Raw genomic sequence first — 115,343 nt, 5'->3', positions numbered from 1 at the left:
CCCGTGCGCGAGGTCGACGTCCTCGTGGTCCCCGGCTTCGAACTGCGCCCGGACACGGACCTCGACGCGCGGCTCGCCCGGCTCGCCCCCGAGATCGCGGCGATCCGCGCGCAGGCCGCCGCCGGCACCGCCGTCGTCTCCCTCTGCGTCGGCGCGTTCCTGCTCGCCGAGGCTGGGCTCCTCGACCGGCGCCGGGCCACCACCTCCTGGCTGCACGCCGGCGAACTGGCCAGGCGCTGCCCGAACGCCGACGTGCGGCCCGAGCACCTGGTCGTCACAGACACGGGGGTGACGACCACGGCCGCCTTCAGCGCCATGTACGACTTCGCGCTGGACCTGATCCGCCGACACAACGGCGCTCGGGTGGCCCGCAACACCGCACGATTGGCGCTGGTCGACGACGCGCGAACTTCCCAGACCCCGTACGTCGACCCGCGACTCCTCCCGCAGCCCGGCGGGGAGTTCTCCCAGCGCGTCATGCGGCGGCTCGACCAGAACCTCGCCGAGCGGTACGACCTCGCCACGCTCGCGGACGCCTTCCGGGTCAGCACCCGCACGCTGCTGCGCCGCTTCTCCGAAGAGGCCGGACGCAGCCCGCTGGCCCATCTGCAGGCTTCCCGGGTCCGCCGCGCCCGCCATCTGCTGGAGACCACCGACCGCACCGTCGCCGCCGTCGCCGCGGCCGTCGGCTACCAGGACCCTGGTACCTTCGCTGCCCTCTTCGCCCGCCACACCGGCCACCGCCCGAGCGCGTACCGCGCCGCCTTCCGCCGCACGGCCCAGGCGTCCGCCCAAGACGGCGGCGCCTAGGTTCTGCCTCTTGGTCAGCGTTGTGCCCAGATGAGGATGCGGCCTCGCCGGAGTCGGTGTCCGATCTGGTCGGACGGCTGCGGGATGACCGCGTGGATTCCCCGGCGCCGAAGATGCGCCCGGATGGCACGCGAGGAGTAGGCACGGTCGGCCAGAACAGCGTTGGGCCTGGTCCGAGGCCTGCCCAGGCCCGCTCGGGGCACGCGGATGCGGGCCATCACCGTCTCGAAGGCCGGCGCGTCACCAGCCTGGCCTGCGGTGGCGGTGAAGGCCAGAGGCCGGGCCCGGCCGTCGGCTGCCAGGTGGACCTTGGTGCTCAGGCCTCCGCGGGAGCGTCCGAGCGCGTGATCAGCCGGCTCGTCTCGTCCTGCTGCCCCCTTTTGAGCGCCCCGGCGGGGTGCTGGTGGGCCGGACGACGGTGGAGTCCACCGACACGGTCCAGTCGATGTCGTCGTCGGCGTCCGCCGCTGCCAGGACAGAAGCCAAGACCCGTTCCCAGGTGCCGTCGACGGTCCATCTGACCAGCCGCTTGTGAGCGGTCTGGAATGGACCGAGCTCGTCGGGCCAGGTCTCTCCAGGGCGAGTTCGTGCGGTACTTGATCACTAATCGGACAGACACACCCGATCAACTGACCACCACTTCAAAGAGACACGCTCTATAGTCGTCGCCTCAGTGTCCGTCGCGGACCACCGCTAACCCGCCGACCCGGGTCGTGATGCCCGCCGGCCCGCGTCGGGCCGAAGCGAGCACGCTGGCCGGTCGACCGAGGGTGTCGCCCTGCTCCACGTCGATCGCGACCGTCTGCGCCCCTGTCCTGTCGAGCAGGTGGGCGGCCAGGCAGCCCGTGCTGTTGGCGTTGGCGACGTCCTCGTCGACACCGATCGCCGGCGCGAACATCCGCGCCGCACCCGGTCGGTCGCCCACCGGCGGTGCGTACACGAAACAGCCGAGGAGCCCGTACCGCTGGCACGCCGCTGTCAGCCTGCCGAGGTGTGGGCAGACTCGGAGCAGCGCCGACCGGTCGTGGACCGGTACCAGCATGCGTGGTGCGCCGGGCGCGGCGATCCGTGGCGCGTCGGACGGATGCGGATCGTCCGCGGTGAGCCCGAGCGCGGCGACGATCGCGGCGCGCTCGTCCGGTGCCGGGTGACGCAGCGCGACGAGGCCCTGGTCGAACCACACCTCGATGCCGGCGGGGCGGCGGATCGCGACGGTGTCGAACGTGCGCCCGCCGGTGTGTTGGCGGTCGTTCAGCTCGCCCAGCGCGGTGCGGGTCAACCGGACGGCCTGCGCGGCAACGGTGCCGTGACCGCAGCCGGACAGTTCTGCGGTGGCGGTGAAGAACCGGACCGGCAAGCCACCGTCCGGCGTCCGCCCCGGGCCGAGGAACGCCGCGTGCGAGGTGCCAGCCGCAGCAGCGACCGCACGCCGGTCCGCGTCCGTCGCCGCCGGGTCGCCGACGGTGACGGCCGTGGGGCTACCGCCCCGGCCGTCGCGCCGCACGCACGCATCAACCACCGTGACATCCGGCCAGGACATCGGCCCACCTTTGACGCTCAACGAACCGGCAACCGCGAACGGCGTCCTCCGACAGCCGGACCTGGCCGCAACGGCCGACCGAACGCGTCCCTGAGCGTACCGGCCTGCCTCAGCCGGTGCCGTCCTGCACCGGATAGTGGATGATGACCGCACCGCCGGTGGCGTAGTTGGCGACATCGGCGGCTATCCGCTGGCCTTGCGGCGACGCCCGCGCCGCGGCGATGGCGGCGGCGTCAGGGAAGTCGCCTTCGAAGACCGCGAAATACGGGGCTTCTCCCTTGGAGCTCGTAACACGATCTTGTTGAAGTGTCCTGGTCGGGCGTGACCGATGTGACGATTCGGCCGTTCGGAAGGTTGTGAGTACTCGGCCGTGGATCGTGGACGACGAGTTGTGGGCGGTGATCGAGCCGCTGCTGCCGCCCTGGCCCGAGAAGGCGCCGGGGCCGCAACCAGTGGCGGACCGGCTGTGTCTGCAGGGCATCCTGTACGTACTCCACAACGACACAGCCTGGCAACTGCTGCCTCTGGAGCTGGGGTTCGGCTCCGGACAGACCTGCTGGCGACGCCTGGATCGTTGGCAGCAGGCCGGCGTCTTCGACCAGCTGCACCGCATCTTGCTCGCCGAACTCAACGCGGTCGGCGAACTCGACTGGACGCGCGCGTGCGTCGACGGCTCTCACGTCCGCGCGAAAAAGGGGGAGCCGACACCGGTCCGTCGCCGGTCGACCGGCGCAAGACAGGCAGCAAACATCACCTGATCTGCGACGGACGCGGCACCCCGCTCAAGGTCATCACAACTGCCGCCAACGTCAACGACATCACCCAAACCCTCAACCTGGTCGACGGCATCCCGCCCCTCGCCGGACGGATCGGACGCCCACGAAGACGACCCGACTCCGTCCTGGGCGGCAAGGCGTACGACTCATGCGCTGTGCGCCGTGAACTTCGGCGCCGCCGGATCCTGCCGGTGATCTCCCGCAGAGGGGCCCCGAACATCAAGGGCCTGGGCGAGCTCCGCTTCGTTGCCGAGCAGACCTTCGCCTTGCTGCACCAGTTCAAGCGCCTGGCCGTGCGGTGGGAGCGACGCCTCGACCTCCACAATGCCTTCGTCTCCCTGGGCTGCGGCCTCATCTGCTGGCGACGGCTCAAGAAGGCTGCCGGACCATGATCGCAGAAGCCTCCGTGGCGGCAAGTTCCCTTGTAGAGGGCGGCGAGTACGCCGGGGCACCCTCCACGCGCTCGCTACTCACCTGTCTCCTGCTCCGAACGATCCATGGCCGGTGGCTCGTTGTAGGTGATCACCACCGGCGCGTTCGCCTCCGCCCGTGCTCGGTCCGACGCCGTCGCGATCTCCTGGTAGGTCCATTCCCTGTGCGGGCGCTCCCCGTGGGCATCGGTGATGTCGATGACCACGCCGGTCCACTCCTCGGCGGGCTGTTCGGGGACGAGTCCCAGCGCGTACGTAGCGTCCTGGAGGAGGGATTCGGTGACGCGTATGCCGGTGAGTCTCTCGGCCAGAGCGAGGACCGCCGCCTTCCGGTCGACGTCCGGGGCGCTCTCGTCGTGCTCTCCCTCGGAGGTCAGAGGGAAGCCGACTTCCCGCAGCAGGGGGACCAGTTCATCGGGAGTGTTGCCGTCGCGCGACGAGGGGCCCTCGAACGTCGTACGGAGCTCACCGTCCTCGAACCAGTGGAAGAGGTGGATGGGCTTGCCGCCGTTGGTCGAGTGCGCCACGACCCGGCCGCCTTTCGACAGCGTCTCCACGCACGGCGCCGCTATCCCCAGGCCACTGTCGAAGCCGAGGACGAGTGTCCAGTCGCCGGCCTCGCCCGGAGTACTGAAGGCGCCCGCCACGTAGGACTCGTCCCAGTAGTCGTAATCCACCTCGGCGCGGTGAGCGTCGTCCGCCTCGATCAGCCCGGCCGTTCCCTCCCCGGTGCCGCGCGGTTCCGCCTCCATCGCGCGCAGCACCTCGCGCGGGGTCCGCCCCCGTATCAGTGTCAGGGTGTATCCGCTCGCCATCATGTGGCGGAAGAGCGGCGAGGTGCGGATCCAGGCGTAGTCGTGCGCGGTCACCAAGTTCATACGGCGCAGTGTGCCTGATGTCTCTGACAACGCCCGGTGCGAGCCGGTTCTTACAGCTGGAGCTGTCGCGCCGCCGAGTCCATGTCAGCAAGGTGATCGTGTTACGAGCTCTATGGGGACCGCTGTCCGAGAACTTCGGGGCGCCTTAAACACTTCGATACGAGGGCCTCTTGATTCTCGCTGGACTCGACATCCGCGGGCTACCAAGAGGCCCTTCCTCCATGTCACAACACCGATCAACTCACCCGATCCGGGACCCCGTTCGAAGCGAGCCGAGCACGTGGGCGGATAGAGGTCAGCCAGTCAGACGATCTCGAGGTTGGCCATCATGCCCATGTCCTCGTGTTCCGCGTTGTGGCAGTGGAACAGGTAGCGGCCGCGGTAGCCGTCGAAGCGGGTGATGATCTCCGCCGATTCCCCCGGCCGCAGCGAGATGGTGTCCTTCAGTCCGGCATCGTGCGGCAGGGGCGCGCGCCCGCCGCGGGCCAGCACCCGGAATCCGACCAGGTGGAGGTGGACGGGGTGGTGGACGTCGGCGACCAACCGCCATACCTCTACGGCCCCGAGCCGGGTGCGGACGTCGGTGCGTGAGGGGTCGAAGGCTCGTCCGCTGATGACCCAGCCGCGGCCGTGCTGCATCTGGCCGGCGCGGAAGGAGAAGTCCCGGATCGTGGTTGCCTCGGAGCGCTGCCAGGAAGGAAGGTCGACGGCGAGCAGTGCGGGGATGTGGGTTTCTTCCCGGACGCGGCGTGCGATGCGGAAGGCCATGACCTCGCGGGTGCGTCCGGTGCCGAGCCGGTTGATCAGGCGCACCCGGCTGCCGACCGGCAGGCCCGCGAAGTCGACTGTGACGTCGTAGCGTTCCGCCGGTGCGATCGGCAGGGCGGCGTGGGTGACGGGGGCGGCGAGCAGGCCCTGGTCGGCGCCGATCTGCACCAGGTCCAGGCGGCGTCCGTCGTCGGTGACGGCCTGGAGCTCGTAGTGGCGGGCGTTGGAGGCGTTGAGCAGCCGCAGCCGGTATCGGGATGCGTCGACCTCGTGGATCGGCCACGGTACGCCGTTGACCAGGATCACGTCGCCGAGCACGCCGGCCTCGTACGGCGCCCTCACGCCGGGCCGGTCGCGCAGTGCGGGGTCGAGGGACGGGTAGGTGAGGGAGCCGTCGGAGCCGAACGACCTGTCGGCGATCATCAGCGGCAGTTCGCGTTCTCCGCGGGGCAGGTCGAGGGCATCCTCGGTGTCGTCGCGGACGATGTGCATCCCGGCCAGGCCGCGCCAGATCGCCGGGGCGGTGAAGTCCATGCGGTGGTCGTGGTACCAGAGCATCGCCGCGCGCTGGTCCATCGGGAAGGTGTATTCACGCGTGGTCCGGCTGGTGACCGCGCGAGGGTCGGGCATGGTGTGGGCGCCGGTGGGGTGTTGGTGGTGGTGCGCTGCGGGGTCGGGCCAGCCGTGCGGGAGGACGAGGTCGGTGGGGTAGCCGTCGGAGGCGGCGGGAGTGCGCCCGCCGTGGAGATGCACCACGGTCGGCACGGGCAGCTCGTTGCGGTGCGCCACGGTGATCGGCCGTCCGCGGCGGGACTCGATGGTCGGGCCGGGGAAGCTGCCGTTGTACGTCCACAGCCCCGTTCGGATCCCAGGCAGGATCTCCGCGGACACCTGGCGCTGGGTGATCTCGTACCGGTCGGCGCCCCCGGAGGTGGCGACCGGTTTGAGGACGGGCGGGATCGGCAGCGGCACGGTGTACGGCTTGGGCAGAGGAACGGCGCTGCGCAGCTGGTTGCCGGTGCTCGCCGGACGGTGGGCCATCGCGCCCGACAGTGTCAGCCCGCCCGCCGTGGCGAGCCCCAGCGCGCCGCCGAGCCCGAGTACGTGGCGGCGGTTCCACTCGGTGCTGCTCCAGCCGTTGTGACGGACGGGTCCAGGTCGCTCAGACATGGGTCTCGTCCCGCCACGGCTCGCCCGCGTCTGCGGCCCGGTCCGCCACGGCGCGGTTCGGCAGCGGCCGTACCCAGACCGCGGCGGACAGCACGGCCAGCGCGGCGATGATCATCACGCCCAAGGGGAGATGCACCCACAACAGGCCGGACAACCCTGCCATGTACTGCCCCGCCTCGGCCGCCACGATCAGCACCGACACGGCTATCGGCCACACGCTGCGCATCCGCGCCGAGGCCGCGGCGCCGGCGACGGCTTGCAGCAGCCCCAAGGAGAACACGATGTCGGCGCCGCGGGCGTGCCAGTCGAGGCCGCCGATCTCGCCGGTGAGGTAGACGCCCGCGAAGACCGGCTGACCGAATGCCGCAACGGTGTGCGCTGTCACCGCCGCCCGGAGCAGCCGACCGGCAGTGCCCGTGGGCCGCAGGGTTGTTGATGGTCGTTCATATGTGGTGGCCATGCCCTCCACAGTCATGCTCATTGCAGCATCACGTCAAAGATCAATATGGCTATCCTGCTATACCTTCGGTGCTATGAGAGGGGAAGGTGACGATGGATCTGCATGCGCTCGAGCAGTTCCTTGTGGTCGCACGGCTGGAGCACCTCAGTCGGGCGGCCGGGGAACTGCGTGTCGCTCAGCCGTCGTTGAGCCGAACCATCGCAAGGCTGGAGTCCGAAGTCGGCGCACCGCTGTTCGATCGGGCCGGTCGCCTGCGGCTCAACGAATCGGGGCGGCTCTTCCGAGATCACGTCGAGCGCTCCCTCGGGGAGCTGGCGGCGGGACGCCGCGCTGCGGCGGAGGCGGCCCGCGAGGGCGTCGGCGGTGTACGGCTGGCCTCGGAGACGTTCCTGACCATCACTGGCCCTCTGGCCGCCTACAAAAACACCCACCCCGATGTCGACGTCGAACTCCACCAGATGCCGGCCGCGGCCATGCACCGCGCCCTGCGCGCACGCGAGGTCGACCTGTGCGTCGCCTCCCAGCCGATCCTGAGCGACGGACTGGACAGCGTCCACCTGCACGACGAGCCTGTCTGGCTGGCCGCGCCGCCCGGCCACCGGCTCGCATCCCGCGCCTCCGTCAGTGTCGCGGAGCTGCGCGAGGAGCCGTTTGTCATCTCACGGCGCGGCCACTGGCAGCGCCGCCTGCTCGATCGGCTCTTCGCCGGCCACGATCTGACCCCGCGTATCGTCTGCGAGGGCGACGAGCCGGCCGCCCTCGCCGGCCTCGTCAGCGCCGGCATCGGCCTCACCCTCATCCCGGCCATGGCCCGCGGTGCCGACATCAGCGCACCGGGCGCCTGGATCGGCATCGACGACCCCGCCTGCCGCCGCACCCTCACCCTGCACCGGGCCACCGACAGCCGACTCTCGACCGCCGCCCGGCTGATGCACACAACCCTCACCACCTGGCCATGGAACACCACCGGCAACCAGCAGCCAGGCAACCAGCAGCAGCGATGACGCACCGGCCGCCCGGCCCAGGCCTCGGCCGCGGCCGCCGAACCGGCCGACCAGCACCGCCAGGAGCACGAGCAGCAGCCCGACACCGGACCTGCCCCAGGAGTGCGCCCGTGATGGCAGGCTGCGGCAACCGCAATGCGCGCCAGAGGTCCGCCGCGGAAGCGCGGAGGCTTCTGGGAGTGCTCGCTCCAGCTCAGTTGGGACGCGCTCGTCTCAGCATGACCGATAGGTCCGTTTGTCTCGGCGGTGCTGGGACATCGGCCCTCTGTTTTCCCTGGTGGAAGGAATCGGCTGGGACGTTGAGAGGCTGGGACATGCATGGTCAGGGCTTCGGCGATGCCGAAGAATTTCCCGACGCCGTGATGTGGCCGAGTGGACCGCCGGCGCCGGCATCTTAAAATGCGACGTGGCTATCGAACTCCCTGACGATCTGATCGAACTGGAACGCGCTGCCTGGACGGAGATCCAGGAGGGGCGGCTGACGGTGGCCACGGCGTTTGCCGTCCAGCGGGCCATCGGCCGGTTCCAGGAAGACTCGGGGGAGTCGCGGTTCGACGTCGAGATGGCGTTGAAGCGCGCGGTACGTCACCCCGAGCCTGACACTGCGGCGGCCTGACGAGCGCGGGGGGGCCGCTACGCCTCGCCGTCTGGCCAAGCCTTCAACTCGGTCCATGTGGAGTCCGCGGCCTGCTCCGCCAGTGCGATGCGGGCGCTCGGCACGGCGCTGTAGCTGCCGATCCACGATCGGAACTCACGCTCCGCCGTTGTGAGGGGATCGCTGCCGAGGAACGCCGCGAGACAGAACGCCAACGTGGCATGCAGGCCCAGGCGCCGGCCCCGGACTCGCTGATCGCGATGGGCCTGGGCGGTCGTGACCCCGTGCACGTCCTTCTCCGAACTACGCAACGCCCTCGCCTCACTGTTTCCTTGAGTCGAAGGCAAAGGAAGCTGGGGTTGGCTTCGTCCACGAGAACGGACAGCGCTTCGGGAGGCGTTTGGCCGCCTCCGCCTGGGGAGAGGTTCACGAGTTCAACAGCGCTGGGCTCCGTCCTAGCAGTGCTGTGTGCGTGTGTCTCAACCTCTTTCCGTAGGTGGCAGGGCTGCCCCTGGGCGTTCGGGAGCTGTGTCGCGGAGCGTTGAAGCGGGCCCCGTGCGTCGGTCGCCGTTGCGGCGAGGGACGCACGAGGCCCGCTTCTGGTGATCGTTGATCAGGTGTTGCAGCCGGGTCCGGTGGTGGGGTTGGTGCAGCTGTTGTGGCCGGTTCCACCGTCGTTGGTGTTGGTGCCGGAACCGCCGTTGAGAGCGTCGTTGCCGGGTCCGCCATCGTTGGCGTCGTTGCCGACGCCGCCGGACAGGGCATCGTTGCCGTTGGCGCCCTCGACGCGATCGTTGCCGTCACCGCCGGTGAGGGAGTCGTTGCCGTCACCACTGCAGATCAGGTCGTTGCCGCCGCGGCCGTCGACCACGTCGTTCCCGGCGAGAGCGAAGATCACGTCGTCGCCGGGGGTGCCGGTCAGGACGTCGTTGCGGTTGGTGCCAGTGATGGTGGCCGTGGCGGTCGCGCAGGTGGGGGGCGCCGGGTCGTAGGTGATGGTGACCTCGGCCGCTCCCGCTGCAGGTCCGGAGGTAGCTCCTGACGGGACGAGGTTCGACCCACCGCCGCCACCGCCGGGGCCTTGCGTGCCATTGTTGCCAATGCCGTTGCAGCGTCTCTGATCAGCTAAGCGATCCTGAGTCGGATTGAGTTTCCGGGATCGCTTCCCATCGTGGTGGGGTGGCATGGGCGTGGAGATGGAATCCCGCGCCCAGTGCTGCCCCTCTCGGCCGGTGGCCAGTGGTGGGTGTGCTGGTCGTCGTCACGTCCTGGTGCCGGTGGGCCGCTCGGAGCAGCCGAGTCCGGTCCGTTGGTGCGTGTCCCTCCGGACGCTTGCCAGCAGGACCGCACGGGCGGGCTGCTGGGGAGGGTGCCCTGCGTCGCCTGGGCGCGGGGCGTGAGGTGTGGCGCCGGGTGGGTCCGCTCTTCGACCGGTCTTTCCGGCTGGACTCGGTGGTCGGGGTGACCACTGCTTTGGTTTCGAGCTTGTCGACTACCGTGCGGATCGCCATGGTTCCGCTGGATTTGTCGATGACAGTCTTGGACTGGTGGACCAGGCCGTGTGCTGCGATGCGGCGCCAGGCGCCCTGGTCGCGGTCTCCCTGCCAGCCACAGGACTGGCTGGGGCAGATGGCCCACTTCCAGCCCGCAGTGGTGGGCCGGTCGGGGGCTTTGCGGTGCCTGAGTGGGGTGAGGCACCGCGGGCAGTGTCTGGACGTGTTGCGGGCTGGGACAGTGACCACGGCGATGCCGGCCTCCGCGGCAAGGTGCCGCATGTGGTCGGCGATCTGCCCGCGGACGGCTTGGGAGAGGCGCGTGTTCATGGTGCGGCCCATGCCCTTGGCTTCCATCGAGCGCAGGTCTTCAACGTAGATCACGCTCGCCCCGGCGGCGGTGGCCTGGTCGACGGTCCACCGTGCGGCAGCCCACGCCAGGGCGTCGTTCAGGTTCGAGCGGCGTGCGGACACGAAGCGGATCTCGTCGCGCAGCGCCTGGTGCCTGTCGGCCAGCGGGTGCTGTTCGTTCTCGCCTATGAGCCGCTGATAGTGGTCGGCCTTGGTGTGCAGGTGCTCGGACAGACGACGGAGCCGGTGCTGCTTGGCCAGCACTCCGGCGGTCCGGAACTGGGCGCCATGCCCGAGGGCGGTGATACGCCCATCGTCGTGGACACGGGCCGTACCAGCGGACAGGAGGGTGTTCAGGCCCCAGTCCACGCCGAGCGCGACCGTGTGCCCGGTGCGCCGAGCCTTGGGCACGGCGTGGGTGTAGGCCGCATCAGCACGTACCTTCCCGCCCGCGATGCGCAGGGTGGGAAGGTGCAACACCGCCCAGGCGGGCACCGTCGGGGGCAGCGACATGGTGCACTCCACCCACGTCCAGTCCGCATACGCCTGCGGATCGGGTCGGGTGGGCAGCTGCATCCGCAGCAGAGCCCGCTGCGGATCGCTCTCGCCGCGTGAGACGACGGCCTGCTGCCCATCGCACGCCGACAGCAACAGCATCCGCGCCGCCCCGGGCGCGCCTTCGGCCTCGAACACATCAACTGGTAAACGACCGTTGGCCTGCCAGTACTTGGTGATCTGCCGGGTACGGCCCTTGATGATGCTGGACGGCAAGTGCCGGCCGCCTGGCACGGCATCGCGTACGGCGTCCCACTCTGCTGGAGTGCGCTTTTGCGGGTCGTCCGGCCAGGTCGCGATCACCCCGGCGGTCAGGTCAGCGCGCCACTTCGCCGAGCGCAGAGTGCGCCCGGCCTGCTCCTGGGCCATGCGTACGATCCGGTCGTTGACCTTCACGCCCTCGGCCGGAGCGACGGTCCAGCCGAGACGTCGCGAAGCCATCCACGCGTTCGACGGCAGCTTCCGGCCCCCAGCGTCCTCACCAGAAGCGAGAACATCAACATCGGTGGCGTTCCAGTGCTCGCCGAGCAGCGTGGAGACCAGGCCCGCCGCCAAGTCGGCACACCAGCCGATGCGTTCGGCCAGCACGGACTGGGACAGCAGTTCGCCGGTCTTCTCGTCCACGCCTGCGCGCACAAGGGCGCGGGCACACGCGGTGCGGGAGGTCTCACCGTCGGCGAGCGGCACCTTCCGGCTCATTGGCTATCACCGGCTTTGCACTGGCCGGACTCGGCCAGCAGGCGACGCCGGTTCTCAGCCGACCGCATCCCGTACAGACGCCCGGCGAACGTGGTGACCAGCGACACGAAGTCTTCGAGGAGTTCATCCCGGCCGCCGAGCTTCTTCGGATGCAGCACATCGAGGGTGGCGCCATGCACACCGAGCAGATGCTTGAGCCATCCGACACCAAACCGTGCAAGCCGATCCTCATGAGTGACACGCACGACCGTCACCGATCCGTCAGCGACGGCTCGCAGCAACCGGTTGAGGCCGGGACGGTCCTCCCGCAGGCCCGAGGCCCTGTCACGGAAAACCTTCACGATCTGGCCAGCGGAAGTGGCCCGCAGCTCGCTCTCCTGGGCTTCCAACGAAGATTCTTGTCCACTGGAGCCGGAGACACGCACATACAGGCCCTCCAGGCGAACACGCTCTCCGCCGGTCGAGACCTTCATCGCCTCGACGTCGGTCGAGGAGAACCTACGCTCACGGCCAACCCAAGTCACAGGAATCTTCCCCGAGTCAGCCCAAAGACGAAGCGTCACGGGGTGAACTCCAAGACGCTTAGCGGCCTTTGAGAGTCGAAGAAGCTCCATGAAAACCACTCTACGATCACTGAGGATTTTTAATCAAATTAGTGAGCCTCCTCCGCCGCCTCCACCGAACCAGCCGCCGCCTCCGCCGCCTCCCCCGAAGCCCTCCCCGCCGGTGCCGCCGGTGCCGGCCGCACCGTCGGTGCCGGCGGTGGTTGGGCTCAGCGGGCAGGTGGCTCCGCCGGTGCCGCCGGCGGTCTGAGTACCTCCGCCACCGCCGACGGCGCCTAGCGGTCTGTCGCCGCCGGGCTGGCCGGTGTCTCCGGCGTCTCCGCCGGTGAACTCAGGATTGAGAAACGCACCTCTGCCGCCGCCTCCGCCACCGCCCGCGACGATGAGGCGGGGGGCGGTGCCGGGGACGCCAGTCAGGACACAGCTGACGTTGGCCGAGCTGCAGGTGCGGACGTCGCTGGAACCGCCGCCGGTGCCGCCCGGGAGGACAGCACCGCCGCCTCCGCCGCCGGTGTTGACGTTCACGTACAGGGTGTTGCCCGGGGTGGCGGGGACGGTGCCGGTGACGGTGGCGCCGTTGCCGCCTGCGCCGCCGTTGGTCCCGTTCTGGCCCGCGGCGCCGGTGGCGGTGACGGTCAGTTGGGTGACGCCGGTGGAGGAGATCCTCGGGTTCGGGGGGCCGGTTTCCTCTGCGGCCGGGGGCCGGCGCCCGGACGGGGGCCGGACGCGATCGATGGGAGGGCGGGCGTGATGGCGGGCAAGCGCAAGGCGAATGAGGCGGGATCGTCGAACGGGCTGCGCGGCGATGTGCTGTGCGTGCTGGGGGTGCTCAAGGTCGCGCCCGCCGACCAGATACAGCGGCTGGCCTCGCCACACCTGACCTACCGGCACACCCTGAAGAAGACTGCGGCCCCGGGGGAAGGAAGCCCGCACCGCCTCCCACCGTGGTGCGGCGAACGACGTGCGCAGGCATGGCCTGGCCGTCGACGGCGGCCGGACCCGGGGCGGTGAAGAGGTCCGTCTGCTCACCAAGGACGGGCTGGCCGCCGCCGCGATCGACCTGGACCGCGAGCCGGAGGAGGTGGGCGGCATGCCCAAGAGCGCGGGCCGTTCCGGTGCCTCTCACCCCCATGACGGTGAATGAGACGGTTATCGCGCTGATCCGCCCGAAGCCCGACCTCGATCTGGTCGCGGGGGAGCCGGCCGAAGCGGTCGCCGCCGCGCAGGCCGCCGTCGACGCCCCCAAGGGGATCGGCAGCATCACCTCCTACGCCACCGAGGTCGCGCTCCCGGTGAAGGGCACCTGGAAGAACCCCGCGATCGGTAGCGCCCGCGCCGATGTCGTCGTGATTGCTCCGGACGACGAGATGCCGCTGCTGCTCATCGAGGTCGACAACTGCACCGAGGAAGCCGTCCTCATCGCCGCGAAGTTCGACAAGTACGCCCGGTTCTTTAAGCGGAAGGAGAAGGACACCGACGGCATCGAGAAACCGATGTGGCGCACCCGCTGGTCCGCACCCGCCTGGGAAGGGTACGAGCGGGTGCACCCGCCGGTCCTGCTCGTCTTCCACCAGGTCGGCACGCGCTCCGCGAAGAGCCAGATGGAGAGGGTCGCCGAGCTCACCGTCCACCACTGGCAGGGCCGGTGGCATCGCGAGGGCGGCTTCCACTCCTACGACGGCTGCATCCCGATCGTGGCGACCACGCTGGAACTGCTGCGTGAGCACGGGCCGGCCGGGCCCGCGTTCTGGCGTTTTGGCCGTAAGGAGCGACAGCCGCTGCGGCGCGCTTCGGGCTGTTGCGGCAGTTCACCCTCGCCGACTCCAGCCACCGCAACCACACCGCGCAGATCCGTGTCCTGCACGTCTGCCTGCGCCAGCGGAACGCGGATGCTCGTCATTCCGATGTTCTTGGGGCCCAGCGCAGGGAATGTGAACGTCCGCAGCGAGAAGGGCCTGCGCTGGGGCGGCAGGCCACCTGTCTTGGCTTCTGGCTAGGCCATCGTGATCACGTCGTGGACCAGTTGGTCCGCGTAGTCCCGGTCGGCGGCCAGGCCGAAGACCACGTGGTGATACATCGGTGCGATCACGTGATCGAGGACCTGCTGCTCGGTCGGCGCCTGCTCCCCGCGCGCCCTTGCCCGGTCCAGCATTACTTTGGCCTGCGTGCGGCGCTGCTCCCAGCACGGGCAGGTGAGCACCTCGTCCCGGGCGGACGTCATGGCGCGCAGGTAACGGGTCCGGCGGGGTTGGGTGATGTCGTCGATCACGATCCGGGCCCATGCCGACAGGTCACCGCGCAGTGACCCGGTGTCGGGCAGGTCGTCGCCGTCCTTGGTGAGCGCGGCGACAGCGACCTCCTCCAGCAGCGTGTCCAGGTCGCCCCAGCGGCGGTAGATGCTGGTCGGGTTGACGCCTGCCCGGTTGGCCAGCAGGGGGATGGTGATGCGGTCCGCCTTGCCCTCGCCCATGAGCTGGCCGACGGCGGTGTAGACGGCGTCCCGGACCTTCGCGCTGCGCCCGCCCGGGCGCCGGGCTGGTGTGGTCGACATACGACCATTATTGCAGAAGTCTTTGCTTTAAGCTCCGCTCCGTGTACCGTCAGCTAAAGCGGCAGTCTTTGCTTTAAGTGATGTGGGGGTACTCCATGCTGATGGCTCCGGCCACCCGGCGCATGTCGTCCGGGCTGGCCACCGTCCTGCCCGCGGCGACCATGCTGACGTTCCTCGCGGCGTCCAGCGCGCCGACCCCGCTCTACCGCGTCTACCAGGCGCGCTGGGTGTTCTCCTCGGGCATGCTGACGGTGATCTTCGGTGTCTACGCGGTGTGCCTGTTGCTGGCGCTGCTGACCGTCGGGTCGCTGTCCGACCACGTGGGACGCCGCCCGGTCATCCTCGGCGCCATCGCGCTCGACGCGGTGGCCATGCTGGTGTTCACCGCCGCGGACGGCGTTCCGTTGCTGATCGCGGCGCGCATGGTGCAGGGCATTGCGACCGGCGCGGCAACTGGTGCGCTGGCCGCCGCGATCCTGGATGCGGAGCGACCACACGGGCCGATCGTGAACAGCATTGCTCCGGTGGCGGGTCTCGCCGTCGGCGGACTTGGTTCCGCGGCGCTCGTCCAGTTCCTGCCGTGGCCGCGCCAGGCCGTGTACCTGGTGCTGATCGTGTTGCTCGCCCTCGAGGCGATCGGCACGATCGTGGGGAGCGAGACCTCGCCGATGATGCCCGGCGCGCGGCAGGCGATCCGGCCGAAGGTCGGCGTCCCGGCCGCGGCGGGGTCCGCGTTCGCCGCCATCGCGCTGCTGGACATCGCGGCGTGGGCGCTGGGCGGCTTCTACCTCTCGCTCGGCCCGAGCCTGGTCCGTGTGGTCACCGGCTCGGACTCGATCCTGCTCGGCGGGTTGCTGGTGTTCACACTGGCCGGGGCGGGTGCGGCGACGATCTGGCTGCTGCGCACGGTCGCGGCCAGCCGGGTGATGCGCTTCGGCGCCGCCGCGCTGGCGATCGGGGTCGCGGTGACCATCGCGGCCACCCACACCGGGTCGCAGGCGCTGCTGTTCGTGGGCACGGTGATCGCCGGGACTGGCTTCGGTGCGAGCTTTCAGGGCGTTACCCGCACCGTCTTCCCGCTCGCACCGGCCACCGAACGCGGCAAGCTCGTCGCCGCGTTCTACGTGCTCAGCTACCTCGCGTTCTGCATCCCGGCCGTCGCGGCGGGCGTCATCGCGACCAGCGTCGGCCTGCTGACCACCGCGACCGGCTACGGCGTCGTGCTGATCGTGCTCGCGCTCACGGCGCTGATTCCCCGGCGGTCACGGTGATGAAGGCGAGGGCCTGCGGCCAGGACACCGCGTACGCGCGGGCTTTCACCTCGATGCCCCGCCGGGCGACCGAGGGTCAGGTGGCAGTCCAGTCGCGCAGTTGCCGGGCGATCCGGGCGACGCCGAGCGCTCCCACGGCCGTGTCGCGTACCAGCGCAACGGCTGCCTTGGGTGGGTAGTCGAGGGCGTGTGCGTTGAGGGCCAGGTAGGCCTCGGTCGCGTGCCAGGCGAAGGCCTCGTTCGAGTGTTCCAGGCACGGCAGCTTCGCCAGGGTGTGCAGCAGGGTGGCGGCCTTGAGGTACAGCGATCCGTAGATGTCCCGCTCCATCGCCCGGGCGTTGACCCGGGCGACGGCCGCATACAGCGGCCCGTAGTCGTCGACCTGCGGATCACCGTCAAGTAGCTCGGCGGCGTGCAGCAGGAACGTGACATTGAGGGGGTGGAGAGGTTCCTGCTCGCTCACGCGGCGTGGCCCCGCTCCTGCTGCTCAAGCTCCCGCAGCGCCTCCTGCTCGATCGCCCGCTGCTCCGCGCTGACGTCGATGCCGCTGGGCTCGGCTGCGAAAGCTGCGCCGCTGCGGGCCATGGACGCCTTGAAGCCCTCCAGGAACCGCTGCTCCACCGCGGTCGCCCGGTCGTAGGCTGCCGAGACGATGTACTCCTGCATGCTGACCCCCGCCTGCTTGGCGGCCGCCGCGATGGCCGCCCGCTGCGCGGGGTCGGGGAAGCGTAGATTCATCGCTTTGGGATCCGACATGGTACCCACGGTACCAGCGGTACCATCCGGACGCCATCACAGGGAACTCCCGTCCTGATGGACGCATGAATCCTGGCTATGACAGGTGACGCGTCCCGTTCCCGGAAGGTCCAGGAGACTGCGCCGCTGTACCTACTGGGCGACCGCCCCGGAAGTGCGCTGTGAGAAGCCGGCAGGGTTCACGTCCCGGCGCGGGTGATGAGTCCGGTCTCGGGACAGCCGTAGGTCTGCAGGAGTTCGTCGGCGAGGGCGGCGGTGGCTTGTAGGAGGCCCCGCTCTCCGTCGGCAAGGTCGTCCAGGAGGACGCCGGCCCGGACGCCCGGACGTGATGCGTTCGCCGTCATGACCATCCTTCACAAGCCGGAACCCGACGTGTTTCATGTCAACGTCGCGGCCCGGGACCGACACGCTCGTAGGTGCAGCGCTTGGTGACCGGGTTCAAGCCGGCGACTTTCAGCGAGGTATGGGGTGCCGTCTTGATACGGGAGAGCCAGGCCTGGCCGGGGACGAGGATCGTCAGGTCAGCAGGCCACCGGGTGAGCGCTGAGGGAGCAGGGCACACCACACCGGCCAGTTGAAACGCGCTCTCTTTGTGCGGCCGGCTGTAGAGGAGCAGTCCGTTGCCGTGGGCGGGGCTCTGAGCCCCGCACTCGACGGCTTTGCCGGAGGTGGAGCGGACCATGTGCATTAACACGGGCCACAGTGCGGCGTCCATGCCCGCGTGCTCGAAGAAGGCCGTCAGCCGTTCCTGCTCCGCCCGCTGGTCCCGCCCCTGTTGCTCAGCAGCCAGCCTGCGGTCCTCGGCGGCCAGCCTGCGCTGTTCGGCGGCAGCGGCCCGCTGCTGGGCGCCAGGCGGTCATTCCCAGAGGCGAGGGCTGGAGCGATCGCCGGACTTGCGCCGGCGGCCAGGGAGCACCGGATCCCCTCCTGCTTGTACGCCCACCGGTGCTGATGGGCTGCTGGCCGGGGACGGAGTGCGCCGACTGGAAGCACGTGACGAACGCAAACTCACCAAAACTGCTTCCGCGCCCTCGAAGCGGCGAAAATTATGTTCCTATTCTTGTCGTTATATTGCTAAATGGCCGATTTGGGAGAGGTGTCATGGACGACAGGCAGGCGGGTGACGGGGAACCTCGTGACGACGGAGCATCCGAGCCGCACCATAGGGCCGAACCGCTCGACGCCTCCGACCAACCCGGCACAGCCCGTCCGGCGCCATCAAAAGTCACTCACCCGGTCGGTACCCAGCCGGCTTCCGACCCGAGCAGTTCGCCGCTGAAGCAGCCAGCAAAACGCAAGCCTGCGCTCTCAGACCTTCTGCGGGACGGGCCGCCAGTGGGTCCGACCCGCCGGGGCTTCTGGCGCAGTCCGCTGCGCGGGCCCTGGCTGACGTCCGTGCTCGGGGCGGTACTGCTGGCGGGCATCGTCCTGATGTTCGTGACGGGACTGCTCTCGTACGCCGCGTACAACCCGGATCTCGGCGCTAACGACAAGACCCCGGACCGGGGCTGGCTTGGCTTCTATCTGTTCTCCTGGCCCACGCACCCCTATTGGCTGTACCGGCTCACCCAAGGCGTCCACGTCACGCTCGGCATCGTCCTGATCCCGGTACTGCTGGCGAAGCTGTGGTCGGTGATCCCCAAGCTGTTCTCATGGCCCCCGGTCAAGTCGGCCAGCCACGCACTCGAACGGATCTCGGTGCTGCTGCTCGTGGGCGGCGTGCTCTTCGAGTTCGCGACCGGCGTGCTCAACATCCAGTTGGATTACATCTTCCCCGGCTCGTTCTACCCCCTGCACTTCTACGGTGCCTGGATCTTCATCGGTGCCTTCGTCGTCCACGTTGCCTTCCGCATCCCGCTCATGGTCCGGATGCTGCGCAGCGGCGCTCTTCGCGAGGAACTGCGTAGGCCATCCAGAGCCGCGCAAAGGGATCCGTCCGACCCCACGGACCTGGTCACCTCACGCCCTGCCGCCCCGACCATCTCGCGCCGAGGCGCGCTGGGCATGGTGGGGGCAGGCTCCCTCGTCCTGCTCGGCGTGACAGCGGGACAGAGCATCGGGGGATGGATGCGACCCACCGCGCTACTCGCGCCGCGCGGGCAGGATCCCGGGCCGGGCCCCAACGGATTCCAGATCAACAAAACCGCTGCCGGTGTGGGCATCAGGGCGCGAGATGTGGGGCCGGCCTGGCGTCTCGCCGTCCGGGGACCCGGTCGGGAGAGGATCTTCACTCGTGATCAGGTTCTGGCGCTGCCGCAGCACCGGGCCGCGTTGCCGATCGCCTGCGTGGAGGGGTGGTCCACCGAGGACCAGGAGTGGAGCGGGGTACGCCTCGCGGACCTGGCGACCCTGGTCGGATTCACGGGAGCGGCGCCGGGTGTGTTCGTCCAGTCCGCCCAGCGGGCGGGGTCGTTCCGTTCGACGACGTTGCGTGACAACCAGGTCAGCGACCCGCGCTCCTTGCTGGCGCTGCGGGTCAACGGGGCCGATCTGTCCCCGGACCACGGCTACCCCGCGCGAATCATCGTCCCGGCCAACCCGGGTGTCCACAACACCAAGTGGGTCACGCAGCTGACCTTCGGGGAGAACGCGTGAACCGCTTCCGCACTGTCTACGGGGCCTCGCCGCTGCATCTGCTGCTGGTGCTCTGCTCGTTCGCCCTGACCGGCTACGCCGGCGTGCGGCTGCTGAGCGGTGGGGAGCCCTGGAGAATCGTCATTTGGTTCGTCGGCGCCGCGCTCCTGCACGACCTGGTGCTGCTTCCCCTTTACACGGTGACCGATCGTGCAGCCCAGACCGTCCTCGGTGAACGTCGGGAACCTGTCGGCACCGACGGAGCCGAAACCACCCAGCCGAGCCAGGGATGGATCAACTACATCAGGGTTCCGGTCTTCCTCTCCGGCGTGCTGCTCCTGACGTACTTTCCGCTGATCCTGGGGCGGGTCAGCCACCGCTTCACTCTATACACCACGCTCTCCGCCGACGTGTTCCTCGGGCGCTGGCTGCTCATCACCGCCATCTTCTTCGCCCTTTCCGCCGTGGCCCTGCTGATCCGCATGCGTCGGTCCCGCTCTCGGCAGCAGCCCCCGCCCGCGCCCCGCCCGCGCGTAGATCTGCGTAAGCCGGACAAGAGCGGACCGGACCCCGAGCCCTCGCCGTGAGGGGCGGTGAGGAGCCCGTGGCCGTTCGGAGGACTTCGGCCCCGGCCCGGCGTGGCAGGCGGATCGGGCGGCTGTGACTACGCGACCGATCGGCGACTACGCCCTGTTGTCGGACTGCCGTTCGGCGGGCCTGGTCTCCACCGAAGGCTCACTGGACTGGCTCTGCCTTCCCCGATTCGACAGTCCTGCCGTCTTCGGCCGCCTGCTCGACGAGCAGGCGGGGCACTGGTCGATCCGCCCCTGCGCGCCGAGTGAGGCCGTCCGCCGCTACGTTCCGGGAACGCTGGTCCTGGAGACCACCTTCCGGACGCCCTCCGGCACGGCCGTGCTCCTCGACGCCCTGGTGATGGGGCACCGCGTACGCGGCCACGCACTCGGAAAGTCCTCACCCGGTGTCGTATTGCGTCAGATCACCTGCACCAGCGGCTCGGTGGCCGTGGAGACCACCTTCGCGCCGCGGCCCGAATACGGCCTCATCCACCCGGTGCTGTCTGCTGTGCGGGGCGGGCTCAGCGCGAGCGGGGGCAGTCAACGCCTCATCCTGTCGGCACCGCTGCCTCTGCGGTTCGATGGCTCGACCGCACACGGCGCGACGGAGCTACAGGCCGGCCAGCGGCTCGACTTCGCCCTGTCGTCCATCGCCGTGGGGGGCGAGGCAGCACCGGAATCCTGGCCAGGCAGGCGCATCCGTCGCCGACTGAACGACACGATCAAGGGGTGGCGCTCGTGGACACAGATCCACCAGGGCTACCGCGGCCCGTGGCAGGATGAGGTCAGCCACAGCGGACGTGTGCTGCAGGCATTGACCTTCACTCCCACCGGGGCCATCGTCGCAGCGGCCACCACGTCCCTGCCCGAGAGCGTCGGGGCTGACCGCAACTGGGACTACCGCTACACCTGGGTACGTGACGCCAGCTTCACCCTCCAGGCCCTGTCCACCTCGGCCTGCGAGAAGGAGGAAGCCGCCTACTTCGGATTCCTCGCCCAGGCCGCGGCGACCCAGCTCGACTGCGGCATCGACCTCCAGGTCATGTTCGGTATCGGCGGTGAAAGGGACCTCAGCGAGCGCACCCTCACCCACCTCTCGGGCTGGCGCGGCAGCACACCGGTCCGCACCGGCAACAACGCGTGGCGCCAGCGTCAGCTCGACGTCTACGGCGAGCTGCTCGACGCCGCCCACCGGACCCACCCACGCGACCAATGGTTCGAACGGCCCGTCCGCACGTTCCTCCTCCAGGCGGCCGAGACCGCCGCCCGCCGCTGGAACGAACCCGACCAGGGCATCTGGGAAGTACGAGGCCCCAGCCGCCACTTCCTCCACTCCAAGCTCATGTGCTGGGTCGCGCTCGACCGCGCCATCGACCTCGCACCAGCCCTCGGGGCAACCGCCGGGCATGTCACCTCCTGGCGCGAGACCCGTCAGGCGATCCGCAGCGCCATCGAAACCCACGGGTGGAACCCACGGCTGGAGGCTTTCACCCAATCATTCGGATCAGACGAACTCGACGCCTCAGCCCTCATGCTGCCGCTCGTCGGCTTCCTGCCCGGCGACGACCCCCGCATCCGGTCCACCGTGACCGCGATCGCGACCCGGCTGACGGACGCACGAGGACAGGTACGCCGCTACCTGGGCGACGACTTCGCCTCCGACGAGGGCGCGTTCCTGCTGTGCACCTTCTGGCTCGCCCAGGCCCTCGCGCTGACCGGCGAACCCACACGCGCCCGTGACGTATTCGAAACCGCACTCGCCTGCGCCAACGACGTCGGTCTCCTCGCCGAGGAAGTGGACTCCGCCACAGGAGAAGCTCTGGGCAACTACCCACAGGCGTTCAGCCACATCGGCCTCATCAACGCGGCACGCGCTATCCACCAAGCCGAAAACGCCCGCCCCGATGGCCTCGCCCCGCACCAGTGAGCCTCTCGTACGGCCCAAGATCGACGATCAATGCCTTCACCTGGGCGGATGATTTGTCGGCTAGCTGTCCCTAGCGCGCCCCAACCTCGTCAGCACCTAGATCCATAAGAAAGGCCCTAGTAGAGTGTCGTTGCTTAGTTCTGGGTTGTTTCGAGAAGCCCTACCAGCTCCTCGACCATGCCCGCGCCCCGCTCCCGGCCCGCCCTGGCCACGACACCTGCCAGGACAGTGAGTACATCCGCTGCGGCACGTGCTCAATCTTCGTGTGGGTCGAACCCCTGCGCGGGTGGCGTCGAGTTCAGGCACTGTCCCAGCGGACCCGGATCGACTGGGCCGGCCAGATCAAACAGCTGCTGAGCGTGGATTACCCCGACGCCGAGGCCGTGGTGCTGGTGATGGACAACCTCAACACCCACACCATCGCCTCACTGTACGAGGCCTTCGAACCAGAAGAGGCCTTCGCGCTGGCCCAACGCCTCGAGATCCACCACACGCCCAAACACGGGTCATGGCTCAACATCGCCGAGATCGAACTCTCCGCGCTGACCCGCCAATGCCTCGACCGCCGGATCAACGACCTCGACATCCTCAACACCGAACTCACAGCCTGGCAGAACGCCACCAACACCGACCAACGCCAAGTGAACTGGCAGTTCACCACCCACGACGCACGCACCAAACTACGTCACCTTTATCCCAAAAATTAGCTACGACGGTCTACTATAACCATCGACGTCACCGCGATGGTGTTCGTGATGAACGGCGGCGGCCGGTTCCACCGCCGCCACCTGCTGAAGCGCGCCGACATCTCGCACTGGTCCTGCGCGGCCGGCGCCGCGAGCCCGGCCTGGACGAGCTGATCGTGCAGGCGGCCCTCGCCACGTACTGCACGGACAGCCGGGCGGCGCGCTCCTCAATCTTGGTCGGTCACACAACTGCCGCCGCACACGCCGCAGTTGCGGTGAGTCAGCCACGGATTGTTCACCGTTTGGGTCTACCCGCATAGACCCGGGTGGTGGTGTCATGCCGTCAGGCGCCCGGAACTCCGCCCCGGGCCAACACTTGCGGGAGCCCCCCTCATGCGACCGATGCGCCGCCTCACCGCCACTTTTACTGCCGTCGGGATGACCGCCGCCGGCCTGATCCTGGCCACTGGTACAGCAGCCCACGCATCCACCTGCTCGCAGTCCTATCTGCCGCTGTCCGACCCGTCGTGCACGCCGGGTGCTTACAACCCGGATGTCACGCAGTCGACGATCGGCTCCACGATCTGCGTCTCGGGGTGGACCGCGACGGTCCGCCCGCCCACCTCCTACACCAACCCCTTGAAAGCCCAGGGGATCATCGACTACGGGTACGCCGACACCGCCATGACGTCTTACGAGGAGGACCACCTGGTGCCGCTCGAGCTCGGCGGCGCCCCGCGCGACCCGAAGAACCTGTGGCCGGAGCCGTACTCGGGCGGGCAGACCGCACACACCAAGGACGGCACCGAGACCAAGCTGAAGAACGCGGTGTGCAACGGCACGATCACCCTCTCCGCCGCACGCAGCGCCATCAAGAACAACTGGACAACAGCGCTGCAGGTCACCGGAATCGGCTGACCGGACCCGGCACTGCCGACCAGCGAGGCCACCCCCGCCAGGGGTGGCCTTTCATGGTCATCCTCCAGGCCGCCAGCCTCTTATGCGGGTACGAGCCGGGTGGATGTGGCGCGCGCAAGCGGCCTTCGGGCGCGGTGACCGTCTCTGGCTGTGTTGTGGCAGGGGCCTGACAAATATTTGGCCAAATCTCGTACGCGGGACCGGACTTGCGCCAGTGACCGTGATCAGGTCTATCCCGATCGGCTAGACAGGACCGTTCGGGAGGGAACACGGTGGCATCATCTGCCCGTAAGAGACGATGGTTCACGATCTGTGCCATCACTGCATGCGCCGCACTCGTCGCCGTACCGGCAGGCGCAGTGTCCGGTGGCACGCCGAACCCGTTCGGCGTCCGCACGATGGACCGGCTCGCTCATCAGCGCGAGTCGGCTCATGCCCACTTGACCGCCAGCCTGTCGGATGACGACGACGGTAACGAGTCCGATGAGATCGCCGAGGGCGCGGACCAGTTTGCCGAGGCGCGTACCTCCCCGGGCGTGGTCGCGCCAGGCGCGTACGGGGCTGCGTGGAGCAGCTTGGACGGCCTGCGCCGCGCCGGTAGCAGGTGGAAGAACATCACTGATCTGCCGTACAACTCCGACGATTCGCGTTACCGCGACTATGACTCCAACTCAAGCGGTGGCTCCGGTATGGTCACCGGCCGGATGGCCGCGATGGCCGCCGACAATGATGGCTATGCGTACGCTGGCAGCGCGGGAGGCGGCGTCTGGCGCTCGAGTACCGGCGGCGGCCACTGGACGCCCATCAGCGACAAGCTCCCGACGCAGGCCACCGGCGCCCTTACCCTGGACACGGCTGGCCGGCTGTGGCTCGGCACTGGCGAGGCGACCACCAACGCGGACGCCTATCTCGGCAGCGGCGTCTACGTGCTGTCTAGCCCGCACCACGGTTCGTACTCGACGCGCAGCCGGGTCGGCGGCGACGAGCTGGAGAGCACCACCATCCATCAGCTGCGGTTCGGCGCCGGCAAGGTGTGGGCGGCCACCAGCGAAGGTGTGTGGAGTCACTCCACGATGCGCCTGTCCGGTTCCTGGAAGCTGGAGTACGCCCCGAACCCGGACTACCTGCCGGGCCACTCCAAGGCCAACGACCCCGACGCCCCGTACAAGAACATCACCAACGACATCGCCGTCGACCCCAAGGACCCCTCCAAGGTCCTACTCGCGGTCGGCTGGCGCAGCGGTGACGAATACAACGGCTTCTTCGCTCAGCACAACGGCAGCTGGCAGAGGGTGACGACCGGCCTGGGCGACCTGCCGTCGGACTCGGCCACCGTAGGCGAGGTCACCTTCGCCGCGTCCGGCGACGGCTCTCGTTACTACGCGATCGACCAGTCGCCGAAGCAGCTCGCGAACAATCCGGACAGCTCGCTGGAGGGCATCTACGTCTCCAAGTCCGGCTCACCGTTCGGCCCTTGGACGAAGACTGCCGACTACCATCAGCTCGCGGCCTCCGGCTCGGCGCTCACCACCGCGGGCTACATGCCCGGCGTGCAGGCCTGGTACAACCAGTTCCTGTCCGTGGACCCGGCGAACGCCGACCACGTGTACGCGGGTCTCGAGGAGGTCTACGAGAGCCAGAACGGCGGTACCCAGTGGTCTACCGTCGGCCCGTACTGGAACTTCAACTTCCCCTGCTGGAACATCGATCCGAGCAAGCAGACCGGTGACTGCAACCCGACCACGCACTCCGACCAGCACGGCATCGCGATCGGCCGTTACCACGGGAAGCCGTACGTCTACGTCGGCAACGACGGCGGCGCGTACAAGCGCCCCGTCCACGGCTCCCAGGACGCGGACGGCCACGCTACCGACTGGACCTCACTGAACGACGGCACCATCGACACCCTGCAGTACTTCTCGGTGGGCATCGGCAAGGACCTCGACCACGGCGGCGTCTCGGTCACCGGCGGACTGCAGGACAACGGCCAGTCGGAACTGCGCAGCAACGACAAGGTGATGGGCTCCAACTTCGGCGGTGACGGTACCGACACGATCACCGACACCGCCAACGGCTGCAACATAGCGCAGGCATACGTCTACCTGCAGATCCAGGTCACCCAGGACTGCGCCGTCAACGATGGCTCCTGGGAGAGCGACCCGTCCAAGGCCACCTCGTACTCCGTCGCCCCGCCAGACAACGCGACCGGCGAGGCCCGCTTCGTCGCTCCCATGTCGGCGGACGCGAAGGACAGCTCGACCTGGGTCGCGGGCGGCCGGCATGTGTGGGTGCAGACCCACGGATACGCCATCCGCAGCAGCACCGAGTGGACGAACGCGTTCGACCTCGGCGAGGGCCACACCGCCACCGCGGTCGCGTCCTCGGGCGGCAAGGTGTACGCGGCGTGGTGCGGCCCCTGCAACAACCAGGGCTTCACCCGCGGCATCGCGGTCGGCAACGCGGACGGCACCGGCTGGCACCAGATCAGCCTGCCGGTGGAGGGCAAGGTACCCAACCGCTATCTGAGCGGCTTCGCCATCGACCCGCAGAACGCCGATCACGTCTACGTCACGGTCAGCGGCTTCTCCCGGCAGTGGACCGAAGGCCCCGGCGCGGGAGTCGGCCATGTCTTCGAGACCAAGGACGGCGGCACCACCTGGAGGGACGTCTCCGGCAACTTCCCGGACGTACCGGCCGACTCCGCGGTCGTCCTGCCGGGCGGCGGGCTCGCGGTCGCGACCGACCTGGGAGTCGTCTACCGCGGCCCGCACACCGCCAAGTGGGAACGGGTCGGCTCACTGCCGGCGGTGGCCGTGCTCCAGCTCAAGATCGGCCCCGACAACAAGCTGTACGCGGCCACCCACGGGCGCGGCATCTACACCATGCCGGTGCGCGAACTGCAATGACCAGCAACCGGTGATCACCGCTCGTCCGGTCGAGGCACCACGCTCAGCCGAAGAGTGAACGCGACAGGCGCCGGACCAACCAGGTCCGGCGCCTTCGCCGACACCAAGACGTCGAACCTCCCGGCACGGACGCAGGCAGGCGTCTTGCGAGAAGGGTTGTCAGGGCAAGGGGGCCGTTACCACATGCGGCCCCGAGGCAGACGCAGGAACAACTTGTGAACAGATGCGGACTGGCGAAGCCGCGAGCCCCTCCACGCCGGCCCGGCCCTCCCCGAACTGGTCGCTGAGAGCAGACCTATGGCTGCGTCAGGACGTCACGGTCGCCGATGCCGTCCTCGACCACTAGGCGCCGAACTTGTCGGCCTGGGCCCGCATGAACCGTTCCGGGTTCGGTAGGGACTCGATCGTTTGAGAGGATCGAGTCATGGCACGTCCCTAAGAATGTGAGGCGGTCCGGGAGGACCGGGTATGGCTGATGGCGCGTTGCCCTCGAGGGCTCGGAAGGAATGGCCGCCCGGTCCTCCGGGACGCTCCGACCACTGATTGAGAACTGCGGTCATCGCTGGTTAGGGACCTGTCGGCGGGGTGTCCTTCGGACCATGTAGTGCTGGTCACGAGGGATACGGAGCGACGGGCTTGAGTACGTCTCACGAGCGGATATGGGTCGGCATCGATGCCGGCAAGGGGCATCACTGGGCTGTGGCCGTCGATGCCGACGGCGAGACGCTGTTCTCGACGAAGGTGATCAACGACGAAGCGCAGATCCTCACGCTCATTGACACCGCCCGCGAACGGGCAGGTGAAGTGAGGTGGGCGGTCGACATCTCGGGCCGGGCTTCCACCCTGCTGCTGGCGCTGCTGATCGCGCACGGCCAGGAGGTGGTTTACGTACCTGGACGGACGGTCAACCGCATGTCGGGCGCCTACCGGGGCGAGGGCAAGACCGACGCGAAGGATGCCCGTGTCATCGCCGACCAGGCACGTATGCGCCGGGACTTCGTCCCGTTGGCCACGCCCCCGGAGCTGGTCACCTCTCTGCAGGCGCTGACGCACTACCGGGCCGATCTGATAGCCGACCGGGTCCGTCTGATCAACCGGCTCCGCGACCTGCTGGTGGGCATCTGCCCCGCCTTGGAGCGGGCCTTCGACTACTCCGCAGCCAAGGGGCCGGTCGCGATGCTGACCGAGTACCAGACTCCGGCCGCCCTGCGACGGATCGGCGTCAAGCGGCTGACGACCTGGCTGGAACGCCGCAAGGTCCGCGGCGCTGAGGCCGTAGCGGCGAAGGCAGTGGAGGCAGCCCAGTCGCAGATGACCGCGCTGCCGGGCGAGAAGCGTGCCGCGAAGCTGGTCTGCGATCTCGCCCACCAGCTTCTGACTCTGGACGAGCGGATCAAGGACAACGACCGGGAGATCCGCGAGACCTTCCGCGCCGACGAACGCGCCCAGATCATCGAGTCGATGCCCGGCATGGGCCCCGTCCTGGGCGCCGAGTTCGTCGCCATCGTCGGCGACCTGTCCGGCTACAAGGACGCCGGCCGCCTCGCCTCGCACGCGGGCCGGGCCCCGGTCCCGCGGGACTCCGGCCGCCGCAGCGGCAACTACCACCGGCCCAAGCGCTACAACCGGCGTCTGCGACACATCTTCTACCTGGCCGCGCAGACCGCGATGATGCGGCCTGGCCCCTCCCGGGACTACTACCTCAAGAAACGAGGCGAAGGGCTGTTGCACACCCAGGCCCTGCTCGCGCTGGCCAGGCGACGGGTCGATGTTCTGTGGGCGATGCTGCGTGACAAGAGGCTGTTCACCTCCGCCCCGTCGGTCACGCAGACGGCTTGACACGATCATTGAGATTCCTTCCCAGTACCCGCTTGAGCTGCGCCGTCGTGCGGTTCGGATGGTCGCCGAGGTGCGGCCCGACTACGACACCGAGTGGGCGGCGATGAAAGCGGTCGCCGCGAAACTGGGCATCGGCACGACCGAGACGCTGCGCAAGTGGGTGCGGCAGGACCAAGTCGATGCCGGTGCCCGGCCGGGCACGACGACAGAGGAGTCCATGCAGGTCAAGGCGATGAAGAAGGAGATCGCCGAGCTGAAGCGGGCGAACGAGATCCTTAAGGCCGCGGCGAGTTTTTTCGCGGCCGAGCTCGACCGGCCACACACACGCTCGTGAGCTTCATCGACGAGCACCGGGACCGCTTCGGCGGAGTCGAGCCGATCTGCCGTGTTCTGACCGAGCACGACTGCAAGATCGCCCCTTCCACCTACTACGCCCACCACAAGCGCCGGGCCGCACCGTCGGCCAGGACTGTGCGGGACGCCGAGCTGAAGGAACGGATCAGCGAGGTCTTCGAGGCCAACTACCGTGTCTACGGGGCGCGGAAGATCTGGCGTGAGCTCAACCGGCAGGGCCACGCGGTGGCCCGCTGCACGATCGAACGCCTCATGCGCGAGCTGGGCATCGTCGGTGTGCTCCGCGGCAAGAAGGTGATCACCACGCTGCCCGGCGGGCAGGTCGGGAGGGCGCCGGACCTGGTGGACCGCGACTTCGTCGCCGACTCCCCGAACCGGTGCTGGGTCGCGGACTTCACCCACGTGAAGACCTGGGCCGGTGTCGTCTACGTCGCCTTCGTCGTGGACACCTTCTCCCGCCGCATCGTCGGCTGGTCCGTGGCCACCGCGAAGGAAACGGTGTTCGTCCTGGACGTACTGGAGATGGCAATCTGGCAACGCGACCGCGAACAACATCCAATCCAGCCAGGCGAGTTGATCCATCACAGCGATGCCGGGTCGCAGTACACCAGTTTCCGGCTCGCCGAGCATCTGGACACCGCCGGCATCGCCGCCTCGATAGGATCCGTCGGCGACGCGTATGACAATGCCCTGATGGAGAGCACGATCGGCCTGTTCAAGACCGAGCTGATCAAGCCCCGACGCCGCTGGAAGACACTGTCCGACGTCGAGCTCGCAACAGCCGAGTACGTCGACTGGTACAACCACCGACGACTCCACGGTGAGATAGGCCACGTCCCACCCGTCGAATACGAAGCCCTGCACTACCTGGCAACCACAAAACCCCAGGTCACGCACAACATCTGAGATCTCTACCGAACCCGGAACGGTTCATCTGCTTCCGGCATCGCCAATTAACGAGGTTGCTTTGCATGTGGCTGGTACGGGCGGCGGGGTCGGCGATGGTTTTGGAGGCGATGCGGGTGCGCCGGCCGCGGAGCCTGTCGGGGGCGGCGTACCAGCGGGCCCGGGTGCGGCAGGCCTCACGCGACAGGCAAGGCCCCGCCGGGCCGTCGGTGAATGACGGCTCGGCGGGCCGGGACGGGCTGTTGCCGTGTCAGCTCATCGTGAAGGAGTCCAGGTTGAACAGATCGCCGCTACCGCCCTTGAAGACGAAGTACAGCTTGTGTGTTCCGCCCGGGTCGGTCACCGGTGTGCTGACCGTTGTGTAGGCGCCGGAGGTGTCGCCGACCGTCGCCGTGCCGGCCAGCGGGCCGTCGGGCGCGTCGGTGTGGACCTCGATGGTGCCGCCGGTAGCGCTCGACGCGGCCCGGAAGTCGATCTTGCTCACACCCTGGAGGTCGTACGGGTCGAACTCGATCCAGTCACCATTGTTGATCGACTCGATCGCCTCGTTGCCCTGGGCGTTGGCGTCGGAGCTCGTCTGCACGCCGGACTGCGTGCGGTAGAACTCCGCCTGCCTGCCCTTGGGCTGCAGGACGATCTGTGTCGTGCCGGTGAGGTCCGGTACCCCGGCGGTCGGGGAGGAGTCGGTGTAGCTCGCGGAGAGGATGGCGTAGAAGTCGTCGGCGTCCGTGTGGCCCGCCGTCGTCATGGTGAACGTACCGCTGCACCCCGTGGCCTGCGAGAGGTTGTGGGAGTGCATGTCATGGCCGAGCGAGTAGTTGACCTGGACCTTGGAGCAGTCCACCGGGGTGCCGTCCGGGTCGCTCGCGTCGATCTTCCACGCGACCTGGTCCCCGTCCTTGAACGTCAGGCCGTTGGGCGGCTGGGAGAAGGACAGTACCGGCGCGGAGTTGCCCACCGTGACCAGGGTGGCGGCGACACCGGTTCTGCCGCTCGGGTCGCTGACCGTGAGCTTGGCGTGGTACTGGCCGTTTGTGGTGTAAGTGAACGACGGGGTGGCATCCGTGGAGTCGGTCTTGCCGTCGTTGTCGAAGTCCCACGCATAGGTGAGCTTGTCGTTCTCGGGGTCGGTCGAGCCCGTGCCGTCGAACTTGACCGTCAGCGGGTTCTTGCCCGATGAGGTGTCCGTCTTGATCGCCGCGGTCGGCGCCTTGTTGCCCGGCGCGTACTCGATCTTGTAGAGCCCGGCGTCCAGCGAGCCGCCGAACCACGCGCTGCCGTAGTCGAGCACGTACAGCGATCCGTCCGGCCCGAACTCGGTGTCGATCGGCTCGACCAGGTGGGCCCAGTCCTTGCCGTCGGTCAAGGTGTCGATCGACTGGATCTTTCCGCTGCTGTCGGACGTGATCGGCTTGATCCAGTGGGCGCCGAACTCGTAGGCGAAGAACTTCCCGTCATAGCTCGCGGGGAACTTGACCTGGGACTTCAGCGCCGAGTCGTAGTTGTACACGGGGCCGCCCATCGGTGCGCCCTGCCCGCCGAGCTGGGGGAAGAGCGGGTTGCCCGCGTAGTGGTTCCAGATCCAGGCCGGCTGGGCCGGCGGCAGGTCCTTCAGGCCGGTGTTCAGGGGAGCATCGTTCACCGGGTGGGCGCAGTCGAACGGCTTCCCGGATGTCCCGGTGGCGAAGTCGTACTGGATGTACGGCGTGTTGTTGCCGATGCAGTACGGCCATCCGAAGTTGCCGGCCTTGGTGATCCGGTTGTACTCGATGGTGTTCTCCGGCCCGCGTTTCGGGTCGGCACTACCTGCGTCCGGGCCGTAGTCGGCCAGGTAGACGACGCCGGTCTTCTGGTCGACGTTGAACCGGAAGGGGTTGCGGAAGCCCATCGCGTAGACCTCTGGACGGGTCTTGGGGGTGCCCTTCGGGAACAGGTTGCCGTTCGGGGTCGTGTAGGTGCCGTCGTTGTGCACCTTGATCCGCAGAAGCTTGCCCCGCAGGTCGTTGGTGTTGGCCGTGGAACGCTCGTTGTCGAAGACAGGGTTGCGTTCCGGCCGCCGGTCGATGGGGGCGTAGCCGTCGGATTCGAACGGGTTGGAGTCGTCGCCGGTGCTCAGCAGCAGGTTGCCGTCACCGTCGAAGTGCATGTCGCCCGCGACGTGGCAGCACTGCCCGCGGTCGGTGTTGACACGCATGATCTTCTGCTCGCTCGACAGGTCCAGCTTGCCGTCGGCGAAGGTGAACCGGGACAGCTGGTTGTAGCCCTTGTAGGGCGCGAAGTCGGCGGCCGTTCCGCTCTCCGGGGCGTCGGTCATGGGGGTGTCGAGCCGCGGCGCGTAATACACATAGACCTGATGGTTCTGGGCGAAGTGCGGGTCGATCGCGATGGTCTGCAACCCGTCCTCGTCATGGGTGTAGACCGCCAGCTTCGCCGCCACGTCGGTGAGTCCGTCGAGGGTCGTTCGGTAGAGCGTGCCGTCGCGGGAGCTGTGCAGCGCGCTGCCGTCGGGCAGCACCGCCAGTCCCATGGGCTCGCCCACCTGGTCCGCTCCCTTGGCGAGGGTGACCTGCTGGAAGTCGGACGACGCAGCGGCGGTCGCGGCCGCTCTTTGCGGTGCCTGGGTCCGCGCCTGCGCGGACGACGATCCGGCCACCGCCATCCCCACGCTGAGCACTGCGCTCAACGTGGCGGTGAGTAGTCGACTTACTGGTGTACGCACTTACTGCCTACCTCTCTTGGGGCGCTGCGGTGGACATCGCGCGAGCGGTCGCGTCGCGCGGGGTGCCGGGCCGGGCTTGGATGCCCGGGACGGCGTGTGCCGGTTCGCCGGTGGAGGGGACAGGTGGTCCTGGTGTGCACGCCGCCGGCAACTGACGTCGGGCGTGGTCGGACTGCGGACGAAGCGGCATGTGTGGCCGCACGGGTCCGCAGTGGGACTGAGGCGAGGGCTCGGAGGGGTTCGCGGCACCCTGGTGAAGCGTCATGAGAGTGGGCTTCGTGACGAAGGCTGTCAAGGATGTACTGCCCGGTAGCTGCTTTTCATGGCCTGAAGTGGCCACATCTTTTGCTCGTCTGGTGAAAAGTACCGGTGGTTCGTGGTCAACTATCGACGGTCTCAGGCGTTCATCGTCCTCCGGGGTCCGCCGAGGCCACCCTGTTGCCGTTGCGCGGTCCGCGGGGGAGCCGCGTGGCGGCAACCGCGCCGCCCTAGTTCGCGAGGGTGGTTCCGGTCACCTCGCAGCCAGTTCTGCCAACTGCCCACTCACCAGGCGTTCCGGCCGACGAACGCCCCGCACGACGACCGGGCGAGTACGTCCCCCCTGTTCGGCCCACGCCGCGGTCTCACCGCGGCTCGGTGCTCCACAACGAAGGAGTGATGATGGGTCAGTTCACACCCGACTTCGACCGCAGGGGCTTCCTGCGTGCGGCAGCCGCCGGCACCGTGGCCATCGGTGCGGCGTCCGTCGCAGGCGCGCTCCCCGCGTCCGCGCAGACGCTTGCCCCGGACGCCGCGGCCCAGGGCGCCAGCTTGAGCATTCCGAAGGACGCCATCGGCATCCAGCTCTACAGCGTCCGCGACAAGGTCTCCGACCTCGGTTTCCGTGTCGTCTTCGAGGAACTGTCACGGATGGGCTACAAGGAGGTCGAGTTCGCCGGCTACACCCAGAACACCTCCATTCTCGGCCGGCAGATCACCCTCCAGGAGATTCGCACGCTGCTCGACGACAACGGCCTGCGAGCCATCGGCAGCCACATCGGCATCGGAGCCTTCCGCAGCAATCTGCAGCAGGAGCTCGACAACGCCGAGATCCTGGGTATGCCGAACATCGGGACCCCGAACGCCCCCTCGGACACCCCGACGGTCGCCGGGTACCAGGCGGCCGCGGAGGAGTTCAACGGCTGGGGTCAGGCCGCGTCGGCGCGTGGACTCAAGCTGTACCAGCACAACCACTGGTCCGAGTGGGCCTTCGCCCAGGACCAGCCGAAGGTGCGTCTGTACGACGTTTTCCTGCATAACACCGAGCCCGCCCACGTCTACCTCGAGATGGACGTCTACTGGGCCTTCGTCGGCCAGTTCCGTTACCCCGGCTTTGACCCCGCGGCCTATGTGCGCGAGCACCCCTACCGGTACACGCTGTTCCACATGAAGGACGGCAAGTCCGACCCCAACGCCGATGACGGCTACGACATGACCGAGTTCGGCGCCGGTGACATGCGCTACCAGCGGTTCATCCACGCGATCGGTCCGTTCGGCAACCACCACGGCATCTGGGAGCAGGACAGCGCCCCCGGCACCCAGCCCGACCCGCCCGGCTCGCTGGGGGCCGCGCAGCGCAGTTACACCGCGCTCGCCGACCTGCTTTCCTGACCCCTCGTCACCACCCCGTTTCCCGCTCCCCGGCTCGTGCCGGCGCGAGCGGCGGAACGGGGTGGACGTTTCTCATGCCACTGCCGCCACCGACGTGGGCGGGCGAGCAGTGCCTGCCATCAGGAGGTGCGCGAATGTGAGCATCCGGTACGAGCTGCTCACTCTGCTGCGAGACCACGGGCCGCTGTCACGCGCCCAGTTGGCCGGCCGGCTCGAGGTGCCGCGTCGGCGCCTGCTGGCCGAGCTCGACCACCTGGTGGAGGCGGGGAGAGTCGTGGAGGCGGAGTGCGCCGGCCCCCGCCGAGGACGCCGCTCCACGCTCGTGAAACTGGACCCTGGCCTGCGCTTCGCGGCGGTCGACCTCGACGCCCGCTCGGTCGGCGTCGAAGTCACGGACGGCTGCCTGCGGGCGGTGGCGTCGTACAGCGAGCGCTGCGACATCCGTACCGGTCCGGTGAACGTGCTGGGACGGGCGACGCGGATCCTGGAGAAGATGCGCGCTCAGGGCCACTTCACGCAGCTGGACGCCATCGGGATCGGTCTGCCCGGCCCGGTGAGTTTCCGTGAGGGCGTCCCCGTCTCCCCGCCGATCATGCCGGGGTGGGACCGCCATCCGGTCCGTGATGTGCTGTCCGGCGAACATGGCTGCCCCGTCGCCGTCGACAACGACGTGAATGTGATGACTCTGGGCGAGCAGCACAGCGGCGTCGCCCGGACCGTCGACAACCTGATCTTCGTCAAGATCGGCAGCGGCAGCGGCGTCGGTTGCGGAATGCAGATCGCCGGCCGCATCTACCGTGGCGCCGCGGGCTGCGCCGGCGACATCGGCCACATCCAGGTCGACGCGGACGGCCCGGTCTGCTCCTGCGGGAACGTGGGCTGCCTGGAGGCGCTCTTCAGTCAGGAGGCGCTTGCGCGCCACGCCGAGTCGGCCGCGGACGACGGCCGGTCCCTGCTGCTGGCGGAGCTGCTGGCGGCGAAGGGCTGTCTCACCGCGCGCGATGTCGCCGACGGCGCGGCCGCCGGTGACGCCGTCTGCATCGGCATTGTCCGGGCCGGCGGACGGCAGGTCGGCCAGGTGCTCGCCGGGCTGGTGAGCTTCATGAACCCGTCCATGATTGTCATCGGCGGCGACCTCGCCGATCTCGGGCACATCCTGCTCGCTGAGCTCCGCAGCGTCGTCTACCAGCGGTCGCTGCCGCTGGCCACCGGCGACCTGCCGATGGTGCTGTCCGAACTGGGCGCCCGCGCCGGGGTCGTCGGCGCCGCCGTGCTGGCCAGTGAACTGGCCTACGGCGGCCCTGTGAGCTGACCCCCCGGTCGCCCCGTCCGCGGCACCCGTCCGGCAAGCGGTCGCGCCCCACCCGCGACCGGCCATTACCTCTTCGCACCCTGCCGCATCCCTCGAGGGGCGCGGCAGCGCGCGAAAAGGTATGGCGCGTGGACTTCAAGAGCCCCCGGGGGGAGGTCAGATCAGCCTGCGCCGTGCTGCCCAGGCGACGGCCTCGATGACGCTGCTGACGCCTATCTTGTCGCACACACCTCGGCAACGTCTGCGCACTGTGCGGGGGCAGACGTTGAGCCGCCGGGCGACGGACTCGATAGGCAGACCGGTCGCCAGCAGCGACAGCAGGTGCACCTCGTCTCGGTGCAGACCCGCGTTGTTGGGGGGCCGCCGTTCTGTCTCGTAGCTGAGCGTGGACACTTCCGTCCTCCTTTGCCGAGTGCGGTCGGCAGGGAACGCGGGGAAGGCCACCGCCCTGATAGGAGGCCAGAACCCGTGATCGACCGCGGAGTCCGTCAAATCGCTATCACGTTTCAAGTAGCTCGGGGTCCGGGTTTGATGGGCTCTACACGAAAAATTACTTTCTGCTGCATTGAATCGTTCAATGGGGTGATGGACGGCCCGGGAGGCCCGTCACCGCCGCACGGGTGCGCGTCGGCCGTCGGCCAGCGCAGAACCGGGCCCGGGACAGCCGCCCCGAGCCCGGCGCCGATCGCTCCTTGCTACAGGTTCCGCACCCGGATGTTGCGGAACTCGATCAGGTCGTTGTCACTGTGGTTCTGCAGACCCACGTAGCCGCTGAAGAACTGACGCAGGTCCGTGGACGGATCGCCCGCACGCGACGACGACTTGCCGGGCGTGTTGTCGAACTCCTTGATCACTACGCCGTTGCGGATGATCGTGTAGTGCTGTCCGACGACCCGGATCTCGTAGTCGTTCCACTGGCCCTTCGGGGTGACCTTCGCGTGGGCCAGGTCGTTCGGATCGAAGTTGTAGATGGAGCCGGTCTTTTGGGGCTCACCGCTGTCGCCGTCGTAGATCTGGATCTCGTTTCCGCAGTAGATCGCCACCCACTCCGGAGCGGTGCGAGCCGCTCCCGTCGTGCTGCAGCCCTCAGGCCGCTTGTCCAGCGGCGTCCGCGGATCGGGGAACCTCACGAAGACACCGCTGTTGGCCTGGTGGCCCTCCGGAGCGACATCCCGGAACTGCAGCCGGATCGAGTAGTCCTTGAACTCCTGCTCGCTATACCACAGCATTCCCATGCCGCCGGAGCTGTGGAGGGTGCCGTCCGGCAGGAGTGAGAACTGCCCTGCGCCCGCTTGGCTCCATCCGGCCAGACTCGACGCGGATCCGTCGAAGATGGACTTGTAGCCGGGTGTCTTGCCGATGGGCGACTTGGCGCCGTCCTTGCTGATCGTCGCCGCCTCGTGGTTGTCGAGAACACCGTCCTTGCGGAACTGGTCCACCAGAGCGTTGAGGTAGCTGACGAACGCGCCGTGGTTCGGCCAGGCGCTCTCGTCGTCGATCAGGTCGTTGACCGTGCAGCCGCCGCCAACCTTGTGGTTGGCCACACCGGTGTCGCTGTCGAGCAGCCAGACGTTGGCACGGGCGTCGGGCGCCGTGCAGCCCGCTGTCCCGTCGATCTTGCCGGTGGACTGCTCGCCGTTGGCGTAGGTCACCTTCAGGGTGGTGTGGTAGGTGCCGTAGGAGGCGTAGGTGTGCGTGGGGTTGGCCTCGTGGGACGGCTGGCTGCCGTCACCGAAGTCCCACTCCCAGGAGACGCCGCCCGCCTTCGCGGCCGAGAACTGGATCGTCCGCGGCTTGCTCTGGGCGACCGGGCGGCCGGAGGCGTCGCTCGGGTTCGGCGTGGCCGGGCCACCGTGGTAGGCGACGCGGACCAGCTTCTGGTTCGGGTCCAGGCTGAAGAAGCCGCCGGCGTAGTCGAGCATGTAGAGCGCGCCGTCCGGGCCGAACTTGGCGTCCATCCAGCTCTGGATCTTGTTGTCCCCGATGCCGCCGGGGAGGATCCGGCGCAGGTCCTCGCCGAATTCCGGCTTGGACTGGGCCTTGACGTCGTCCGGGGTGACGGTGACCGCGGCACGGTTGTTGGCGTTGGACTCGTCACCGATGAACCACTTGTTGTCCCAGTACGCGGGCCAGGCGACACCGCTCTTGGTGTCGACCTCCGAACGGTGGTAGGTCGGGCCGTCCATGATGGCCTGGCCACCGCCCTTGAGGTACGGCTCGGTGTACTTCTCGTCGCTCTGCGCGTATGTGGGCAGTCCGCTGCCGTCACTGCGCTGCGGGTAGACCACGCCGCCGCCCTGCGGCGAATACCAGATCATGTTGCTGCGGATCGGCGGGAGGTCGACCAGCCCGGTGTTGCGGGGCGAGGTGTTCTTCGGGTGGTCGCAGTCGTACCAGCCGGTGAGCACACTCGCGTCGGTGTTGCTGCGGTCACGGTAGGGCTGCTTGTTGCCCATGCAGTACGGCCAGCCCTGGTTGCCCGCGGAGGTGATGATGCTCGCGGTCTCGTACTTGGCCGGGCCGAGCTCCGGGTCCGGCGTCGGCGCGTCGGGGCCGACCCAGGCCGCGGTCAGCCAGTTGTTGGACTTGTCCCACGAGATCCGCGCGATGTTGCGGACGCCCATGACGTAGATCTCCGGACGGGTCTTGCCGCCCCCTTCCTCCTTGCCGGTGAACAGATTGCCCTTGGGGATCGTGTAAGTGCCGTCGGCCTCGGGGTGGATCCGCAGGATCTTGCCGTTGAGGTCATTGGTGTTGCCGGCCGTGCGGCGGGCGTCCTGGAAGGACAGGCCCTTGTAGTCCTTGGTCCAGTTGTTCCCGGAGTAGCCGGCACCGGCGCCCTGCGAGGAGTTGTCATCACCGACGCCGACGTAGAGGTTGCCATCGTTGTCGAAGGTCATGCCGCCGCCCGTGTGGCAGCAGCTGTGGATCTGAGCGGTCCAGTGCAGCAGGTCCTTGCGGGTGCTCTTGTCGATGGACTGGCTCTTCAAGTCGTAGGTAAGCCGGGAGACGGTGCGCTGACCCGTCTGCTTGTCCCGGTCGACCGACTCGTGCGGCATCCAGTAGACGTAGATCCAGCCGTTCTGCTCGAACTTGGGGTCGAGCGTGATGCCGACCAGACCTTCCTCGTTCTTGACCAGCTCGTCGCCGCTGCCGCGGTTGCCCATCACGTCGAGTGTGGTGAGCAGTTTGACCTGCTTGGTCTTGGGGTCCCACTGGTGGATCGTGCCGCAGCCCAGGCCCACCTTGGGGTCGTTCCAGTCGGAGATCGGACCGCTCGGGCATGCCGCCTTGCCGATGTAGAAGCTCTTGCCGTCGGGCGCCACCGTCAGTCCGTGCGGCTCGCCGATCTGGTCGAGCTGGCCCGCCTGGTTCTTGCCCGTGAGCCGATCGACCGAGTAGTTCGACGCGATGGTCGCCTGGCAGTCGCCGCGGACCATGCCGGTCGTCCACTCGATGGCGCCGAGCAGATGTCTCTGGAACTTGGTGTCCGAGGTGTAGCTGTCCTCGGTGCGGCCCATGCCGGTGTAGAACGACCGACCGCCGTCGTAGTCCCGGCACCAGGAGATGGGGTGGAAGGCGCCGTTGCCCGCCGGCCCGGGGTCGTAGGAGTTCTCCTCGACCTGGGCGACCGTCTGGACGTTGCCGTCGGGGTTCGGGTCCCAGTTCATCCACTGGTCGGACCGGGTCCACTTCAGCGGCAGGCCCTTGTTCGCCGGGTGCTGGCGGTCTGTGACGTCCACGACCGCCTGCTGCACCTTGGTCTCCGGCGCGGGCGCCGGGTCGGCGCCGAACAGCCGTAGCTCGGCCAACTGAGTAAGCGGCTCACCGGAGTTGGCGGTGATGTTCAGTCGGTAGTACTGATAGGTGGTGGTGTTGGAGAACTTGTACTGCTTGGACTGGGCGCGGTCCGCGAAGCTCTGGCCGCTCTGGGTGTCCAGCGCCTTCCAAGTGTCCCCGTCCTGCGAGCCCTGAAGGGTCCAGTCCTTGGGGTCACGGCCGGCAGAGTCGTTGGCCGACGTCAGCGAGTACTGGGCCACCGCGACGGGGTGGTCCATCTTCGCCGTGACCCAGGCCGTGGGCTGGTGAGCCAGCCACTTGGTCGTGTTGCTGCCGTCGAACAGATTGGCCTTCGTCTCGTTCGGCGGGTTGTCGTCGCTTGCCGTGACCTCCGCCACCTTCTCGGAAGCGGGCAGGCCGGAGGCCGGCCGCGTGCCGATCAGGCCGGTGAACCAGCTGGATGAGGCATCCGCGCGCGCGGCGTCGTGAACGCCGACAAAGCCGCCGCCGCCCTTGATGTAGGCCTGGAACGCAGATTCCTCTTCGGAGGTGAGGGACACACCCTCGGCCGACAGGAAGACCACGCCGCGGTAGCGGGCCAGGCTGTCGGTGGTGATGACGCCCGGATCATCCGACTCGTCCACCGAGAAGCCGTTCTTCTGACCCAGTTCCCTGATCGCCGAGGTGGCGGAGGCGACCGGGTCGTCCTGCTTGTCGGCTGGTCCGTGGAAGACGAGGACCTTCACCGAGGCTTCGGCGGCGGCGCTCCGGGCCTCGGGGGCAGCGGTCTGCGGCTGCGCTTGTGCCTGCATGGCCGGCAGTGACAGTCCCAGTGCCAGCGCCGAGCTGGACAGCAGGACGACCGCGCGCCGCCAGGGGCGCGCATGACGGAAAGTTCGCACAGGACTCGACGGCGGTGCTCCGCTCCGTCGTGACAGTGCGAACCGGTCTCTTCGGCCCATATGTGCTCCTTGACTCGATCCGACAACGGAAGAGTGGTCAGGGGTGGAGCAGGGCTGCCGCACGGGCCCCGACCGGCATACGCCGGGTGAGGCGGGTCCGACCGGCCATCAGGACGTCCGGAGATGGCCGGGATTTTGATGCCGGTGAGGGCGCGGACGCCCCGGGTCCTCACGGCCCAGGGCCGACCGGCGGCAGGGTGGTACACGCCCGTAAGACCGTCCGGCCAGGTGTGACGGGCGTGGCTTGTGGGGTGGGAGTGGCGGGACGGATGACACCGACTCGGCTCACATGCCAGGCATGTCGTGCATGTCATGTGAGCCGGCCATGCCGCCGGGAATCGTGCCGTCGGCCTCGGTCACCATGAAGACCCCGGACATGCCCATGTCCGAGTGGCTCTGGACGTGGCAGTGGTACATCCAGTGGCCCGCGCCGACCCGTTCGCCGGCGATCACCTGGAACCCGAAGGAGTCCGCGGGGCCGGTGGTCTTGGTGTCGATGACCCGGCTGACGTCCTGCGGACCCTCCAGGATCCCGGTGCGGTTGTCCACCCAGCGGTGGCCGTGGACGTGGAAGGTGTGGAAGAAGTCCCCGTGGGTGACCACGATGAACTCCACCCGCTCTCCGCGGACGGCCTTGAAGGTGGGAGTGTCGGGAGCGACCTTGTTGTTGATCGTCATGTCGTTGAAGACGACCGTGAACTGCTTGGCAGGCAGCACATCGCCCTTGCGCCGCACCACCACGGGGCCGTACAGGCCCTTGCGGATACCGCCGGTGCCGTGCTCGGTTCCCACATTGTGGTCGTGGTAGTGCCAGTAGCCGGCGCTTCCGGCCTCCCACGTACCGTCGTGGCGCTTGCCCGGAGCGTGGGTGCGCCAGACATAGGTGCGCCGCTCGCCCGGCTGGATGACGCTGTCGTTCATCTTGGTGCCGTCGCTGGCGACGTCGTAGTCCAGGCCGTGCACGTGCAGGCTGGCGGCGACGTTGAGGTTGTTGACCACCTCGATGTTCATGGTGTCGCCCTCGGTCAGCTCGATGAGCGGGCCCGGAACCGTCGCCTGGCCGGGGTTGAGGCTGTAGCCCATGTCCCCGTTCGGCAGGTTCTCCATGTACAGCGTCAGGTTGCGGACTTCGCCGCCGTTGCCTTTCGCGGTCGGCTTGTCCATGGGTGCGGCGGCGGTGCTGCCGAGCACGGCGGGGACGACGGCCGCCGCCATGGTTCCGGTGGCGAACGATCTCCGGGAGAAGAGGCGTCGCGTGCCTGCGCCTGAGTCGGTCATCGCTCTCCAATCCGCGACAGGCCTGGGGGTGCCTGAAAGTCTTGTGTGATCTTGAGGTGTGCCGCCCGGGCAGCACAGCATCCGTACGCGGCGGTTTGCGGTGGTTCGCCGGGCGTTCGGCCCCGCGGGGCCACATAGAAGGTCGGTGGATCGGGCTCGGGTCCGGGCCGTCCGGCCGGCCGATGTGTCGGCCTGCCGAGACCGGCTCGCTCGGGAGACGGACTGGGCCTGGGAACGGCCTCACGGTAACGGGGCTTCTGCAGTTTTTCCAGACTCAGGTCAAAGTTGGTCGGACTGTGGCCATAGACCTTGGCGAGCCATCAAAAGAACGCTAGCTTCCCCTCGTTGCTGCAATCCGGGGGAGGTGGGTGAACCACGCGCGGGCCCGCGGCGCTACCGCTCCGGCACAAAGTGGAGCGCACCCCGCTCGTTCGTGTGTGACCGCGACCGTTCGCCGTCGTCCCGCCCCGGTGATCACTCCCAGCGCCCTGCCCGCATCGCCCCGTTGAGTTCAGGGCGCCGGTCAGGCTGACGGACTGTGTGCCACCGCCGCCCCGGACCGAGTTCCGCGGCGGCACCCGGCCGGACGGGCCCCGACGCGGCCGTCCCGGCGGCCGGTCGTCCACGGCGGTACCGCGAAGCAACCCCTGCCCGGTACCGCAACAAGCGATTCGCGAAAGGTGCAGCGGTGTTCAGAAGACTGCTCCATGCCCAGACGGATCCGCCTCCCTCCAGATCCGCGCCACGTAGCCGGTTCGGCACGCGCCCATTGCTGGTGGTGTTGGGGGCCGTGCTGATCACGGCCTTCTCGTTGGCTGCGCCGGCCGCCTACGCGGCCCTCGGCCGCGCCGACGCCACGGCCCAGGTGCTCACCTGGACGGCCGGCGACGGATACACGGGCTATGTGTCCGCCCCCACCACCGCGGTGGCGGGGCCGGCGACGATCGTGTTCGAGAACAGCGCGGCGACCGGCAACACGACGGGGATGCCGCACACGTTGACGTTCGACACCTCCAACCCCGACTACAACACCGACGTCAGCCTCAACATCCAGGCGAGCCCGTCGGACTCCAGCGGAGGCAAGCACACGGCCCAGGTCACCCTGACCCCCGGCGTCTACCGCTACTACTGCGCGATGCCGGGTCACATCATGTCGGGCGAACTGACCGTCACCGCAGGCTCCGGGCAAGACACGACTGCGCCGGATACGTCTGCGTCGGTGTCGGGTACGAAGGACGCGTCGGGTGACTACGTTTCCAGTGCGACGGTGACGGTGTCGGCTTCGGACGCGGAGTCGGGGGTGGACAAGGTCGAGTACGCGGTCGACGGTGGGGCTTATGCGGCTTACTCCGCTCCGGTGCAGGTGAGTAGCGTGGGTGAGCATGCGGTGGCGTACCGGGCGACGGACAAGGCTGGTAACACCTCTGCGGTGAAGTCGGTGTCGTTCACGGTGGTGGCGTCTTCGCCTGCGGATACGACTGCGCCCGATACGTCTGCGTCGGTGTCGGGTACGAAGGACGCGTCGGGTGACTACGTTTCCAGTGCGATGGTGACGGTGTCGGCTTCGGACGCGGAGTCGGGGGTGGACAAGGTCGAGTACGCGGTCGACGGTGGGGCTTATGCGGCTTACTCCGCTCCGGTGCAGGTGAGTAGCGTGGGTGAGCATGCGGTGGCGTACCGGGCGACGGACAAGGCTGGTAACACCTCTGCGGTGAAGTCGGTGTCGTTCACGGTGGTGGCGTCTTCGCCTGCGGATACGACTGCGCCCGATACGTCTGCGTCGGTGTCGGGTACGAAGGACGCGTCGGGTGACTACGTTTCCAGTGCGACGGTGACGGTGTCGGCTTCGGACGCGGAGTCGGGGGTGGACAAGGTCGAGTACGCGGTCGACGGTGGGGCTTATGCGGCTTACTCCGCTCCGGTGCAGGTGAGTAGCGTGGGTGAGCATGCGGTGGCGTACCGGGCGACGGACAAGGCTGGTAACACCTCTGCGGTGAAGTCGGTGTCGTTCACGGTGGTGGCGTCTTCGCCTGCGGATACGACTGCGCCCGATACGTCTGCGTCGGTGTCGGGTACGAAGGACGCGTCGGGTGACTACGTTTCCAGTGCGACGGTGACGGTGTCGGCTTCGGACTCCGGTTCGGGGGTGGACAAGGTCGAGTACTCGCTCGACGGTGGCCCCTATTTGCCGTACACCGCGCCGGTGGCGGTGGACAGGGCGGGGAGCCACACCTTCCTGTACCGGGCCACCGACAAGGCCGGCAACACGTCCACGGCCAAGTCGCTGTCCCTCACCGTCGTCGACAGCAAGCCGCCCACCAACTGCCCGGAGACGGACGGTCGTGCCACGGTGTTCGTCGGCTCGGCCAACACGGGCATCCCGAACCGCGTCACGGCAAACGGCTGCACCATAAACGAGCTGATCGAGGATCACCGGCCCTGGAGCAGTCACGGCGGATTCGTCTCGCACGTTGAGCACATCGTGGCGGCCCTCCGGCACGAGGGCGTCGTCGACCAACGGGAGGCGGGTCAGATCAAGAAGGCTGCCGGCCGTTCCGACGTCGGCAAGCCGCACACCCAGGCGTGAATCGGTGAGGTGCTCACGGGGGCGACCGTCCCCGCCTGATCCGTGAGGGCTCGGCAGGTCTCAACGAGCTTCTGCCGCGCCCGCACGGACGACTCGACAGCACAGCAGCAGGCCCGATGGGTTGGAGCCGGCCGGCTCCAACCCATCGGGCCTGCCCGCTTTCCGCGGCCGCCGCCAGGCCCTCTCCGGCGGGCACAGTGCAGACCTGAGCCCGGCACGCGCGCTGGCGGCGGCTACTTCAAATCGACTTTGTCCATTGCGAGATGAAAGTACAACCGACTGCTGCGCAAGTTCTTTCGTGTTCGGCACCACGGTGCTACGGTCCTCTGGAAAGTCGCCCCCGAAGTTCCGGGTGTGCGTACGACTTCGTCGACGACGGGAGGGGCGGCGTGAGGCGTATGACGGCTCGACCGGCCAATGTCGACCAGGCCAGGCTGCTCCGCCTGCTGCGCGACCTCGGTCCGCAGTCCCGCGTCGCCCTGGGAGGCCAGGTCGAACTGTCGCGTTCCAAGCTCGCCGTCGAGATCGAACGGCTGCTGGAGACGGGCCTCGTCGTCCAGGACGGTCTCGCCGCTTCGCGTGGCGGCCGCCGCTCGCACAACGTCCGGATAGCCCCCTCGCTGCGCTTCCTCGGCGTGGACATCGGTGCCACCTCCGTGGACGCCGCGGTCACCAACGCGGAGCTGGAGGTGCTCGGCCACCTGTCCGAGCCGCTGGACGTGCGTGAGGGCCCGGTCGCCGTGTTCGAGCGGGTGCTCGCCCTGGCCGCCAAGCTGTGTGAGGAGGGGCTGGCGGAGCACTTCGACGGCGCCGGGATCGGCGTGCCGGGACCCGTCCGCTTCCCCGAGGGCGTCCCCGTCGCACCGCCGATCATGCCCGGCTGGGACGGTTTCCCCATCCGCGAGGTGCTGAGTCAGGAGCTCGGCTGCCCCGTCCTCGTCGACAACGACGTGAACCTGATGGCCCTGGGTGAGCAGCAGGCCGGTGTCGCCCGCTCCGTACGCGACTTCCTGTGCGTCAAGGTCGGCACCGGCATCGGCTGCGGCATCGTGGTCGCCGGCGATGTCCACCGGGGTGTCACCGGAAGTGCCGGCGACATCGGCCACATCCAGGTGGACCTGGACGGGTCGCCGTGCGCTTGCGGCAACACCGGTTGCCTGGAGGCGCACTTCGGCGGCAACGCCCTGGTGCGTGACGCGACCGCGCTCGCCGAGGCGGGCCGATCGGCGGAGTTGGCCGGGCGGCTCGAGGCGATGGGGCGACTGACCCCCGAAGACGTGTCGGCAGCCGCCGGAGCCGGGGACGCCGCCTCCCTGGAACTGATCCGCCTCGGCGGAACCCGTACCGGTCAGGTCATCGCGGGCCTGGTCAGCTTCTTCAACCCCGGCATGGTGGTCATCGGGGGAGGGCTCACCGGGCTGGGGCACACCCTCCTGGCGAGCATCCGCACCCAGGTCTACCGGCAGTCCCTGCCGTTGGCGACCGGCAACCTGCCGATCGTCCTCGGCGAGCTCGGCCAGGTCGCAGGCGTCGTCGGGGCCACCCGACTGATCAGCGACCACATCTTCTCACCGTCCTGACGCGCCAGCGCGGCCGGAATCCGTTCCCGCGAACGGACGCGTTCCCGTGTCCGTTCCCTGCGCCCACACGCATCCTTGAGGAGCGCCTATGGACAGTCAGAACGGCTCGCCCGCGATCGGGGTGGGCATGGTCGGATACGCCTTCATGGGCCGCGCGCACTCACATGCCTGGCGTACCGTCGCCTGCGCGTTCGACCTGCCCATGCGCCCGATCATGGCTGCCCTCGCCGGACGTGAGCAAGCGGCGTTGGAAGAGGCCGCCCGGCGTCAGGTCTGGGCCGCCACCGAGACCGACTGGCGGGCCTTGATCGCCCGCCCCGATGTGCAGTTGGTGGATATCTGCACCCCTGGTTCCAGTCACGCCGAGATTGCGATCGCGGCGCTGGAGGCAGGCAAGCACGTGCTCTGCGAGAAGCCGCTCGCCAACTCCGTCGAGGAGGCGGAGACGATGGCTGCTGCCGCCGCCACTGCCTCGCGTCGCGGCGTGCGTTCCATGGTGGGGCTCAGCTATCGGCGCACACAGGCGCTCGCCATGGCCCGTCGGCTGATCGTCGAAGGCCGCCTCGGCAGCCTGCGCCACGTACGTGCGCAGTATCTGCAGGACTGGATCGTGGATCCGGAGTTTCCGCTGGTGTGGCGGCTGCAGCGCGAGCACGCCGGCTCCGGCGCGCTGGGCGACCTCGGCGCACACATCGTCGACCTCGCCCAGTATCTCGTCGGGGAGCAGCTGTCGGGAGTGTCGGCCCTGACCGAGACGTTCGTCCGCGAACGTCCGCTGCGCGGTGTCCTCCGGGCTCGCGGCCGTCGTCGACGGTTCGGCGCCGCGCGGCCCCGTCACGGTGGACGACGCAGCGTTGTTCACCGGGCGGTTCCCCGGCGGCGCCGTCGCGTCCTTCGAGGCCACGCGGGTCGCCGCCGGCCGTAAGAACGCGCTGCGCATCGAGATCAACGGCGACCGCGGCAGCATCGCCTTCGATCTGGAGCGCCTCAACGAACTGGACTTCCACGACCACACCGAGGCGGCCGCGACGGCGGGCTTCCGCCGGATCCTGGTCACCGAACCCGACCATCCCTATCTCGAGGGGTGGTGGCCGGCCGGTCACGGACTCGGCTACGACCACACCTTCGTGCATCAGGCACGCGATCTGCTGCAGGCCATCATCGAGGACCGGGACCCCGAGCCGTCCTTCGCCGACGGGCTGCAGGTGCAGCGGGTGCTGGCCGCGGTGGAGCGCAGCGCCGAGAACGGCAGCGGGTGCTGGCCGCGGTGGAGCGCAGCGCCGAGAACGGCAGCGTGTGGACGCCCGTCGAGCCCGAGAAGGTCTCGCAGGAGAACCTGCCGCTGGCCTCCGGTGCCGACGACACCCTCGCGGTCGCTCCCTGACCGTGCTCCGCGAAGCCGGCCGCCCCGCGGCCCCACCGACGCCTCACCGACGCGTGGCCGGGACCGCATAGCCGGACGCCCGCAACCGATGTTCACGCTCCATCCAGGAAAAGGAGGATTCCAAGGAAACTCCTGATGGAAATCCGACCGGTCGAACAACTTTCATTCCCCGGCCGAAAAGGCCGGAGTCGACTCACCGGTGTCAGTCCGAACGGCAGTCGCCGGTAAATGCCGGGGCACATTCGACCATGCGCTCCGGTAATACCCGCCTGCCTCGGTACGGGGTTCGCGCGTCCTTCGCGTGAGGAGTCCCGCAAGTCGTCGGGCGCATGGCCTGCCGACCCTTACCGAACTCAAGCTTTCCAGGCCAGAGGTAGGAGGGTGGACGGTCCGGCATCCCGCCGCACCGGTGAACGCATACGAAGTCCCCGACATTCCAGCCGTGCGCCGTCACTCATTGCCCAAAACTGTTACACCCGTTGCCGCTTCCGGCCACGAAGGGCACGAGCGGTTCGCGAACCCTTTTCAAACAACGCTGTGAGAACTACCTTCCTCTCAGCCCTCCGGGCTACAGGAAGCGGACTGTTCCGGAAAACCTGCACGGACGCACGGACTCATCAGTAAACACCGACCGTCACCACAGCAGTTCCCCCGAGGAAAAGCGCCAGGGATCCACGACCGGCCTCAGACCCCGGATCCCCGCCCACGAAACGTGGCAGCCCTCAGGAGCCTCCTCACCGAGGTCGTCCGCGAGGAGCCAACTGATCAGCGAGATCGACAAGTCGACGAACCGCCATGTGGTCTTCGAGAGGCCGGCGCCGTGACCAAGGAGAACGTCGACCAGTACCTGCCCGGCGCCTTCAGCTGATCCAGCACCCCCGTCCCCGGAAATCAGGTCACGAAAGGTTGATGATGTCCCGTAGAGGTATCGTTGCGCTGCTGTCGGCGGCCGCTCTGGCCCTGCCGCTCGCGGCCACCAGCGTCACCACCGCACACGCCGCTTCACCGGCGTTCAAAGTGCTGGTGTTCTCCAAGACCACCGGCTACCGGCACGACTCCATCCCCGACGGCATCGCGGCCGTCGAGAAGCTCGGCCAGGAGAACGGCTTCACGGTGGACGCCACCGAGGACGCCACCCAATTCAACGACGCAAACCTGGCGAAGTACCAGTCGGTCGTCTTCATCTCCACCACCGGCGACCCGCTGGACCAGCAGTCCGAGAAGGACGCCTTCCAGCACTACATCGAGAACGGCGGCGGCTTCGTCGGCATCCACGCCGCCGCCGACTCCGGGTACACCTGGTCCTGGTACGGCGGCCTGGTCGGCGCGTACTTCCTGGACCACCCGTCGATCCAGCAGGCGACCGTGAACGTCGCGGGCCGGGGCACCCCCGCCACCAAGGACCTGCCGAACCGCTGGACCCGCACCGACGAGTGGTACAACTACCGCTCCAACCCCCGCTCCGCCGTGCGCGTCCTGGCCACGTTGGACGAGAGGACGTACAACCCGGTCGGCTACTCCGGCGGCTCGATGGGCGCCGACCACCCCATCGCGTGGTGCCACCCGTACGACGGCGGCCGGTCCTTCTACACCGGCATGGGCCACACGAAGGAGAGCTACACCGACCCGCTGTTCCTGTCGCACATTCTCGGCGGCATCAAGATGACGGCCGGTGCGGCGAAGTTCAACTGCGACCCCGAAAGCACCGACTGACCGGCGGTACCGTCTCCCGGCACGCCCACCGTGCCGGGGGCGCGCCGGGCACGCGGGTTCCCGCCAGTCCGTCGGCACAGCACAGCGAAAGGACCCACCTTGCCGTCGTCAACGACCGTGCGCCGCCTCACCGCACCGGTGAGGCCGGGCGCCGCCGCCCACGGGGCCTTCCGCCGCGGGCTGTTCGCCGGCGTCGGCGCCGTCCTCGGGCTGGCCCTGCTGGCGGGCCTGGTGGCCGCCCTGGTGGGGGCGGGGCGTACGGCCTCGGCCGACCCGACCCGGCAGTTCGCCGACTGCATCCGCGCCCAGGAAGCCGCCCGCAACGCCAAGCAGGTCAAGGCGCTCACCACACAGGCGAGGGACCTCGCCACACGCCTGATGCCGGTGCTCGGGCAGATGGAGACGGCGATGCCGCACGAAGGGCGCGCACCCAGGGCCGCGGGAGCCGCTTGAGGCCGGGCGGTGGAAGGCGGTGACGTCGGCGGCCGTCGCGGCCCTTGCCCACCCGCCGTCCGGGGACACCGGCTACAACGTGGCCCGTTCCGACTTCTCCGCGGCCGTCCGCGCGCTGGACGGCGCCGTGGACTCCTACCGGCTGGCCCTCGGGGCACCCCCCTCCCTGAAGAAGCGGCTCGTCGCGGCGGCGGCTTCGCAGCGGGATCAGGGCATCGACGTCAGGTCGATCGGAGCCACCGAACTCGACGCGGTCGACATCGACGCCGGCCTGGGGCACCAGCACGTCTTCCTGCAGGTAGCCCCCGACGGTCAGTCCTTGACGCCGGACGACGAGCCGGAGGGGAACCACAGCAGGTGACAGGGGAGAGCGACATCTTCAGCGAAGAACGAGGGTTCCGGGCGCGATCGCGCCCGGCCGACGGAGGTGACGAGATGCCAGATCAGCGCAGTCGCACGGGTATCTGGTTGGCGGGGGCGCGCGGATCGGTGGCCACCACGGTCGTCGTGGGCACGGCCGCTCTGCGGGCGGAGCTGGCCGGGCCGGCCGGATGCGTCACCGAGCAGCCGGGCTTCCCCGACGCCGGGCTGCCCGCCCTGTCCGACCTGGTCTTCGGGGGGCACGACGTGGCCTGCCCGCCGCTACCCAAGCGGGCCGAGCAGCTGGTCGCCGCCGGTGTGCTGCCGCACGGGCTGCCCGCCTGTGTCCACGACGACCTGGCCGCCGCCGACGCCGAGATACGCCATGCCCCTCTCCCTGACCGTGACATGAGCCAGTCGGACGTCGTCGAGGCGATACGGGCCGACATCGTTGCCTTCCGCGAGCGGCACGACCTCGCACGGGTGGTCGTCGTCAACGTGTCCTCGACCGAACCGGTCCTTGAGGCGCATCCGGCGCACCACTCGGACGAGGCCTTGAAGGCCGCGCCCCGAGGGTGGCCTTGAGCAGAGTCTCCCCGGTCTTGCCGTCGGCCCGCGCCTGGTGCACCGGCTTCTTCGACTGGTACAACCTCGCCCACCGGCACTCCGGAATAGCCTGACGTCTTCGGCCGGGAGTGCGACTTGGTGACGCCCAGGTTGTTCAGCATCTGTTCGCCGCCCGGGGCCTGCGAGTGCGGGCCTGGTCCGGCACCAACCTGCTCCATGCATACCCCCTTCGATGTGCACTTCGGCCTCGCCGACCAGCTCCGCGAGATGCGCGCCGACGTCCTCGCGGGCGGCGATCACGGCCGGCTGCTCCCACGTCGACTTCACCCCGTCGGCCGGCATGCGGATCCCGGCGCTCGAGGAGCTGGCCCAAGCGTCTACCGCCAGCACCCCGAACGATTCGTCCGCGCCGCCCCCGAACCCCCGAAACTCCCCGAGGCCGCCTGGATCAACAAGCCCGCCGACCTCCGACACGACGATCAAACGATCACGGCACAGGGATAGACCGCACTACCTGCCTTGATCGCGTTGACAGGTTCCGCGACGGCGATCGCATCTGGCTCTGGGACCCTCGATCCCGCACAGCCCTCAACACGGTCGTCAGCGATGCCTCGTTCGTCCCCTGGGACCCTGATTTCGCCGACCTGAACGCCTGCCGCTGACCCCTTGACGCGGCGCCCTCAGACCTCCGCCACAAAGTCCAGGAAGCGCGACCAGCGGTCCGGGCTCACGGCAAAGGCCGGACGGGTTACGTCCTTGGAGTCTCGTACGTGGACCGCCTGTTCTGTGACGGCTACTTCCACGCAACTGTCCCCCTGTGCACTGCTGTACCGATCGCCTGGAAGTTCCAGACCGGCTCGCAGTGGGTCCACCTGCCGGAGAAGTATGGCAACTGGCGAGGCGTCTATAACCGGCTGCGGATGTGGGCTATCGACGGTACGTGGGAGCGGGCCTTCACTGTGCTCATCGCGCAGGCCGATGCCGAAGGAGACGTCAACTGGGCCGTCTCGGTCGACTCCACCGTCGTGCGCGCTCACCAGCACGCGGCCGGGGCTCGCAAAAAGTGCCCCTATGGTTTTCGTCAAGCGGTGGCAGTGGCGGGCGGTTCGTAGAAGGTGCCGTCCCGGTGCATGGCGAAGAGGACGTCGATGCGGCGTCGGGCGAGGCAGACGAGGGCCGCGACGTGGTGTTTCCCCTCGCGTCGTTTCCTGTCGTAGTAGGCGCGTGAGTCCGGTTGTGACAGTGAGGCGAACGCGGCGAGGTAGAAGGCTCGTTTGAGCTGTCTGTTGCCTCGCCGCGGGGGGTGCTCGGCGCGTATTGAGGAGCCGGAAGGGCGGGTGGTCGGGGCAAGTCCTGCGTAGGCGGCCAGATGGCCTGCGGTGGCGAAGCCGCTGCCGTCACCGCATCCTCCTCGGATAGCCGCACGCTCCGTCACCACTGAAAGTGAGACACGGCCGTTAAATTGACACACCCCCGCGACATCTGCCCGATGCGCCGGTGATCAGCCAGTGCGGCAACTGCCGGGCTGACAACGGCTGACCCTGGCCCGGAACGCAGGTCATCGCAGAGTCAAGCGGGGATCAAGTCCAGACCAAAGTGGCGTATGGGTTGCGAATGCATCCGCTCCGGGTGACGGGTTTGACCGAAATTGTTCGTTGCGACGGCGTCTAGGGTGGCGGTGCCCGACTGTCCAGGCCGAGCTTCGAGGGGGAGGCGGTGATGAGCATGCCGCACGGTGAGCCGACCGCACCGCGCCGCTCGCGCTTGCTCGACTACATTGATGAGGCCCTGCCGTCACGCCCTGCGGCGGACAGAGAAACGGGCCCGAAACCGGGCGTCCCCGCGTACCACACCCCGGTCTTCGTACCGGCCCATCCTCGCTCCATCCACGCCACGAGTGCGGACGGCCGTGCGGTGAGGGTTCCGTTCATCACATACGAGCTCTTCGAGCATTCTGCCGGCGGCATCGTCGCCCTTGCTTTTACGACCTTGGACCGGCTTGTCGTGCTGCTTGGTGAATATCAGCCGTGGGTCGCCACCTCACTCGGCCCGCTGGCCGAGGCTATGGCCGAGCGTGAGGTGACCGTGCGGCTCGACCCGGCGGCGCTCGCCGGAGAACCCCACTGGCAGCCGGCCGCTCTGGCCGCTTACGCGCAGGAGATGTACTGATGTCCGGTGCCGGATACAGGGTCGTACTGAGCGACCTCACGTCGATGACCGGAACCTTCCACCGGGAAGCGACGCATTACCGGATGCTGCACCAGCACGTGTCGCCGCCGGTGGCCGATGGGGGTGATCCCGGGCTCGATCACGCGATCAAGGAGGTCGCCGATCTCATCCTCGCGCTGCACATCGGTTTCGCGGACCGGCTCGACGACCACGGCGACAAGGTCGCCTACGCGCGCGACTCCTTCCGGCGGCACGACATCGATGTACACGGTCTCTTCGAAGACCTGATGACGGGGGAGGGCTGAGGCTCCGATGGGTGACAGCTGGGTCGGCGGTGATGTAGGCGGACTGCGCACGATGGCCGACACGTACAAGGAAGCGAAGAAGCCGCTGGAGGACGCGGTCCGTCCGGTCTCTGACGCTGTCGAGAAGCTCGTTGGTGATGCTGGGTGGACGGGTGAGGCGGCCGAGAACTTCCGCGCCGCGTGGAGCGAGGACGCGCTGACCGCCGGCGCCTTTGCCACGCTGGTCAGCTCCGCAGGTGGCATCCTGGACACGCTCGCCGGTCATCTCTCTGCCTGTGAGACGGCGTTGCAGAACGCTGAGCACACCGCAACGCGCAGGGGCGTACCCATGGGCGAGAAGGGCGTGCCGAACGAGTTCGTGACCGCCGATCCGCCGAGCGTGGACGAGCAGAAGACGATCGACGCGTTCGGTGAGTACGACAGGGTGCGCCGGGAGATTCTGCACACAGCGCAGCATGCCCGCCTTGTGGCCGCGGACGAGTTGCGAGGGCTGTATGCGCAGGTGACCGGGAAGGTGTCGACGGGGGACAAAGTCACCATCGTCGATGCGTTGCGCGGTCTGTATGCCTACGACGCCGAGGACGCGAGGGCGCGGGGGAAAGACGCCCGCAATCTCATCGATGACGCCAAGGACGAGGCACGCGCCGCGAAGAAGGACCTGAAAGCGGAACGCAGGGCGTACCAGAAGGCGGGCAAGGCGCTGCCGAAGGATCTGCCCGCGAAGGGTGCGTACCGGGACGCGGTCATGAAGGTGGACTCCTTGGAGGACGCCATCGCCCGCGCCGACAATGGCAGCACGAAGCTGCCGTACGACCGGGCGCTGAACGTGAAGCTGGCCGATGCCGCAGATGCGCTGCGTGCCGGCCGGTCGCTCGAGGCCATGCCGGAGTTTCTCCGGGAGGTGCCGGTGGTCGATGTCGCCGCGGCGGCGGCCTGTGGGCTGGTAGAGGCGAAGGACGACCACGACAAGGGATGGTCGTGGCAGAAGTCCGTTGCGGTGGACGGGACCATCGCGCTGGGTGGTCTGGCGGTCGGAGCGGGTATCGCGGCCTCCCTCCCTGTCGACGGTGCCGTCGCGACGGCCGCGGTAGGGGTCGGGGCGGTGCTGGTTGCGACCAACGTCCTCGACCACAGTTTCCACGAGCATTGGAGCGAGGACATTCACGACCACGGTGTGGTCGGCGGTGTGCTGCACGGCGCGGGAAATGTGTTGTCGGAGACCGGGGACGATTTCAAACGCTACGGGGACGACATCAAGGATTGCGGAAAGGACCTCTGGCATGGCGTCACGAACTTCTTCTGAAGCCGGCGGCGCGTACGCCGAAGTCGAGATCCCGGCCCTGCCCGGGCTCGGCACAAGCTGGCACCGACGGAGTGTCGGTTACTGGTTGCGGCGGACGATCACCGGATTGCTGTGGCTCGCTCTCCTCTCCGGGCTCTACGCAGCCACCCTGGCCATGTACGCGGGGTTCTTCGACGAGGTTTCGGGCACCGTCCGTACCCTCGTGAACGCGGTGCTGGGGGTTGCTTCCTGTGCGGGTCTGGTGTGGGGGTGGGTGGCGCAGCGTCGGCGGCACCGTAAGGCCCTTCTGGATCCGCCCACTCCGGACCAGACATGGACGGCCAAGCGGCTTCGAGCCAGGCGCAACGTGGGCGTCACGTTCGGTTGGCGCAGTGCCATCATCCTCGCCGTGCCGGTCCTGCCCGCGCTCATGGCCTACACCATCGGCGAGCTTCTGGGCGTGCTCACAGTGCGGGAATCAGCTGCAGAGGCCGGCGCGCGGCGATGGCTGGAGACGGCCAGTACGGCCAGACCATCAGGCGGTTGACGACAGCGATGCTGGAGGCCCCGGACCGCGAGCTGCCCATGGTCTGCGTGGCGTGCCAGCCATTCGACCCGGCCTCGGAGCCCAAGGGTTGCGAAGGGCGTGCTTTGGCCGACCCGAGCGGGCGATGGGCGTGGAGCCGACGAAGGACACGGCCTCGAATCCCTGTCCTCGTCGGCCTTGCCTCTGTCGAACGGATCATCCTCGGCCGGCGTCCCCGGACGGGGTTCTTGCCGATCGTGGTGCTCGGGGTCGTTGGGTGCGTGGAGGATTGGTCTGACTGCTTCGACCCTGCCGAGTTGCGTATCCGTCTCGATGTGGCGCTGGAGGCGTGCGAGATCTGCCCGCCCGAGCAACTCGCCCTCAACTGCGGCTACTGCGTCCGGCACTTGTTCGAGAACTACGGGATGAAGGTCCCGCGGCGACTGATGAGCGACGAAGACGCCGTGAACCGCCTCGTCAGCCACCCGTACTTCCGGCCGCACGCGGCGTCGAGCGGGCGGTAGGGCACGTACGGGATGTCCTGCGCGCGGCACAGGTCGACGACGGGGTCGTACCGGTTCCCGCGAGCGGACCGCGAATCGCTGTACCGACGCACATGCGCACGAGCCGCTTCTCGGCGAGCGCCGCGTCCAGGCTGTCCTGGCCGAGGTCTGCGCGGATGGTTCCTGCGGCGGCGTGCGTGGGATCGAAGTGGCCCAACAGGTCGCGCAGCCGTGCGTGCATGCCCGGCTCTCCGTGGGCGAGCGCGACGGTGACGCGCTGCCCCACGTATGCCTCGTCCAGGCACGCGGCGATGTCCCGGTCCAAAAACCAATCGCGGTCCACCAGCAGGTCCCAGTAGGGCACGTGGGCCTGCCACGCCTTTGCGACCAGCTCCATGCGCCCGAGGATGGACACGCCCGCGGCCTCGATCCGGTCCAGGACAGCGTCGACCAGGTCGCGTTCCACGGCGTCCGGCTTGCACAGCACGACGGCCCACCGGTCGAAGTCGATGCCCCTGACCACACCGCCCGCCGGCGGCCTGCCGCTCACTTCGCTCCCTCCGCTCTCGCGCAGGCCTCCCACTTGTTCTCGCACAGCCAGCGCAGGCCCGGGTGCAGGCAGTCGAGGACGTCACGGCTGACGGTGTCGGTCTCGTCGTGTTTGATCTGCCGGTACACCTCGAACAGCAGCACCGCTTGCTGCCAGTAGGCATCGAGGTTCAGGCGGGCGATCTCGTCCGCGCTGTACTTCACGGTGTTGGTGCGCAGCAGCGCCTCGTGTTCCAGCATCCGCATGATCGTGTCGGGGCCGGTCGTCATCGACATTGCAGGGAACGGGAACGAGTGCGGAGCCCGGCGCAGCTCCGCCTCGTTCAGCACGCGCCGGACTCGGTCGACGTTGCACTCGTTCACGTGCGCCGAGCCGATGGTGTGGGTGCAGTGGCCCAGTTCCAGGCCGAGTTGGATGGCCGCGTACTCCTGGATCATCGTGAACGAGAACACGTCGGACAGCAGGCCGCAGTCCAGATCGTTGGCCCGCATGTGGCACACCATGTGCAGGCAGCCATCGCGGGCGAGCAGGTGGAGGCCGGCCAGGCACGCCATGTCCGGGTTGTCGGCGACGGCCAGTTCGGCGGCCGAGAACACGGGCAGGTACCCGCGTTTGCTGTCGGTCTCGGTGCGCAGCAGTTCCAGCACCCGCTCGAACGGGGACCATGTGTCTCCGACGGCGGGCGGATTGAACAGGGTGTGGCCGTAGGCGGAGCCGCCCAGGGTGACGCCGTCCTTGGAGCTGGAGCGCATCGACGGCGCGTAGTAGCCGATCATCTCCAGGTCCCGGCGGCCGGCCAGATACCAGAGCGCTTCGGCGAACTGGAAGACCGGGTTGGCCTTCCGCGCGGCGAGGTAAGGGAGGCGCTGTCGCGGGTTGGGCAGGCGGAAGCTGACGCCGATGACCTCGCGTGCGTCGTTGCCGCGGGCCGCGATGTTGAACTCGGGACTGTCGCAGGCCAGCCGTAGCAGATCAAGGTAGGCGCCCTCGACGGTGCGGTAGGTGGGTGCGGTGAGCATCATTTCTCCAGGTCAGCGGGCAGCCGAAAGCGGCTGTTGGACAGGGGTGTGCTCGGGGTGGTGGTGCCGCTCGGCGTTCCGCCATCAGCACAGGAACGCCGAGCGGGGCCTAGGTTGCGGGCGTGAGCTCCGCCAGGTCCACGGCTTCGAAGTCGGACAGCTCGCGGACGAGTTGGGAGGCGAGGAACCAGCGCAGCCGCGGGTCGCCGTAGGGGATCGGGGTGTCGTCGCCTGCCAGGACACGCACCCCGTCGCAGGCCAACGCGTGCGGGGTTCCGATCACTCCGTAGAGACGGTAGCGGCGGGCCAGGAGCGCGACGTGCCCCTTGCGGCCCAGGTGAGGACACCGGGCGGCGGCCAACTTCGCATGCTCGACGCAGACGGGCGGCTGCCAGGTACGAACAGGCTGCCCCAGGTCGCTCTGGGCGGTGTGCAGGAACAGGACGCCGGACCGCTCAGGCGCCTGGCGGCGCACGGCTTTGGTGCTCGCAAAGCACACCTGGCAGCGCAGGCGGAGCATGGTCTCCCGCTGCCGGGACGGGTGGACCAGCTTCCAGCGGGGATCTCCTGTCGGCAGTCGGTCGGCGCCGAGAGACTGCGAGACACGGGACCAGAGCACACCGTGCAGGTCACGGTCCTCGCGTTCCTCGTCCATGTAGGCGAGCCGCATTTGTCGGTCGTCTTCCATGCGGGCGCAGAGCATCAGGAAGCTCTCGGCTTCCTCGTTCCGGCGGAGGGTGATGTACGGGATAACGATGTCGGCAGAGGTGCTCATGCGGCACCTCGCTCGCAGGCGTGAGGGCGGTGCGGGGCGATGACCGTGCCGTTGGGCAGCAGCTCGCCGGTGTCGAAGAGCAGCACCTGGTTGCACAACAGGCTCCAGCCCTGTTCAGGGTGGCGCGCGATAGGGAGCGCGGCCTCCTTGTCGGAATCCTCGGCCGTGGGGCAGGGGGGCGTGTGCTGGCACATGCGCGTAGCTCTTCCTGTCGGTCGTGAGGTGGGGGACGGGGGGCCCTCTTCGGCGGGTGCCTACGGAGCCGCGGGGGAGCGGAGAAGGGCCGCCGAAGAGGGCGCCTGGGAGCCGCGCAGGGTGTCGGTGCGGAGGTTCGTGAGCCGAGACCCAGGCGCTCACAGGGCGCCCCGCCCCAGCGGCCGCATGGCCGCCCGCACGGTCTTGCTTGAGAAGTCCGGGGCGGCGGACCAGGAGATCGAAGCGCCTAGCTGCCGTGCCCGCCATAGGCCTTGTCCGAGCTCACCGGCGACGGCGCGCTCGAAGTCACGGAACGTGGGGTTGCGGTCGGTGGCGTCAATGAGAAGTTCACGCGTCTCGGTGACACTCAGGCACGCGTGCAGCTGTCTGGTGGCCCCGGGGGTGATGCCGTGTTCGAGCGCGTTGATGACGAGGACTCCCAGAACCTCAACGGCATCGAGCTGGCTACCCGGCCAGCCGAGCATCGTCAGCCCTGTCCGGCCCTTGATCCGCGCGACCTGGGGAGCGGTTGGGTCCGCGGGGACGAATAACGGGTACCGAGAGGTGATGACCGGCGTGGATTCCGCATCGAGTTGCATAGTGGTCCTTTGAGTCAAGGAATCGTGGGGTGTGAGGCTGTCGCCGGCGCAGGGCGAGAGGCATGGCGAACACCTCATGGGCGGGCGGAGATTCGGACGGCGCAGGAGTCAGACAGGGCACGGGGGTTGGCGACTGACGAACGCAAATACACGTTTGCCGCTCCCGTCCTCGTTGACGAAGAACCCCCAGGCGTCGGACTCGGCCGTCACGAGCCGCAAGCCGCGACCGCCGATCGAATCGGATGACGGGAGCCGAGGGATCGGCGGCAGGACGGAGTTGTCCTCAACCTCGATCGCTACGAATCCGCCTTGAGCGGCGAGAGTCAACACGATGTGCTCGGGCTTGGCCGACAGCGAGGAACCGCCAGCAGCGGTAAAGCCACGGGCACCACCGTGCTGTTCGGCGTTGGTGATCAACTCACTGACGATCAGCACCGTGCGGTCCAAGAGGTCAGCCAAGCCCCAGGCTTTGAGCCTGCTGCGGGTGAAAGAGCGGGCCGCTCCGGGAGCCTTGTCGTCCGAGATCAACGTCAGGCTCTCCTGGTACTCAGGGGCATCGAGCACCCTCTGCAGGGGCTGGATGGCTTCCACGACGCACCTCCATCACAGAGTCCGCCGGTGTCCGTCAAGGACTCGGCGGACGGTCGTCTCAGAAGCGTCGAAGCGGCGAAGGTTCGCGCTCAGTGCCCCGTTCGTCGGGAGCAGCCCGTCTTGACAGTTGATCGCCCGAGGGCCAGCGGCCTGCTGCCCGCCTGGGAGGGTGTGGGCACCGAGACCAGGTACCTGATTCGCTTCACCGAATTCTTCCCGGGCGAGGCCGAACACGACCGAGGTGACTGCAGGCTTCCGGTCGGTGATGAGCCACGTGCTGGACTCGAAGCAGACGAAACACTCGGCAGGGCCGAAGGCGATGTGCCAACCGCCGACCTGAACGCCGGGCAGGAGGCTCCCTTGCTCGTCGGACACCTCTGGTAGCTCAACCGCGATGGCCGCGGTGTCGATGGTGGTCACCGTGTCTCCGTCTCTGATTGGCCGGGTAACTCCGTGCAGATGGAAGGAACTTCTGGGCAACCCGGCCGAAGGAGGAGCCCTGATTATGGTGTCGGAACGGGCCGGGCAGCTGATGGTTAGTGAACCGCTCGTCACGCACAGTGGGTACGGTGAGAGGTAGTTGAAGCGGTATACGTGGTTTACAGCCCGGACGGGAGGCGAGCGTGGCGGCGCCGAGAAAACCCAACTCCTGCCTGCGTGAAGCCATCGAGGCGAGCGGTTGCACGTACGAGGCCCTGGCGAAGGACGCCCGGCGCATCGCGGCCGAGAACGGCGAGGTACTCCAGACCAACAAGTCGGCCGTCTCGCACTGGGTGAACGGAACCCGCCAGCCCACAGGCCGAACGGGCCAGTACCTCGCAGAAGCCCTGTCTCGCCGGGCAGGCCGCATCATCACCCAGACCGATATCGGCCTCCGGGCACCAGACGCAGAAGAGCCAGACGACCCGGATCCCGTCCTCGCCGCCACAGAGCTGGGCCGCGCCGACGTTGAACACCGCCGCTTCCTCGCGGTAGCTGCCTTCACCACGGTCGGCGTCGCCATGCCGCTCGCCTACGACCACGAGGCAACAGCCCGCATGCTCCGCGCCCGCACTGGAACATCCGTGGTAGGAGCCGAGGACGTAGACGTCGTACGCCAGATCACCGCAGCCTTCAGCGCGGCAGACGAACGACTTGGCGGCGGACACGGCCTGACCACGGTTACTGCCTACCTCGCCGACACCGCTGCTCCCATGCTCCGGGGCCGCTATGTGAGTGAAGCCTTACGACGAGAGGCCTTTGCAGCCGTCGCCGAACTCGCCTACCTGGCAGGATGGAAGCACCACGACCTCGGCCAGGAAGGCGCCGCCCAGCGCTATTACCGAGTCGGCTACCAACTCGCTTGCGAAGGCGACCCGCACGGCCATGCTGCCTGGATGATGCGCGCACTCGCCCACCAGGCCCTCAGCCTCAAGCAACCCCACCACTGCGTTGCCCTCGTCGAAGGCGCCCTACAGCGGGGGATCGGCTACGTCGACGGTCAGACCGAAGCCCTGCTCCACATCACACACGCCCGCGCCTACGCCGCTGTCAGCGAGAAGCCCGCAGCGGCCCGCGCCCTGCTCGCCGCCGAAAACACTCTCCTGAGGGACGACGGCCCTCAGCCCAGCTACTCCCGCGTCAGCGGCCCAGCCGCTGGCACCGTTGCCAGCCACACCGCCCGCACCCTCACAGACCTCGCCGACCACGTCGGCACCGAACAGCAGCACCGCGACGCCCTGGTCCGTTGGGACCCCGAGAAGTACAAGCGCGTCCACGCCCTCACCTACGCCGACCTCGGAGACAGCCTCGCCGCCCAGGGCCGTGCGGACGAAGCCGTCGCTGCCTGGTCCCAGGCCCTTACGCTCATGGAAGGCATGACCTCCGACCGAACCCGCAAGGCCATCACTTCACTCCGCTCCACCCTCACCGTCTACCAGCGCCGCAAAGTACCCGGAGCCGCTGGACTCGCCCGCCGCGCATGCGAAGCACTGGCCTAAGCTGCCCACCAACCGGCCGACGAAGGGACGCAACCATGGCTCAACCGCAGGCCGACGATCAACCCAAAGCCCTTAAGCCCGCCCTGGAATCCATGACCCTGCTGGTTGCAGCCGTCATCGTCCACGACAAGGCCACCAATAGAGTCGTCCTCCTTCAGCGCAGCCAGAACGCCAAATTCGCCCAGGGCATGTGGGACCTTCCCGTCGGCAAGCGCGAACCCGGCGAACCCATCACCGAAACCGCTGTCCGCGAGCTGTACGAAGAAACCGGTCTGGCGGTGAAGGCGGAATCCCTGGAGGTCGCCCACATCATCCACGGAGCCTGGGGCGTCGAAGCGCCCAACGGTTTCCTCACCGTGGTCTTCGTTGCCCATGACTGGACCGGGGAACCCGAGAACCGTGAGCCCCGCAAGCATGCCCAGGTCTGCTGGGTCGACGCTGGGGCCATTCCCGAGCACTTCGTGGACACCACAGCCAGTGCCCTTCAGCGGTACCTCTCTGCCGGACCGCAGGTTTCCCTGGACGGCTGGGAGTAGACCCTACCCGCTGCCAGACCGTGTTTCGGACGTGACCGGCGGCGTCCTGCACTGCTTGCTTTCGTTGTCGGTCATCTGGGCACTGATCTGCCCAGTGACGAGTTTCCGAGCGGCGGACGACGAGCAGTAGTGGCTGGCTGATGCGGCTGTGGCCCTTCCGTAGGTGAGGTATCCCTGCCGTCGGTGTGCTCGACACACGAGCGGCCGTTTTTCTGGCCCAAGTAGATTGATCACAAACTTTGTTGGGGCAGGGTCGGAGGGCTGGGAGATGGCTTTGGAGATCAAGCCGATCGGGGAAGTGGTCGAGGGCCGCATGGAGGTCGCTGATGACTACTGGGGTGGCGTCGAGTCGGTGATCCGCCCGTCCGTCCGCTGGGGCCCGCACTTTTCCGTGTACAGGGGCGGCGCTGCCCTCAGGGCAGAGCGTTCACGTGCCGTGCCCAGGAGTGGATCCAGTCAGCGTGCTCTGGGCTGCCCGCTGCGGGAACGGTCAGCAGCTTTTCGGGGCAGCGGTTGTTCGACGGCGTTGTGGTCGAAGGCGTCGGGCCACCGCTTGCAGGCGGCCTGACGGGAGATGCCGAGCGCCGCCTCGCCCAGCTCCGGGTACGCGGAGCTGGGCGAGGCCGGGCCGGGCGAGGGGCTCTGCAGTCAGGCGCTGCATCTCGCTTGTGATCTCGGAGGCGATCTCCAGGTGGGCGAGGTGTAGCTGCTTCACGGCCGGGGAGGTCGGGTTGAGGGCGTTCGGGCTGTGCGGGTGCTGCTCCGGGCCGATCCCCAGACGCCGATTCAGATCGTCATCATCGCCCTCCGTGAAGCCGAGGGTTGAGGACCGCAGGGCGCAGGTAATCGCCGGTACCGCGCCAGGCTGGCCAACGCAAGAATGCCTGCTCAGGCTGAGAGCTGTGGCCTTGACGGTTGAGGTCTCGTGGGCGGTGTAGGTGCGCTATTTTCGTGCCGCATGGAAGTCACATCCCCACTGCGTCAGGCCGTCCTTGCCCGGCTCGAGCAGGCACGGAACCTGCCCTCGATACCTCAGGCAATCACCGATGTAGCACTGGCGACGCAGCCGGAGTTCGATGCCGTGATCAACGCGGTGATGGACGCCGCGCCGAAATCCGAGCACCGCGACCTGTACGGCAAGGCTGATGGTGACTGGCTGCCCCGATGGTCTGTGCTCCTGGGCGGATCGGGACTGGGTGACGCAACCCGTCTGGTTGCCCAGGGGGTGACGGTGCCAGCGGAAGAGGTTGCGGACAGCTTCGTCGCCTCTTGCACGGCGCCCGCGCCGGCAGTGGAGGACTGGCTACTGCTGACCGGCGACCTTCCCGAGGGGACACGGATCCCGCTGGGCCGGTACACGTTGCAGACCTTCACCGCCGACGAACTGAGGCAGTTGGGCCCCATGCCTGCCCTCTACGACCTCCAGCCGGGCGGGCTCGACCTCCGTCTCCTGGCCGGCGCACCGTTCGTCCACGCCCCCGATCCGGACCGTGCGTCGGACCGCAGCGGCGCGCCGTGGTTCGATTTCACCGGCCCGCGGCCGGAAGCCTGGCACTGGAGGGCGCTGCTGCCGCTGATCCTGTGGAGCCCCGAACTCCTCCATGTCGATGCAGTGTTCGACGTCGACCGCGGCCGCGAGTTCGGACTGCACCAAAACCGCGTGCCCACCACCTTCCAGATCTACGAAGACCACGACGGCAGGCACGAGGAAGTCGAAGTCCGCGAGATTGGCTGCTTCCACATCACCCGGGTGGAACTCCCGCGCCTGCAAGCCTTCTGCACCGCCGTGGCAGCGAAGATCGACGCCGTCATGGATGGCACCACGAGTGGCCGAAGGCTGCCCAGGAGGCGCGCCCTGCGTCTCGAGCGCGCCGCCCGGCACCTGCTGCAGGCATACCAGCGCACCTACAGCGACGACGGTGTGTGGGAACAGGAGGTCGATGAGCTGCACTTGGACTACGTAATCGCGCTGGAAGCCCTGATGACCAGTCCCAACGACAAGCATGAGGGCATCAGCGAAAGGGTCCGGTCCCGCGCAGCCGCCCTGTTCCTTACCTCGTCCCTGCGCCAGCAGGTCGAGACAGTCGTGCAGGAGGCATACAGTGCGCGCTCCAAGTACGACGGCACGCGCAGGTCGCCGTGTTCGCGGGCGGCTCTCGCTGCGCATCTCGGCCGGCTGTCCCCGGGGACTCGCCGGTGCCGTTCGTGCGGCGGTGCCCGTGAGGTCGGTCGGTGGTGTTCACGTGGGAGTGGCTGCCGTGTTGCCGCCCGCCCAGGCGGGCGCCTCGGCAACAGGTCTGGGGGGCAAGCGGGTTGAGGCCGGCAGGGGCGGGCCTGCCTCGCCCTTCCGGGCGGGCGGGGCTGCCGGGCAAGAGGTGAAGGAAACGTGTTTATGATGTGTTAGGGGCTGTCCCGTCCGTCAGCGGAGGGGGCGTCTGGCCGCGCCGGAGTGCAGGCGGGGCCGCCGTGACCAGGGGGATGCATGAAGTACAGGCTGATCGGGCCGGAGAAGCCGGAGGGCGACTTCGACACGCTCGCCGAAGCCGAGGCCGCCGGGGCGGCGTTCTACCCCGAGGGCTCGCCGCTGGAGTGGAGCTCTCCGGAGCCCGGCCGCCACCTGCTGTGGTTCCTGCACCGGGACGAAGGCCTCAAGGTCGACACCCACTACCGCATCATCGAGGACTAATCCGCACGTGACGCTCGTATACCGGCGCGGCAGCAGCGAGGGCCTGCCTCGCGACGCCAGGGCCGAGGGGCACCTGGACGCCCTCAACTCCACCCCGACCGACTGGGTCACCGTCCTGCACGCAACTCTGGACCGGCGCGATGCGGGTCTGGGAAGCTACCTGACCACGACGGCTGGCACCGAGCACGCCCTCGCGGACCCTGCCTGGACACAAGGATCCGTGGGCAGCGCCGGCGCCTGGGAAGACGGCGACGGCACGCTCGTGTTCCACGATGGCCTGACCGACGAATATCACCACGCCGAGTTCTTCGTTCAGCGCCGTGCGCACCAACAACCGCACGTAGAGCCGACCATCGAGCTCACCCCGTCCTTCCTGTGGTACTTCGAGGCCGTCCCGCGCAGCGACGGCGGCTGGTACTACCTCGACGACGCGGGCCGCGACCAGGAACTCGTCCGTATCCGGCGCACCGAGACGGACCTGGAGATCGACATCGCCGCGCTGCCGTTGCGGCGCTACCTGGCCGCCCGCCGCCGCATCCTCGTCGTCCAGTACGACCGAGTCACCCGCCTCGCCGACGTGCCCGCCCCCAAGATCGACGCGACCGACCGCTCCAGGGACCGTCACTACGTCTTCCACAGCGGCGACATCCCAGGAGCCAGCAAACTTCCGGGGTTCGTCCGGCTCCTGGGCAAACACCTGATCCTGCCGCTGGCCGTGAAGCCGGCAGACCTCGGCCACCCCCACCCCCGAAACGAGCAGTACCCGCAGTTCACGATCGCAGTGGACGCGGCCACCGGACAGCCCGTCGTCTCCACCTGCGAACCCGACCAGCTGAGCGACTACTTCAACGACCGCGGCACCCCGCATTACCTCACCCCGGTCTACTTCCGCCGCGACGTCCTGCGCCGCTACGCCTCGGAACCCTCCCGCTACCAGATCGACAGCACCCGCCTCACCTGCCTGGGACTGTGGAGCATCAGCATCGGCCGCAACAAGGAGGGCCTCGTCGAGGCCTACCTCGGAGACCTCGGACGCGACCTGCCCAGCCCGGAGCGCTCCCACTGGCTCAGTTTCAACGAAGCACCGAACGGCGGGCCGGACGAGACCCGCTACCGGCGCGACATCCTCGGCCAGTGGTACGAGGGGCCGGTCAATCCTCTGCTCAGCCTGACCACGGCACGGCAGCGGTTCAGCACTGAGCTGGCCCGGATCACAGGGGAGGGGATCTACCGTCCCTGGGACGCCACCGACAAGACGGCATTCGACGGCCTGCACATGCCCACCAGCAGTGAGCAACAGGAAACGGACCACCAGATCCTCACCCTCGCCAAGGGCGTCATCGACTACCTCGACGTCAAGGTCATCCGCAAGCTCCCCGGCGCCGACCCCAAGGACACCACGATCAACTGCCTTGAGGCCTGGGTGAAAACCCTCGGCGCCGACCCCGAGCCGTCCACCGGACCCCTGCGCCTGCTCCAGGGCCTGCGCTCGACCGGGGTCGCGCACCCCCGCAGCAAGAACTGGCAGGCCACCCTCGTCCGCGCGGGCCTGGACAAGCTCCAACCCGACGCGCAGTTCATCAAGGTCGTCGAACTCACCGCCGCCGCGCTCAACACTCTCGCCGACCTCGCGTCCGCGAACTCGCAGCGTGCCGAAGCTTGATCGGCGGGACAGGGCGGGCCGCTCGACGGCAGGTCGTGCGGGAGGGTGTTGTACGAGTCGCCCCCGGCGGTGTGAGCGCGATGGGGCGGACCGGAGTCAGCAAGCAGCGTTCCGAGGTGAGCGGCGAGCGGACCGGGCAGGGTCCGCGACAAGGCGATGCGCCCGTCGGGCAGACGCACGGCGAGTGCCCTAGGCCGCGCCACGGGGCCGGTGTAGCCCACAACTTCACCATCGACGGAGTCGCTGTGACGCAGCTTCAGCCGCTTCGCGGCGGTCGCAGCCGGTACTGGTGGCAGGTGCGTTTGCGTCGGTCATGCCCCTCACCCGGCTTGTGGTGCGCCGTAGGAGAACTTGTACCCGGCGAAGTCGGCGACGTGGACGTACCCGATGCGCTGGTAGAGGGCATTGCTGGTGGGGTTGTCCGGGTCCGTGAACAGGACGACATCCGTCGCGCCCGCGGCCAGTGCTGCCCGGCTCGCCTCGACCGTCACGGCGCCCGCGTAGCCGCGGCCCCGGAGGTGGGCCGGGGTGTAGACGGGGTCCACCCGGACCATGCCGCCGACCATCGAGGTCACGGCCGCCATCGCGACGGGGGTGCCGTCCGGGGTCTCCCAGAACGTGAAGTGCCTGTCGCCGAAACGCGAGTCGTCCCAGGAGCCGGCGTCAATCAGGTCGATGGAGGGCTGCTCCCCGACGTCGACACAGAACTCACGGCACCAGTGCACGACTTGCTCACGGTCCTGCCCGCCCGTGATGCGTCCCCGGCTCTCCGGGCGCGGCTGCGGTGGGGTGAGCGTGCCGAGACGGTAGAGATGCGTCCGCCAGAAAGGCGGTACCGGCGCCGCGCTCGTGTGCCGCTGCCATGACTCGGCGAAAGCGTCGGCAGTGTCGCGGTCCGCGATGACGTGGGAGGGCGAGTGGCCGAGGCCGGCCAGGTGAGTGGCGAGGGCGTCGGTCTGTTCGACAGAGAGGGGGGTGAGGCCCAGGCGGCCGCCCGGAGTGAGATAGAAGACCGCGTGGACTTCACCTTCTGACTGCAGTCGGCCGAAGACGGGTGCTGCGGCGTCGTGTTCGGCCGCCCCGCGTATCCGCAGTTTCTCGATGTCCGTCAGTGGCGTGTTGTGCAGGGCGGGGCGCGAGCGCAGGAAGTCCCCGGCTCGGGATAGGAAGTCGTCAACGTCTTGGGCGAGGTGCCAGTCATCCGGGAGCATGCTTCATGATCCCGGATCTCTCCGGCACGGGGAGCACTTGCTCAATGCCTTTCAGGTTCGGCCGCGTGCCGCGGGTGGAGCGTGGGATCGGTGGGGGGCACCCAGTCCGTCCTGTGGGGCGGAGAGGTCCGCGAACGGTTCAACGCCCGGACCTCAACCTCGCCCGGTACATCAAGGACGGCACCGTCACCGACGCCGACAACGGCGAGTAGGGGAGTGGGCAGGCGATGAGCATGTTCGGGGACGGCCTGGACGCCGCGGTGCACAAGGCGTTCACTCGCCCGGCGCCCAAGAGCGCGCCCGCGCAGATGCGCTACCTGGTCAAGCAGTACAAGGGCACCGAGGCGGTCGCCCAGATGCTGCGGATCTCCCAGCGCACCGTCGAATGGTATGTGAAAGACCAGATCAAAAAGCCCCGCCCGGACCTCGCCGCACGCCTGGAGCGCGAGGTGAAAGCCCGCTGGCAGCCCCAGGTCCGGGCCAAGGCCCGCAAGAAGGCGGCAACTACCGGCGGCATCGTCATCGACACCCGAGCCCGCCTCGGCTACACCGCCATCGGTTCCACCGACCAGGATCGCATTCGGCACCTGACCGTCGCCCTGCCACCCCGCCATTCCGCCCGCCTCTTCGAGGCCCAAGAGGCCGGCGCCAGCGAACGTGAGCTTCAGGAGATCGCGGCCGAAGCGCTCAAGGAGGTCTACTTCCAGGACGGCGGCCGCCGCGCCGGAAGCCTCGAAGAAGTCCGGTTCACGGACGTCGAGCACCTCGAGTTCGATCTGTAGCAGCTATGTCTGGAATAGCCCGCGCTCCTGGACGTGATCCGGGTGACGTCTCAGTCCTGTGGCGGGTCAGGGTGGTGGGCGTGGATGGTCAGTCCGGTGATCCGGCCTGATTGGATGACTGGGCCGTGCTGTACGCCGCCGTTGATGTTGTTGTGTACGGTGCCCGGCCGCGCCACTTCGCTCTGGAGGTGCTGCAACCCTGTGATGAGGGTGCGCAGTTCGGCGCCGGAGACGGCTCGGACTTCCAGTAGATGCCGTAGGTATGCGTCCCACTGTTCGGCGGTGTCGCGGGCCAGGTGCGGATGACCTGCGGACTGGGCGGTGAGGAGCCGGGCCCGCGCGGCGTCCAGGCCGGTGATCGTGGAGTTGCCTGGATCGCTGCGTGAGAGGAACCGCCGCAGGAGCTCGCGGGCGTGCGTCCAGGAATCGGTGACCATGAGCGAGACCAGGGTGGTCGCTCCCGACGCGGTCAATGCGGCCAACTCGCTGTCCATGGTTCTCCTTCAAGTAGAGCTCGGACTCCAGGTGCTCGGCCGGCATCTGCGTCATCTGAGGTGTTCCGGCTCTTCCGGCTGGTCGTCCGCGTGGGAGGTGAAGGCTGCTGGAGGGTCGTAGCGGCGCAGGAGTTCATCGGCTGTCTCGTGTTTGTCCTGTGTCCTGATGATGTCGGCGATCTGCTTGGTGAGCATCCCCCGTCGGGCATCCCCGTCGGTGAAGCCCATGCCAGAATGGAAGGCTTCGAAATGGTCGGCGGTGGTCGGCTCCTGTTCGATGACGGGGGTCGAGGGCCCACTGGATGAGGGGATGAGGTCCTGAAGCCGTTCGGGGATGTCGGTGTCGTTGGCGGCCGACGTGAGTTGGGCAAGGAGACCGAGGTCTGACACGGAGCCCTTTCCAACCTGACGGCGTTGCCTGGAGGTTGGCGGCCTGTACGAACCGATGAAGCTCCTGGTAGACGGGTTCACGACCAAGATCACCCGTGCCGACCAGGAGCTTCGTGTGCTTGTCTATCCATCGGCGATCGATCTGTCCAGTGCCCGCCTGCGCCACCTCGCTGGGCATCTCACGGTTCGCCGTCGCGAGATCGGCACCCGGTGGCGCCGCGTCACGCCGGGCCGTCAGGCTCTGCTGGTCCTGGCTCATCTGCGATGCGGCGACACCTATGCCCAGCTCGCCGCCGTGTTCGGCATCGGGATCGCGACGGTCTACCGCTACGTCCGCGAGGCGATAGAGGTCCTGGCCGCGCTGGCTCCCAGCCTGGCCGAGGCGATGCGGACCGCGAGCCGCCTGGCCTTCGTGATCCTCGACGGGACGCTGCTGCCGATCGACCGGATCGCCGCCGACACCCCGTACTACTCCGGGAAACACAAACGCCACGGCATGAACGTCCAGGTCCTCACCGATCCCTTCGGACGGCTTTTGTGGGCCTCGCCAGCGCTGCCCGGTTCCACCCACGACCTGACCGCCGCCCGCACCCGCCGCATCGTCGACGCACTTTCTACGGCGGGCCTCAAGTGCTGGGCCGACAAGGCGTATCAGGGCGCCGGTGGCTCGATCCGGGTACCCTTCCGCGGCCGTCGCCTCAAGCGGTGGCAGCGCCGGCACAACAGCACACACGCCAAGATCCGCTGCCTCGGCGAGCAGGCCATGGCCACCCTCAAGGGCTGGCGCCTCCTACGGAAACTCCGGTGCAGCACCAACCGCATCACCGCGATCGTCCAGGCCGTTCTCGTCCTTCACCACGCGTCAGCGTGAGGTTGGAAAAGGCTCAAGGAATCGAAGGCCTCCCTGGTGTTGCTGACGACCTACCAGACCCCGGCCGCCCTGCGGCGGATCGGGAAGAACCGGCTCACGACCTGGTTGAAGAACCGCAAGGTCCGCAACTCCCAACTGGTTGCTGCCACCGCGGTCGAGGCCGCCGAGGCCCAGCACACCGTCGTGGCTGGAGAGAAGGTGGCCGCCTCAGTGGTGGCCAAACTCGCACGCCAGGTGACGGCCCTCGATGCGGAGATCGCCGAGATCGACGCCCTGATCGAGAGCCGGTTCCGCGACCACCCACACGCCACAGCCATCTTGAGCATGCCCGGCATCGGACCTGTCCTGGGCGCCGAATTTATCGCCCACACCGGCGGAGACATGAGCGTCTTCGGGAGTCCCGACCGCCTCGCCGGTGTCGCTGGCCTGGCCCCGGTCCCAAAGGACTCGGGACGAATCAACGGGAACATGCGCCGCCCCCGACGCTACTGCCGAAGGCTGCTGCGCGTCTTCTACATGTCGGCCATGGTCGCCGCCCGGTGCTGTCCCGTCTCAAAGGCGTTCTACGAGCGAAAGAGGGCCGAAGGCAAGAGCCACAAGCAAGCCATCATCGCCCTCGCACGACGACGCCTGAACGTCATCTGGGCCCTCATACGCGATGGCCGCACACATTCGAGATCACCGCACCCCCGCCCCCTGCCGCACTGGGCTGAACGCTCACAGCAGGTCACCAGCCAGGCTTGACAACCTCATTGGGAATCGTTTGGTGACCTGCGACCATGGGCTTCAGCGCGAGGCTGTCGTGGGTGTTTGCCGCGGAGACGGCGACGACGAGGGGCAGTCCGTTCGCGTCCGACAAGACGTGCATCTTGGAACCCGGCTTGCCCCGGTCCACGGGACTCGGACCTGTGAGTTCGCCCCGTTTTTCGCCCTCACATGGGCGGAATCGAGGACCGCTCGGGAGAGGTCGAGCAGGCTGGCGTCGTCGAGTCGGTGCAGGATCTCCTCGTGCAGCCGGCCCCACACACCTGCCCGGGACCAGATCAGGAACCGGCGGTGGGCGGTCGACTTCGATATGCCGAAACACGGCGGCAGAGCCCGCCAGGCGCAGCCGCTGACCAGGACGTAGATGATCGCCGCGAACAGCGTCTCATCAGGCGTGTCCTGCGTACCGCCGCCCTGCGGCCTCACTCTCGACGGCGGGATCAGCGGCTCCGCAATCTCCCACAGTCCGTCCGGAACAATCCAACTCCACGTACCCCGATGTAGTCGTGGGCCTTCTATGCCTGGCCGGTTCGTGACCTCGGCCATAACGGTCATGTCGGCCCGTTTGATGGGCGGATTAAAGACTGCCAGTGGAGGACTCGTAGGTGGCCCAGGCCAGGGCTTGATCAAGTTCCGTTGAGGTCGGGCTTGTAGGTGATGCCCAGGATGGGGAGGGCTCGTTCGGGTTGGTCGCGGATGGCGCGAGTGGTCTTGGCGATGTTGGTCGCTCCGAGGGCTTTGAGGGCTCCGATTGCGAGGTTGCGGAGGGCTGCCATGACGCGGGGTGCGTTGCCGGCGTGGACGGTGGAGGCATCTTCGGCGAAGGTACGGTCGCGGATGTGGTGCTGGGCTTCCACGATCCAGTGTCCGCGCAGGTGGGAGGCGAGTTCGGCCGGTTTCGCCTGGTGGGCGTCGAGGCTGGTGACCGCGTAGACGGTCTCGCGGGTTTCCTTCCTGCCGGTTGCTTTGCGGCGGCGGTGGACGCGGAGGGCGAGCTTCGCGTGGGGGAAGGCGATGCCGCCGAGGTTGTCGGCGATGGCGAGAGTCTTGACCGAGCGGGACTCGCGGCGGCCGTGTCCCTTGTTCGAGGCGGTGTGCTGGATGGCCACCGCGTGCCAGTCCAGACCGTCCAGCTGGGCCCAGGCGGTGGGCTGATTGGGCTTGATCACGGCCACGTAATGCGCCTTCTTGGTCTCCACCAGCCAGGCGACATTGGCCTTCACGGAGTGCAGCGCGTCGAAGGTGACCACGTCTGCGTCCAGGTCGAGCGGTGCAAGCAGGGGCTGGAAGTGCCGTGTCTCGTTGGTCTTGGACCCGACCTCGGCCTGGGCGAGGGTGACCGGGCGGCCGTGGGTGACGGCGGACAGCAGGTGGCGGCGGGGCCGGCTCAGACGGGCGGAGCCGCGCAGTGCCTTGCCGTCCACAGCGATCACCCGTCGTCTGCCCGGGGCTGCGGCGGTATGGCGGTGAGCCAGCCAGGCTCCGACGGCCGCATCGAGTGCGTCGGCGTCGAGGCGCTCGAGGACCCTCCCGATCGCCGATCTGGACGGTGCATGCCGCCAGTGCAGCAGGTGACGGCGCACGTCGAGCGCGGCGAGCAGCCCGGCGTCGGCACGGGCGCCCCACTCGGCGAGCTCGTCGATGGTCCGGGCTCCTGAGACCGCGGCGGCCGCGCAGACCAGCAGGATTGAGGCCAACGAGTACCAACGGCCCCGCCGGGAGCGAGGATCGGGCACCGCCTCCAGGAAGAACCGCAGGTCAGCCACGTCGTCCGGGTTGAGCGGACCCAACTTGGCCAACACGGCAGGGATCGGGGGAAGATGAGACAGCGGACACGGTAACCCTCTTGATCACTCGGCTAGACACCTGAATGATCACGGATTCCGTGTCCGCTCTGTCATCCACCCCAACCCGCAGCATCCTCACGCCAGTTGGGCGAACCCGGGAACTTGCGCAAGCCCTGCGCTGAGACCCGCCGTTTCTTCCGCCGACCAGCGCCAGTCCCACATCGTCCGCGGTTACTTCGGCGGCCGAGAACCATTTGAGTTTCTGATCAATATTTGCGACCGTGCGCACGACGTCGCATTCCCATTTACATCCAGATTCCGCCGTGCTTGGCAGACATCTCGTAATGGTGTGACATCCCTTGAAGTTTGCAGCGTTAACTATGACGACGACTTCGCATCTTTTCCAAGAATTCTTCTCCGTCGACATGCAGCTTGAGCTGCTCGAGACTTGGTAGCGAAGCCCGAGTGTATCGCTCCCGGCCACGCAGATTACTCATTCGTATAATTGCCTCGATCGAGCGAACGCCGTGCTCGTATCTACTCACCTCCATGAATGCCTGGACCACTCCCTCCTCTACCTCGAATTTTTCACCATCATTCGCTATTTTGAATTTGTCAAACATTGAATTGAGGACAAGGGCTCTGCGAAGCATCACGGTTGGCCCAGGCTTACTTGTCCCAGACGGTGGATTTACTCCAGGGATATCTACATTACCCCGCATCCGGCTTAGGAAGTCTTCACCTTTACTACCTCGACCCTCGGCATCCAGGCGCTTTACCTCCTGCTTGAATTTTTCGAAGTTTTCGCTGGTCCCTCCTGCAAATACGAATATGCAAGGGCCGATCAAGTGGGTTACCTCATCCTGCTGGAATTTTCCATCCTGTATGGGGGAGAGAAAGTACCGAAGCCACCCCAATGGCTGACCTTCGAGGGGTGAGTCAAATTCATCCCACAAAACTAGGGGAACTTTGCCATCCAGGGCGATATCGCGAACCTGGTGAAGGGCGCCCACGAGGTCAGATGCCGTGTTAAGTTGAGAGAGATTAAATTCCAAAGGCGCAGTAGTGCTCCTTTCTCCGTCATTGGCCCTCATCCAGGGGGCGGTGAGCTGCTTGATGGCAAATCCCTTTCCGGAGCCGGGGGCTCCGAAAACTGAAATTGCCAACGGATTTTCGTTAAGGGGAACCTCAATGCAGTATGTGTCGATCAAATTGTAGACTTGATGAAGAGACTCGATCTCCGTATGATCGACCGTGACAAGCTTTCCGAAACACCCGACAGGTATGTGTTTTGGCAGTCCGTCCTTGCCCTGCAGAGCAACCTTCAATCGATCAGAGAAATTGAGGCTTGACGCAGAGAGGATCGGCGGGAAGTCCACCTTCCTGCTGTGCGCTGGCTCAATAACTGCTTGTCCAGTAGGTCTTCTTTACTGATCTCGAAGATTTCATCAGGGATTCTGAACTGGCGGTCGAGATCCCCACTTGAGGGAGTCTTAAACCCTTGTTTATAAAGCTTCTGCATTGCGATAAGGCCGCGCTTTATTGCTCTATTAAATTCCGGGTCATCCCCCGACGTTGCCAGCTCACAAGCTATGGCAGAGCAAAGCACGCTGCCATAACCGAACATCATGCCTTGCTTGTGCGCATTGGTCCACTCTCTTTCTAGTAGCTCTCGATTGTACGTCAGGCGCCACTTCAAACTCCCCGCTTCGTCGTGCTCGATAAAAATCGCACCACTCGGTCCAAATGAAACAATTAGGCGAGGGCATGCTCTAAGCGTTGTTAGCTTGTTGTGATTCTCGATCTCGTAAAGCACGTCTTCAGCTGCTTGATCCCAGGAAAGGCCTTTGCTGATCTCGGCATCGGCGTCACGTAGCCTCGATGCGGCCGTGACAACAATCAGTTTCTTCCTGAGATTTTCGCTTGTGCCTAGTAGCCGGCGAATAGCATTCCATAGCGTATCGCGATGATCGTCCTTGATGCCGTGGCTGATCTTCAGTAGGACCCATTTACAGGCGTCCGTTTCTGCAAGTTCGATGACCTTCGTCCAGTCGCTCTTGCTATTTCGGAAACCCAAGTCCGCATCATCGATCAGGATGACTTCACCGTCTCCATTCTTTGGCGGGGATGGAAACTTTAGAGGTCCAGGCTCGACCTGGGTGTTGTGACCCCTAAAGCCTAGGAATTGCTCAACCCGCTTCACGTCCCCATAGTCCCGCTGGACTGAAAACGATTGATTGTAACTACTCCCGTAGGCCGTTATGTCCCTTTGTTTTAGTGAAAGTGCAGGCCGAACGGTTCTTGCTGTTCCTTGCCCGGCATAGTGCAATGCAGCCTTACTGAGCGAGGCCAGTTGAAAAGCCCCTCCGGCATGCCAATAGAGCTTCATCGCCACGTGTAGGCGGTCATCGGCACTTCGGGTGGTATATCGTCCGTCTGGCATCAAAGCCCAGTCGATGGTTTGGTCTCCGGTTACCCAGATTTTCTGGCTCATGAGTCCCACCTGGATCGACTGACCTGAGTAGCGCCCCAAAGCGCATATGGCCCTCACCATCCAGTGGACGAGGACCGGCTGCGGGTGTCAAGCCAGAGCCAAGCGGATGCGCAGTGAATCTCGCGTCGTACCGGTCAGAGCTGGGTAGGACTTGTCGACAGGCGTCTCGGACGAGTACTGAAACCGGCTGCTGCACAAGAAACTTGGCTAGCGATTCTCTGGCCGACCTGGTGCCGCTGTTGGCCGAACGGGGCGTCACCCTCTCGCGCGAGCAGGTCTTCCGCCTGGTCATGCAGCCGCCGGCGCGGATGTCGATGGACACCCTCGCGGCTCTGCGCGACTCCTCGACTGCCAGCCCAACGACCTCATCGAGGTCCAGGTCGTCAACGAACAGGTACGCAAGACCACGGGTGGCGAGACGCCAAGCCCGCTGCCGGCCGTGAGTCGGACCTCGATTTGGCGGCCAGAGGACCTGTGACCGCGCCTGCGCCGAACGCCCCGTCGGTCGTCGCCCGGCTGGCCGCGCAGGCCGCACGCATGGAGGCCGCGACGGCCGCCTCACCTCGGCCCTGCCCCCGCGCTCAACCCTCAGGAGGCCGAGGCCGCGCTGGTGACCGCGGTGTCGGTACCCGTGCGAGGGGCCGCACGCTTCCTTGAGGAGATCGCCGAGCACCTGGCCGCCCACCCCGACGCGTTGGCCTCGGGCAGTTCGCTCTGTCCGCCGGACCTGCTGCGGCTTACTGAAGTCCTGCAAGCTCCGGGCACTCCGCGGTCCGTTCAGGTTACGCGCACTGCGGGAAGGTACGAAGCGGCCTGCGCCAACTCCGCCCTCAAGGACGACTCTGCAGGCTGCGACGCCCGGAGCCAGCAGGTCATATGCACCCGCTGCGGCCGCGAGAACGTACGCAACGAGGCCCGCCGCCCCGAGGGCCGCATCTGTTATGCCTGCTACCACTTGGACCCGGAGATCCTCGACCCAGGTCGGCCTAGGAGGACACGGCTGGCCTAACTCCTCGCGCGGGGGGAGTTAGGCCAGCCGTCGCTGGGGCCACACCTTTCGCAGGCTGGCTTCACTCCTCAGAGTCGACACCCTCGGCATCGCGATCAAGGTCAGATGCGCCATAAACGCGCTCAGCAAGGAGCTTCAAGATCGGAACCGTGTACTGGGGGATGCGGAAACCAGTGGCCACTACGCCATTATCGTAAACAGCCTTAAGTAGCTCACTGGCATCCCCAGTTGAAACTCCGTCGTCTTGCAAACGCCTCGCGGCTGTCTTGACGGGACGCGTGAACCCTCGAAGCATTCGAGAGGCATCGTATCCACCCAGGTCGTAGACTGTTTCGCGGCTGACGAACCCATCATTGAGTGCAGCATCGAGGATTGCCTGAGCTTGGACCACTGCCGTCTCCAGGAGCAGATCAATCAGAGCCTCAAGGTTGGCTTCATCCCAGCGCTCGCCTCCAGCGGACTCAGTAGTCTCGAACTGCTCCAGCGCTGTGACTGATTGCTGGTCAACTCGAGATTCCAAGTCAAACAGGCTTCTGGCCTGTTTCATCAGGTTACTCGGTTCCATCATGAACAGTTGATGTCCGGTGACGGAGCGCATCTCATCTACGAGTTCCACCCGGGGCTGGCGAGGCATCCCCTTCATAGAGTTTCGCCACCAGTCCTCCTTCAAGTCCCTGGTGACGAACAGAGCATCGATCCCGCGCCGCTTTGCCTCCTCCATCAATTGGACCCAGACGAGATAGTCGCCAGCCGCCGCTGGGTCAGGCTTACCCTCTTCGAAATCCCGGAAACCTGGCGGTTGCTTTATCGCCGCACGGGACTTAGCTGTGGCAATGGCCTCGTCCCGATCCGCGTCAGGCATGGGGGCCCCGATGCGACCCTGCAGAAGCGACTCCAATCCCTGGATCACCGGATCTCTGTTTGTGTCTGCCGATCCAGGTACTTCATCACTACTGGCCTGTTCATCGATCAAATCGGAGAGGGACTCGATCGCCGAGTCGAGTCCCGCGCTGCCTTCTTCCAACTTCCCGCGTATGGGCGCATCTTCGCTGAGGTGGACTTCTTTCGCCCAACGATTGATTGCCTGACGGATACTCTCACGGGCTTTTGTCAGAGTCTGCTTGGCCTGACTAGCGCGATCTATGTGGTGTCCAAGCAACCCGTCCTGCTGCTGGTTACGCCAGAACTCTTCGATGACCTGGTGCGGGATCCAGAGTCGATCCTGAAGGCTGTCGAGAACAGTGAGCATGTCCGCACGAACTCGGTGATTCATACGATAAAGGTCGAGCAGTACATTGGTATCGAGGACGATCAACCCGCTCTTCATCAATCGTTCGTAGTCAGCTGCCGTCGGCGTTCGGTACCCCTCGTAACCGTCGAACAGGCCCCGTGAGGTGGTTCCGTCGCTGTTGTCCCCGGACATGGGTCTCGTCCCCTCCGCTATTGCGTGTCTCTCCCATCATGTCCGTCGGGCTGACGCCAGGGGCCGCAATGGCGCAAGTTGGCCGTGCATGTGGATCTAGACCTGTGACCGGAAGGTTCACCGGCCCTCGACGCCGGCACGGCATCTCGCTGCGTTGCCAGACGCGCGAGTACGACCGAGTACGAGCTGCGGTCCTCCGTCGTGCGTCCACAGCAGCGGATGACGCGGGCTTACCGGCGAACCCTTCTGGTCATAGCGCTAGCGTCACAAGATCTGCGACACGCTTGCACGACACCTGTTGCACTCGATAGCCTCCGACCCGTAGGGCATCTGAGCTGCACTTATTGAGACTCATTCAGCCACGCAGAGCCGCGCTCCCCGACGGAAGGAGGGTGGCGTACGTGACCGTGCTGCCGTCGATGTCGACGGGTTCGAGGACGGCGCGCGGGGCGATGATGCCCGTACGGCCGACGTTCCACTCGACGTCGAGGAGGCGGGTGATCTTCTCGACGGCCGGCAGCTTGAAGGCGATGGCCCAGCGCGGGGCGCGCGTGCCCGATCCGGCGGCCGCCTGATCGGCCGCGAGGTCCGCCTTGACGACGATCCCGTCGATGCCGAACGGCAGCTCGGCGCGCAGGCCCGCGATGTGCTCGACTCGCGCGAGCACCTCCTCGACGGTGTCGACGGTGAGTCCCGAAACGGCCGTCGTGGCCGGTGTGTTGACGCCGAGGGTGGCCGCGCGGTCCATCAGTTCGCCGTGGGCCAGTGAGCGCAACGCCTCGGCGTGCTCGGCCGACGTGCCGGGCAGGGGCAGCAGGCCGTACGCGAAGAAGGTCATCGGCACCGTGTAGGCGCGCTCCTTGGCCCTGAGTGTGCCCGCAGCGGCGTTCCTCGGGTTGGCGAAGGGGGCGCCGCCGTGCTCCGTACGCACCTCGTTGGCGTGCTCGAACTGGGCCTGTTCTTCGCGCTCAGCATGTCTCATGAGACATTCGACCTGACGCTAGCCAGGTGACTGGTCTGGAGGTTAGGCGGAGTCGGCCAACTCCTGGGGAACCAATCGAGATAGCGGCGGCTGAGACGCTTGGATGAGCATGAGTGGCGACTTCAGGCCGGATTGTCCGCGAGCGTGCGCAACGAGTTCGATGGCGGCTAACCGAGCTGCGCCCCTGATGTGTTACTGGGAATGGGGATCAAGGCGTCGGAACGTTGGCGCCGGAAGGACGTGGCTTCGTCAGCGCAGAAGACCTCGCCGCAGACCCGGGCATCGGAGGGCGGCGAACGCAGCACCGGGCCGGGGAGCTCACCAAGAAGGCTCGAGGGGCTCCCTGATCGATCGGTGAAGGATACCTTGGTCCGGTGGACGATCAGGCTGCTGCATCGCAGGACGACACCCCCGTCACAAGCCGGGAGCAAGACGCCGTACGGATTCTGCTGCTGATCAACGGGGCGAGCGAGACTCCGACTGGAGCCGACCTCGCCGACCCGGGGCTCAAGGACGCGGTGGGCGTTGTCCGGACGCAAGTGAGGCTACAGAAGCTGGACTTTTGGCTCCGCAATCCGGACTACCTGGCTGATGAGCTGCTCACTGACTATGAGAGCAGCCAGGAGCCAGGGCTCCTGCGGTGGGCCGGCAGGATTCTGGACTCCGAGGAGCCGGAGGTCCGCCGCTACCCCATGCTGCGCCACCACTTCGGCGCTTACGAGCCACTGGACGACGCCCTCGCCGTCCTGCGGAGTGCTGGTCTTGTGGTCCGTCGGCGCCGGGGCACTGTCAACCGCGTCCGCCAGCACGACTATTACCTGCTGAGCGCCGGCCAGCATATCGTGCACGACATCGTGAGCGCCGCGCCCGAATTCAAGTACTACGTCGACAGGGTCGCCTTGGTCATCGCCCTCGCCGATGGGCTGGGGGGCAGCGACTTGAAGGCCCGGCAGTATCTGCAGCGCGAGTACGCCGAGACGGCGCGTGGCACACGGATCGGTTCCGTGAGCACACAGGCACGGCAGCGACTGGACAGATTGCGAGCTCAGGCAGAGATGAACAGTGTGGGGGCAAGGGAATCGTGAAGGGCACTGAGGCGTCGCTGGAGTCCAGGATCGCCGTTGTTTCGGGTGCGACCGTCGAGAACGTCCGAGACGTCTTCAACACGTACGGTCTTCCGCTGGTGAACACGCCGGCCCGGCCGCGGGGGCTTCGGCTGCATCGGCTGCGGATATCAGGCGTACGCACAGGAAGCCTTGATCCCGGTGTCTTTGACACGACCTTGCGCTTCTCCTCGGGCCTCACTGCCCTGGTGGCCGCGAACCTGAAGGGCAAGACCAGTGTCCTGGAGCTGATTACCTGGTGCCTGCGCGGTGTTCCGCGGGGCCTTCAGGCCGGAGTGCAGCACTGGCTGAGCGAGTTGGATCTCGACGTTATTGTCGCGGGGCAGCCGATGGGCTTCCGGCTCGACCTCATGGAGGGGGAGATCACTTCCGCTGTCGTTCTGACGTCTCCAGACGTCCAGGCGCTGGAGGCCGTTCGTACGCCCGACTCGGCGCGCGATATTACGCCCGCGGTCAGGGCCAACAGCTCGGTCAGCTTCGCCAGCCAGGTCCAGGCCCTCATGATGGACCGGCTCGACCTGCAGCCCCTGGTCAACACCTTCAACGAGACCAGTACCCAGACGCATGGCTGGCCGTCGTACTACGGATCGGTCTACCTGCCCGCAGGCGGGGACAAGGCGCTGCTGGGGGACCAGACCATGAGCGGTCTGCCGGGCCGGCTCTTGCAGGTGTTCCTAGATTTGCCGGCTGCGGCGACCCTGACCCGCGTCAAGACTGCCTACGACGTACGCACCGCCGCGTACAAGAACCGTCGGGTCGCGGCGGAAGAGGCGGTGAGCGCACGCCGGGCCGAGCGGGAACAAGTCGAGGCCGACTTGGGCACGGCTCGCGCGCGACTTGCGGCCCTTGGTCCGGCGGACGACGGCAAGTCGCTCGCCGAGCTGGCCGCAGAGGCGGCCGCACTGGCCCGCCGGGTCGCCAACTCCCAGGAATCGTGGGAGGAGTTGATGCAAGTGCACCGCAGGGCCCGCAAGCAGCGGCAGCGCGATGCAAAGATCCTCAACGATGTCACCGAGAGTGCCACGGCTCGTGTCCTCTTTCACGGTCTGGACCCCAAGGCCTGTCCCCGGTGCGATCAGGAGATCGCTGAAGACCGCAAGTCCGATGAACGGGACACTCACGCGTGCGCCGTGTGTTTGCGCCCTGTCGCGGGGGACGACGAGACGCCTGAGGAAGTCACCGACGAAGCCAGCCAGCGGCTGTTCGAGTCCGTCATCGCGGAGGACGAAGCACACGAGGCGCTGGAGGAGGCGGAGACGGCCCTTACCCGCCTCACCAACGACCTGGCGGCCGTCGAGGACCGGCTGCGAAGCGCTCGCGCCGTCACACAGCTGCCGGAGCGGTTGCTGGCGCAGGAAGCGGTGTTGCGGCTGGAGGGTGCGCTATCGGTGTTCCCGCAGCTTCCGGCGGTGACCGAAGACCCGGTCGAGGCGACGACTATCAAGGTCCTTGGGGCCGGCACCCAGGTACTCGAAGATGACAGCAAGAGCGCGGCTTCCGTCCTCTTCGCGGAGGTCAACAAGGAGATTTTGCAGCTCGGACGCAGGTTCGGCATCACCTCTCTGGAAGCAGTGGAGATCGACCGCGCGGCACGGCTGAGGGTCGTCAAGGACGGCGGCGTCAAGGACTGGTTCGGAAAGCAGAGCGCGGGTGAGCGGCTGCGCCTGCGCATCGCTGTGGTGATTGCCCTGCTGCGGGTAGGAGCCGGGCACGGGATCTCCACGCATCCTGGTCTGCTCCTGATCGACAGCCCCAAGGCCGAGGAGGTCCAGGACCTGGATGCCCACACCCTGCTGCGGGAGCTGTTCATCCTGGCGGCGGAATCCGACCTCCAGGTGCTGATCACTACGGCAGACTCGGCGTTGGCCCACGACGTGCTCCGAGACGATCACATACTGGAAGCCGCAGCAGGCAAACCGTTGTGGTGACGGTGAAAACGCCGCCGGAGGGAGGGTGGACATGACGCAGCTCGCCGGCCGATTGAGCGATCTGGCGGGCACCGGCCAGATGATCACCTTCGACGCTGTGGGTCTGCCCGAAACCGTCGTGCACGGTGAAGTCGCAGAGGTCGCGTCCGGCCCCTACGCGCCACTGCTCGCTGAGGCCATCACCCACGCCTTCGACCACGACGATCGGGCATGGGACCATGCGGCGGCACAGTTCTCCACTGGCTTTGCCCGGCAGCTCAGCGTCCTGCACCTGACCTCGGCCCTGGAGAAACTGCTCGGCAGTACGAACACGGCGAAGGCTCTGGCCAAGCCCCTCAACGGAGCCCTCCTGACAGGCCTGTACGAGGCAGTTCAGTCCGTGCCGCTTTTGGCGGCCGCGCGGCTGGAGGGAGCAGTCCGGCTCGCCGTTTCCAAGATGGTGAGCCCCATAAAGGTGTGGGGCATCCTCGAAGAGCTGGACGCACACAGTCCGGAGGACTTCCTTGAGCGTCTTCCGCGCATTCTCGGTCTCGCCCTGGACTGCTGGTCCCAGGACGAACAGCTCATCACCGAGACCGTGCGCTCTCTGCTCATGCTGCTCGCCGCTGACGAAGCCAGCGACGTCGATGCCTTCGTAGAACTCGGTTGTGACCATCTGCGATCCGCTCTGTCCGCGCAGTCGTTGGACAAGGTCAGTGAGCACATCACCACCGCCCGGGAATGGTTCAACACGGCCGAGGCCGCGGAGGAAGCCCGCCACGACGCCCAGGCCTACGCCGCCGTCTGCGACGCCGTCCTCGCCTTCACCACCGGGGACGCGACGGCAGTCGCCGCGGCGGCGGCGCGCCTGGACACGGCGCTGCAACACAGGGACGCAGGGCACTGGGGCATGCATCAACCCGCGTGGCTGCAGCCCCAACTCGCAGCGGAAGTGGCCTGGGGGCGGCTCGTCCTGCGCCTGCACCGTGCCGCGGAACTCCTGCTGGAAGATGTCTGGATGGAGCCGTGGGCTGCCCTGGACGATGTCCTGAGTGCCTACAGCGCGTCCCGCACGGTGTGTCCCCTGGGCAGTCAAGACGGGTCAGGCCTCGCCCTGCTGGTCGAGCCTGCAGTAGAAGACTCCTTCCTGCGACGCCAGGCGCTGCTAGCTCAGCTGCGCCGAGCCGCGTCAGCACCCGAACAGCACCCCGGGACCGGCTTCGACCACCCCACTGCCGCGGTCCTGGTGGCCAACATCGATCGCCGTATGGCCTCCGCGGCGGCGCAGACCGACCGCGAAGCCCACACACCTGCCGGGGACGGCGCAGATGAGAGCGGCCCCTCGGAGAACGACGTAGAACGCGCCTACAGATTTGCGCCCACCACCGTTAGGAAGCTCGGAATCGACTTCGCTTCCGCCCTCGCGCGCAACATCAGCGATGAAGCCCTGGTTGTGATCGACGGCCTCACTCACACCGAGGACCTCGCCCGGCTGCGAAACTCCGATCCCGTCGTGGTGCCCTTGCTCAATCGGTTCCTGGCACAGCTGAGCGTCTTCCCCGACTTCACCGGCGAGACACGTCGCACGTTCTCTCTTCTGGTCGAGCAGACCTTGCTGTTCCTCAAAGCAGCAGCCGATCTGGATACCGCCACCGCGTTCGGCGAGGGCCGCTTCGACACCAACAACAAGAAGATCCGGATCCGGGACTACCGACGACGCTACAACAAGGCCGACGGCGATGCGGTCCCCGTGGAGAACGACCTCCAACAGCATTTCTTCCAGTGGCTGCGCACTGGGCAGCTGGGTGCTTTGGCCCAGGTCGAGGCCATCAACCAAGCACTCGGCCGAGCCGATGTCCTCGTCAGCTTCGGACCCCTCCAATACCTGACAGAGATTAAGAAGAACCCCACGAACAGTGATCGAGACTATCTGCAAGGGAAATACCTGGCGCAGGCAGCCGAGTACAGCAACACCAACGTCCCGTTCGGACAGCTGCTGGTGCTCGACCTGACGGAGAAGACCAAAGCCGGCAGCCTTCGAGTGGACGAGCTCGCCTGGGTGACCTCGCACCGGCCGCCAGGCGCTTCCGTTGATCGTGCCGTTGTCGCGGGGATCGTCACCGGGAACCGCTTTACCCCAAGCGAGTTTTCATAGCGCGGAGTTGGCCAGTCCTCTCGGGCGACTCGCGGATGCTCTGCCGGCGGCGCCGGACTCATCCAGGCGCTGTGCCCCTGGGTCTATCCCGGCGAGGCCACCTGGGGCGAGCGCTTCTACATCAGCAGAGCACTGCCGGATCCACGCTCGCCGTGGACCACGCGCTGCCACACCGGCGTGGGGACCTCCACCACCAGGAGAGTGTCCAGCGCGTCCGCACCGTCCTCACGGACAGGGCTTGCGCAAGTTCCCGGGTTCGCCCAACTGGCGTGAGGATGCTGCGGGTTGGGGTGGATGACAGAGCGGACACGGAATCCGTGATCATTCAGGTGTCTAGCCGAGTGATCAAGAGGGTTACCGTGTCCGCTGTCTCATCTTCCCCCGATCCCTGCCGTGTTGGCCAAGTTGGGTCCGCTCAACCCGGACGACGTGGCTGACCTGCGGTTCTTCCTGGAGGCGGTGCCCGATCCTCGCTCCCGGCGGGGCCGTTGGTACTCGTTGGCCTCAATCCTGCTGGTCTGCGCGGCCGCCGCGGTCTCAGGAGCCCGGACCATCGACGAGCTCGCCGAGTGGGGCGCCCGTGCCGACGCCGGGCTGCTCGCCGCGCTCGACGTGCGCCGTCACCTGCTGCACTGGCGGCATGCACCGTCCAGATCGGCGATCGGGAGGGTCCTCGAGCGCCTCGACGCCGACGCACTCGATGCGGCCGTCGGAGCCTGGCTGGCTCACCGCCATACCGCCGCAGCCCCGGGCAGACGACGGGTGATCGCTGTGGACGGCAAGGCACTGCGCGGCTCCGCCCGTCTGAGCCGGCCCCGCCGCCACCTGCTGTCCGCCGTCACCCACGGCCGCCCGGTCACCCTCGCCCAGGCCGAGGTCGGGTCCAAGACCAACGAGACACGGCACTTCCAGCCCCTGCTTGCACCGCTCGACCTGGACGGAGACGTGGTCAGCTTCGACGCGCTGCACTCCGTGAAGGCCAATGTCGCCTGGCTGGTGGAGACCAAGAAGGCGCATTACGTGGCCGTGATCAAGCCCAATCAGCCCACCGCCTGGGCCCAGCTGGACGGTCTGGACTGGCACGCGGTGGCCATCCAGCACACCGCCTCGAACAAGGGACACGGCCGCCGCGAGTCCCGCTCGGTCAAGACTCTCGCCATCGCCGACAACCTCGGCGGCATCGCCTTCCCCCACGCGAAGCTCGCCCTCCGCGTCCACCGCCGCCGCAAAGCAACCGGCAGGAAGGAAACCCGCGAGACCGTCTACGCGGTCACCAGCCTCGACGCCCACCAGGCGAAACCGGCCGAACTCGCCTCCCACCTGCGCGGACACTGGATCGTGGAAGCCCAGCACCACATCCGCGACCGTACCTTCGCCGAAGATGCCTCCACCGTCCACGCCGGCAACGCACCCCGCGTCATGGCAGCCCTCCGCAACCTCGCAATCGGAGCCCTCAAAGCCCTCGGAGCGACCAACATCGCCAAGACCACTCGCGCCATCCGCGACCAACCCGAACGAGCCCTCCCCATCGTGGGCATCACCTACAAGCCCGACCTCAACGGAACTTGATCAAGCCCTGGTATTCGACGCTGAAGTAGGCGGGCCCGACCACGGCACGGGATATCCGCATTCCAGGCGGCACAGCGCCCAGATAGAGCAGTTCCGGATGCTCCCGGTAGCGCGCGATCTCCGCCGCGTGTCGGCGCTGCTGTGCCTGCCCCGGGCCGATGCAGCTCCCGTAGACCACGCCGGCCGCGAGCACTGCCACCGCCCCGAGCCGTACCCACCGGCTTGGCACGAAGAACGCCGCGGCGACGGCGTATGGCACCCCCGTCAGCGCGACCCGGGTGCCGGCACTGCCCAGGTCTACGTCCCCGCCGTAGGCGGCCAGGCCTGCCAGGACGCCGAGCGTGCCGAGGGCGAAGACCACGGCAGCCCAGCCGAGCCGTCGGCGCACCGAGCCACACAGCGGCACCACGGTCCTCGCCGGCATGCCCGCCATGGCCAGCAGGCCCACCATCAGCGGCACACCCAAGGCCAGGACCGGCACCGCTGCCCCGGCACCGCCGCCCCAGGCCGTCACCACCAACTCGAAGCCGAGCACAGGCCCCGCGGCCGCCATCGTCGCCCAGACCAGAAAGAGATGAAGGGCCGTCAGCGCCCCTCTGCCACTTGTCATGCCGCGGAGCCTGCCAGCCCGCCTCCTGACGCACATGAGTTCTCCTACTCAGTACGTCCTCTCCCATCCTCCACGGGAAAGCGCACGTCCGCCCTCGCCGAACCGAAGCTGGAAATGATAATTGCTGAAGGAGCACTGACAGTCCGTGAATTAATTCGGGTGCCTGTCGTGGCCAGGAGCTTATGCTTCTCAGCCATGCCTACCAACGCAGAGATAGTCGGCCTGGCCCTGGACCGGATCACGGCCGGATACGTCTTCCCCCAGCGAGCCGTGGAGATCAACGGCGCAATCCGGAGCCGGCTCGCCGCTGGGACGTACAACACGCTGAGCGGCCCCGCACTCTGCGCGGCCGTGACCGCCCACCTGCAGGAGGTCTGCCCGGACAAGCATCTGAGGCTGCTCTGGCAGGATGAGCCCCAGTCCACGGATCCGGCGGACGAGGATGAAGGCCGGGCAGCCTTCCTCGCAATGCTAAGGGCCGAGAACCAGGGCGTCCGTCGCTTCGAGCACCTCGAGGGCAACATCGGCCATCTCGACATCCGGCGGATCGCCGACGCCGGCGAGGGTGCCCGCGCGATCGGTGCGGCCATGGAACTGGCCGCCCACACCAGTGCGCTCATCCTCGATCTGCGTGAGTGCCGCGGTGGCTCACCCGAGGGCGCCGCCATGTGGTGCAGCTACTTCTTTCCTGACGACCAGGTGCACCTCAACGACGTCTACGAGCGCTCCACCGGCTCCACCCGCCAGTACTGGACCGCCTCGCATCTGCCCGCGCCGCGCTACCTCGAGCGCCCGGTGTACGTACTCACCAGTGCCATCACCTTCTCGGGCGGGGAGGACGTGGCGTACACCCTGCAGGCGCACGGGCGAGCTGTTCTCGTTGGCGAAACGACCCACGGTGGTGCTCACCCGACCGCCCGGCACACGGTGACGGAACACATCACCGTCACCGTGCCGACCGCCCGGACGATCAGCACCGTCACCGGGACCAACTGGGAGGGCGTGGGCGTTGTGCCCGACCTAGCCGCCACCTCAGAGCAGGCGCTCGCGACGGCACACAAAGACGCACTGCGACGCGGAGCGTAGCCGACCGGAGGATGCGGCCACCGCAGCGGCCCTTCGACCCGATCAACGCGAGGGCAAGAACCGGGCTGGTCGGGCGTCGGCGTACTTGCCGATGCCGCTGACGTCGGCTCTCCTCACGGCCGCGAGCTCTCCGTGACCGTGAGTAGGACGCTCGTCGTGGGTCGGATGCTGCCCGCCATATCGGCGGGGTTCAGCTGGAGAGCGATGTCGACGACCTCTTCCTGCCCGTCCAGCGCCTCGCGCTGCTTGTCGATGAGGACGGCGGGCGCCTGGATTTGAGCAACATTCCCACACAGCCCGAGACTCGACGGGGCGGCACCGACGTCACCAAGCTCGAACCGTCCGTCGTCGAGGTTGCGCTGCCCCTCCGTCACGATCTTGTTCTCCCGCAGATACGCCTGCATCGCCTGCGAGGTGCTGCGGAACGCCACAGCCAGCCGGACACCTCCGGCCGCCGCCGCAGAGTGCGTGACGTAGTGGACATTTTCGGCACCAGCGGGGAGAGCAAGGCGTATGACATCGAGCTCCTGCTGCAACGGAACATCGCTCCCTTCGCAGGCCCGCGCGTCACCGAACGGATGCCCCTCGTCCATGAATCCCAGCCAAAGGCCCACGCCCAACGCCGCCAGGACGCACCCGCCCCCGGCCACCCACCACAGCCCACGCATAGGCTCCCCCTTCTATATTCCGGACCGTTCACCGCACCGAAGCGGTTCGCCCACCAGCCCATGGAAGATCGCGCATGCCGATCTCAGCTGACGTTCACCCGACCGTGGCCGCTCACTCAAACCGATGCTCAACACGATCTATAGGGCAACGCGTTCGGAGACCACACCAGAGATCTGACTCAGGTCAGGTCACTAGCGGGTCAGCGTCTCGAAGCCGACATCGCCGCAGTACTGCACGACGCGCCCCTCCGCCTCGGAGTCACGGTTGTTCATCGCTGCCACCGTCGCCTCCGCCAAGGTGCGGCCTCCGCCAACGGGCTCATCCCGGAGCGGTCGCATCGCGAGGAAGGCGTCCTGAGCGACCGCCCCGACATCGTCGTACCCTGACTTCGGAGTGTCCGTGCCCGCCGCGTTCCGCGCCTTCTGCCACGCCCCCAGCTGCGTGCAGTAGTTCTCCCGCTGCGCGGTCAGCCGCTCCGCGTCCCTGCCCTCGGACGAGGAACACCCCGCCGCCACCGCCACCAGGGCGAGGACCGGGACTACCGCCTTAAGCACTCGCACCACGTTGCCCCCCGGCTGAAACTGCGTCCACTCGACCCTGCCACCTGCAACCCCCGCAGCAGAATACCCGCGCCGGATACCCTGCCCCCGCTCGCTCCCCAATGAGCCGACCCGAGGCCACCGAGAACACATCAAACCCGGGCGTAGCCACCACCCGAAGAGACCTATTGATCCGAAACGGTAGGGGTTCCGGGGCGTTGACCCCTGCGTGAGTGAACTGGTGAAGGACGCACGGCAGTTGTCGCCGTCGGCGCAGGAGGCCCTTCGGCTGCGGGCGGTGGCTGCCTTGGTGGCGGGCCGAACCCGCGAGGACGTCGCAGTGGTGTTCCAGGTCTCGCTCAAGGCGGTGGACAACTGGTGGGGGAAGTGGCGGGCGGGCGCGAGGCGTTGGTGGCCCGGCCGCGCGGACGCCGGGTCGGCGAACATCAGGTTCTCGATGGGGTCGAGCAGCAGGCGATCCGGCAGGCCGTGCTGGATCATCGTCCCTGTGATCTGGGGCTGGCTGGGCAGCTGTGGACCCGCGCCGGGGTTGGGAATCTGATCGCGAAGCTGTACCGGGTGCGGCTGACCGAGCAGGGCGTGGGCAATTACCTGCGCCGGTGGGGGCTGTCGTTCCAGCGTCCGGATAAGCGGGCCGTGGAGCAGGACGAGGAAGCGGTCGGCGTCTGGCAAGAGGAGACCTGGCCGGCAATCCGGGCCAGAGCGAAGGCCGAGGGAGGTGAGGTGCTCTTCGCCGACCAGGTCGGCATCCGCTCTGACCAGGTCACCGGCCGCACCTGGGGTGCCAAAGGGTGCACCCCGGTCGTCCGCCGCACGGGCAACCGGTTCTCAGTCAATGCGATGTCCGCGATCAGCACGAAGGGCCGGATGCACTTCATGGGGTTCCCCGAGACCTTCGACGCCGATGTCATGTGCCGCTTCCTGGACCGGATCGCGGGCCACTTTGACCATAAGGTGCACCTCGTCGTGGACGGCCACTCCGCGCACCGTTCCCGCAAGGTCCGCGCCTGGCTGGCCGATCACCCGGACCGCATCGAACTGCACCTCCTGCCGTCGTACTCGCCGGAGCTGAACCCTCACGAGCTGGTCAACGCCGACCTCAAACGGAGCCTTCCGATGCACAGCCGGGCCCGCGACCAGGCCCAACTCGCCGCCGAGAACTGATGGTCTGCAGGAGAGTGTCAGTCGGACATCGTCATTTAGGTGTCAGTGGCACAAGCCAGGTGAGCTGGTGGTTGGCACTGACGTGCGGTGCCGATCCAGTACTGACATGAGTGACGAAGGCCCATGTCGTTCTCGTGCAGACCGTTATGGCGGGTGCAGGGTCTGCGCTGGTCAGAGGCGTTATCTACCTGGAGCGTCGCAGTGCGGCCAGAGCGCTGCGGCGCGTTCCTCCATCGAGGAGATGAGGATGCGCTCGGGGCGGCCTGCAAAGAGATAGAAGAGTGATTCCGGGACGTAGCCAGGGCGGCGAAACCAGTTGCGGATCTGTTCGCCGCGTCCCTGATCATCTGCGATCTCACCGAGGACTTGCTCGGAGTCCTCAGAGTGCGGTACGTGATCTTCTGTCCGGCTTGTGATCGCTCGATGGTGTGATGTTGAGCTATCGCGGCCGGTCAGGCGTTCGGGATTCGCTTGGGTTGTGGCATGAGCATGCGCAAGCCGTACGCGAGTGACACTTCCGACGAGCAGTGGGCCCTGGTCGAGCCCGTGATCACAGCCTGGAAGGCCACGCATCCGTCGGTCAGCGGCCATCAGGGCAGATACGAGATGCGAGAGATCGTGAACGCGATCCTGTACCAGAACCGCAGCGGCTGCCAGTGGGACCTGCTGCCCCACGACCTGCCGCCCGCCGGCGCGGTGAAGTACTACTTCTACAAGTGGCGCGATGACGGCACCGACCAGACCGTCCACGATCTGATGCGGTGGCAACTTCGCGAGAAGAAGCGGCGGTTAGCCGATGCGAGCCTGGTGGTCCTGGACACGCAGAGTATCCACGCCGCGGTCGGCGTCCCCGCCACCACGACCGGCAAGGACGCCGCTAAAAGAGTGCCGGGCAGGAAGAGATGCCTGGCCGTGGATGTTTTGGGCCTCGTCGTCGACTGCGTCGTGCTGCCCGCCTCCGCGCACGAGAACGCCGCCGGCATCGCCCTGCTGGACGGTGTCGCCGCACAGTGCGACACGGTGACCAAGGCCCTGGTCGACCAGGGCTTCAAGAACAAGGTCGTCGAGCACGGCAAGACCGTGGGCATCGACGTCGAGATCGTCGAACGCAACCCGGACCAGAGCGGGTTCGTTCCGCAGCCGAAGCGGTGGATCGTGGAGCAGACGAACGGGATCTTGATGTTCTACCGCCGTCTCGTACGCGACTACGAACACCGTCCCGCCTCCTCCCGCTCCCGCGTTCTGTGGGCGATGACCTCCGTCATGAGCCGCCGCCTCACCGGAGCCACCCTCGCCTCCTGGAGGACCGCATGAGCGACAACCCGCAGGTCAAGGCCATCCTGGAACACATCGAGAACCGCGAGCGCGAACTAACCGACCAGGCCGGGCAGTTGCGGGACCGCATCGAGGAACTCACCCGGCAGCTCGGCGAGATCGACGCGGAGAGCGAGAACCTGCGCATCACCCGCAAGACCCTCCTCACGCTCCCGCTGCCCTCACCCGCCACCGAGCCGGAGGGCCCCGACATCCCGGACCACCCCGCCTACCAGCAGATCCTCACCGCCCTGGCCGACACAGGCCGGCCGATGCGCGCCCGCGACCTGTGCCAGGCCCTCGACCTGCCAATCCTCCCGAAGAACACCGAAGGCATCGGGCGTTTCCCCTTGAGCGTGGACACCCTGATCATTGGATCGTGATGATCCATAGGACAGGAGTTCCCGTTGGGGACGTCGAAGTACTCGCCTGAGTTCCGGGCCGATGCCGTCGCGCTGTACCACTCGAGCCCGGGTGGGACATACGCGTCGGTGGCCAAGGACCTGGGCGTTAACCACGAGACGCTGCGCACGTGGGTGCGGGATGCCGGGCAGGCCGCCCGGCCCGGGGCGGTGGAGGCCACCGCGATGGAGAAGGAGAACCGGCAGCTGCGGGCGCGGGTGAAGGAACTCGAGCTCGAGCGGGAGATCCTGCGGAGGGCCGCGAAGTATTTTGCGGCCGAGACCAGCTGGTGAGCAGCCGCTTCCAGTTCGTCGAGGATCACCGTGGCGCCTTCGGCGTCAAGCGGCTGTGCCGGATACTCGCGGTCTCGCGGTCCGGCTTCTACCGGTGGCTGGCTGGCGCATCGGCGCGGGCCGGCCGGGCGAGGGCGGATGCCGAGCTCGCCGAGCACATCAACCGGATCCATCAGGAATCGGACGGCACCTATGGGGTTCCGCGCGTCACCGCCGAGCTGAAGGATGCCGGGAGGCCGGTCAATCACAAGCGGGTCGAGCGCGTCATGCGCAAGTTCCACATCGTCGGGCTGCACCTGCGCAAGAAGGTCCGCACCACCATTCCCGAGCCGTCGGCGACACCGGTGCCGGACCTGCTCCAGCGGGACTTTGCTGCCCAGGTGCCGAACACCAAGTACGTGGGCGACATAACCTATCTCCCGATCGGCAACGGCCAATTTCTTTATCTGGCAACGGTGTTGGACCTGTGCTCGAAACGCCTGGCGGGCTGGTCGATCGCCGACCACATGCGGACCTCGCTGGTCACCGACGCGCTCAGGGCCGCAGCGAGGGCCCGCGGCGGGGACGGTCTGCGCGGGGCGATATTTCACAGCGACAACGGGGCGCAATATGTGTCGAAGGAGTTCGCCCAGGTCTGCTCGGAGCTGGGCGTGACCAGATCGCGCGGCGCGGTCGGCACGAGTGCGGACAACGCCGCCGCGGAGAGTCTGAACGCGACCATGAAGCGCGAGACGCTACAGGGGCGGAAGCGGTGGAACGGGGCGCGTGAGGCCCGCCTCGCGGTCTTCCGCTGGGCGACCCGCTACAACACCCGGCGACGGCACTCCCGCCTCGGCCAGATCAGCCCGATCACCTACGAGCATCGATCAACTACGCTGGCCACCGCCGCATGACAACCGGTGTCCACGATCACGGGGAAGGCCCCATCCGCTCGAAACTCAAGCGCCTGGTCAGCCGCGGCATCCTCGCCGAGCCCGAACCCGGCCTGTTCGCCCGCCCCGGCGCTTGAGGACCATCTCGCGCCCATGACCAGCGATCCTTGCCCAACCTCAACTACGAAACGGACAAGAACTCACGTTCCGCACTCTCATAACCCGCCCCCGAAGTCCTGACCCTGCCACACCCCTTGCGCCCTGCCCCCCGTGCAACGGACATCTCCGCCCGGATATGCCGTCAAACCGGCGCGGTCAGGGAAGGCCAGAGTCATCTCCCGCCGCCTGTCCCTCCGGCTGATCTACTGCTGTCGCCTGCAGCCGATAGGCACATCCGCTGGCGGGCTGGGTGTCCCGACCTTTCCGGTGCTGAGGTCCGGGGTGTACACGGCGGTGTTCTGGCCGGCAGCGCCGAATGACTTGAAGGGCCCGATTACCTTGTGTAGTGGTTTGCCGTGGTAGCTGTAGTCGATCTGCAGAGACCACTCGTAGTTGCCGTGGCAGGCGGATACGTCGACGCGGATGATTGCCGGGTCTGTAGAGCTGACGGTGAAACCAGATCCGAGCGGATTTGTTCGCACCGGTGGCTCACTCGGATTGGACTCCCCACTACCGACAACGCCGCGGTCGACAAGCTTGGGCTTGTCTAGATCCAGATCGAAAACTCGGTCCTTGACGTCGCCGCAGCCGCCCTGCGTCAGAGCCACCCATTCGGGTGGGCCGATCTTCTTGGGGACACGCGTGGTCAGGTGGAGTTCGTCGACGGTGACGGACTCTGTTCCCTCAGCGCTCAGGTCCAGATAGAGAAATCCGCTGCCCCATGTGCCGCCCTTGTTGCCTGGCGTGGTCACTTCGGAGCGGAAATCCTGCTGAGAGGGATCGAACTGGGCCAGCGGTCTGCCGTCAGCTGGCATGGCAACGGAGGTGGACCCGTCGCAGACCTTGGCGGTGGGCCACTTGTGGGTCACCAGCAGTGGGCCTCCGGGGGCTGGCGCTGCCGACGATGGTGTTTTCTGCGAGGGCGCCTGGCCGACTGAGTTTCCTCCACCGCAGACAGAGGCCCCTGAACACTCGTTGCTGGAGCATCCCAGCAGCAGTGTGCCGGCACACACCGTCAAGGCGGTACCCAGGACGATCGGGAGCTTCATCTGTTCGGCTCCTGACTGTCGGTCCGATCGTCGGTCGGATCAGACGGGTTACCAAAATTGGTGTCGTTGTCGTGACCGCAGACAGCCTGGTTACTGCACTCATTCCGATCGCCGCCGATCGTGTCCGTGGCGAACAGTGCAACCAGCGTGCCAACTATCGCAACGAGCGCGGCTATAGCCGCGCGCCACACCTGTGTGCGTTGCTGCCCGGACATGGGCATGTCGACCTCCCCCACGGTCGCTGCCAGTGCAGGACACGAGCCTGTCATGCCCCAGTATGCTCAACTGTCTGCCTTCTGGGGGCTGATTCGCCTGTTCGTCTGTTCCGTATCGTCGGTACGGACGGGCACGTCAACTTCGGCGGACTGGCGTGCTGTTGGCGCGACGTGGGCAGAGGGGCCATTGAGGCCCAAGTCTCCCCGCATCCGCGGGGAATGGTCCCCGACGTCGATGCACTGGTGTTCTCTCGCAGTTGCGCTTCCCGCGTCCGCGGGGAGGGTCCGAGCTTGGTGGCCACGGCGCGGGCGCTGCAGTCGCGGTCCGCGGTGGTCGGGAGTGCCTCACCCGCCGGGCGAGCGATGGGCTGAGCCACCCCGGGTTCGACACAGCGCGTAGGGAGCCGGTGAATGAGCAGACGGTGGTGGGCTTTCGGCGCGGCGGGGGTGACCGTCGCGGCAGGTCTCGGCGTGCGGTCGTGGACCGGCGGAGACTTCGCGAAGTACGCGGGGGACGCTCTCTATACGGTGTTGGCGTGTGCCGTCATGGTCATAGTGGCGCCGCGGCTGCGGCCGGCTGTTGTTGCCGGTGTCGCGTTGGGGTTCAGCTGGGCTGTGGAGCTGTTGCAGATCGCAGGGATCCCGACAGTTCTGCAGCCGCTCTTCGGGGCGACCTTCAACGCGCCGGACCTGTTCTGGTACGTCGTGGGAGCCGCCCTGGGGTGGCTTCTCGCCTGGTCGGGGTGGCGCCACAGCGACCATCCGGGGCTGTGCTGCGCTGTACCGACGTCGGCGCCAGGGCCCAGGTCGTGCCCTTCGTGGAAGCGGGGCACTGCGTCGCTCTCGTCGGGGGAGGAGACGGCCTGCACGCTCTCGCCCAAGCGGCCCCGCGACGTGAAGTAAGGCCGCCGCACCCAACACCCCGAACGCTCCTGTTCCCCTGCTGGGGCGATCTGCGGGACTACGTCGCCCACCACCGGGCCGGCCGCGACCTTCAGTCCTGGTCAACCTCGTTGACGCCCACGGCACCGAGGTTATTCTCGCCTCCGTCGCCCAGCTCGCCCCGAGCTCACGCCCAAGTCAACGTTTTCACCGCCCGCAAGGTCAAAGGACGTGAAGGGCGCTGCGTATTGATCGCACCGGACGTCGCCCGCTCGAAGGGCAACAGCGCAAACGCCCCGCAGGAGACCGCGCCCTCTGACCGGTCGATGACGCCGAAGCCCCGCCTTGCCTACGTGGACGTCGCCCGCACCCGCCAGTGTCTCGACCTGGGCGGGCTGCCCTGGATCCACGACTACCCCGACGGTGCTCACAGTTGAGGGCAAAATCCCCCTCTTGTGGGGCGGGCTCGCATGAGTCCGTCCTACGGCGCTTGTGTTCTGGAACGCGGTTCAACAGCCGGGGAACCCGGGGGAGTCGGGCGCCCGCCCGCACGTTCCGCCTCCTATCTGCGGACCGTGAGGAGCGAAGTGGGCTACTCCGCGCAGCTACCAGCTGAGCCCCAGCGCAGGAATGTGCTGGATCCCGCATTGCCGACGATGGTGACTGCGTACTTGGCGTAGCGCCATTCCTTGCGGGCCCGGGCTTCGGTGAGGACTGTCTGGCAGGCCGTGTCGGCTGCAAGGGCTGCCCACTTGTCCCGTGTTGTCTCATCCCATTTGGGCTTGTCGGCCCATATGTACATCACGGCGTCGTCGCGGGCGAAGCCTACGGACATGTTGTGGTGGTCGAGCCAGTTGGGATCGTTGATGATGCGGGAGTTGCCCTGCCACTCGGAAATGACGCTGTTGACGGTTTGTCCGGCGACACGGATCTCATTCTTGTCCGTACTGGAGACTTGCGCTTGCTTCAGGCCGGAATCGGTGGGCTGCCACCACGCGTCCTGCCCCGTGGTGGGAGTGCTGCGGTCCTGGACCGATGCGCTGCAGGCGGTGTTCGTGCGGAAGTTGTCCTCCCACACGATGGCCGGCCCTCCCTGGTGGGCGGTGTCCACGATGACGTACTCGTTGTAAGGGAAGTCCGGGTAGGACTTGATGAGGTCCCGAAGGCCGAGGCATGCCGTCGTGGCGACTTCCTGCACCGCTACCGAGGTCAGCTCCTGACCGCTTGTCGCGATGTACACCTCGCCTCTTTGCCTGTGGAAGGTGATGGCGCGGTCGAAGTCGGGGTAGGTGACGGGATCCAGCCAGGCTCCCGTACCCATCGCCCCGAGGGTGTCGTTCTCGGCGGGGGTCCTGGCCGGCCGCGATCTTTTCCACTCCGTGAGGGACGCCTCGCCTGGATCATCCTTTGCCGTACCAGCCGGGCTGTGGCTTTGGACCGCGGCGTGGGTGCTGTCCGTCGCGTCTGCACTCGGGCTGGGGAGAAATGTAGGTCCGCCCGTGGAGCTCTTCGTCCCGGGTTTGCTGTCTGCCTGGAAGAGGAGACCCCCGGCAAGCGCCGCGCCCAGGGCGGCGGCTGCGATGACTACAGCGATCGTGCAGCCCTTGCGCGGTCCGGCAGAAGCCTGCCACGCGGGGTCGTCCAGAGCGGGCATGTCCCACTGGGCTGTCACCAGGTTGCCCACAGCGGTGGCTGCGTCCGCGTCCGGGTGCAGCACGTGGGTTGTCTGGGCGGCGAGCAGCGTCGTGCATTCTTCGGTGAGCGTGGCGGCAAGGGGACGCTCTTCGGGTGTTTTTGCCAGTGCGGACGTCACCAGGGAGAGAAGGTCGTCGGGTATGCCAGCGGTGTCGGCGTCGCAGGACATCACCCGGAAGGCGACTGCGTCAGGGGCTCCGGTGCCGAAGGGCAGGCGTCCGGTGGCTGCGTAGGCGACCAGAGCTCCCCAGGCGAAGACGTCGCCGGCAGGGCCCGCGGTGCCGGTGCCGTAAGCCTCAGGGCTGATCCAGCCGGTGGTGCCGGTCATCACGCCGGTGCGGGTCACCGAGGTGCCGTCCAGGGCGTGGGCGATGCCGAAGTCGAGTACCCGGGGTCCGGACGGGGCGAGGATGACGTTTGCCGGTTTGACGTCGCGGTGAGCCACCCCTGCCGCGTGGACGGCTGTCAGCGCGGCTGCGGTTCCGGCCGCGAAGGCATACAGCAGGGCTCCGCCGAGTGGGCCGTTGGCGGTGATGTGCTGGCCGAGGGTGGGGCCGGGGATGTACTCCGTCGCCAGCCACGGGGTGACGGCGCCAGTGTCTGCTGCGAGCAGCGGAACCAGGCAGGGACCGGAGACTCGCCGGGACACCTCGACTTCCCGCTTGAATCGGGCACGGAACTCGTCGTCGTCGGCCTGCGCGGGATGAATGAGCTTGACGGCGACCCTCAGCCCTTCGGGATCCAGGGCCGCGTGGACGGTGCCCATTCCGCCCGAGCCCAGTCGGCCGATGATCCGGTAGGGGCCAATCCGGCCGGGGTCACCAGGCCGTGCGGGCTGGACACGCGTGGGCAACGAAGACTCCCAAGAACAATGAGACAGGCAGTGCTGGTCCGGCCTGCAACCGTCTCATGCCGCGATTCCAGGCGACAGTCCTGCCACCGGTGAGGAAACACGGCGCGCCATCTGCCTGGCCCGGCGTGATGGGGAAGGCCAGAATCCGGCAGAAGCCGGTCCGGGGCCCCGGCTCACGGTCGACTCCAGCAAACGACGACCGCTCCATGGGACTTGCCGTGTAGGCACGACGAACGGGGAGGCGCTCTGATGCGCATGGCGCGACTGCACAGGGCCAACGGCCCATACGTGGAGGATGTTGTGTCCCAAGCACACCCGGACGTCCTGCGCGTGCATATGCCCTCAACCGTGTACGACACGTGGACAGCCAGCCGATCAGCGTCTTGATCCGCGCCAGCGTCCACCACGTCAGCCCAGCCGGGGGCAAGCGGACCGAGCTCCAACTCCCGCTCCAGCCGGGCCACCTGGACCTCATTGAGTCGGGGCCGACCTGGAGATCCCTACGACAGCACGCCGGCCTCGCCCTGCTCGCGCCAGGCCCGGCGCCACCGCTCCACCGACCGCACGCTCACTCACAGCGCAGCCGGTCTCGCGCGACCTTCCAGTCATGGCCGGGCGAGGTCCGACGTTCGGAAGGTGAAGTCGGAACCAGGATCTTGGCAACGCTGGCGCACCCTGTAGCTCGTCCCCCTCAGCCCGAGCCGGATCGGTAACATCGCCCGCGCCGCCCTCGTCCTCGACGAAACCTGTAAATGATCACCGCTGAGGAAACGTCAATCAGCACAGACGTGCCTGCTCGTCAGTGACACACCAAGCCTGAGCACCCCGCGGCGTGGCGCGAGGAGCAAGGGGACCCCCGGTGTCACCACGGAGCAGACGGAGATCCGTCCGCTGTCAGCCCGTACCGTCTGATCGCCTTGGCCTCGTCGGGACGCTTGGCGTTCTCCCGCGCTCGGGCAAGCTCGTGCAGTGCCTCCGGGTGGCCGCCGTTCACGGCCTCGCGGGCTAACTGCTCGGCTCCCGCCTGGTCTCCTGCCTGTATCCGGATCTGGACGAGATCCCCGAGGAGGTAGGGGATATTCGTGTAGCTGATCGCGATGCCTTCGGCTCGTTCGCGCTGCCCGGCTTCCTCCAAGAGCCGGAGGGCCTCCTCCAGCCCCTCGATGTCACCCTCGCGGGCAGCGCTCATGGCGTACTCAACGGCTTCGTCCCAGCGGCCGGCCTCCTGCAGTCGGTGCATCTCCAACTCCACCGCACTTGGCTGAGGGGCAGCGGTCCTCGAACACTGCCTTCGAGCCCACGCCAACGTGATCGTCTCTATAGAGCTCCGGAACTCGGTGAGCTCCTGCGGGAGGTGTGGCTGTCCGATGCGCTGCGCGACGGCCGTGGCGTCATCCGCGCGGCCCAGGGTCTCAAGAAACTCGACCAGGTGCTTCCACGCCCCTGGGTGACCGTCCTTGGCGGCCAGTTCGAACAGGAGGGCGGCGTAGCGGTAGCGGCCGTACTCGTGGGCTTTCTCCCCCATGGCGAACCGGTCAGCGGGGGTCCGCGCGTACAGCGCTGCCGCCTCCCAGAAGCCTTCCGGGGGAAAGCCCCAGCCCCGCCCGTAAATGGCCCACCGCACCAGGACACCGGCCTGGCGGTAGCAGGCCTCATCAGGGTGGCCTGGGAGTGGACGCCGCCGGACGAGAGGTCCCGGGACGCCCAGGCAGTCCCGGCCGAGGTACTTAAGAGCGTCCTCGAACCAGCTAGGCGAAAGCCCGTCCCACTCCTCCCTTTCGAAGTAGGCGCTGGCCGCGTGCTCAAGCAGGGCGTACGGTAGGTTCTCCGGGTCGTGGCCATAGCGGCACAGGTCAGCGGCTGCCTTAAGGACCGCCTCAGTTGGCGCCTCGGCGCGCTGGCAGCGCTCCATGAGCGCGGGAACGCCGGCCAGGTACTGGGTGATCCTGCCGTTCGCTGCGTGAAGGGTTGCGGCCTTCAGGCGCGGGTCACTGTCCGCCGCCGTACGCGCCGCATGCAGGTCCGGTCCCTTAAACACGTGGGGCACGGCGATGACTTGGGCGTCGGTGGTGAGGAGATCCCGGGCGTGCTGGTGGATGTCGTCGCTGATCTGCCGGGAGGGAACGGTGAGCTGGTCCATGCGAGGAGACCAGGTGGTGCCAAGGACCAGGACCCGCTTGACGTTGCGCAACAACTTCCGCAGGCCGACAGCAGCACGCTCTCCCTCGCCGCGGGCAAGGTATCTGTCCATGTTGTTCAGCCACAGCACGGTCGCCGGCCCGACGGTTGTCAGTCCGTTCAGCAGGTCCTCAGCGCTCAGTGGATGCCAGAGCCTCCAGTCGGCCGGCAGTAGGCGGACGGCTTCCCACAGGGCCCGGGCCTTGCCGGCGGAGGGTTCACCCACCAGGACGACCATCTGGCTTCTGCCGCCGACCGCCTCATCGACCCGCGCCCGCAGACGCACATCATGGTTGCGCGCGACGTAGGACGGGAGTTCCCTGGTGCCTGCGCCAGCGCGCTTGATGCAGGGGTGCACTTCCAGGTCGAACGGATCGCATTCGGCGACCGGGCTGCCGGGCATCTCCACGAGGATCCGAGACTGGTCAGCTTCCGCCGGTGGCGCGGCAGCGTATGGGTCGTAGTACGCGCGCCGAACCCGCTCTGCTTCCGGGGCGTACAGCCTGCGCCTGAGCTCGGTCTCGTCCCACAACTCGATGTCGAGATGGTGGATCCTTGCCTGTTCTTTCTTCCAGCCGTCCCACCACTGGGCGGTCGGGCCGTCCATGCTGGAGGCGATACACAGCACCCATTGGTGCACCGTGTGGTTCTGCGTGTGCGCTGCTTTGATCATCGAGTCGAAGGACTTGGTGATCTGACCCCTGTGGCTGGCGGTGGTGTGCGGATGGAAGTACTTGGCCTGCCAGACGGTGACCTCACCGCACAGATCACCAGCGAAGGCATCAATGCCCCAATCGCCCGGGTTCGCTGCGATCATCCTGACGCGGGGAACGGTTGTATGCGCCAGGTCGGCAACCATCTTCTCGAAGTCGTCCCGTGCGCCGCCCTGCCCACTCGCACGGAGTTGGTGGGCAACGAAGTCGATCGGCGGCACACCAGCCCTCATTGCCTCGTGCTGCGGCACGGACACCCCCCAGGCAAGTGTCAAGCGCGTCATCCTGCCTGCGTCCGGCATCATCATGTTCTGTGATAGGCCGAACCATATCGCCGTGCATGTCCCCCCTCAATCGAGAGGGTTGCTCTCGCACCAGCACACTTCCGCGCCAGCACGACGTCGCCTCCGCCATCGACAGCTTCGCGCTCGCCCACTCACGGCGAATGGATCACCAGCAGACTCGGCGCCGCCATCTTCGGTATCGCGGAGAAAACAAGGAGGAGGCCGATGCCTGAGGACCGTGCTGCCTCGCTTCGGTCCTGCGGGTGAACCGGCCATCCTGCGTCGTGAGGCGGATGCGATGACGAGCCGTGAAGGCCGGCCGGTGCTGTTTCGACGGCGGAGAAGCGGATCCGTTCTTGTTCCAGTCGTACACCGTGCCCGAAGTCGTCGTCCACGAGGCTCTGGTAGAGGTCGGCTTCCTCGCCGGTCAGTGACTGCAGGTGTTCCTGGATGGGCCTGGGTTCCTTCACCCACGGGCCCTGGTGGGCCGTCAGGGGGGGGGGTGGAGCGGTCCATCAGGACCGACTCCGTGTGGGGGAAGAGGCGGCGCAGTCGGTTGAGGATCGCGAACCGAGCCATGCGCACGTTGGCCAGGGCTTGATCAAGTTCCGTGGGTGTCCTGGTTGTTGATGATGCCCAGGATCGGGAGTGCCCGTCGTGGTTCGTCGCGGATCGCCCGGGTGGTTTTGGCGATGTTCTCGGCGCCGAGGGTCTTCAGCACGCCGATGGCCAGGTTGCGGAAGGTGGCCATGGCTCGGGGTGCGGCCCCGGTGTGGACGGTGGAGGCGTCCTCGGCGAAGGTGACGTCTCTGATGTGGTGGCTGGAGTTTTCCACTCCCCAGTGCCCGCGAATCGCGGCGGCGAGGTCCGCGGGGCTGGTCTGGTGGGCTTCGAGGCTGGTCACGGCGTAGACGCTCTCGCGACTCTCGCGGCTGCCGGTCGGCCGGCGGCGGCGGTGGACGCGGATGGCGAGCTTCGCGTGCGGAAAGGCGATGCCACCGAGTTCGTCCGCGATGCCGCAGGTCTTGATCGAACGGGACTCGCGCCGGCCGTGCCCGACCTCGGAGTGGGTGTGCTGGACGGCGATGTCACGCCACGGCAGCGTGGCGAGCTGGCTGTGGGCGGTGGGCTGGTTGGTCTTGATCACGGCGATGTAGTGGGCCTTCTTCGTCTCGACCAGCCAGGTGATGTTCGCCTTGACCGAGTGCAGCGCATCGAAGGTGACGAGAGTGCCGGCCAGGTCCAGCGGTGCCAGCAGCGGCTTAAAGTGCGTGGTTTCGTTGGTCTTCGCGCCGACCTCGGCCTGCGCGAGTGTCACGACGGTGGCGTGGCTGACCGCCGACAGCAGGTGACGGCGGGTCACGTCCAAACGCGCTGAGCCCTTGAGCGTCTTGCCGTCCACCGCGATGGCCCGCCGGTGCGCGGTGGACACGACGGTGCGGCGCCGGTCGGTGAGGTAGGCGCCCACCGCGGCGTCCAGGGCATCGCCGTCGACGGCGATCAGCACCCGCCCGATCGTCGCCGGCGACGGTGTACGCCGCCACCGCAGTGGATGGCGGCGTACACCGAGGGCGGCCAGCAGCCCACCCGAGGCCCGGGCGCCCCATTCGGCGAGCTCGTCGATGCTCCTGGCGCCCGAGACGACCGCACAGGCACACACCATCAAGATCGCCGTCAGCGAGTACCACCGGCCCCGCCGCGAGCGCGGGTCGGGGATGGAGTCGAAGTAGGGGCGCAGATCAGCGACCTGGCCGGGTTCCAGCGGACCCAGCTTCACAAGTACGGCAGGGATCGGGGAGGATGCAACAGCAGGCACGGGACCTTCTCATGATCACGAGGCGTAGACACCCTAATGATCACGAAGCCCGTGCCTGCACCGCTACCCACCCCTCACAGCAACAACCAGCACAACCACGGAACTTGAAGCCGCCCTGCCACTTGTGTTGGCTGATCATGAGCAGAACGTCCCACTGAGCTTGTCGGGGCGGTCACAGTATGTAGCGGTTTACCGCGCGTCGGAGTGACGGACCCCGGTGACCTCGGCGGCTCGCTGCGTACTGAGCTTGGGGCCCTACCGCCCGCTCGTAGTCGGGTGGGCGGTGTGCCAGGCGTCCCAGATCTCGGCGCGGAGTCGGCCACGTGATGGGACGTTGATGTGATGTTCGCGGGCCCAGGCCCGTACTTCGGCCACGCTCGGCTTTGCGGTCGAAGGGTGTGGTTGCCGGGCTGCTGGAACAGGGGCGTGGGGTGGCGGGGACGGCAGATTCTCTGGCGCGGTCGTTGCGAATCCGCGGCGCTCGAGGATTCGGCGGCGCTTGTGGTGCATGCGTTCCAGCAAGGGGACGTCGGCGTCGAGGTAGTCGTGAGCCTCGACGTGGGACTTGCGTTCTTCGGTGTTGCGCATGATCCGGCCGACTTGCTGGATCACCCGGCCCTTGAACGAAATGGGGCTGGTGAGGAAGAGGGTGTCGAGGCGGGGCGCGTCGAAGCCCTCGCCTGCGAGCTTGTCGATCGCCAGCAGGACCAGAGGTTCGTCGTGTTCCTCGTTGAGGGCGGCGCGTACACGGGCACGTTTGACCGGTGGCATGCCGCCGTGAAGGACGAGCGGGGTGATCCCGTATGGCCGGAGCGCTTCGGTGAGTTGGTGGAGGTGCTCGACGCGGTTGGTCAGTGCCAGGCTGCATCTGCCGCGCCGGGCAGCGTCGGCGATGTCCGCCGCGATGAGCTGGTTGCGGGCGTCATGGTGGGCGAGTTCGTTGTAGATGGCCTGGATAGAGGCGCCGTCAGTGCCCGGCTCGTCGGTGGTGAAGTCGGTGGCGTGGACGGCGAGGTGCTTGGCGAAGGTGCTGGTGTCGTGGATCTCGTGGCGGACGGGGCCGCACTGCATCGTGATCACGGGGTCCATCTGGTCCGCGCGGTAGGGGGTGGCGGACAGGCCGATCCAGCGAGGCGCCTTTGCCCGGCGGATCGCGGCTTCCGCGCCGGGTGCGCCGACGGCGTGGCACTCGTCCACGATCACGAGCCCGTAGCCGTCGAGCAGGTTGTCGGGAGCGTCGCGGTGGGACAGAGTCTGCAGCATGATCAGGTCGACGGTGTGACCACGGCGGTCTTTACCCCCGCCGAGCGAGCCGACCTGGGCGTCGCCGAGGTCGAGGAAGGCGGCCAGTCGCTCCTTCCACTGAGCCAACAACTCGGCCCGGTTCACGATCACCGCGGTCGGAGTGCGGTTGCGGGCGATCAGGGCGCAGGCCATGACGGTCTTGCCGGAACCCGGAGGTGCGACGAGGGTCCCCGCCGCGTGCCCGGCCATCGCGTCCACGGCCGTGTTCTGGGTGCTCGTCAGGGTTCCGGTGAAGTGGGCGGTGACCGGCGCGGGTTCGGGCAGGTCGTTGGTGATGGAAAGGGTTCCGCCGGCTGCAGTGATGAGCGCCGTGGCTTCGTCGGCCAGGCCGCGGGGCAGCTTGAGCCAGTCGGGGTCGGAGGCGTCGAAGGAGCAGATGAGGCGCGGGGTGTTGAAGGTGGAGAAGCGCTGGTTCTGCTTGCGGTAGAACTCCGGGTTGTGGAACGAGGCAGCGTGCTTGAGCGCGGCCAGCAGCTGGGACGAGAGCCCGGCCGTGGGGATCGCCAGCATCGTGGTGAGCCGGGCCTCGACCTTCGCGGGTGCTTTGCCCACGGCTTTGCGGCGCGGGCGAGGCCCCAACTCGGAGAGGGTCGGGGACGGGCCGGCCTTGACCGGACCCAGCTTGTCCACCAGCGCCTCGACATCGGCCTGAGTGAGCCGATCCGTGCTGGAGAGGTGGGCGAACTGGTCCGGATACGGCTGCCATGTGCCGGGATCCACGAAGACGGTGGTGCCGTTCGCGCGGCACGCGCCCTGCAGCGGGAGTGCGATCAGACTGCCGAACCTGAACTGGCCCTTCGCCCTGGTCGGCAAGTAGTCCTGAGCCGGAAAGAGACGGTCGTAACTGGAGAGCTCCATGTGCCCGCGAGCGTCGATCGCCCGGCGTAGCAGCGCCATGCCCAAGGCTCGAGCCGTGCTCGCGGGGATGGGCCCGGTGAAGAACGTCCACACGTGCGCGCCCTTGCCAGAGCGTGAGATCTCAAGGAGAGCGGGGACACCCGCCTCGCGGCACGCGGTGACGTAGGCAGCAGCGTCCGCGCGCCAGTCGCTGCCGTCCTTGCCGTCGAAGTCACACGCCAACAGACGGCAAGTGTCGTCGGCCAACAACGGGTACAGGCCGACGTGCAGCTCGCTGCGCCCCTGACGAGTCGGATCGAGATGGCGGAAGACGGTCTCCTCGGTCAGCGGCCAGAACACCCTGTCCTCGTCGGCCTTGCCTCTGTCGAACGGGTCATCCTCGGCCGGACTCCAGCCTGTCCGGCCGGACTTGGCACTCACCCACCGCCGGGCATAGACATCCTCACGGCCGGCGAACAGAGCTCGAAACAGGGCGATCTTCGCCTCGGCGCTGGAAGCGGCGTCCGCGTACGGCAGGCCACCGGCCCCAGCGGACCGTGGGACCAGGACCGGCACGGGCACCGGCTGCACGGTGTTGTGGGCGGCGAGTCCATCGGATCCCAGACGGCTGCGCAGCCGCTCGTTGTCGGCTCTCAGCCGAGCGATCTCCTCACGCAGCTCTGCGTTCTCCTCCAGCGCCACATCGAGACGGATACGCAACTCGGCAGGGTCGAAGCAGTCAGACCAATCCTCCACGCACCCATGATCCCCGCTTCGGTGCACTCCATGGGCCAAGGAACCAGAATCATCCGCACGGGAAGCCGTCCTCCGCTCGGCAGTGTCGAACCAGCGCCCGGACACGTCCCCAGCATCCCGACCGGCCGATAGCTGCGGTGGGGTCTGCACCACATACTCACCCGGCCTGGTGGCCCGAAGCCTGCCATAGACCCCTTGCGGGCGGTTCGCGATCGACCGCTTGCCCCTGGTGCTGCCCTCGAACGCGTTCGTGCCCCGGCTCAGCTCCTGCAGCAACTCGTAGCCCGTCGTGCGGGCGGGGAGAGGAACCGTTCCGCGGCCGTGGACCTCGGCCAGACGCTCCTCAATCTCGAGCAGGATCAGATTCCGCACCGGCCGACTGGATTTCACATGCCCCGCCAGCACTGCCCGCGCGGCATCCACCCAGCGCGGATCCACCCTGTCCCGCACATTGCGCACCGGACGCTCACTCACCAGCCCGGCGGGCCCGTTGCGCTTCACCGCCGCCGCCCACCGCCGGACCGTACTTGCGCCGACGCCCAGCTCGAGGGCCTTGGCCGCGTAGCGGTGCAGCATAGGGCTCCCGGAGGTGAAGTCCGGACGCGGCTCGCCCTCCAAAGCGAGCTCCGGGTGCCCGAGTTGGTAGCCGGTGAGGACTTCCTGGACGTGCCGGAACTTCACCGTCAGCGCGTCGTCCTCGTCCTCCTCCAGACCATCCAGCACTGTCGCAGCCGCTGTCTCCTCCTCAGGTGCCTCGACCAGGTTCTGTGTGGTGGGGTGTGAGAGCAGGATGGAGATGTCGACCTGCCGCCACCTCGGTGTTCCTGTGACCCCGGCCTGCTGAAGCAGGATCCGGCGGCCTTCGATCTCCGCGACGGTGAACTGCGCGCCGTCGAAGCTCAGCGGCAGCCCCGGCCGCAGCGTTGTCATCCACGCACTCACGCGCACCTCCGGATTCGCGGACCCTACAACCGCGCTCAGGACGCGGTCCGGTTCATGATGGTGTCGAAGACTTTCTCGGTTTCGCTTTCCATCCCGATGTCGAGGCGTTGGTTGACTGCGCGGAGGGTTTCGTATGCGGCGTTGACGCCGGCGCGGTTGCCTGCCTGGTCTTCGATGAGCATCCAGTCCTGGTAGAGGATTTCTGCGCTGTCGTCGATGTCGAGTCCGCGTGTGACGGCGCGTCGGGCGGCTGTGAGGTCCGGGCGTGGTGCGGTGCGGTGCCAGGTTGCCAGGGTGTGGGCGATGTCGGTGATGCGGACGAGTATTTCCTGGATGCGGGCGGCGGCCCAGGCCAGGTCGGCGCCGCCGAACGGGCGGCCGCGCACGAGGTCGAGTGCCGCTTCCAGGTCCGCGATGCCGGCACCGTCCTCCGGGCCTTTGGCGAGTCCGCGTTCGGCGAGTTGGGTGAACCGCGTCCAGTCGCAGCGGGCTGTGGGGGAGAGGCGGTAGGTGCCGGTGCGGTCCCGGGGAAGGTAGGGGTTTCCGTCGGGGTCGGTGCCCAGGCGGTTGCGTAGTTCGGAGATGCGGGACTGGAGCGTTGCTTTGGTCCAGGGCTTGCGTGGGTCCATGGCCTCGCGTGCGGCGTCGCCGGCACGTCACTCTGACAGACCCGCCGTGTGTCCGCCGGACCCGGTAGCCCAGCGGCCGGAGGCGCCTGTACGGGTGCGCCGGGCTGCCGCCGGTCACAGGTATTCGTTCAGGCGGCCGGGCGCAGGTCGCTCTTGCTGGGGACGGCGCCGGTGGCGTGCTTGAGGGCCTGGCGCGCGTCGACACCCCGATGTGAGGCCGCGTCGAGACGGAGCATGCCTTTGAAGGCCTCAGGGGTGAGCTTCGCCCAGTGCATACGCGCCCTGTGCTCCGGGAGACGTGCGGTGCTTTCGTATGCTTCGTTCATTGTTACGCCGAAACACTACGTTCTCAGCGGTATGGGCGTATGGTCGATTTTCATGGCAGATTCCCGGACCAATTCCGCGGCCGGTCCGCCCCCTGCGTTCGGCGCTGACCTTCATCTGGAGCTGCGCGGACCTGGGCTGCGCGCAGGGCTCACGGACGCCTTGAGGGAGGCCGTGCGCACGGGGCGTCTAGCGACCGGCAGTCGGCTGCCGGCCTCCCGCTCACTCGCCGCGGATCTTGGCGTCTCCCGAACCACCGTCGTTGACGCCTACGCCGACTTGGTCGCAGAGGGCTGGCTCACCGCCCGGCAGGGCTCCGGGACCCGGGTGGCCACCCGGGTCCCGGAGCCCTGCCGGGCCGCGCCCGACGCTCCTCGCGCGAGGTCGGACGAGCACCGTCCCAGGTATGGCCTGTGGACGGGTGAACCGGACCTCACGAACTTTCCGCGCACGCAGTGGCTCACCGCGGCCCGCCGGGCTCTGACCGCCGCGCCACACGACGCCTTCGGCTACGGCGACGCCCGCGGCCGGATGGAGCTGCGCACAGCACTCGCGGACTACCTGGCGCGGGCCCGCGGGGTGTACGCCGGGCCGGAGCGGATTGTCATCTGTTCCGGTTTCCACCACGGCCTGGCGCTGATGGCCCAGGCGCTCAGGGTGCGGCGGGTGCGGGCGGTGGCCGTCGAGGCCTACGGTCTCGACCTGTATCGCGACCTGCTGAGGAATGCCGGTCTGCACACTCCGCCCCTCTACGTCGACGAACACGGCGCGCGTATCGACGACCTCGCGCGACTGCGCGGGGTGGGCGCGGTGCTGCTGACTCCGGCGCACCAGTACCCGACGGGGGTCGCGCTCTGCCCGGAGCGGCGCACGGCGGCCGTCGAGTGGGCACGCGCCACTGGTGGCCTGATCCTGGAGGACGACTATGACGGGGAGTTCCGGTACGACCGTCAGCCGGTGGGTGCCCTGCAGGGCCTCGATCCGGAGCGGGTGGTGTACTTCGGTTCCGTGAGCAAGTCCCTGGCGCCGGGGGTACGGCTCGGATGGATGGTGCTGCCGGAGGAACTCATCCCGGAGATCGTGACGGCCAAAGGGCACGGCGACTACATGACGAGCGCCCTGGAGCAGCTGACACTCGCGGAATTCATCGCCTCGGGCGCGTACGACCGTCATGTGCGCTCGATGCGGCTGCGCTACCAGCGTCGCCGCGATGAGCTGGTCACTGCCCTGCGCCAGAGGGCTCCCGGCATTCGTGTGGCTGGCATGGCTGCAGGACTGCAGGCGGTCCTCGAGCTTCCGCGGGGAACCGAGAGTTCGGTGGTCCAGGCGGCGGCTCGGCAAGGGCTGGCCGTCCGGGGGTTGACGCAGTTCGGCTATGAAGTGGCGGACTGTGGGTGGCGGTTTCCCGAGCGGGACGCCCTGGTGGTCAACTATGCGGCGCCCTCGGACAGTGCGTGGGCGGGCGCGCTGGACGCGCTGTGCAGGGTGATGCCCTAGTGTGATGCGCCAGAAATGGCGACTCTAAGTATGTAGGCTGTTTTCATGGTGTCTCGGGGTCCTCGTGCTGTCGAAGTCGTGCTGTCCGCCGAGGAACGTGCGGAGTTGACGCGCTGGGCGGACGGCGCGGTATCGGCTCGTGCGGCGGCGCGGGCCCAGATCATCCTGGCCTGTGCGGACGGTGTGTCAAACACGGCTGTGGCAGCGGACTTCGGGGTGAGTGCGGCGACGGTACGCAAGTGGCGCTCCCGGTTCGCGGCCCAGCGGTTGGCAGGCCTGACGGATGCGCCGAGGCCGGGCCGGCGTAAGTCGGAGCTGGTGCTGTCCGAGGCCGAGCGGGCAGAGCTGACGCGCTGGACGCGGCGGGCGAAGACCGCGCAGTTCCTGGCGCTGCGGGCGAGGATCGTGCTGCGGTGCGCGGACGGCGGGACGAACAAGGAAATCGGTGCCGAACTCGGCATCGCGCACAACACGGTGAACCGTTGGCGCTCCAGGTTCGTCCGGCTGCGGCTGGACGGGCTGACGGATGAGCCGCGTCCCGGCAGGCCGCCCTCGATCCTGCTCGACCGGGTCGAGGACGTGCTCACCGCGACCCTGGAATCCACCCCGGGCAAGGACACGCACTGGTCGCGGGCCTCGATGGCCAAGCACTCCGGCCTGTCGAAGTCCACCATCGGCCGGATCTGGAAGAAGTTCGACCTCAAGCCACACCTGCAGGATGCGTTCAAGCTCTCCACCGACCCGCAGTTCATCGCCAAGGTCGTCGACGTCGTCGGTCTGTACCACCACCCGCCCGAGAAGGCGGTGGTGCTATGTGTGGACGAGAAGTCCCAGATCCAGGCCCTGGACCGCTCCCAGCCCGTCCTGCCGATGATGCCGGGCATGCCCGAGCGCCGCACCCACGACTACCACCGGCACGGCATCACCAGCCTGTTCGCCGCCTTCAACATCGCTGACGGCACCGTCATATCGGAACTCCACCGCCGCCACCGGGCCATCGAGTTCAAGAAGTTCCTGACCCGGATCGACAAGGCAGTGCCCATCGGCCTGGACGTGCACCTGGTGTGCGACAACTACGCCACCCACAACACCCCCGAGATCAAGACGTGGCTGGGCAAACACCCCCGCTTCCACGTCCACTTCACCCCCACCGGCTCCTCCTGGATGAACCAGGTCGAGCGGTGGTTCGGCCTGCTGACCGACAAACTCATCCGTCGCGGCGTCCACACCTCCGTCAAGGCTCTGGAGGACGACATCCGCGCATGGATCGAGGAGTGGAACCACGATCCCAAGCCCTTCACCTGGACCAAGACCGCCGACGAGATCCTGAACTCCCTCGCCGACTACCTCACCAAAATCAACCCACCAACCACCAATACGTGAAAGCTACTTAGAGTCGCCATTTCTGGCGCATCACACTAGTGCTGCCCCGCGCAAGTTCGTGGAGGGGTGTTGATCAGGGTGTCGGGTCGCCGAGGTAAAAGCCGCAGGCGCAGTCCAGGGCGTCTTCGGGTGAGCCGAAGGGCAGTCCGGTGGGCAGGAAGTTGTCCTCGTACTTGCCTCGGCTGGCGAGGTAGAGGGCGAAGCCCCAGGTGTGCAGGACGCCGGTGAAGCGCAGGCGGCACAGCGGCAGCGGTTCCTCCTCGCCCGGCAGTTCCCCTGCCACGTAGGCGAATCCGGAGCGGAAGCGCACCTGGACGCGGGCGAGCTGGGGCCAGCGTTCCTTGGCGCGGACGTTCAGACGGTGGCGCAGGTGATCCTGCATGGACTCGGGCGGATTCTTCGGCACGGGTCCATCCTGCTGGGTTACCCCCGCATACGCCATGATCATCACTTTGGTCGGGGTGGGCGAGGGTGTGGCCGGGATGGTCGAGGCGGTCGTGGTGGAGTTGGACGAGAGGGTGCGCGAGTGTCTGATCCGTACAGCGGTCTCCCTGAAAGCGCAGGTGCGGGCGGTGCTCCGGGCGCGGATTGTGCTGGCGGCGGGTGAGGGCCTGAGCAATGGGGCTATCGCGCGGGACCTGGCGGTCAGCGTGAACACGGTCCGTAAATGGCGCGGACGGTTCGCCGCTCTGGGCCGGGACGGGCTGAAGGACGCCGCCCGCTCGGGCCGGCCCAAGGCATACGGGCCCCAGGTGACGGTGGCGATCGTGGCCGCCGCCACCAGTGTGCCCCCGCACCCGGAAGCGACCTGGTCGCACCGCACGATCGCCGCCCAGGTCGCCGGCACTGTCTTCGCCACCATTTCTGCCTCCCAAGTCGGCCGGATCTTGGCCGACTTGGACCTCAAGCCGCACCGGGTCCGCGGCTGGCTCACCCGCCGAGACACCCCTGACTTCTGGGACCGTGTCGCGGACGTGTGCGACCTGTACCGCGACCCACCTGAAGGGGCGGTGGTGCTGTCCATCGACGAGAAGACCGCGATCGCCGCCCGCGCCAGGCGCCACCCCGGTCGTCCCGTCAGGCCAGGCGAGCCCGCTCGCGAGGAGTTCGAGTACCGACGCCACGGCACCGCCTCGCTGGTCGCCGCCCTGGACGTGCGCACCGGCGAGGTCCTCACCGAGATCATCGCCCGCAACGACGCAGCGACGTTCACCGCCTTCCTCGACCAGCTCGACACGGTCATCGCCCCAGACCAGGACATCCATGTCGTGCTGGACAACGGCTCCTCCCACACCGCCAAACACACCAAGGCGTGGCTCGCCGACCACCCGCGCTGGCACGTGCACTGGACCCCGCCGCACGCCTCCTGGCTCAACCAGATCGAGCTGTTCTTCTCCGTCCTGACCCGCCGCGTGCTGCGACACGGTGACTTCTCCAGCCGCGATGACCTCATCGACAAGCTGGAGAGTTACGTCATCGGCCGCAACGAGACCGCGAAGCCGTTCAGGTGGACCTATGACGGCAGCCCACTCAAGACCGCCTGATCAGGCCCAACACCCCTCCACGAACTTGCGCGGGGCAGCACTAGTAGGACTCCGTTAGGTCGCTCTGGTTCTTGGGTTCTGGCTGGTGGTGGGTGTTCTGGGTAGGGGGCGGTGGCAGGTGGTGCAGGTCCCGGTCCAGCAGTTCAGCAGGTCTTGGATGACGTCCAGGATCTGGTAGAGGGTGAGTCCGCTGTATCGGCTTTTGGGGCCAGGCGCTGTTCGGTGAGGAACGCGTGGGCGGCGGTGACCAGGGTGACGTGGTGGTGCCAGCCCATCCAGGAGCGTCCCTCGAAGTGGTCCAGGCCGAGGCCGTGTTTGAGTTCCCGGTAGTCATGCTCGATGCGCCAGCGGATCTTGGCGAGGCGGACCAGTTCGGCCAGCGGGGTATCGGCGGGCAGGTTGGACAGCCAGTAGCCGGTGGGTGCTTCGGCTCCAGCGGGCCATTCGACCAGCAGCGTCACCTCGGGCAGGACACCGTCCCAGCTGTCTGGGTCTGCGGCGGCGGCCTGGGCGAGGCGGCGAGATTTGGTCCCGGCTGGCCGCACTCGCAGGGACAGGAAATGCGAGTGCATCGGTCCACGGGAGCCTGCCCGCCAGGTCACCTCGGTGAAGGCCTGCCGACCGTGGCCGGCCGCGAGCGCGGCCACCGAGGACGGCTTGTCGCGGTAGCGGGGTTGGGGCTTGCGGCCGTTGCCCGACCAGGGCGGGGCAGTGGGCACCGCATCATGCGGATGGACGGTCACATCCGAGCGGACCGCCACCACGTAGCCGATGCTCCGACGCTCCAGCCCGTCGCGGAAGTCGGCGTTCTGCCCGTACCCGGCGTCGGCCACCAGCACCGGCGGAACGAGGCCCCATCCGGCCAGCTCATCGAGGGTGTCCAACGCCAGGCGCCACTTCTCCCGGTGCCCGATCTCCTCAGGGACCCCCGTCTTGCGCCGACGGACGGCATCGTCCGCCCACTCCTGGGGCACGAACAACCGCCACTGCAACGGACAGGACGCGGTGTCGGAGACCGCATGCACACTCACCGCGACTTGGCAGTTGGCCTGCTTGCCCAACGCCCCGCAGTACTGAGGCGCGACGGCCACCGACATCTTCCCGTCCTTGGGGAACGACACGTCATCGACCGCCCAGGCGTCCGGGCCGATCTGCGGCACCATCCGCTCCGCAATGCGCCGCCGCACCAGCACCGGATCCCAGGTCGACTGGTTCACAAACTGCTGCAGGTTCTGCTCGTTGCCGTCCGGCAGCCGCTCCGCCATAGCCTGGATCGACTTGCGGCGCCCGTCCAGCATCAGACCTCGCAGATAACAGTCGCCCTTGGCCCGCTGGTCCTTGCGCGGCACCGACGCGAACACGTCAGCCACGAATAACGCCAACTTGGCCCGAGCACGGTTCACTTCATGTGCGTCCACCCCTCCAACATGCTCCCGAACACGACCGAGAGGAAGACGTAACGGAGTCCTACTAGACGGGGTTCCGAGGCCGCAGCGGGCGCGCCGTTGTTTGGGTCGGGAGCGTTCCTGCGGAGTTTCGAGGTGCTGGGGCCGTCGGCCTCAATTGCCAGGCGGGGCCCGGCCGGAGTCGGCGCGATCTGTCGGGCCGGAAGCCGTGCTGTCACGGTCCCGTCATCCGTTCCGACGGACCTCTCCAGGTAGGCGAGTGCGCCGGCGGCCGTGTCGGCGATGAAGACCAGTTGTGCAAGGGGCAACGGCAGGAACCCCTGCTCGTCCATTCGCCGGAGCTGGAGTATTAGCCCGCCGTAGAAGCCCGCCGTGTTCCGCAGCACCACGGGCTGGTCGTACAGTCCGTGCTTCCTCAGCTCCAGGACCTCGGTCGCTTTGTCCAGCGTGCCCACGCCGCCTTGAAGGGCGGCCATGAGGCCGGTGGCGAGTTCTCCGGCGTCCGCGTTGGCACGGAGGACTCCCGAGGCCTTCATCCGCTCGAGCCCGGCATCGAGCAGTCCCTCCCAGGTGTCGAAGTGCCGGGCGATAGCCTTGCGCGCCTCTTCGTCCTGATCGGCCAGCTCGCTCGCAAGGGAGCCGAGCGGGCAGCCGTACGCTCCGTTTCGGAGCGCGTTGTGTTCGATCAGTGCGTCCCGCCAGCGCTCCAGCCCGCGGACGGCACACCAGGGTGTGGCCGGCCCTGCCGATGAGCTCCCCGAACTCGCGGGTCGGCTGGGTGTAGAGCTCGTCGAGGTTACTGGCTGAGAGGAAGACACCGATGTTCATCGGAGTGGGCGCTGGCAGCAGTGACCTGACCGTATGCGCGCGTCCGCCCATGCATGTGGACCATTGTCCGGGCGAAAGACCGGACCACTTCGCGCCGAACGGTCAGGCGGGCCCCTGGGCTCCGCCTGTTAGACCAGTTGCACCGGGAAGCCGGAGCGCCACGTCGCATGCTGGGGCCCCCACGCTCGGGAGCGGGTTAGTGTCCCCGCTCCGTAGATCGCGATCTTGTTTTGTCCGCAGAATTGGTCTGGGAATCTGTCATAGAAATGGACCAGACTCCGGTGCCGCTTGGTTCGTAGCGTTGCAGGCATGAGCACGAACGAAGCACACGGAAGGACAGCGTGCCCAGCGATAGCTCTCCTCGACGCGCAGGGGACGGTGGTCGGATGGTCGCAGGCCGCTCAGCAGCTCGTGGGCTACTCGGCCGTGGAGGTGGTGGGGCGGTCCGCCGGTGTCCTGTTGGTGACCGCTGACGACCGAGCAAAAGCTTCACAAGCCGCACAAGAGAGCACCCTCCGGGGCCGCTGGTCCGACCTCGCGCAGGTGCGCCACCGCGACGGCCGCATCATCGACGTGCGCCTGTGCGTGTCATCGCTGTCCGGGCAGGACGGCCTGGAGCGGTGGGTGGTCTATGCGACCGACAAGGCCTTGCTTCCCGCGTGGCCGGCCGAGGCCACAGTGGAGCCGCTCCTCGCTACGCTGCCGCTGCCGAGCCGCCTGCCCATCGGTGTCGTCATACGGGACACGCACCTGCGCTGCATCCAGGTAAACGACACCCAGGGCTCCAAGGACGGCATCCCTCTCCCCAAGCGGCTGGGCCGCAGGCTGACGGAGGCAGCACCCGGGACGGAGGCCGAAACGCTGGAGGCAGTGATGCACCGGGTGCTGGAGAGCGGGGACCCGGCGATGGAGGTGGACTACCAGGCCTTGCTGCCGGCGAATGTGCGAAGCAACCGCATATTGACGGCGTCCTTCTTCCGCCTCGACGACGCGCAGGGTCGCGCGCTGGGCGTGTGCAGTGTGAGCGTGGACGTCACCGACAGCCGACGGGCGCGAGAGCGTCTGGCCATCCTCGGCGCGGCCAGCAGGCGCATCGGCACGACTTTGGACGTCATGCAGACCGCGCAGGAACTGGCCGACCTCGCCCTTCCGTTCCTCGCGGACTACACCACTGTCGACCTGGCGGAGTCCGTCCCACTCGGCGAGGAGCCCTTGACCCATCTCGGCCCACAGGACGGGCGCATCCCCGTCTTCCGCCGTGCGGGCCTGGCCTCCATCCACCCGGGAACGCCGGAGTCCCTGTTCGCTCGCGGAGAGCCAGTCTTCGTCCCGCCCACTTCGCCCTTCACCGGTGTCCTGCGCTCCGGGAAATCCCACTTCGAGCCGATGCTGGACACATCCCCGGGCACATGGCTCGACCATCACGACCCGGCGCGGGCGAAGAAGTTCCGCGAGCACGCCATGCACTCGTTGATGGTCGTCCCGATCCACGCCCGGGGCGCAGTGCTGGGCGTGGCGGTCTTCGTGCGGACGGAGGACCCCAGGCCGTTCGAGGAGGACGACCTGCTCTTGGCCGAGGAACTCGTCAGCTGGGCAGCGCTGGCCCTGGACAACGCCCACCAATACGTGCGCGAACGTTCCGCGGCTCTCGCCCTGCAGCGCCTGCTGCACCCCCACCGCCCCACGGGCGGCTCCGCCGCTGATGTGGCCTGGCGCTACCTGCCGGCCGACAGCCACCACGGCATCGGGGGTGACTGGTTCGATGTGATCCCCCTCTCCGGCGCCCGCGTCGCCCTGGTCGTCGGCGACGTGGTCGGACATGGCATCAACGCGGCGGCGAAGATGGGCCAACTCCGCACCGCCATGCACACCCTCGCGGACATGGACATGCCTCCCGACGAAGTACTGTCCCGACTCGACGAGCAGGTCATCCGCTTCACCGAGGCGGAAGACCCCCGGAGCCCGGGCACCACCATGATGGCCGCCACGTGCCTGTATGCCGTCTATGACCCGGTCACCCGCACCTGCACCATGGCACGGGCCGGCCATCCCCCGCCCGCGATCATCGACCCGTACGGCCACGTCACCTTCCCCGACGTGCCCGCCGGAGCACCGCTCGGTCTGGGACTGGTCCCCTTCGAGTCCGTAACGTTGGAACTCGCCGAAGGGAGCGTGCTCGCCCTCTACACCGACGGTCTGATCGAGGCCCGCGACCAGGACATCAGCGCCGGCATGAACCGTTTGCGCGCGGTCCTCGCACGGCCCGACCTCACACTGGACGATCTGTGCTCTTCCACGGTGGACGCACTGCGGGCCAAGCCGCCGAGCGACGATGTCACTCTGCTTCTCGCACGGACCCGCTCGCTGAGCGCAGACCAGGTTGCCTCCTGGCAGTTCCCCAGCGACCCCGCCGTCGTCAGCCGTGCCCGAAGGCTCGCTGCCCGGCAGCTCACCCAGTGGGGACTGGAACACCTAGCCGAGTCCACAGAGCTGATCGTCAGCGAACTGCTCACCAACGCCATCATCCACAGCAACGGCGACTGCAGCAGCGACTGCAACAGCGACCGCACGATCGGCCTACGCCTCATCCGGCACGAGATGCTGACCTGCGAAGTCTTCGACGCCACCCACAGCCACCCGCTTGTGCGACACCCCCGCACCACCGACGAACACGGCCGCGGCCTCTTCCTCGTCACCCAACTGTCCCGCCGATGGGGAACCCGCCACATCTCCGACGGCAAACTCATCTGGGCTGATCAGCAACTGCCAGCCAGTGCGTGAAACCACTTACCCGCCCGACTCAAGCGCTTGGAGGCCAGTGCCTGTGCCCCGAGAAGACCGACAACTCGTACGCACCTTTTATGTGGCTGGAGAGCGGACGTACGCTCCCACGCCGCGCCAGCGGCAGCCCGGTGTTGGGGTGGAAAGTCCCATCCGGCCTTCCCGCCTTGTCGCCAAACTCCAACGACTACATCGGAGGTTTCGTGAAACTCGGACTTCGTCCGCCCCAGAGATTGGGAGCGGATCTGCAACGTG

Annotated in this window: 97 protein-coding genes and 12 pseudogenes (1 of these 109 cut by a window edge); 56 read left to right on the top strand and 53 right to left on the bottom strand. The window is 67.5% G+C overall.

All coding sequences use genetic code 11. The features are described 5' to 3' along the window. On the top strand, positions 1 to 810 hold the 3' portion of the coding sequence (locus OG456_RS38175) for a GlxA family transcriptional regulator (RefSeq protein WP_266569708.1). Its footprint begins 237 nt before the window's first position; 810 of the gene's 1,047 nt are visible here — the last part of the coding sequence; the start codon falls outside the window, past its left edge; it ends in the stop codon at positions 808 to 810. A gap of 41 nt (positions 811 to 851) precedes the next feature. On the opposite strand, the pseudogene OG456_RS38170 reads toward OG456_RS38175, so the two are convergent. From OG456_RS38170 to OG456_RS38160, 3 genes and pseudogenes are all read right to left on the bottom strand, one after another. Next, positions 852 to 1,151: pseudogene (locus tag OG456_RS38170) on the bottom strand (transposase); the annotation flags it as partial. A 7-nt stretch (positions 1,152 to 1,158) separates the two neighbouring features. Continuing rightward, complete coding sequence (locus tag OG456_RS38165) at positions 1,159 to 1,296, bottom strand: hypothetical protein (RefSeq protein ID WP_266570796.1); 138 nt, start codon at positions 1,294 to 1,296, stop codon at positions 1,159 to 1,161. Between the two features lie 184 nt (positions 1,297 to 1,480). Then, a complete protein-coding gene (locus OG456_RS38160) occupies positions 1,481 to 2,350 on the bottom strand; it encodes a PhzF family phenazine biosynthesis protein (protein ID WP_266569707.1) in 870 nt (289 codons plus the stop codon). Between the two features lie 356 nt (positions 2,351 to 2,706). Between OG456_RS38160 and OG456_RS38155 the strand changes: the two genes are divergently transcribed. Further along, positions 2,707 to 3,518, top strand: a protein-coding gene (locus tag OG456_RS38155; RefSeq protein ID WP_266569706.1) for an IS5 family transposase whose coding sequence is annotated in 2 segments (ribosomal slippage) — positions 2,707 to 3,024 and positions 3,027 to 3,518 — 810 coding nt in all. Because the reading frame shifts where the segments join, the coding sequence is not laid out codon by codon here. 74 nt (positions 3,519 to 3,592) lie between these two features. On the opposite strand, the gene OG456_RS38150 is transcribed toward OG456_RS38155, so the two are convergent. The 3 genes from OG456_RS38150 to OG456_RS38140 form a co-directional block, all read right to left on the bottom strand. Beyond that, on the bottom strand, positions 3,593 to 4,435 hold the full coding sequence (locus OG456_RS38150; RefSeq protein WP_266569705.1) for a DUF6461 domain-containing protein: 843 nt from the start codon (positions 4,433 to 4,435) through the stop codon (positions 3,593 to 3,595). A gap of 303 nt (positions 4,436 to 4,738) precedes the next feature. Further along, the gene (locus OG456_RS38145; protein WP_266569704.1) at positions 4,739 to 6,373 is read right to left on the bottom strand and encodes a multicopper oxidase family protein; all 1,635 of its coding nucleotides are present in this window, start codon (positions 6,371 to 6,373) and stop codon (positions 4,739 to 4,741) included. After that, positions 6,366 to 6,833: a hypothetical protein gene (locus OG456_RS38140; protein ID WP_266569703.1), complete on the bottom strand. Its 468-nt coding sequence runs from the start codon at positions 6,831 to 6,833 to the stop codon at positions 6,366 to 6,368. The genes OG456_RS38145 and OG456_RS38140 overlap by 8 nt, the downstream gene beginning before the upstream one ends. A gap of 92 nt (positions 6,834 to 6,925) precedes the next feature. Here OG456_RS38140 and OG456_RS38135 point away from each other — a divergent pair, with 92 nt between their 5' ends. Then, positions 6,926 to 7,837, top strand: coding sequence for a LysR family transcriptional regulator (locus OG456_RS38135; protein WP_266569702.1), 912 nt, complete (start codon positions 6,926 to 6,928; stop codon positions 7,835 to 7,837). Between the two features lie 364 nt (positions 7,838 to 8,201). Next, positions 8,202 to 8,453 carry a hypothetical protein gene (locus tag OG456_RS38130; protein WP_266569701.1) on the top strand — a complete coding sequence of 84 codons (252 nt, stop codon included), beginning with the start codon at positions 8,202 to 8,204 and terminating at the stop codon, positions 8,451 to 8,453. 17 nt (positions 8,454 to 8,470) lie between these two features. On the opposite strand, the gene OG456_RS38125 is transcribed toward OG456_RS38130, so the two are convergent. The 5 genes from OG456_RS38125 to OG456_RS38105 all read right to left on the bottom strand — a co-directional run bounded on the left by OG456_RS38125 (position 8,471) and on the right by OG456_RS38105 (position 12,984). Next, a complete protein-coding gene (locus OG456_RS38125; RefSeq protein ID WP_266569700.1) occupies positions 8,471 to 8,743 on the bottom strand; it encodes a hypothetical protein in 273 nt (90 codons plus the stop codon). A 302-nt stretch (positions 8,744 to 9,045) separates the two neighbouring features. Next, positions 9,046 to 9,618 (bottom strand): calcium-binding protein, encoded by a 573-nt coding sequence (locus OG456_RS38120; protein ID WP_266569699.1) that lies wholly within the window; start codon positions 9,616 to 9,618, stop codon positions 9,046 to 9,048. Next, positions 9,554 to 11,530 carry a zinc ribbon domain-containing protein gene (locus OG456_RS38115; RefSeq protein WP_266569698.1) on the bottom strand — a complete coding sequence of 659 codons (1,977 nt, stop codon included), beginning with the start codon at positions 11,528 to 11,530 and terminating at the stop codon, positions 9,554 to 9,556. Before OG456_RS38115 ends, OG456_RS38120 begins: the two co-directional genes overlap by 65 nt. Then, a complete protein-coding gene (locus OG456_RS38110; RefSeq protein ID WP_266557006.1) occupies positions 11,527 to 12,144 on the bottom strand; it encodes an IS607 family transposase in 618 nt (205 codons plus the stop codon). The genes OG456_RS38115 and OG456_RS38110 overlap by 4 nt, the downstream gene beginning before the upstream one ends. A gap of 33 nt (positions 12,145 to 12,177) precedes the next feature. Further along, positions 12,178 to 12,984 carry a hypothetical protein gene (locus OG456_RS38105; RefSeq protein ID WP_266569697.1) on the bottom strand — a complete coding sequence of 269 codons (807 nt, stop codon included), beginning with the start codon at positions 12,982 to 12,984 and terminating at the stop codon, positions 12,178 to 12,180. Between the two features lie 70 nt (positions 12,985 to 13,054). On the opposite strand from OG456_RS38105, the gene OG456_RS38100 reads away from it, so the two are divergent. Both OG456_RS38100 and OG456_RS50585 read left to right on the top strand, forming a co-directional pair. Next, the gene (locus tag OG456_RS38100) at positions 13,055 to 13,237 is read left to right on the top strand and encodes a hypothetical protein (RefSeq protein ID WP_266569696.1); all 183 of its coding nucleotides are present in this window, start codon (positions 13,055 to 13,057) and stop codon (positions 13,235 to 13,237) included. A gap of 585 nt (positions 13,238 to 13,822) precedes the next feature. Then, positions 13,823 to 14,090 (top strand): annotated as a pseudogene (locus OG456_RS50585) (IS630 family transposase); the annotation flags it as partial. On the opposite strand, the gene OG456_RS38090 reads toward OG456_RS50585, so the two are convergent. Next, complete coding sequence (locus OG456_RS38090; protein WP_266569694.1) at positions 14,087 to 14,644, bottom strand: TetR/AcrR family transcriptional regulator; 558 nt, start codon at positions 14,642 to 14,644, stop codon at positions 14,087 to 14,089. The pseudogene OG456_RS50585 and the gene OG456_RS38090 sit on opposite strands and share 4 nt — an antisense overlap. A gap of 95 nt (positions 14,645 to 14,739) precedes the next feature. Between OG456_RS38090 and OG456_RS38085 the strand changes: the two genes are divergently transcribed. Continuing rightward, positions 14,740 to 15,915 carry an MFS transporter gene (locus OG456_RS38085; RefSeq protein ID WP_266569693.1) on the top strand — a complete coding sequence of 392 codons (1,176 nt, stop codon included), beginning with the start codon at positions 14,740 to 14,742 and terminating at the stop codon, positions 15,913 to 15,915. Between the two features lie 76 nt (positions 15,916 to 15,991). On the opposite strand, the gene OG456_RS38080 is transcribed toward OG456_RS38085, so the two are convergent. From OG456_RS38080 to OG456_RS38065, 4 genes are all read right to left on the bottom strand, one after another. Further along, positions 15,992 to 16,378: a fic family toxin-antitoxin system, toxin component gene (locus OG456_RS38080; protein ID WP_266569692.1), complete on the bottom strand. Its 387-nt coding sequence runs from the start codon at positions 16,376 to 16,378 to the stop codon at positions 15,992 to 15,994. After that, positions 16,375 to 16,671, bottom strand: coding sequence for a DUF1778 domain-containing protein (locus tag OG456_RS38075; protein WP_266569691.1), 297 nt, complete (start codon positions 16,669 to 16,671; stop codon positions 16,375 to 16,377). The genes OG456_RS38080 and OG456_RS38075 overlap by 4 nt, the downstream gene beginning before the upstream one ends. A 179-nt stretch (positions 16,672 to 16,850) precedes the next feature. Then, positions 16,851 to 17,015 carry a hypothetical protein gene (locus OG456_RS38070; RefSeq protein WP_266569690.1) on the bottom strand — a complete coding sequence of 55 codons (165 nt, stop codon included), beginning with the start codon at positions 17,013 to 17,015 and terminating at the stop codon, positions 16,851 to 16,853. 38 nt (positions 17,016 to 17,053) lie between these two features. Further along, a complete protein-coding gene (locus OG456_RS38065) occupies positions 17,054 to 17,386 on the bottom strand; it encodes a hypothetical protein (RefSeq protein ID WP_266569689.1) in 333 nt (110 codons plus the stop codon). Between the two features lie 602 nt (positions 17,387 to 17,988). Between OG456_RS38065 and OG456_RS38060 the strand changes: the two genes are divergently transcribed. From OG456_RS38060 to OG456_RS38020, 9 genes are all read left to right on the top strand, one after another. Then, the gene (locus tag OG456_RS38060) at positions 17,989 to 19,266 is read left to right on the top strand and encodes a molybdopterin-dependent oxidoreductase (RefSeq protein ID WP_266570723.1); all 1,278 of its coding nucleotides are present in this window, start codon (positions 17,989 to 17,991) and stop codon (positions 19,264 to 19,266) included. Further along, positions 19,263 to 19,832, top strand: coding sequence for a hypothetical protein (locus OG456_RS38055; RefSeq protein WP_266569688.1), 570 nt, complete (start codon positions 19,263 to 19,265; stop codon positions 19,830 to 19,832). The genes OG456_RS38060 and OG456_RS38055 overlap by 4 nt, the downstream gene beginning before the upstream one ends. A 73-nt stretch (positions 19,833 to 19,905) precedes the next feature. Then, a complete protein-coding gene (locus tag OG456_RS38050) occupies positions 19,906 to 21,747 on the top strand; it encodes a glycoside hydrolase family 15 protein (protein ID WP_266569687.1) in 1,842 nt (613 codons plus the stop codon). 104 nt (positions 21,748 to 21,851) lie between these two features. Beyond that, complete coding sequence (locus tag OG456_RS38045) at positions 21,852 to 22,454, top strand: transposase (protein ID WP_323136450.1); 603 nt, start codon at positions 21,852 to 21,854, stop codon at positions 22,452 to 22,454. Between the two features lie 372 nt (positions 22,455 to 22,826). Then, positions 22,827 to 23,351, top strand: a complete 525-nt coding sequence (locus tag OG456_RS38040; RefSeq protein ID WP_266569686.1) for a hypothetical protein — start codon at positions 22,827 to 22,829, stop codon at positions 23,349 to 23,351. Positions 23,352 to 23,623: 272 nt separating this feature from the next. Next, positions 23,624 to 26,257 carry a glycosyl hydrolase gene (locus OG456_RS38035; protein WP_266569685.1) on the top strand — a complete coding sequence of 878 codons (2,634 nt, stop codon included), beginning with the start codon at positions 23,624 to 23,626 and terminating at the stop codon, positions 26,255 to 26,257. Positions 26,258 to 26,480: 223 nt separating this feature from the next. Next, on the top strand, positions 26,481 to 26,603 hold the full coding sequence (locus OG456_RS38030) for a hypothetical protein (RefSeq protein WP_266569684.1): 123 nt from the start codon (positions 26,481 to 26,483) through the stop codon (positions 26,601 to 26,603). Positions 26,604 to 26,893: 290 nt separating this feature from the next. Continuing rightward, positions 26,894 to 28,096 (top strand): IS110 family transposase, encoded by a 1,203-nt coding sequence (locus OG456_RS38025; RefSeq protein ID WP_266569683.1) that lies wholly within the window; start codon positions 26,894 to 26,896, stop codon positions 28,094 to 28,096. A 58-nt stretch (positions 28,097 to 28,154) separates the two neighbouring features. Then, positions 28,155 to 29,356 (top strand): IS3 family transposase gene (locus OG456_RS38020; RefSeq protein ID WP_266569682.1). Its coding sequence is split into 2 segments (ribosomal slippage): positions 28,155 to 28,392 and positions 28,392 to 29,356, totalling 1,203 coding nucleotides; the frame shifts between segments, so codons are not numbered across the junction. Positions 29,357 to 29,606: 250 nt separating this feature from the next. On the opposite strand, the gene OG456_RS38015 is transcribed toward OG456_RS38020, so the two are convergent. Then, positions 29,607 to 32,030, bottom strand: coding sequence for a PQQ-dependent sugar dehydrogenase (locus OG456_RS38015; RefSeq protein WP_266569681.1), 2,424 nt, complete (start codon positions 32,028 to 32,030; stop codon positions 29,607 to 29,609). Positions 32,031 to 32,735: 705 nt separating this feature from the next. Here OG456_RS38015 and OG456_RS38010 point away from each other — a divergent pair. Both OG456_RS38010 and OG456_RS38005 read left to right on the top strand, forming a co-directional pair. After that, positions 32,736 to 33,725, top strand: a complete 990-nt coding sequence (locus OG456_RS38010) for a sugar phosphate isomerase/epimerase (protein ID WP_266569680.1) — start codon at positions 32,736 to 32,738, stop codon at positions 33,723 to 33,725. Between the two features lie 136 nt (positions 33,726 to 33,861). Continuing rightward, positions 33,862 to 35,037 (top strand): ROK family transcriptional regulator, encoded by a 1,176-nt coding sequence (locus tag OG456_RS38005; RefSeq protein WP_266569679.1) that lies wholly within the window; start codon positions 33,862 to 33,864, stop codon positions 35,035 to 35,037. Between the two features lie 156 nt (positions 35,038 to 35,193). On the opposite strand, the gene OG456_RS38000 is transcribed toward OG456_RS38005, so the two are convergent. The 3 genes from OG456_RS38000 to OG456_RS37980 all read right to left on the bottom strand — a co-directional run bounded on the left by OG456_RS38000 (position 35,194) and on the right by OG456_RS37980 (position 41,057). Then, a complete protein-coding gene (locus OG456_RS38000) occupies positions 35,194 to 35,430 on the bottom strand; it encodes a LuxR C-terminal-related transcriptional regulator (protein ID WP_266569678.1) in 237 nt (78 codons plus the stop codon). Between the two features lie 302 nt (positions 35,431 to 35,732). Next, a complete protein-coding gene (locus OG456_RS37985; protein ID WP_323136427.1) occupies positions 35,733 to 39,629 on the bottom strand; it encodes a ThuA domain-containing protein in 3,897 nt (1,298 codons plus the stop codon). Positions 39,630 to 40,064: 435 nt separating this feature from the next. Continuing rightward, positions 40,065 to 41,057: a multicopper oxidase domain-containing protein gene (locus tag OG456_RS37980; RefSeq protein WP_266569677.1), complete on the bottom strand. Its 993-nt coding sequence runs from the start codon at positions 41,055 to 41,057 to the stop codon at positions 40,065 to 40,067. Between the two features lie 811 nt (positions 41,058 to 41,868). On the opposite strand from OG456_RS37980, the pseudogene OG456_RS37975 reads away from it, so the two are divergent. The 8 genes and pseudogenes from OG456_RS37975 to OG456_RS37940 form a co-directional block, all read left to right on the top strand. Next, positions 41,869 to 43,080, top strand: a pseudogene (locus OG456_RS37975) (Ig-like domain repeat protein); the annotation flags it as partial. 962 nt (positions 43,081 to 44,042) lie between these two features. Then, a complete protein-coding gene (locus OG456_RS37970; protein ID WP_266569676.1) occupies positions 44,043 to 45,224 on the top strand; it encodes an ROK family protein in 1,182 nt (393 codons plus the stop codon). Between the two features lie 127 nt (positions 45,225 to 45,351). Continuing rightward, positions 45,352 to 46,468: pseudogene (locus OG456_RS37965) on the top strand (Gfo/Idh/MocA family protein); the annotation flags it as partial. A gap of 1,049 nt (positions 46,469 to 47,517) precedes the next feature. After that, positions 47,518 to 48,321 carry a ThuA domain-containing protein gene (locus OG456_RS37960; protein WP_323136426.1) on the top strand — a complete coding sequence of 268 codons (804 nt, stop codon included), beginning with the start codon at positions 47,518 to 47,520 and terminating at the stop codon, positions 48,319 to 48,321. A gap of 99 nt (positions 48,322 to 48,420) precedes the next feature. Continuing rightward, positions 48,421 to 48,774 (top strand): hypothetical protein, encoded by a 354-nt coding sequence (locus OG456_RS37955; RefSeq protein ID WP_266569675.1) that lies wholly within the window; start codon positions 48,421 to 48,423, stop codon positions 48,772 to 48,774. A 19-nt stretch (positions 48,775 to 48,793) separates the two neighbouring features. Further along, positions 48,794 to 49,135 carry a hypothetical protein gene (locus OG456_RS37950; RefSeq protein ID WP_266569674.1) on the top strand — a complete coding sequence of 114 codons (342 nt, stop codon included), beginning with the start codon at positions 48,794 to 48,796 and terminating at the stop codon, positions 49,133 to 49,135. A gap of 74 nt (positions 49,136 to 49,209) precedes the next feature. Further along, positions 49,210 to 49,719: an inositol-3-phosphate synthase gene (locus OG456_RS37945; RefSeq protein WP_266569673.1), complete on the top strand. Its 510-nt coding sequence runs from the start codon at positions 49,210 to 49,212 to the stop codon at positions 49,717 to 49,719. Positions 49,720 to 49,917: 198 nt separating this feature from the next. Beyond that, entirely contained in the window at positions 49,918 to 50,205 is a 288-nt protein-coding gene (locus tag OG456_RS37940) for a hypothetical protein (RefSeq protein ID WP_266569672.1), read from the top strand. Positions 50,206 to 50,381: 176 nt separating this feature from the next. Here OG456_RS37940 and OG456_RS37935 read toward each other — a convergent pair whose 3' ends face one another. Beyond that, complete coding sequence (locus OG456_RS37935) at positions 50,382 to 50,552, bottom strand: DUF397 domain-containing protein (protein ID WP_266570720.1); 171 nt, start codon at positions 50,550 to 50,552, stop codon at positions 50,382 to 50,384. Here OG456_RS37935 and OG456_RS37930 point away from each other — a divergent pair. Next, on the top strand, positions 50,472 to 50,813 hold the full coding sequence (locus tag OG456_RS37930) for a transposase (protein WP_266569671.1): 342 nt from the start codon (positions 50,472 to 50,474) through the stop codon (positions 50,811 to 50,813). The two genes, OG456_RS37935 and OG456_RS37930, sit on opposite strands and share 81 nt — an antisense overlap. On the opposite strand, the pseudogene OG456_RS37925 reads toward OG456_RS37930, so the two are convergent. Continuing rightward, positions 50,783 to 51,103 (bottom strand): annotated as a pseudogene (locus tag OG456_RS37925) (transposase); the annotation flags it as partial. The gene OG456_RS37930 and the pseudogene OG456_RS37925 sit on opposite strands and share 31 nt — an antisense overlap. A 323-nt stretch (positions 51,104 to 51,426) precedes the next feature. On the opposite strand from OG456_RS37925, the gene OG456_RS37920 reads away from it, so the two are divergent. From OG456_RS37920 to OG456_RS37900, 5 genes are all read left to right on the top strand, one after another. Further along, positions 51,427 to 51,870, top strand: coding sequence for an SAV_915 family protein (locus OG456_RS37920; protein WP_266569670.1), 444 nt, complete (start codon positions 51,427 to 51,429; stop codon positions 51,868 to 51,870). Continuing rightward, positions 51,870 to 52,175: a DUF6317 family protein gene (locus OG456_RS37915; protein ID WP_266569669.1), complete on the top strand. Its 306-nt coding sequence runs from the start codon at positions 51,870 to 51,872 to the stop codon at positions 52,173 to 52,175. The genes OG456_RS37920 and OG456_RS37915 overlap by 1 nt, the downstream gene beginning before the upstream one ends. A gap of 7 nt (positions 52,176 to 52,182) precedes the next feature. Then, a complete protein-coding gene (locus OG456_RS37910; RefSeq protein WP_266569668.1) occupies positions 52,183 to 53,478 on the top strand; it encodes a WXG100 family type VII secretion target in 1,296 nt (431 codons plus the stop codon). Next, positions 53,456 to 54,004 carry a hypothetical protein gene (locus tag OG456_RS37905; RefSeq protein WP_266569667.1) on the top strand — a complete coding sequence of 183 codons (549 nt, stop codon included), beginning with the start codon at positions 53,456 to 53,458 and terminating at the stop codon, positions 54,002 to 54,004. The genes OG456_RS37910 and OG456_RS37905 overlap by 23 nt, the downstream gene beginning before the upstream one ends. A gap of 260 nt (positions 54,005 to 54,264) precedes the next feature. Beyond that, entirely contained in the window at positions 54,265 to 54,507 is a 243-nt protein-coding gene (locus OG456_RS37900; protein WP_266569666.1) for a hypothetical protein, read from the top strand. Here OG456_RS37900 and OG456_RS37895 read toward each other — a convergent pair. From OG456_RS37895 to OG456_RS37865, 7 genes are all read right to left on the bottom strand, one after another. Then, complete coding sequence (locus tag OG456_RS37895) at positions 54,461 to 55,036, bottom strand: nucleoside-diphosphate kinase (RefSeq protein WP_266569665.1); 576 nt, start codon at positions 55,034 to 55,036, stop codon at positions 54,461 to 54,463. The genes OG456_RS37900 and OG456_RS37895 overlap by 47 nt on opposite strands. Then, positions 55,033 to 56,058: a thymidylate synthase gene (locus tag OG456_RS37890; protein WP_266569664.1), complete on the bottom strand. Its 1,026-nt coding sequence runs from the start codon at positions 56,056 to 56,058 to the stop codon at positions 55,033 to 55,035. Before OG456_RS37890 ends, OG456_RS37895 begins: the two co-directional genes overlap by 4 nt. A gap of 106 nt (positions 56,059 to 56,164) precedes the next feature. Continuing rightward, entirely contained in the window at positions 56,165 to 56,830 is a 666-nt protein-coding gene (locus OG456_RS37885; protein WP_266569663.1) for a hypothetical protein, read from the bottom strand. After that, on the bottom strand, positions 56,827 to 57,024 hold the full coding sequence (locus OG456_RS37880) for a DUF5999 family protein (protein WP_266569662.1): 198 nt from the start codon (positions 57,022 to 57,024) through the stop codon (positions 56,827 to 56,829). Before OG456_RS37880 ends, OG456_RS37885 begins: the two co-directional genes overlap by 4 nt. Before the next feature lie 159 nt (positions 57,025 to 57,183). Further along, positions 57,184 to 57,624 carry a hypothetical protein gene (locus OG456_RS37875; RefSeq protein WP_266569661.1) on the bottom strand — a complete coding sequence of 147 codons (441 nt, stop codon included), beginning with the start codon at positions 57,622 to 57,624 and terminating at the stop codon, positions 57,184 to 57,186. A gap of 108 nt (positions 57,625 to 57,732) precedes the next feature. Beyond that, positions 57,733 to 58,215 carry an ATP-binding protein gene (locus tag OG456_RS37870; RefSeq protein WP_266569660.1) on the bottom strand — a complete coding sequence of 161 codons (483 nt, stop codon included), beginning with the start codon at positions 58,213 to 58,215 and terminating at the stop codon, positions 57,733 to 57,735. 12 nt (positions 58,216 to 58,227) lie between these two features. After that, the gene (locus tag OG456_RS37865; RefSeq protein WP_266569659.1) at positions 58,228 to 58,635 is read right to left on the bottom strand and encodes a hypothetical protein; all 408 of its coding nucleotides are present in this window, start codon (positions 58,633 to 58,635) and stop codon (positions 58,228 to 58,230) included. Positions 58,636 to 58,838: 203 nt separating this feature from the next. Between OG456_RS37865 and OG456_RS37860 the strand changes: the two genes are divergently transcribed. From OG456_RS37860 to OG456_RS37840, 5 genes are all read left to right on the top strand, one after another. Further along, positions 58,839 to 60,194, top strand: a complete 1,356-nt coding sequence (locus OG456_RS37860; protein ID WP_266569658.1) for a helix-turn-helix transcriptional regulator — start codon at positions 58,839 to 58,841, stop codon at positions 60,192 to 60,194. A 35-nt stretch (positions 60,195 to 60,229) separates the two neighbouring features. Further along, positions 60,230 to 60,730, top strand: coding sequence for an NUDIX domain-containing protein (locus OG456_RS37855; RefSeq protein ID WP_266569657.1), 501 nt, complete (start codon positions 60,230 to 60,232; stop codon positions 60,728 to 60,730). Positions 60,731 to 61,688: 958 nt separating this feature from the next. Then, positions 61,689 to 63,047: a HEPN domain-containing protein gene (locus OG456_RS37850; protein ID WP_266569656.1), complete on the top strand. Its 1,359-nt coding sequence runs from the start codon at positions 61,689 to 61,691 to the stop codon at positions 63,045 to 63,047. Between the two features lie 165 nt (positions 63,048 to 63,212). Then, on the top strand, positions 63,213 to 63,416 hold the full coding sequence (locus tag OG456_RS37845) for a hypothetical protein (RefSeq protein WP_266569655.1): 204 nt from the start codon (positions 63,213 to 63,215) through the stop codon (positions 63,414 to 63,416). Positions 63,417 to 63,423: 7 nt separating this feature from the next. Further along, entirely contained in the window at positions 63,424 to 65,079 is a 1,656-nt protein-coding gene (locus OG456_RS37840; protein WP_266569654.1) for a hypothetical protein, read from the top strand. Positions 65,080 to 65,399: 320 nt separating this feature from the next. Here OG456_RS37840 and OG456_RS37835 read toward each other — a convergent pair whose 3' ends face one another. Then, a complete protein-coding gene (locus tag OG456_RS37835; protein ID WP_266569653.1) occupies positions 65,400 to 66,290 on the bottom strand; it encodes a GNAT family N-acetyltransferase in 891 nt (296 codons plus the stop codon). Between the two features lie 227 nt (positions 66,291 to 66,517). Between OG456_RS37835 and OG456_RS37830 the strand changes: the two genes are divergently transcribed. After that, entirely contained in the window at positions 66,518 to 67,072 is a 555-nt protein-coding gene (locus OG456_RS37830; protein WP_266569652.1) for an XRE family transcriptional regulator, read from the top strand. Positions 67,073 to 67,122: 50 nt separating this feature from the next. On the opposite strand, the gene OG456_RS37825 is transcribed toward OG456_RS37830, so the two are convergent. Further along, entirely contained in the window at positions 67,123 to 67,566 is a 444-nt protein-coding gene (locus OG456_RS37825) for a hypothetical protein (protein ID WP_266569651.1), read from the bottom strand. Between the two features lie 51 nt (positions 67,567 to 67,617). Further along, complete coding sequence (locus OG456_RS37820; protein WP_266569650.1) at positions 67,618 to 67,956, bottom strand: hypothetical protein; 339 nt, start codon at positions 67,954 to 67,956, stop codon at positions 67,618 to 67,620. A 115-nt stretch (positions 67,957 to 68,071) separates the two neighbouring features. On the opposite strand from OG456_RS37820, the gene OG456_RS37815 reads away from it, so the two are divergent. Together OG456_RS37815 and OG456_RS37810 are read left to right on the top strand one after the other, a co-directional pair. Further along, positions 68,072 to 68,827: a transposase family protein gene (locus tag OG456_RS37815; protein WP_266570719.1), complete on the top strand. Its 756-nt coding sequence runs from the start codon at positions 68,072 to 68,074 to the stop codon at positions 68,825 to 68,827. Positions 68,828 to 68,845: 18 nt separating this feature from the next. Beyond that, positions 68,846 to 69,571: pseudogene (locus OG456_RS37810) on the top strand (IS110 family transposase); the annotation flags it as partial. Between the two features lie 16 nt (positions 69,572 to 69,587). Here OG456_RS37810 and OG456_RS37805 read toward each other — a convergent pair. The 4 genes and pseudogenes from OG456_RS37805 to OG456_RS37790 form a co-directional block, all read right to left on the bottom strand. Further along, positions 69,588 to 70,138: pseudogene (locus tag OG456_RS37805) on the bottom strand (IS5 family transposase); the annotation flags it as partial. An 80-nt stretch (positions 70,139 to 70,218) separates the two neighbouring features. Beyond that, positions 70,219 to 71,394, bottom strand: coding sequence for an ISAs1 family transposase (locus OG456_RS37800; RefSeq protein ID WP_266569649.1), 1,176 nt, complete (start codon positions 71,392 to 71,394; stop codon positions 70,219 to 70,221). Positions 71,395 to 71,753: 359 nt separating this feature from the next. Then, the gene (locus OG456_RS37795; protein WP_266569648.1) at positions 71,754 to 72,758 is read right to left on the bottom strand and encodes a hypothetical protein; all 1,005 of its coding nucleotides are present in this window, start codon (positions 72,756 to 72,758) and stop codon (positions 71,754 to 71,756) included. Continuing rightward, positions 72,704 to 73,873, bottom strand: a complete 1,170-nt coding sequence (locus OG456_RS37790; RefSeq protein WP_266569647.1) for a hypothetical protein — start codon at positions 73,871 to 73,873, stop codon at positions 72,704 to 72,706. The genes OG456_RS37795 and OG456_RS37790 overlap by 55 nt, the downstream gene beginning before the upstream one ends. 203 nt (positions 73,874 to 74,076) lie before the next feature. Between OG456_RS37790 and OG456_RS37785 the strand changes: the two are divergent. Continuing rightward, positions 74,077 to 74,351: pseudogene (locus OG456_RS37785) on the top strand (helix-turn-helix domain-containing protein). A 592-nt stretch (positions 74,352 to 74,943) separates the two neighbouring features. Here the strand turns inward: OG456_RS37785 and OG456_RS37780 are convergent. Further along, positions 74,944 to 76,305, bottom strand: a complete 1,362-nt coding sequence (locus tag OG456_RS37780) for a PIN domain-containing protein (protein WP_266569646.1) — start codon at positions 76,303 to 76,305, stop codon at positions 74,944 to 74,946. A 388-nt stretch (positions 76,306 to 76,693) separates the two neighbouring features. Further along, positions 76,694 to 77,260: pseudogene (locus OG456_RS37775) on the bottom strand (NAD-dependent DNA ligase LigA); the annotation flags it as partial. Positions 77,261 to 77,661: 401 nt separating this feature from the next. On the opposite strand from OG456_RS37775, the gene OG456_RS37770 reads away from it, so the two are divergent. From OG456_RS37770 to OG456_RS37755, 4 genes are all read left to right on the top strand, one after another. Then, a complete protein-coding gene (locus OG456_RS37770; protein WP_266569645.1) occupies positions 77,662 to 78,372 on the top strand; it encodes a hypothetical protein in 711 nt (236 codons plus the stop codon). Further along, positions 78,369 to 80,339, top strand: coding sequence for an ATP-binding protein (locus tag OG456_RS37765; RefSeq protein WP_266569644.1), 1,971 nt, complete (start codon positions 78,369 to 78,371; stop codon positions 80,337 to 80,339). The genes OG456_RS37770 and OG456_RS37765 overlap by 4 nt, the downstream gene beginning before the upstream one ends. A 31-nt stretch (positions 80,340 to 80,370) precedes the next feature. Continuing rightward, a complete protein-coding gene (locus OG456_RS37760) occupies positions 80,371 to 82,473 on the top strand; it encodes a hypothetical protein (protein ID WP_266569643.1) in 2,103 nt (700 codons plus the stop codon). Between the two features lie 393 nt (positions 82,474 to 82,866). Further along, entirely contained in the window at positions 82,867 to 84,042 is a 1,176-nt protein-coding gene (locus OG456_RS37755) for an ISAs1 family transposase (protein WP_266569642.1), read from the top strand. Here the strand turns inward: OG456_RS37755 and OG456_RS37750 are convergent. After that, the gene (locus OG456_RS37750; protein ID WP_266569641.1) at positions 84,029 to 84,652 is read right to left on the bottom strand and encodes a hypothetical protein; all 624 of its coding nucleotides are present in this window, start codon (positions 84,650 to 84,652) and stop codon (positions 84,029 to 84,031) included. The genes OG456_RS37755 and OG456_RS37750 overlap by 14 nt on opposite strands. 195 nt (positions 84,653 to 84,847) lie before the next feature. On the opposite strand from OG456_RS37750, the gene OG456_RS37745 reads away from it, so the two are divergent. Beyond that, positions 84,848 to 85,738 (top strand): S41 family peptidase, encoded by an 891-nt coding sequence (locus OG456_RS37745; protein WP_266569640.1) that lies wholly within the window; start codon positions 84,848 to 84,850, stop codon positions 85,736 to 85,738. Between the two features lie 113 nt (positions 85,739 to 85,851). Here the strand turns inward: OG456_RS37745 and OG456_RS37740 are convergent, their stop codons facing one another. After that, positions 85,852 to 86,406 (bottom strand): hypothetical protein, encoded by a 555-nt coding sequence (locus tag OG456_RS37740; RefSeq protein WP_266569639.1) that lies wholly within the window; start codon positions 86,404 to 86,406, stop codon positions 85,852 to 85,854. Between the two features lie 192 nt (positions 86,407 to 86,598). Next, on the bottom strand, positions 86,599 to 86,961 hold the full coding sequence (locus OG456_RS37735) for a hypothetical protein (protein ID WP_266569638.1): 363 nt from the start codon (positions 86,959 to 86,961) through the stop codon (positions 86,599 to 86,601). Positions 86,962 to 87,235: 274 nt separating this feature from the next. Here OG456_RS37735 and OG456_RS37730 point away from each other — a divergent pair. From OG456_RS37730 to OG456_RS37715, 4 genes and pseudogenes are all read left to right on the top strand, one after another. Further along, positions 87,236 to 88,125, top strand: a pseudogene (locus tag OG456_RS37730) (IS630 family transposase); the annotation flags it as partial. Positions 88,126 to 88,614: 489 nt separating this feature from the next. Next, positions 88,615 to 89,445 (top strand): IS5 family transposase, encoded by an 831-nt coding sequence (locus tag OG456_RS37725; RefSeq protein ID WP_266569637.1) that lies wholly within the window; start codon positions 88,615 to 88,617, stop codon positions 89,443 to 89,445. Continuing rightward, on the top strand, positions 89,442 to 89,828 hold the full coding sequence (locus tag OG456_RS37720; protein WP_266569636.1) for a hypothetical protein: 387 nt from the start codon (positions 89,442 to 89,444) through the stop codon (positions 89,826 to 89,828). Before OG456_RS37725 ends, OG456_RS37720 begins: the two co-directional genes overlap by 4 nt. Before the next feature lie 24 nt (positions 89,829 to 89,852). After that, positions 89,853 to 91,033 (top strand): IS3 family transposase gene (locus OG456_RS37715; protein WP_266568492.1). Its coding sequence is split into 2 segments (ribosomal slippage): positions 89,853 to 90,120 and positions 90,120 to 91,033, totalling 1,182 coding nucleotides; the frame shifts between segments, so codons are not numbered across the junction. A 341-nt stretch (positions 91,034 to 91,374) separates the two neighbouring features. Here OG456_RS37715 and OG456_RS37710 read toward each other — a convergent pair. Next, complete coding sequence (locus OG456_RS37710; protein WP_266569635.1) at positions 91,375 to 92,040, bottom strand: hypothetical protein; 666 nt, start codon at positions 92,038 to 92,040, stop codon at positions 91,375 to 91,377. A gap of 806 nt (positions 92,041 to 92,846) precedes the next feature. On the opposite strand from OG456_RS37710, the gene OG456_RS50580 reads away from it, so the two are divergent. Further along, positions 92,847 to 93,338 (top strand): DUF2809 domain-containing protein, encoded by a 492-nt coding sequence (locus OG456_RS50580; RefSeq protein ID WP_323136425.1) that lies wholly within the window; start codon positions 92,847 to 92,849, stop codon positions 93,336 to 93,338. Between the two features lie 227 nt (positions 93,339 to 93,565). Beyond that, positions 93,566 to 93,754: a hypothetical protein gene (locus OG456_RS37700; protein ID WP_266569634.1), complete on the top strand. Its 189-nt coding sequence runs from the start codon at positions 93,566 to 93,568 to the stop codon at positions 93,752 to 93,754. A 155-nt stretch (positions 93,755 to 93,909) separates the two neighbouring features. On the opposite strand, the gene OG456_RS37695 is transcribed toward OG456_RS37700, so the two are convergent. The 7 genes from OG456_RS37695 to OG456_RS37665 all read right to left on the bottom strand — a co-directional run bounded on the left by OG456_RS37695 (position 93,910) and on the right by OG456_RS37665 (position 105,600). Further along, entirely contained in the window at positions 93,910 to 95,865 is a 1,956-nt protein-coding gene (locus tag OG456_RS37695; protein ID WP_266569633.1) for a serine/threonine-protein kinase, read from the bottom strand. A gap of 862 nt (positions 95,866 to 96,727) precedes the next feature. Then, positions 96,728 to 99,007: a hypothetical protein gene (locus OG456_RS37690; protein ID WP_266569632.1), complete on the bottom strand. Its 2,280-nt coding sequence runs from the start codon at positions 99,005 to 99,007 to the stop codon at positions 96,728 to 96,730. Between the two features lie 185 nt (positions 99,008 to 99,192). Next, complete coding sequence (locus OG456_RS37685) at positions 99,193 to 99,534, bottom strand: Wadjet anti-phage system protein JetD domain-containing protein (protein WP_266570718.1); 342 nt, start codon at positions 99,532 to 99,534, stop codon at positions 99,193 to 99,195. A gap of 107 nt (positions 99,535 to 99,641) precedes the next feature. Next, positions 99,642 to 100,856 (bottom strand): ISAs1 family transposase, encoded by a 1,215-nt coding sequence (locus OG456_RS37680; protein ID WP_266569631.1) that lies wholly within the window; start codon positions 100,854 to 100,856, stop codon positions 99,642 to 99,644. A 255-nt stretch (positions 100,857 to 101,111) separates the two neighbouring features. Continuing rightward, positions 101,112 to 104,684 carry a DEAD/DEAH box helicase family protein gene (locus OG456_RS37675; protein WP_266569630.1) on the bottom strand — a complete coding sequence of 1,191 codons (3,573 nt, stop codon included), beginning with the start codon at positions 104,682 to 104,684 and terminating at the stop codon, positions 101,112 to 101,114. Positions 104,685 to 104,731: 47 nt separating this feature from the next. Further along, a complete protein-coding gene (locus OG456_RS37670) occupies positions 104,732 to 105,325 on the bottom strand; it encodes a bacterial transcriptional activator domain-containing protein (RefSeq protein ID WP_266569629.1) in 594 nt (197 codons plus the stop codon). A 128-nt stretch (positions 105,326 to 105,453) separates the two neighbouring features. After that, positions 105,454 to 105,600, bottom strand: a complete 147-nt coding sequence (locus tag OG456_RS37665; RefSeq protein WP_266569628.1) for a hypothetical protein — start codon at positions 105,598 to 105,600, stop codon at positions 105,454 to 105,456. Positions 105,601 to 105,703: 103 nt separating this feature from the next. Here OG456_RS37665 and OG456_RS37660 point away from each other — a divergent pair, with 103 nt between their 5' ends. Both OG456_RS37660 and OG456_RS37655 read left to right on the top strand, forming a co-directional pair. Further along, positions 105,704 to 107,146, top strand: coding sequence for a PLP-dependent aminotransferase family protein (locus OG456_RS37660; protein WP_266569627.1), 1,443 nt, complete (start codon positions 105,704 to 105,706; stop codon positions 107,144 to 107,146). A gap of 45 nt (positions 107,147 to 107,191) precedes the next feature. Beyond that, positions 107,192 to 108,529 (top strand): IS630 family transposase, encoded by a 1,338-nt coding sequence (locus OG456_RS37655; protein ID WP_266569626.1) that lies wholly within the window; start codon positions 107,192 to 107,194, stop codon positions 108,527 to 108,529. Between the two features lie 73 nt (positions 108,530 to 108,602). Here OG456_RS37655 and OG456_RS37650 read toward each other — a convergent pair whose 3' ends face one another. Further along, positions 108,603 to 108,935, bottom strand: coding sequence for a hypothetical protein (locus OG456_RS37650; RefSeq protein ID WP_266569625.1), 333 nt, complete (start codon positions 108,933 to 108,935; stop codon positions 108,603 to 108,605). A gap of 34 nt (positions 108,936 to 108,969) precedes the next feature. On the opposite strand from OG456_RS37650, the gene OG456_RS37645 reads away from it, so the two are divergent. Continuing rightward, entirely contained in the window at positions 108,970 to 110,073 is a 1,104-nt protein-coding gene (locus tag OG456_RS37645) for an IS630 family transposase (RefSeq protein WP_266569624.1), read from the top strand. 143 nt (positions 110,074 to 110,216) lie between these two features. Here OG456_RS37645 and OG456_RS37640 read toward each other — a convergent pair whose 3' ends face one another. From OG456_RS37640 to OG456_RS37630, 3 genes and pseudogenes are all read right to left on the bottom strand, one after another. Beyond that, complete coding sequence (locus OG456_RS37640; protein ID WP_266564082.1) at positions 110,217 to 111,491, bottom strand: IS701 family transposase; 1,275 nt, start codon at positions 111,489 to 111,491, stop codon at positions 110,217 to 110,219. Between the two features lie 221 nt (positions 111,492 to 111,712). Then, positions 111,713 to 112,189, bottom strand: a pseudogene (locus OG456_RS37635) (LOG family protein); the annotation flags it as partial. 13 nt (positions 112,190 to 112,202) lie between these two features. Continuing rightward, positions 112,203 to 112,307, bottom strand: a pseudogene (locus OG456_RS37630) (TIGR00730 family Rossman fold protein); the annotation flags it as partial. A gap of 309 nt (positions 112,308 to 112,616) precedes the next feature. On the opposite strand from OG456_RS37630, the gene OG456_RS37625 reads away from it, so the two are divergent. Next, positions 112,617 to 115,088, top strand: coding sequence for a SpoIIE family protein phosphatase (locus tag OG456_RS37625; RefSeq protein ID WP_266569623.1), 2,472 nt, complete (start codon positions 112,617 to 112,619; stop codon positions 115,086 to 115,088). The last annotated feature ends 255 nt before the right edge of the window (positions 115,089 to 115,343 follow it).

It is taken from the genome of Streptomyces sp. NBC_01446, from assembly GCF_026340095.1.
GTDB lineage: Bacteria > Actinomycetota > Actinomycetes > Streptomycetales > Streptomycetaceae > Streptomyces > Streptomyces aureus.
The sequence above is the reverse complement of the archived record's forward strand: the minus strand, read 5'-3'. Positions and strand labels throughout refer to the sequence as shown.

Bases quoted from the DNA above. Each gene is read 5' to 3' on its own strand.
- OG456_RS38160 (WP_266569707.1), bottom strand. From the start codon at position 2,350: ATGTCCTGGCCGGATGTCACGGTGGTTGATGCGTGCGTGCGGCGCGAC.
- OG456_RS38150 (WP_266569705.1), bottom strand. From the start codon at position 4,435: ATGAACTTGGTGACCGCGCACGACTACGCCTGGATCCGCACCTCGCCG.
- OG456_RS38145 (WP_266569704.1), bottom strand. From the start codon at position 6,373: ATGTCTGAGCGACCTGGACCCGTCCGTCACAACGGCTGGAGCAGCACC.
- OG456_RS38140 (WP_266569703.1), bottom strand. From the start codon at position 6,833: ATGGCCACCACATATGAACGACCATCAACAACCCTGCGGCCCACGGGC.
- OG456_RS38135 (WP_266569702.1), top strand. From the start codon at position 6,926: ATGGATCTGCATGCGCTCGAGCAGTTCCTTGTGGTCGCACGGCTGGAG.
- OG456_RS38120 (WP_266569699.1), bottom strand. From the start codon at position 9,618: ATGCCACCCCACCACGATGGGAAGCGATCCCGGAAACTCAATCCGACT.
- OG456_RS38115 (WP_266569698.1), bottom strand. From the start codon at position 11,530: ATGAGCCGGAAGGTGCCGCTCGCCGACGGTGAGACCTCCCGCACCGCG.
- OG456_RS38110 (WP_266557006.1), bottom strand. From the start codon at position 12,144: ATGGAGCTTCTTCGACTCTCAAAGGCCGCTAAGCGTCTTGGAGTTCAC.
- OG456_RS38090 (WP_266569694.1), bottom strand. From the start codon at position 14,644: ATGTCGACCACACCAGCCCGGCGCCCGGGCGGGCGCAGCGCGAAGGTC.
- OG456_RS38085 (WP_266569693.1), top strand. From the start codon at position 14,740: ATGCTGATGGCTCCGGCCACCCGGCGCATGTCGTCCGGGCTGGCCACC.
- OG456_RS38075 (WP_266569691.1), bottom strand. From the start codon at position 16,671: ATGTCGGATCCCAAAGCGATGAATCTACGCTTCCCCGACCCCGCGCAG.
- OG456_RS38070 (WP_266569690.1), bottom strand. From the start codon at position 17,015: ATGACGGCGAACGCATCACGTCCGGGCGTCCGGGCCGGCGTCCTCCTG.
- OG456_RS38065 (WP_266569689.1), bottom strand. From the start codon at position 17,386: ATGGACGCCGCACTGTGGCCCGTGTTAATGCACATGGTCCGCTCCACC.
- OG456_RS38040 (WP_266569686.1), top strand. From the start codon at position 22,827: ATGCGACCGATGCGCCGCCTCACCGCCACTTTTACTGCCGTCGGGATG.
- OG456_RS38030 (WP_266569684.1), top strand. From the start codon at position 26,481: ATGCGGACTGGCGAAGCCGCGAGCCCCTCCACGCCGGCCCGGCCCTCC.
- OG456_RS38010 (WP_266569680.1), top strand. From the start codon at position 32,736: ATGGGTCAGTTCACACCCGACTTCGACCGCAGGGGCTTCCTGCGTGCG.
- OG456_RS37985 (WP_323136427.1), bottom strand. From the start codon at position 39,629: ATGCAGGCACAAGCGCAGCCGCAGACCGCTGCCCCCGAGGCCCGGAGC.
- OG456_RS37980 (WP_266569677.1), bottom strand. From the start codon at position 41,057: ATGACCGACTCAGGCGCAGGCACGCGACGCCTCTTCTCCCGGAGATCG.
- OG456_RS37970 (WP_266569676.1), top strand. From the start codon at position 44,043: ATGACGGCTCGACCGGCCAATGTCGACCAGGCCAGGCTGCTCCGCCTG.
- OG456_RS37960 (WP_323136426.1), top strand. From the start codon at position 47,518: ATGATGTCCCGTAGAGGTATCGTTGCGCTGCTGTCGGCGGCCGCTCTG.
- OG456_RS37945 (WP_266569673.1), top strand. From the start codon at position 49,210: ATGCCAGATCAGCGCAGTCGCACGGGTATCTGGTTGGCGGGGGCGCGC.
- OG456_RS37940 (WP_266569672.1), top strand. From the start codon at position 49,918: ATGCATACCCCCTTCGATGTGCACTTCGGCCTCGCCGACCAGCTCCGC.
- OG456_RS37920 (WP_266569670.1), top strand. From the start codon at position 51,427: ATGCCGCACGGTGAGCCGACCGCACCGCGCCGCTCGCGCTTGCTCGAC.
- OG456_RS37915 (WP_266569669.1), top strand. From the start codon at position 51,870: ATGTCCGGTGCCGGATACAGGGTCGTACTGAGCGACCTCACGTCGATG.
- OG456_RS37910 (WP_266569668.1), top strand. From the start codon at position 52,183: ATGGGTGACAGCTGGGTCGGCGGTGATGTAGGCGGACTGCGCACGATG.
- OG456_RS37905 (WP_266569667.1), top strand. From the start codon at position 53,456: ATGGCGTCACGAACTTCTTCTGAAGCCGGCGGCGCGTACGCCGAAGTC.
- OG456_RS37890 (WP_266569664.1), bottom strand. From the start codon at position 56,058: ATGATGCTCACCGCACCCACCTACCGCACCGTCGAGGGCGCCTACCTT.
- OG456_RS37885 (WP_266569663.1), bottom strand. From the start codon at position 56,830: ATGAGCACCTCTGCCGACATCGTTATCCCGTACATCACCCTCCGCCGG.
- OG456_RS37880 (WP_266569662.1), bottom strand. From the start codon at position 57,024: ATGTGCCAGCACACGCCCCCCTGCCCCACGGCCGAGGATTCCGACAAG.
- OG456_RS37875 (WP_266569661.1), bottom strand. From the start codon at position 57,624: ATGCAACTCGATGCGGAATCCACGCCGGTCATCACCTCTCGGTACCCG.
- OG456_RS37855 (WP_266569657.1), top strand. From the start codon at position 60,230: ATGGCTCAACCGCAGGCCGACGATCAACCCAAAGCCCTTAAGCCCGCC.
- OG456_RS37850 (WP_266569656.1), top strand. From the start codon at position 61,689: ATGGAAGTCACATCCCCACTGCGTCAGGCCGTCCTTGCCCGGCTCGAG.
- OG456_RS37845 (WP_266569655.1), top strand. From the start codon at position 63,213: ATGAAGTACAGGCTGATCGGGCCGGAGAAGCCGGAGGGCGACTTCGAC.
- OG456_RS37835 (WP_266569653.1), bottom strand. From the start codon at position 66,290: ATGCTCCCGGATGACTGGCACCTCGCCCAAGACGTTGACGACTTCCTA.
- OG456_RS37830 (WP_266569652.1), top strand. From the start codon at position 66,518: ATGAGCATGTTCGGGGACGGCCTGGACGCCGCGGTGCACAAGGCGTTC.
- OG456_RS37825 (WP_266569651.1), bottom strand. From the start codon at position 67,566: ATGGACAGCGAGTTGGCCGCATTGACCGCGTCGGGAGCGACCACCCTG.
- OG456_RS37790 (WP_266569647.1), bottom strand. From the start codon at position 73,873: ATGAGCCAGAAAATCTGGGTAACCGGAGACCAAACCATCGACTGGGCT.
- OG456_RS37780 (WP_266569646.1), bottom strand. From the start codon at position 76,305: ATGTCCGGGGACAACAGCGACGGAACCACCTCACGGGGCCTGTTCGAC.
- OG456_RS37760 (WP_266569643.1), top strand. From the start codon at position 80,371: ATGACGCAGCTCGCCGGCCGATTGAGCGATCTGGCGGGCACCGGCCAG.
- OG456_RS37750 (WP_266569641.1), bottom strand. From the start codon at position 84,652: ATGACAAGTGGCAGAGGGGCGCTGACGGCCCTTCATCTCTTTCTGGTC.
- OG456_RS37745 (WP_266569640.1), top strand. From the start codon at position 84,848: ATGCCTACCAACGCAGAGATAGTCGGCCTGGCCCTGGACCGGATCACG.
- OG456_RS37740 (WP_266569639.1), bottom strand. From the start codon at position 86,406: ATGCGTGGGCTGTGGTGGGTGGCCGGGGGCGGGTGCGTCCTGGCGGCG.
- OG456_RS37725 (WP_266569637.1), top strand. From the start codon at position 88,615: ATGAGCATGCGCAAGCCGTACGCGAGTGACACTTCCGACGAGCAGTGG.
- OG456_RS37720 (WP_266569636.1), top strand. From the start codon at position 89,442: ATGAGCGACAACCCGCAGGTCAAGGCCATCCTGGAACACATCGAGAAC.
- OG456_RS50580 (WP_323136425.1), top strand. From the start codon at position 92,847: ATGAGCAGACGGTGGTGGGCTTTCGGCGCGGCGGGGGTGACCGTCGCG.
- OG456_RS37675 (WP_266569630.1), bottom strand. From the start codon at position 104,684: ATGACAACGCTGCGGCCGGGGCTGCCGCTGAGCTTCGACGGCGCGCAG.
- OG456_RS37670 (WP_266569629.1), bottom strand. From the start codon at position 105,325: ATGGACCCACGCAAGCCCTGGACCAAAGCAACGCTCCAGTCCCGCATC.
- OG456_RS37665 (WP_266569628.1), bottom strand. From the start codon at position 105,600: ATGCACTGGGCGAAGCTCACCCCTGAGGCCTTCAAAGGCATGCTCCGT.
- OG456_RS37660 (WP_266569627.1), top strand. From the start codon at position 105,704: ATGGCAGATTCCCGGACCAATTCCGCGGCCGGTCCGCCCCCTGCGTTC.
- OG456_RS37655 (WP_266569626.1), top strand. From the start codon at position 107,192: ATGGTGTCTCGGGGTCCTCGTGCTGTCGAAGTCGTGCTGTCCGCCGAG.
- OG456_RS37645 (WP_266569624.1), top strand. From the start codon at position 108,970: ATGATCATCACTTTGGTCGGGGTGGGCGAGGGTGTGGCCGGGATGGTC.
- OG456_RS37625 (WP_266569623.1), top strand. From the start codon at position 112,617: ATGAGCACGAACGAAGCACACGGAAGGACAGCGTGCCCAGCGATAGCT.